Source organism: Paenibacillus lutimineralis, assembly GCF_003991425.1.
Taxonomy (GTDB): Bacteria; Bacillota; Bacilli; order Paenibacillales; family Paenibacillaceae; genus Fontibacillus; species Fontibacillus lutimineralis.
In genome coordinates, this window is record NZ_CP034346.1 from 3,229,362 (window position 1) to 3,344,704 (window position 115,343).

109 protein-coding genes and 9 pseudogenes (2 of these 118 cut by a window edge) are annotated in these 115,343 nt (G+C 41.0%); 67 read left to right on the plus strand and 51 right to left on the minus strand.

The annotated features are described in order from the left end of the window. The 4 genes from EI981_RS14060 to EI981_RS14075 all read left to right on the plus strand — a co-directional run. On the plus strand, positions 1-2,055 hold the 3' portion of the coding sequence (locus tag EI981_RS14060; RefSeq protein WP_126999117.1) for a serine hydrolase domain-containing protein. Its footprint begins 90 nt before the window's first position; only the last 2,055 of its 2,145 coding nucleotides appear in the window; its start codon lies off the left edge, out of view; its stop codon occupies positions 2,053-2,055. Positions 2,056-2,487: 432 nt separating this feature from the next. Continuing rightward, positions 2,488-2,646, plus strand: a complete 159-nt coding sequence (locus EI981_RS29260; protein WP_193556469.1) for a hypothetical protein — start codon at positions 2,488-2,490, stop codon at positions 2,644-2,646. A gap of 1,066 nt (positions 2,647-3,712) precedes the next feature. Next, positions 3,713-3,946: an XRE family transcriptional regulator gene (locus tag EI981_RS14070; RefSeq protein WP_126999119.1), complete on the plus strand. Its 234-nt coding sequence runs from the start codon at positions 3,713-3,715 to the stop codon at positions 3,944-3,946. A gap of 558 nt (positions 3,947-4,504) precedes the next feature. Continuing rightward, positions 4,505-5,044 carry a GNAT family N-acetyltransferase gene (locus tag EI981_RS14075; RefSeq protein ID WP_126999121.1) on the plus strand — a complete coding sequence of 180 codons (540 nt, stop codon included), beginning with the start codon at positions 4,505-4,507 and terminating at the stop codon, positions 5,042-5,044. Positions 5,045-5,357: 313 nt separating this feature from the next. Here the strand turns inward: EI981_RS14075 and EI981_RS29990 are convergent, their stop codons facing one another. Then, positions 5,358-5,486 (minus strand): hypothetical protein, encoded by a 129-nt coding sequence (locus EI981_RS29990; RefSeq protein WP_257792040.1) that lies wholly within the window; start codon positions 5,484-5,486, stop codon positions 5,358-5,360. A gap of 124 nt (positions 5,487-5,610) precedes the next feature. On the opposite strand from EI981_RS29990, the gene EI981_RS14080 reads away from it, so the two are divergent. From EI981_RS14080 to EI981_RS14120, 10 genes and pseudogenes are all read left to right on the plus strand, one after another. Beyond that, positions 5,611-6,180, plus strand: coding sequence for an RNA polymerase sigma factor (locus EI981_RS14080; RefSeq protein WP_126999123.1), 570 nt, complete (start codon positions 5,611-5,613; stop codon positions 6,178-6,180). Then, positions 6,177-7,730, plus strand: coding sequence for a DUF4179 domain-containing protein (locus tag EI981_RS14085; protein ID WP_126999125.1), 1,554 nt, complete (start codon positions 6,177-6,179; stop codon positions 7,728-7,730). The genes EI981_RS14080 and EI981_RS14085 overlap by 4 nt, the downstream gene beginning before the upstream one ends. Before the next feature lie 365 nt (positions 7,731-8,095). After that, a pseudogene (locus tag EI981_RS14090) lies at positions 8,096-8,215 on the plus strand (arginase family protein); the annotation flags it as partial. Then, complete coding sequence (locus tag EI981_RS29640) at positions 8,212-8,361, plus strand: hypothetical protein (RefSeq protein ID WP_227011852.1); 150 nt, start codon at positions 8,212-8,214, stop codon at positions 8,359-8,361. The pseudogene EI981_RS14090 and the gene EI981_RS29640, both read left to right, overlap by 4 nt. A 149-nt stretch (positions 8,362-8,510) precedes the next feature. Then, positions 8,511-8,933, plus strand: a complete 423-nt coding sequence (locus EI981_RS14095; protein ID WP_126999127.1) for a hypothetical protein — start codon at positions 8,511-8,513, stop codon at positions 8,931-8,933. Between the two features lie 213 nt (positions 8,934-9,146). After that, positions 9,147-10,559 (plus strand): ABC transporter substrate-binding protein, encoded by a 1,413-nt coding sequence (locus EI981_RS14100; RefSeq protein ID WP_126999129.1) that lies wholly within the window; start codon positions 9,147-9,149, stop codon positions 10,557-10,559. 40 nt (positions 10,560-10,599) lie between these two features. Then, on the plus strand, positions 10,600-11,502 hold the full coding sequence (locus EI981_RS14105) for a carbohydrate ABC transporter permease (protein ID WP_126999131.1): 903 nt from the start codon (positions 10,600-10,602) through the stop codon (positions 11,500-11,502). Positions 11,503-11,520: 18 nt separating this feature from the next. Further along, positions 11,521-12,390: a carbohydrate ABC transporter permease gene (locus tag EI981_RS14110; RefSeq protein WP_127004674.1), complete on the plus strand. Its 870-nt coding sequence runs from the start codon at positions 11,521-11,523 to the stop codon at positions 12,388-12,390. Between the two features lie 12 nt (positions 12,391-12,402). Further along, a complete protein-coding gene (locus EI981_RS14115; protein WP_227011853.1) occupies positions 12,403-13,530 on the plus strand; it encodes an efflux RND transporter periplasmic adaptor subunit in 1,128 nt (375 codons plus the stop codon). 55 nt (positions 13,531-13,585) lie between these two features. Continuing rightward, positions 13,586-13,801: a hypothetical protein gene (locus EI981_RS14120; RefSeq protein ID WP_162616173.1), complete on the plus strand. Its 216-nt coding sequence runs from the start codon at positions 13,586-13,588 to the stop codon at positions 13,799-13,801. A 486-nt stretch (positions 13,802-14,287) separates the two neighbouring features. Here EI981_RS14120 and EI981_RS14125 read toward each other — a convergent pair whose 3' ends face one another. After that, the gene (locus EI981_RS14125) at positions 14,288-15,091 is read right to left on the minus strand and encodes a hypothetical protein (protein WP_126999137.1); all 804 of its coding nucleotides are present in this window, start codon (positions 15,089-15,091) and stop codon (positions 14,288-14,290) included. 98 nt (positions 15,092-15,189) lie between these two features. Continuing rightward, a pseudogene (locus tag EI981_RS14130) lies at positions 15,190-15,876 on the minus strand (IS1595 family transposase); the annotation flags it as partial. A gap of 465 nt (positions 15,877-16,341) precedes the next feature. Between EI981_RS14130 and EI981_RS14135 the strand changes: the two are divergent. From EI981_RS14135 to EI981_RS14150, 4 genes are all read left to right on the plus strand, one after another. Then, the gene (locus tag EI981_RS14135; protein ID WP_126999139.1) at positions 16,342-17,769 is read left to right on the plus strand and encodes a sigma-70 family RNA polymerase sigma factor; all 1,428 of its coding nucleotides are present in this window, start codon (positions 16,342-16,344) and stop codon (positions 17,767-17,769) included. A 243-nt stretch (positions 17,770-18,012) separates the two neighbouring features. Continuing rightward, positions 18,013-18,495, plus strand: a complete 483-nt coding sequence (locus EI981_RS14140) for a GyrI-like domain-containing protein (RefSeq protein ID WP_126999141.1) — start codon at positions 18,013-18,015, stop codon at positions 18,493-18,495. Between the two features lie 132 nt (positions 18,496-18,627). After that, positions 18,628-19,578: an RNA polymerase sigma factor gene (locus tag EI981_RS14145; protein WP_162616174.1), complete on the plus strand. Its 951-nt coding sequence runs from the start codon at positions 18,628-18,630 to the stop codon at positions 19,576-19,578. Positions 19,579-19,611: 33 nt separating this feature from the next. Further along, the gene (locus tag EI981_RS14150; RefSeq protein WP_126999145.1) at positions 19,612-20,010 is read left to right on the plus strand and encodes a VOC family protein; all 399 of its coding nucleotides are present in this window, start codon (positions 19,612-19,614) and stop codon (positions 20,008-20,010) included. A gap of 754 nt (positions 20,011-20,764) precedes the next feature. Here EI981_RS14150 and EI981_RS14155 read toward each other — a convergent pair. Both EI981_RS14155 and EI981_RS14160 read right to left on the minus strand, forming a co-directional pair. Continuing rightward, positions 20,765-21,166, minus strand: coding sequence for a hypothetical protein (locus tag EI981_RS14155; RefSeq protein ID WP_126999147.1), 402 nt, complete (start codon positions 21,164-21,166; stop codon positions 20,765-20,767). Then, complete coding sequence (locus EI981_RS14160) at positions 21,159-21,956, minus strand: glycoside hydrolase family 3 protein (RefSeq protein WP_335926186.1); 798 nt, start codon at positions 21,954-21,956, stop codon at positions 21,159-21,161. Before EI981_RS14160 ends, EI981_RS14155 begins: the two co-directional genes overlap by 8 nt. 182 nt (positions 21,957-22,138) lie before the next feature. Here EI981_RS14160 and EI981_RS14170 point away from each other — a divergent pair. After that, a pseudogene (locus EI981_RS14170) lies at positions 22,139-22,522 on the plus strand (polymorphic toxin-type HINT domain-containing protein); the annotation flags it as partial. A 306-nt stretch (positions 22,523-22,828) separates the two neighbouring features. Here the strand turns inward: EI981_RS14170 and EI981_RS14175 are convergent. Further along, positions 22,829-23,587 (minus strand): Cof-type HAD-IIB family hydrolase, encoded by a 759-nt coding sequence (locus EI981_RS14175; protein WP_126999151.1) that lies wholly within the window; start codon positions 23,585-23,587, stop codon positions 22,829-22,831. 297 nt (positions 23,588-23,884) lie between these two features. Here EI981_RS14175 and EI981_RS14180 point away from each other — a divergent pair, with 297 nt between their 5' ends. The 8 genes from EI981_RS14180 to yqeK all read left to right on the plus strand — a co-directional run bounded on the left by EI981_RS14180 (position 23,885) and on the right by yqeK (position 32,433). Beyond that, complete coding sequence (locus EI981_RS14180) at positions 23,885-24,754, plus strand: carbohydrate deacetylase (RefSeq protein WP_126999153.1); 870 nt, start codon at positions 23,885-23,887, stop codon at positions 24,752-24,754. A 90-nt stretch (positions 24,755-24,844) separates the two neighbouring features. Beyond that, a complete protein-coding gene (locus tag EI981_RS14185) occupies positions 24,845-26,053 on the plus strand; it encodes an LbetaH domain-containing protein (RefSeq protein ID WP_162616176.1) in 1,209 nt (402 codons plus the stop codon). A 4-nt stretch (positions 26,054-26,057) separates the two neighbouring features. Further along, complete coding sequence (locus EI981_RS14190) at positions 26,058-27,008, plus strand: dimethylarginine dimethylaminohydrolase family protein (RefSeq protein WP_162616177.1); 951 nt, start codon at positions 26,058-26,060, stop codon at positions 27,006-27,008. Further along, the gene (locus EI981_RS14195; RefSeq protein WP_126999159.1) at positions 27,005-27,964 is read left to right on the plus strand and encodes a glycosyltransferase family 2 protein; all 960 of its coding nucleotides are present in this window, start codon (positions 27,005-27,007) and stop codon (positions 27,962-27,964) included. The genes EI981_RS14190 and EI981_RS14195 overlap by 4 nt, the downstream gene beginning before the upstream one ends. A 9-nt stretch (positions 27,965-27,973) precedes the next feature. Further along, entirely contained in the window at positions 27,974-28,987 is a 1,014-nt protein-coding gene (locus tag EI981_RS14200; RefSeq protein ID WP_126999161.1) for a phosphotransferase, read from the plus strand. Beyond that, positions 28,984-30,579, plus strand: coding sequence for a glycoside hydrolase family 3 protein (locus tag EI981_RS14205; protein WP_126999163.1), 1,596 nt, complete (start codon positions 28,984-28,986; stop codon positions 30,577-30,579). The genes EI981_RS14200 and EI981_RS14205 overlap by 4 nt, the downstream gene beginning before the upstream one ends. A gap of 1 nt (position 30,580) precedes the next feature. Further along, positions 30,581-31,816 carry a sugar efflux transporter gene (locus EI981_RS14210; protein ID WP_126999166.1) on the plus strand — a complete coding sequence of 412 codons (1,236 nt, stop codon included), beginning with the start codon at positions 30,581-30,583 and terminating at the stop codon, positions 31,814-31,816. Positions 31,817-31,821: 5 nt separating this feature from the next. After that, positions 31,822-32,433 carry a bis(5'-nucleosyl)-tetraphosphatase (symmetrical) YqeK gene (yqeK, locus tag EI981_RS14215; protein ID WP_418789068.1) on the plus strand — a complete coding sequence of 204 codons (612 nt, stop codon included), beginning with the start codon at positions 31,822-31,824 and terminating at the stop codon, positions 32,431-32,433. A gap of 1,273 nt (positions 32,434-33,706) precedes the next feature. On the opposite strand, the gene EI981_RS14220 is transcribed toward yqeK, so the two are convergent. Beyond that, the gene (locus tag EI981_RS14220) at positions 33,707-34,726 is read right to left on the minus strand and encodes an alpha/beta fold hydrolase (RefSeq protein ID WP_126999170.1); all 1,020 of its coding nucleotides are present in this window, start codon (positions 34,724-34,726) and stop codon (positions 33,707-33,709) included. A 144-nt stretch (positions 34,727-34,870) separates the two neighbouring features. Between EI981_RS14220 and EI981_RS14225 the strand changes: the two are divergent. From EI981_RS14225 to EI981_RS14255, 7 genes and pseudogenes are all read left to right on the plus strand, one after another. Then, positions 34,871-35,805 (plus strand): annotated as a pseudogene (locus EI981_RS14225) (LysR family transcriptional regulator). A 201-nt stretch (positions 35,806-36,006) separates the two neighbouring features. After that, positions 36,007-36,630 (plus strand): DJ-1/PfpI family protein, encoded by a 624-nt coding sequence (locus EI981_RS14230; protein ID WP_126999172.1) that lies wholly within the window; start codon positions 36,007-36,009, stop codon positions 36,628-36,630. Positions 36,631-36,858: 228 nt separating this feature from the next. Beyond that, entirely contained in the window at positions 36,859-37,035 is a 177-nt protein-coding gene (locus tag EI981_RS14235; protein WP_227011423.1) for a hypothetical protein, read from the plus strand. Between the two features lie 241 nt (positions 37,036-37,276). Beyond that, a complete protein-coding gene (locus EI981_RS14240) occupies positions 37,277-37,486 on the plus strand; it encodes a DUF2933 domain-containing protein (RefSeq protein ID WP_126999174.1) in 210 nt (69 codons plus the stop codon). Positions 37,487-37,597: 111 nt separating this feature from the next. Continuing rightward, complete coding sequence (locus EI981_RS30255) at positions 37,598-37,789, plus strand: DUF2933 domain-containing protein (protein WP_227011904.1); 192 nt, start codon at positions 37,598-37,600, stop codon at positions 37,787-37,789. A 131-nt stretch (positions 37,790-37,920) separates the two neighbouring features. Continuing rightward, positions 37,921-38,703: a prolipoprotein diacylglyceryl transferase gene (gene lgt, locus EI981_RS14250; RefSeq protein ID WP_227011905.1), complete on the plus strand. Its 783-nt coding sequence runs from the start codon at positions 37,921-37,923 to the stop codon at positions 38,701-38,703. A gap of 507 nt (positions 38,704-39,210) precedes the next feature. Beyond that, the gene (locus tag EI981_RS14255; RefSeq protein WP_126999181.1) at positions 39,211-39,852 is read left to right on the plus strand and encodes a class I SAM-dependent methyltransferase; all 642 of its coding nucleotides are present in this window, start codon (positions 39,211-39,213) and stop codon (positions 39,850-39,852) included. A gap of 56 nt (positions 39,853-39,908) precedes the next feature. Here EI981_RS14255 and EI981_RS14260 read toward each other — a convergent pair whose 3' ends face one another. Then, entirely contained in the window at positions 39,909-40,313 is a 405-nt protein-coding gene (locus EI981_RS14260) for a NusG domain II-containing protein (protein ID WP_126999183.1), read from the minus strand. Positions 40,314-40,522: 209 nt separating this feature from the next. On the opposite strand from EI981_RS14260, the gene EI981_RS14265 reads away from it, so the two are divergent. The 4 genes from EI981_RS14265 (at position 40,523) to EI981_RS14280 (ending at position 43,152) form a co-directional block, all read left to right on the plus strand. Continuing rightward, positions 40,523-40,783, plus strand: coding sequence for an FAD/FMN-containing dehydrogenase (locus tag EI981_RS14265; protein ID WP_126999185.1), 261 nt, complete (start codon positions 40,523-40,525; stop codon positions 40,781-40,783). A gap of 107 nt (positions 40,784-40,890) precedes the next feature. After that, a complete protein-coding gene (locus tag EI981_RS14270) occupies positions 40,891-41,577 on the plus strand; it encodes a response regulator transcription factor (protein WP_237172622.1) in 687 nt (228 codons plus the stop codon). Beyond that, a complete protein-coding gene (locus EI981_RS14275; RefSeq protein ID WP_126999189.1) occupies positions 41,567-42,919 on the plus strand; it encodes a sensor histidine kinase in 1,353 nt (450 codons plus the stop codon). Before EI981_RS14270 ends, EI981_RS14275 begins: the two co-directional genes overlap by 11 nt. A 17-nt stretch (positions 42,920-42,936) precedes the next feature. Next, positions 42,937-43,152 carry an SHOCT domain-containing protein gene (locus EI981_RS14280; protein ID WP_126999192.1) on the plus strand — a complete coding sequence of 72 codons (216 nt, stop codon included), beginning with the start codon at positions 42,937-42,939 and terminating at the stop codon, positions 43,150-43,152. Positions 43,153-43,509: 357 nt separating this feature from the next. On the opposite strand, the pseudogene EI981_RS29645 reads toward EI981_RS14280, so the two are convergent. Further along, positions 43,510-43,791 (minus strand): annotated as a pseudogene (locus EI981_RS29645) (cation efflux transmembrane domain-containing protein); the annotation flags it as partial. A 452-nt stretch (positions 43,792-44,243) separates the two neighbouring features. Between EI981_RS29645 and EI981_RS14290 the strand changes: the two are divergent. From EI981_RS14290 to EI981_RS14370, 17 genes are all read left to right on the plus strand, one after another. Continuing rightward, positions 44,244-44,444 carry a copper ion binding protein gene (locus EI981_RS14290; RefSeq protein ID WP_126999194.1) on the plus strand — a complete coding sequence of 67 codons (201 nt, stop codon included), beginning with the start codon at positions 44,244-44,246 and terminating at the stop codon, positions 44,442-44,444. 147 nt (positions 44,445-44,591) lie between these two features. After that, a complete protein-coding gene (locus EI981_RS14295; RefSeq protein WP_126999196.1) occupies positions 44,592-44,792 on the plus strand; it encodes a copper ion binding protein in 201 nt (66 codons plus the stop codon). Positions 44,793-44,824: 32 nt separating this feature from the next. Further along, complete coding sequence (locus EI981_RS14300; RefSeq protein WP_126999198.1) at positions 44,825-47,260, plus strand: heavy metal translocating P-type ATPase; 2,436 nt, start codon at positions 44,825-44,827, stop codon at positions 47,258-47,260. A gap of 213 nt (positions 47,261-47,473) precedes the next feature. Then, on the plus strand, positions 47,474-48,103 hold the full coding sequence (locus EI981_RS14305; protein WP_126999200.1) for an NAD(P)/FAD-dependent oxidoreductase: 630 nt from the start codon (positions 47,474-47,476) through the stop codon (positions 48,101-48,103). Between the two features lie 24 nt (positions 48,104-48,127). Further along, complete coding sequence (locus tag EI981_RS14310) at positions 48,128-48,370, plus strand: glutaredoxin family protein (protein ID WP_126999210.1); 243 nt, start codon at positions 48,128-48,130, stop codon at positions 48,368-48,370. 237 nt (positions 48,371-48,607) lie between these two features. Next, positions 48,608-48,937, plus strand: a complete 330-nt coding sequence (locus EI981_RS14315; RefSeq protein WP_126999212.1) for a metal-sensitive transcriptional regulator — start codon at positions 48,608-48,610, stop codon at positions 48,935-48,937. Between the two features lie 557 nt (positions 48,938-49,494). After that, positions 49,495-49,704: a relaxase gene (locus EI981_RS14320; RefSeq protein WP_126999214.1), complete on the plus strand. Its 210-nt coding sequence runs from the start codon at positions 49,495-49,497 to the stop codon at positions 49,702-49,704. Between the two features lie 169 nt (positions 49,705-49,873). Next, positions 49,874-50,575, plus strand: a complete 702-nt coding sequence (locus tag EI981_RS14325; RefSeq protein ID WP_127004680.1) for a lantibiotic protection ABC transporter ATP-binding protein — start codon at positions 49,874-49,876, stop codon at positions 50,573-50,575. Beyond that, a complete protein-coding gene (locus EI981_RS14330) occupies positions 50,575-51,336 on the plus strand; it encodes a lantibiotic immunity ABC transporter MutE/EpiE family permease subunit (RefSeq protein WP_126999216.1) in 762 nt (253 codons plus the stop codon). The genes EI981_RS14325 and EI981_RS14330 overlap by 1 nt, the downstream gene beginning before the upstream one ends. Next, positions 51,324-52,064: a lantibiotic immunity ABC transporter MutG family permease subunit gene (locus tag EI981_RS14335; RefSeq protein WP_227011424.1), complete on the plus strand. Its 741-nt coding sequence runs from the start codon at positions 51,324-51,326 to the stop codon at positions 52,062-52,064. The genes EI981_RS14330 and EI981_RS14335 overlap by 13 nt, the downstream gene beginning before the upstream one ends. Before the next feature lie 17 nt (positions 52,065-52,081). Next, complete coding sequence (locus EI981_RS14340; RefSeq protein WP_126999218.1) at positions 52,082-52,756, plus strand: response regulator transcription factor; 675 nt, start codon at positions 52,082-52,084, stop codon at positions 52,754-52,756. Further along, positions 52,732-54,072: a sensor histidine kinase gene (locus tag EI981_RS14345; RefSeq protein ID WP_126999220.1), complete on the plus strand. Its 1,341-nt coding sequence runs from the start codon at positions 52,732-52,734 to the stop codon at positions 54,070-54,072. The genes EI981_RS14340 and EI981_RS14345 overlap by 25 nt, the downstream gene beginning before the upstream one ends. Before the next feature lie 499 nt (positions 54,073-54,571). Further along, positions 54,572-55,246: a response regulator transcription factor gene (locus EI981_RS14350; RefSeq protein WP_126999222.1), complete on the plus strand. Its 675-nt coding sequence runs from the start codon at positions 54,572-54,574 to the stop codon at positions 55,244-55,246. 5 nt (positions 55,247-55,251) lie between these two features. Then, on the plus strand, positions 55,252-56,619 hold the full coding sequence (locus tag EI981_RS14355) for a sensor histidine kinase (RefSeq protein ID WP_127004684.1): 1,368 nt from the start codon (positions 55,252-55,254) through the stop codon (positions 56,617-56,619). 216 nt (positions 56,620-56,835) lie between these two features. After that, entirely contained in the window at positions 56,836-57,816 is a 981-nt protein-coding gene (locus EI981_RS14360) for an alpha/beta hydrolase (RefSeq protein WP_126999224.1), read from the plus strand. A gap of 165 nt (positions 57,817-57,981) precedes the next feature. Next, positions 57,982-58,965, plus strand: a complete 984-nt coding sequence (locus EI981_RS14365) for an alpha/beta hydrolase (RefSeq protein WP_126999226.1) — start codon at positions 57,982-57,984, stop codon at positions 58,963-58,965. Positions 58,966-59,092: 127 nt separating this feature from the next. Next, the gene (locus tag EI981_RS14370) at positions 59,093-59,809 is read left to right on the plus strand and encodes an alpha/beta hydrolase (RefSeq protein ID WP_227011425.1); all 717 of its coding nucleotides are present in this window, start codon (positions 59,093-59,095) and stop codon (positions 59,807-59,809) included. A gap of 34 nt (positions 59,810-59,843) precedes the next feature. On the opposite strand, the pseudogene EI981_RS30260 reads toward EI981_RS14370, so the two are convergent. Beyond that, positions 59,844-59,927, minus strand: a pseudogene (locus EI981_RS30260) (MFS transporter); the annotation flags it as partial. A gap of 493 nt (positions 59,928-60,420) precedes the next feature. Here EI981_RS30260 and EI981_RS14380 point away from each other — a divergent pair. The 4 genes from EI981_RS14380 (at position 60,421) to EI981_RS14395 (ending at position 63,429) form a co-directional block, all read left to right on the plus strand. Then, on the plus strand, positions 60,421-60,549 hold the full coding sequence (locus EI981_RS14380) for an arsenic metallochaperone ArsD family protein (RefSeq protein ID WP_227011426.1): 129 nt from the start codon (positions 60,421-60,423) through the stop codon (positions 60,547-60,549). A gap of 1 nt (position 60,550) precedes the next feature. Then, positions 60,551-60,661 carry an ArsA-related P-loop ATPase gene (locus EI981_RS14385; protein ID WP_227011427.1) on the plus strand — a complete coding sequence of 37 codons (111 nt, stop codon included), beginning with the start codon at positions 60,551-60,553 and terminating at the stop codon, positions 60,659-60,661. 287 nt (positions 60,662-60,948) lie between these two features. After that, on the plus strand, positions 60,949-61,515 hold the full coding sequence (locus EI981_RS14390) for a TetR/AcrR family transcriptional regulator (protein WP_126999230.1): 567 nt from the start codon (positions 60,949-60,951) through the stop codon (positions 61,513-61,515). 57 nt (positions 61,516-61,572) lie between these two features. After that, the gene (locus EI981_RS14395; RefSeq protein WP_126999232.1) at positions 61,573-63,429 is read left to right on the plus strand and encodes an alpha/beta fold hydrolase; all 1,857 of its coding nucleotides are present in this window, start codon (positions 61,573-61,575) and stop codon (positions 63,427-63,429) included. A gap of 353 nt (positions 63,430-63,782) precedes the next feature. On the opposite strand, the gene EI981_RS14400 is transcribed toward EI981_RS14395, so the two are convergent. Next, complete coding sequence (locus EI981_RS14400) at positions 63,783-64,529, minus strand: MerR family transcriptional regulator (RefSeq protein WP_126999234.1); 747 nt, start codon at positions 64,527-64,529, stop codon at positions 63,783-63,785. An 86-nt stretch (positions 64,530-64,615) separates the two neighbouring features. Here EI981_RS14400 and EI981_RS14405 point away from each other — a divergent pair, with 86 nt between their 5' ends. Together EI981_RS14405 and EI981_RS14410 are read left to right on the plus strand one after the other, a co-directional pair. After that, positions 64,616-65,320, plus strand: coding sequence for a CPBP family intramembrane glutamic endopeptidase (locus EI981_RS14405; RefSeq protein ID WP_126999236.1), 705 nt, complete (start codon positions 64,616-64,618; stop codon positions 65,318-65,320). 171 nt (positions 65,321-65,491) lie between these two features. Further along, positions 65,492-65,911 carry an AAA family ATPase gene (locus EI981_RS14410; protein WP_126999238.1) on the plus strand — a complete coding sequence of 140 codons (420 nt, stop codon included), beginning with the start codon at positions 65,492-65,494 and terminating at the stop codon, positions 65,909-65,911. A 604-nt stretch (positions 65,912-66,515) separates the two neighbouring features. Here EI981_RS14410 and EI981_RS14415 read toward each other — a convergent pair. Together EI981_RS14415 and EI981_RS14420 are read right to left on the minus strand one after the other, a co-directional pair. Next, entirely contained in the window at positions 66,516-66,734 is a 219-nt protein-coding gene (locus EI981_RS14415) for a helix-turn-helix domain-containing protein (protein WP_126999240.1), read from the minus strand. Between the two features lie 10 nt (positions 66,735-66,744). Then, complete coding sequence (locus tag EI981_RS14420; RefSeq protein ID WP_126999242.1) at positions 66,745-67,230, minus strand: DUF2975 domain-containing protein; 486 nt, start codon at positions 67,228-67,230, stop codon at positions 66,745-66,747. Positions 67,231-67,500: 270 nt separating this feature from the next. Between EI981_RS14420 and EI981_RS14425 the strand changes: the two genes are divergently transcribed. Further along, a complete protein-coding gene (locus EI981_RS14425) occupies positions 67,501-67,890 on the plus strand; it encodes a TetR/AcrR family transcriptional regulator (protein WP_126999244.1) in 390 nt (129 codons plus the stop codon). Positions 67,891-68,903: 1,013 nt separating this feature from the next. Here the strand turns inward: EI981_RS14425 and EI981_RS14430 are convergent. The 6 genes and pseudogenes from EI981_RS14430 to EI981_RS14455 all read right to left on the minus strand — a co-directional run bounded on the left by EI981_RS14430 (position 68,904) and on the right by EI981_RS14455 (position 75,331). Continuing rightward, a complete protein-coding gene (locus tag EI981_RS14430) occupies positions 68,904-69,302 on the minus strand; it encodes a hypothetical protein (protein WP_126999246.1) in 399 nt (132 codons plus the stop codon). Between the two features lie 1,282 nt (positions 69,303-70,584). Further along, positions 70,585-72,141: a tetratricopeptide repeat protein gene (locus EI981_RS14435; protein ID WP_126999248.1), complete on the minus strand. Its 1,557-nt coding sequence runs from the start codon at positions 72,139-72,141 to the stop codon at positions 70,585-70,587. A gap of 274 nt (positions 72,142-72,415) precedes the next feature. After that, positions 72,416-72,763, minus strand: a complete 348-nt coding sequence (locus EI981_RS14440; RefSeq protein ID WP_126999250.1) for a hypothetical protein — start codon at positions 72,761-72,763, stop codon at positions 72,416-72,418. A 376-nt stretch (positions 72,764-73,139) separates the two neighbouring features. Further along, positions 73,140-73,970: a hypothetical protein gene (locus tag EI981_RS14445; protein ID WP_126999252.1), complete on the minus strand. Its 831-nt coding sequence runs from the start codon at positions 73,968-73,970 to the stop codon at positions 73,140-73,142. Positions 73,971-74,402: 432 nt separating this feature from the next. Further along, positions 74,403-74,654, minus strand: a pseudogene (locus EI981_RS14450) (cyanophycinase); the annotation flags it as partial. 266 nt (positions 74,655-74,920) lie between these two features. Continuing rightward, a complete protein-coding gene (locus EI981_RS14455) occupies positions 74,921-75,331 on the minus strand; it encodes a hypothetical protein (protein WP_126999254.1) in 411 nt (136 codons plus the stop codon). 370 nt (positions 75,332-75,701) lie between these two features. Here EI981_RS14455 and EI981_RS14460 point away from each other — a divergent pair, with 370 nt between their 5' ends. Further along, positions 75,702-76,676, plus strand: coding sequence for a MerR family transcriptional regulator (locus EI981_RS14460; RefSeq protein WP_126999256.1), 975 nt, complete (start codon positions 75,702-75,704; stop codon positions 76,674-76,676). Here the strand turns inward: EI981_RS14460 and EI981_RS14465 are convergent. From EI981_RS14465 to EI981_RS14560, 19 genes and pseudogenes are all read right to left on the minus strand, one after another. After that, entirely contained in the window at positions 76,658-78,136 is a 1,479-nt protein-coding gene (locus EI981_RS14465) for an alpha/beta hydrolase (RefSeq protein ID WP_126999258.1), read from the minus strand. The genes EI981_RS14460 and EI981_RS14465 overlap by 19 nt on opposite strands. A 522-nt stretch (positions 78,137-78,658) precedes the next feature. After that, positions 78,659-79,231 (minus strand): NAD(P)H-dependent oxidoreductase, encoded by a 573-nt coding sequence (locus EI981_RS14470; RefSeq protein ID WP_126999260.1) that lies wholly within the window; start codon positions 79,229-79,231, stop codon positions 78,659-78,661. 94 nt (positions 79,232-79,325) lie between these two features. Further along, on the minus strand, positions 79,326-79,649 hold the full coding sequence (locus EI981_RS14475; RefSeq protein ID WP_126999262.1) for an ArsR/SmtB family transcription factor: 324 nt from the start codon (positions 79,647-79,649) through the stop codon (positions 79,326-79,328). A 318-nt stretch (positions 79,650-79,967) separates the two neighbouring features. Further along, positions 79,968-82,559: an ABC transporter permease gene (locus tag EI981_RS14480; protein WP_126999264.1), complete on the minus strand. Its 2,592-nt coding sequence runs from the start codon at positions 82,557-82,559 to the stop codon at positions 79,968-79,970. Further along, positions 82,556-83,239 (minus strand): annotated as a pseudogene (locus EI981_RS14485) (ABC transporter ATP-binding protein). Before EI981_RS14485 ends, EI981_RS14480 begins: the two are co-directional and overlap by 4 nt. A gap of 82 nt (positions 83,240-83,321) precedes the next feature. After that, positions 83,322-84,311 (minus strand): sensor histidine kinase, encoded by a 990-nt coding sequence (locus EI981_RS14490; RefSeq protein ID WP_126999266.1) that lies wholly within the window; start codon positions 84,309-84,311, stop codon positions 83,322-83,324. Continuing rightward, positions 84,298-84,984: a response regulator transcription factor gene (locus tag EI981_RS14495; RefSeq protein ID WP_126999268.1), complete on the minus strand. Its 687-nt coding sequence runs from the start codon at positions 84,982-84,984 to the stop codon at positions 84,298-84,300. The genes EI981_RS14490 and EI981_RS14495 overlap by 14 nt, the downstream gene beginning before the upstream one ends. Then, on the minus strand, positions 84,984-85,322 hold the full coding sequence (locus tag EI981_RS14500; RefSeq protein WP_237172623.1) for a BlaI/MecI/CopY family transcriptional regulator: 339 nt from the start codon (positions 85,320-85,322) through the stop codon (positions 84,984-84,986). Before EI981_RS14500 ends, EI981_RS14495 begins: the two co-directional genes overlap by 1 nt. Positions 85,323-85,666: 344 nt before the next feature. Continuing rightward, positions 85,667-85,747 (minus strand): annotated as a pseudogene (locus EI981_RS14505) (IS200/IS605 family transposase); the annotation flags it as partial. 9 nt (positions 85,748-85,756) lie between these two features. Continuing rightward, positions 85,757-86,227: a type 2 periplasmic-binding domain-containing protein gene (locus tag EI981_RS14510; RefSeq protein ID WP_227011428.1), complete on the minus strand. Its 471-nt coding sequence runs from the start codon at positions 86,225-86,227 to the stop codon at positions 85,757-85,759. A 75-nt stretch (positions 86,228-86,302) separates the two neighbouring features. Further along, positions 86,303-87,157, minus strand: coding sequence for an extracellular solute-binding protein (locus EI981_RS14515; protein WP_227011429.1), 855 nt, complete (start codon positions 87,155-87,157; stop codon positions 86,303-86,305). Between the two features lie 30 nt (positions 87,158-87,187). Then, on the minus strand, positions 87,188-88,660 hold the full coding sequence (locus EI981_RS14520; protein WP_126999276.1) for an ABC transporter substrate-binding protein: 1,473 nt from the start codon (positions 88,658-88,660) through the stop codon (positions 87,188-87,190). A 548-nt stretch (positions 88,661-89,208) separates the two neighbouring features. Continuing rightward, the gene (locus EI981_RS14525; RefSeq protein ID WP_126999278.1) at positions 89,209-89,445 is read right to left on the minus strand and encodes a hypothetical protein; all 237 of its coding nucleotides are present in this window, start codon (positions 89,443-89,445) and stop codon (positions 89,209-89,211) included. Positions 89,446-89,703: 258 nt separating this feature from the next. Then, positions 89,704-90,318: an ABC transporter permease gene (locus tag EI981_RS14535; RefSeq protein ID WP_227011430.1), complete on the minus strand. Its 615-nt coding sequence runs from the start codon at positions 90,316-90,318 to the stop codon at positions 89,704-89,706. A gap of 77 nt (positions 90,319-90,395) precedes the next feature. Further along, positions 90,396-90,983, minus strand: coding sequence for a TetR/AcrR family transcriptional regulator (locus tag EI981_RS14540; protein WP_126999282.1), 588 nt, complete (start codon positions 90,981-90,983; stop codon positions 90,396-90,398). 231 nt (positions 90,984-91,214) lie between these two features. Then, on the minus strand, positions 91,215-92,561 hold the full coding sequence (locus EI981_RS14545; protein WP_193556491.1) for a lytic polysaccharide monooxygenase: 1,347 nt from the start codon (positions 92,559-92,561) through the stop codon (positions 91,215-91,217). An 886-nt stretch (positions 92,562-93,447) separates the two neighbouring features. Continuing rightward, positions 93,448-93,903, minus strand: coding sequence for a DinB family protein (locus tag EI981_RS14550; RefSeq protein WP_126999286.1), 456 nt, complete (start codon positions 93,901-93,903; stop codon positions 93,448-93,450). Positions 93,904-94,002: 99 nt separating this feature from the next. Beyond that, entirely contained in the window at positions 94,003-95,493 is a 1,491-nt protein-coding gene (locus tag EI981_RS14555; RefSeq protein ID WP_227011906.1) for an alpha/beta hydrolase family protein, read from the minus strand. Positions 95,494-95,544: 51 nt separating this feature from the next. Further along, positions 95,545-97,593, minus strand: a complete 2,049-nt coding sequence (locus tag EI981_RS14560) for a serine hydrolase domain-containing protein (protein WP_126999290.1) — start codon at positions 97,591-97,593, stop codon at positions 95,545-95,547. 150 nt (positions 97,594-97,743) lie between these two features. On the opposite strand from EI981_RS14560, the gene EI981_RS14565 reads away from it, so the two are divergent. Then, positions 97,744-98,376 carry a TetR/AcrR family transcriptional regulator gene (locus EI981_RS14565; RefSeq protein WP_126999292.1) on the plus strand — a complete coding sequence of 211 codons (633 nt, stop codon included), beginning with the start codon at positions 97,744-97,746 and terminating at the stop codon, positions 98,374-98,376. A gap of 96 nt (positions 98,377-98,472) precedes the next feature. Here the strand turns inward: EI981_RS14565 and EI981_RS14570 are convergent, their stop codons facing one another. Continuing rightward, positions 98,473-99,021: a TetR/AcrR family transcriptional regulator gene (locus EI981_RS14570; protein ID WP_126999294.1), complete on the minus strand. Its 549-nt coding sequence runs from the start codon at positions 99,019-99,021 to the stop codon at positions 98,473-98,475. Between the two features lie 166 nt (positions 99,022-99,187). Here EI981_RS14570 and EI981_RS14575 point away from each other — a divergent pair, with 166 nt between their 5' ends. Further along, positions 99,188-100,615, plus strand: a complete 1,428-nt coding sequence (locus EI981_RS14575; protein ID WP_126999296.1) for an MDR family MFS transporter — start codon at positions 99,188-99,190, stop codon at positions 100,613-100,615. Between the two features lie 212 nt (positions 100,616-100,827). Here the strand turns inward: EI981_RS14575 and EI981_RS14580 are convergent, their stop codons facing one another. Together EI981_RS14580 and EI981_RS14585 are read right to left on the minus strand one after the other, a co-directional pair. Beyond that, positions 100,828-101,718, minus strand: coding sequence for a DMT family transporter (locus EI981_RS14580; protein WP_126999298.1), 891 nt, complete (start codon positions 101,716-101,718; stop codon positions 100,828-100,830). A gap of 237 nt (positions 101,719-101,955) precedes the next feature. Then, a complete protein-coding gene (locus tag EI981_RS14585) occupies positions 101,956-102,465 on the minus strand; it encodes an RrF2 family transcriptional regulator (protein ID WP_126999300.1) in 510 nt (169 codons plus the stop codon). Between the two features lie 206 nt (positions 102,466-102,671). Between EI981_RS14585 and EI981_RS14590 the strand changes: the two genes are divergently transcribed. Further along, the gene (locus EI981_RS14590) at positions 102,672-103,331 is read left to right on the plus strand and encodes an FMN-dependent NADH-azoreductase (RefSeq protein WP_126999302.1); all 660 of its coding nucleotides are present in this window, start codon (positions 102,672-102,674) and stop codon (positions 103,329-103,331) included. A 275-nt stretch (positions 103,332-103,606) separates the two neighbouring features. Here EI981_RS14590 and EI981_RS29650 read toward each other — a convergent pair whose 3' ends face one another. The 9 genes from EI981_RS29650 to EI981_RS14635 form a co-directional block, all read right to left on the minus strand. Further along, complete coding sequence (locus EI981_RS29650) at positions 103,607-103,819, minus strand: hypothetical protein (protein WP_227011431.1); 213 nt, start codon at positions 103,817-103,819, stop codon at positions 103,607-103,609. 223 nt (positions 103,820-104,042) lie between these two features. Continuing rightward, the gene (locus tag EI981_RS14600) at positions 104,043-104,600 is read right to left on the minus strand and encodes a GNAT family N-acetyltransferase (protein ID WP_227011432.1); all 558 of its coding nucleotides are present in this window, start codon (positions 104,598-104,600) and stop codon (positions 104,043-104,045) included. Positions 104,601-104,794: 194 nt separating this feature from the next. Next, positions 104,795-105,598: a MerR family transcriptional regulator gene (locus tag EI981_RS14605; RefSeq protein WP_162616181.1), complete on the minus strand. Its 804-nt coding sequence runs from the start codon at positions 105,596-105,598 to the stop codon at positions 104,795-104,797. Between the two features lie 130 nt (positions 105,599-105,728). Then, on the minus strand, positions 105,729-106,223 hold the full coding sequence (locus EI981_RS14610; protein WP_227011433.1) for a GNAT family N-acetyltransferase: 495 nt from the start codon (positions 106,221-106,223) through the stop codon (positions 105,729-105,731). A gap of 230 nt (positions 106,224-106,453) precedes the next feature. Continuing rightward, positions 106,454-108,316 (minus strand): ABC transporter ATP-binding protein, encoded by a 1,863-nt coding sequence (locus tag EI981_RS14615; protein ID WP_126999310.1) that lies wholly within the window; start codon positions 108,314-108,316, stop codon positions 106,454-106,456. Beyond that, positions 108,313-110,073, minus strand: a complete 1,761-nt coding sequence (locus EI981_RS14620) for an ABC transporter ATP-binding protein (protein WP_126999312.1) — start codon at positions 110,071-110,073, stop codon at positions 108,313-108,315. The genes EI981_RS14615 and EI981_RS14620 overlap by 4 nt, the downstream gene beginning before the upstream one ends. A 90-nt stretch (positions 110,074-110,163) precedes the next feature. After that, positions 110,164-110,586, minus strand: a complete 423-nt coding sequence (locus tag EI981_RS14625; protein ID WP_162616182.1) for a MarR family winged helix-turn-helix transcriptional regulator — start codon at positions 110,584-110,586, stop codon at positions 110,164-110,166. 98 nt (positions 110,587-110,684) lie between these two features. Further along, a complete protein-coding gene (locus EI981_RS14630; protein WP_193556371.1) occupies positions 110,685-111,752 on the minus strand; it encodes a HAMP domain-containing sensor histidine kinase in 1,068 nt (355 codons plus the stop codon). Next, on the minus strand, positions 111,749-112,423 hold the full coding sequence (locus EI981_RS14635) for a response regulator transcription factor (protein WP_126999316.1): 675 nt from the start codon (positions 112,421-112,423) through the stop codon (positions 111,749-111,751). The genes EI981_RS14630 and EI981_RS14635 overlap by 4 nt, the downstream gene beginning before the upstream one ends. Before the next feature lie 154 nt (positions 112,424-112,577). Here EI981_RS14635 and EI981_RS14640 point away from each other — a divergent pair, with 154 nt between their 5' ends. After that, the gene (locus tag EI981_RS14640) at positions 112,578-114,950 is read left to right on the plus strand and encodes an ABC transporter ATP-binding protein/permease (protein ID WP_126999318.1); all 2,373 of its coding nucleotides are present in this window, start codon (positions 112,578-112,580) and stop codon (positions 114,948-114,950) included. Between the two features lie 122 nt (positions 114,951-115,072). Here EI981_RS14640 and EI981_RS14645 read toward each other — a convergent pair whose 3' ends face one another. Further along, positions 115,073-115,343, minus strand: partial view of a GyrI-like domain-containing protein gene (locus EI981_RS14645; protein WP_126999320.1) — the 3' end only. 278 nt of this gene lie beyond the right edge of the window; only the last 271 of its 549 coding nucleotides appear in the window; its start codon lies beyond the right edge, outside the window — the gene reads right to left on this strand; the stop codon is at positions 115,073-115,075.

A 115,343-nucleotide genomic window follows, 5' to 3' on the forward strand; every position in this document is an offset into this window, starting at 1 on the left:
CAGAACATAGCAGGGGCGCTGAATATATCTGAGCCGACGGCGGCAATGGACTCACCTTCGAATGAGGCTTTAATCACCTACGAAGTAACTCGGAATTATGCAATGGAGAAGGCAGATCTCCTCACGAAAACTTACGATACTAACAGCGTACAATACGTCCTTATTGATCATGGCCGCATCGTCGTATCCGGCCAATCTGGCAAGAATGATGAGCAGGGACAGAAGCCGCTCACGAAAGACACGATGTACGGGATCGGCTCGACGAGTAAAATGTTTACCACGGTTGCCGTTATGCAGTTAGTCGAACAAGGGAAAATCGAGCTCGATACGCCGGTCGTCCAGTATATCCCCGAGTTTACAATGATGGATGAACGTTACAAACAGATTACGCCGCGCATGCTGCTCAATCATTCTTCCGGGCTGAAGGGATCCTCGACTAAGAACGCCGTTTTATTCGAAGATAACGACACCTATGCCCACGATACACTGCTGGGGCAACTGGCCGGTCAGAGCTTAAAAGCGGACCCGGGCGCTTATTCGGTTTACTGCAATGACGGATTTACGCTAGCCGAGATTCTGGTCGAGCGAGTCAGCGGAATGAACTTTACCTCTTATATCCATCGATATATTACGGAACCTCTGGGTATGGTCAATACGAAGACGCCGCTCGATTCTCCTGACACAGCGAAGATGGCGGGACTCTATTATCCTAGATATGCAGGACAACTACCAGGCGAGATGCTCAACGTGATCGGATCGGGAGGCATTTATTCCACGGCGGAAGATTTGGCTCGATTCTCGCAAGTTTTCACAGGGAAAGAAGAAGAAGTCTTGTCCGTTAAATCGGCTGCGGCCATGGCACAAGACGAGTACAAGACGTCTTTGTGGCCTGACGATGCGGACAACTCATTGGAATACGGTCTCGGCTGGGACAGCGTCAATCTGTATCCCTTCAGCGAATACGGGATGAAGGCGCTGACCAAAGGCGGGGACACGCCTCTCTATCACGCGTCGCTCGTTGTGCTTCCCGAACAGGACATGGCGGCAGCTGTCGTCACTTCCGGCGGGAGCAGCACGCATGATCAGCTTCTGGCGAACGGAATCCTGCTTCAGGCGCTGAAGGAGAAAGGGACAATTTCCGAATTAAAACCTGAGAAGTCATACGGTGCGCCGGTAAAGGCGGATATGCCAGAGTCCATGCTGCAGTATTCGGGAATTTATGGCGCAACCGGTACAACGATAAATATAGATATTACCGAAGGCGGCGTAATGTCCATCACGTCGGAGCAGCCGCCTAATGATTCAGCCGGGATCTACAGGTATTCGGCAGACGGCATGTTCCATAGTTCGGATGGAAACGTGATGATCAGCTTCGTGACGGAGGAGAATGGCCGCACCTACTTATGGCTTCGTCGATACGCTTCGTTCCCGGGTCTTGGGCAGATGGCTATATCAATGTATAACGCTGAGAAGCTCCAGCCTCAGGATCTTCCGGCAGAGACAATAGAGGCATGGAATAAGCGCGATGGAAGGAAATATTATGTGCTAGATGAGAAGTATACGTCCATTGCTTATTTGACACTGGAAGCGGTAACCATCGACTTGAATGTGTCGAAACAATTGCCAGGGTACGTGTTGGATAAGCGAATAACCGGCCCGAATTCAGCCGTCTCCGAATTGCAAATTCCGGGATCGAAAGGGCGGGATCTCTTAGGTCTTACGTTCTTTACACAAGACGGCGTTGAGTACTTTAATCTTGGTGGGTTCATCTTAGTGAACGAGGATGCCGTGAATCCTTTTAGCTTCGCTAAAAAGTCAATCGTTACGATTCCGCCCGACGGATACGCCCAATGGTATACGATAAGCGACAAAGACGGGGGAAAGATCGTTAAGGTGAGCATGTCCCAGAACGCTTCCTTCGCCGTTTTTAATGCGAAGGGAACATGCATCTACTTCAGTGTCATCGGAGGCCAGGATCAGGTCGAACTGCCCGCGGGAGGATCCATAGTTTTCGCCGGAGATGCCGGCACGAAGTTCGAGATTTCTACACAGTAACGCCTGATAAGGCATTTTGTAAATAGAAGGACGGTGATGGCTGTCACCGTCCATTTTTTATTGAATGGTTTATAAAATAACAGATTGTCTAATGACAAGTGATATAAGAGACCAATAGCCATTCTATCGAGATTGTAGCCTAACTTTTCCGCTTCTGCTTTTTCAACTAGAATACTGTTTTTGTCCTTTTACAATCATTGTAAGTACGTTATAATATAATCAATGGATGGATTACATAACAAAAATGTGAAATATTGTAATCAATTCGCGAAGTCTAAGTAATAACTGATATTGATTAACGGAACATAGTGTTGGGTGATGGACACCATATAAATTTAGGTTAGACTATCTCCTTTTCACCGTCATGTAGTCACCCTCGGCTCGTCATAATCTTGAGCCGCTTATTACAAAATAGATATCGGAGGTATGGTTATGGTCAATCGCAATAGAAAGAAAATTTTCTCAGTCCTCAGCGCAGCTTTAATCGCCTCTATGCTGGTTACTGGCGTGATAGTCGCTGACCAAGGTAAAACAACGTTAGAGGTAGCGAAGACAGCAGGGGATAAAAAGGTTGAAGTTATTAAAGCATAAGCGAGCGCATAGTTTGTCATCACTAGACAACTGTCGGGTACAAGAATATGAGCCGATTACCAATTAGATAAGTATCTAACTACTAATCGCTGCTAATTTATTTGGCGTTATCGGACAGGATAGTTCAATAAAAAGAAGAGACGGCTACCTAAATGACTGCAGTGCCGTCTTTTCAACTAACGAGAAAAGCAGTTCCATAATGTTACTGGACAAGAACATAGTCTTTTAAGAAACCACGCCCCGCGTGGTTTTTCTATTTTAAGGGATCAAGTTCTTGTCCTTTGCTCGGGATAAGATCAGACAGTTTCATATCAAGGACTACGGATTTCAGATGAGCGAGCTAATTCACGGGCAATATCAGTCCCAACTCGTCACCGAGGAAGAGTTCTACAAGCACAGTATCTCATTGTTTGTTAAAGGAATTTTGTCTCAGTCATTAGTTTTGTTGATTTATTTAAGAATGCAGCCGATTATCGATCGGATGCTTTTTCGTTATACTAGCGGGCAGGATAATTGCAATTGTTAATTGAAAAATATATGTATACTTAATACCAAAAACGATTAATCTGCAGATGGAAGCCGTCTTGGACTTTGAGAAAAAGCTATTGAGCAATCCCATCACAGCGCTTGCTATCTTTGCATTCATGATGATAATTGTTGTTTCTATTGGAACTGCATTTTGGGAACATTCCTTAAAAATGGGCAGCAGTAGCGAAAGAACTAGGTATTGCGGACATCGGTCTATTGAAGATTTCGAGCGCAATCTCAGTTATATTCCATTTCGGACGACTCAGAAGCTGAAGGGCCTTTTCGATTCGAAATTCCGTTCCGGAAAACACCTTTCCAGCGTGATTTAAGACAGTTCGGAAATATAGCATATAACTTGTTAATCGGGTATTCGCATTATGCTAACGGGAAACGATAACCTAGCGATGGAACTCTTCCAACAAATTGGGCAGACGCATGGGGAACTTCATCGTTATGGGGCCCTTTATGAAGTATATTCATGCTGGCAATAGACAACGCTTAAGGTTAAGTATTATCTTATGTGGGAGGTCATCGCTTCTTGAAATTTGAACTAGGACGTTGTTTACTGAATGAACGATTGATGGAATCCGGAAAGTCAGCGGAATGGCTGGCAAAAGACTTACTTTTTAAACCGGAACGAGTTTACGACTTTATTGAAAACAAAAGAGTGATGCCACTTAAAATTGCCATATCGATCGCCGATTCCATCGGTTGTGATGTTCGTGCCTTGTATGAATTAATTCCGAACGATAATGAAATAAAGGGAGATTAATGGAATAAGTGGTAGGTTGGCATTAAGATTACAAATGTGATCCATTACCTAAGCTAACGGAAAACGATAACTCAATCAAAAAACATCCCTGGCCCGAAATGGGAAAATATGGAGGAGGATTGAGTGCAATTGTCGAAATGTTCCTTAAACATAAATAGTTGAAACTTCGACATTGTATCTGAGGTGAGCAGCCTGTTGTCGGAGGACAAGAACATATACGCTATAAGAGTCGCGGAAATCGTGGCTTTTTTCTGTTTTAACGATATAAGTTCTTGTCCTGTCGAGTGACAAGAAAAGTGTACCGATTGTCGTCCTTTAGATAATAATCATTAAGCTAACGGGCAGGATAGTTTAGTTATAAACGTACTTTCCAAAAAAGTGTGTGATAAACTGTTTGAAGCACAAGCCTAACTATACTGCGGATGACTTTTAAAAAGCTCTTTTCTTTAAAGACGAAAGCCGTTAGCGAATGTAAAGTGCCCCCCTGTCAAGTGTGTGTAAGTTATAATAGGTAAACAAATGAGCAGCGAACAAAATTTGTATTAGGAGGAGTATGCCATGCGCATAGAAACTCAAAATGTTGTTATAAGAACATTGGAAAAAAAAGATGCTAAAAGATTTTATTCAATTGCCAGGGAATCGGCTGTATACCGTTATATGCCAGATTGGGCTGACGGACGCGCACATCCGAAGGATTATTATGGATTGATTGATCAGTATCAAAAGCAATCGGATAATACGGATATTTCCATTGGCCGTTCCTACGCGATTGCCTTGCCAAACACCGATGAGATGATTGGTAGCATAGGGGTGGGGCTTAAAGAGAAGCTAAATGAAATCGAACTGGGATATTTCATGTCGGAAAAACATCAAAGGAACGGATATACCAGAGAAGCGATAAGTGCCTTGGCAGAATGGTGCTTTGAGGTATCTGATGTTAAGTATTTAATCCTGACAATTAATTGTGCCAATGTTCCCTCGAACAAATTGGCTGAAAAATGTGGATTTAAATTGCTTGAAAGACGAACGCCTATAGGGGATAACCAATTTTATATGGAAAATGATAGTTACTTTTATTACAGAAGCTACAGAAAATAAGCATTTGTTTCCGATGGCTCCCAATCAGCCGTAAGCGATTTGTTGTGTCCAATCAAAACTAAAAATGCTTTGATATTTGTAAGACGACAAGAAAAAAAAGACAAGAACGTATATGGTTAACCGTGATTGATATGGATTCTCATTACAGATGTAGTTTTTAGTATTTTATAATACGTGGCTGAGCAGGGTTGAAAGAAGCACCGAGTGCGATAAGCTGATGCCCGCAAAAACGGAGTTACAAAGCTAAACTGGCTTCAGGCATTAAGCTAACGGAGAACGATAGCTTAATAACTAAAGCGGCTGCCTTGAATTATTATTTAAAATAAAAGAAATCTCCCGCAGCTCCACCATACATCTTCACTAACACGCCGATCCTGCGTGTTTTTTTATGCTTCGAACGATAATGTTCGTGAATCAATGTCGTCCGAACAGACAGATTCATTTAAGATCATTTGTTTCCCCCGAGACGTTATGAATTTTTTTGAAATTTTACGAGAAATAATTGAACCGAAATCTGGTTCTTTACGCCTTATATATAGAGAGACAAATGTGAGAGGAGAGACATCATGGAAGTGGAGAACGAACAACGGCTAATGGATGAGATTAGGCAGGGGAATAAAGACGCTTTCCGGACGCTGGTAAATCCGCTGATTCCGAAGGCTTACCGGACCGCATATATGATGCTGCAATCCAAGCCGTTGGCGGAGGAAGCGGTACAGAACGCACTAATTGAATTGTATTCGACGATCGTAAGCGGTAAAGAAATTAACAGACTTTATGGTTGGTTCAGCCGGCTGCTAGCTCACCGGACGGTTGATATCGCGAGGAAAGAGCAGGGATATAAAATTACCGTAGATATCGATGGCATGGAGATTCAAGATGCGGCCTCTACACCGCTTGAAAGTTTGCTCCAGAAGGAACAGTCGGAGCGGCTGTTCGAGGCGATCATTACGCTGGAGCTGAATCAGCGGATCGTTGTCGGGTTGTACTACTTTCAGGAACTAAAAATCGAGGAGATCGCCACTCTTCTGGACATTAAAGAAGGCACGGTCAAGTCCCGGCTATATCATGCCAGACTAAAACTCAGCGCTGCGCTTCAACGGGCGCAAGGGCAGGCAAAGGAGCTGACGATATGAGTAGAGAACGTGATACGGATTTGAAAGCAGGCTTAGAGCAAGCGCTGGAAATGATTTCGGTACCCGAATCGTTGTTTCAATTCGCGGAGGAGCTGCCCGGCAAATTCGATCGAGGCGAGCTAGCGCTGGATGGCAACCCGAAGATCGAATCGCAACCGATTGTATCTATACGGTCCAAGCGGCGGAAGATTCCTGTCGTCTTCAAAGGCACGGCTGTGGCGGTGATCTTAGTGGTAACGTTCTTTGCAGGTGTTACCATATCGCCTGCTTTTGCTTCGCTTTTCAGAGGTGTGCCTGGCATCGATATCGCTATCGATTGGCTAAAGCATATCCGGGAGCAAGACGGTGTCCAGACGGCGATGAACCACGACTATATACCAATCGATCCGGTGACGATGAAGATAGACGGCACGATTATTACGATCAGCGACATCTATCTGACGGAAGAGGAGCTGCTGTTCAAAAGCTTTATTCAGACTGACGCATTCGATATAACCGATGGGAGCAGTCCGGTATCGATCTGGATTTCTCCAACCAATACCTTGGCTGGCCAAGGAACGACGACCTCTTCGTCTGTCATCCCGACTGCCGATAGCAGCGGGAAACCGGTGCTGCAGGAAACGTATAAGTATCAGTTATCTGATGGCGTTGTTAAGCAGTTTTTGGCACAGGGCACCGAACTTGAGCTAGAGGTTACCAAAAGAACTGTTACCGATGAGGGACGTAATTTAGATATCCAGCAAATGGGGACTATTAAAGTGTCGATTCAGCCTGACAAGCTGCTGCACAATAAAGTGCTAGAACCGAAGCAGGCGCTGCCTGTTGGTGATTTTGATCTGAAGGAACTGAGCTTGGAAAAGGTGACGATTCAACCGACGACGATGAATCTGATTTTGAAAGGGCCTGAGGGATGGTACTACGAATTTCCGAGAGACGATGAGACTGCCCCGTATTTGAAGGATGATCAAGGCCGTGAGTATCGGTACGATCCTTCAGGCTCAGGTCTATTGTATTATGAGGGAGGAAAGCTGCAATTGCCGTTCTCATCGTCCGTTTATTTCGAACCGAATGTCCGTTCATTGACGCTTCATATTGGAAGTCTTCAGGTAGGCGAATTCAAGCCAAGTGAGAAGCTGGAATTGCCTTTAAACGGCGAATTTCCGCGTACGATACATTTTAAGAATAAAGAAATCGTTATTGAAGGGGCGGACTACGTTCCCGAAGGGTATCTGCATTTGAAGATCAAAAAAGACAGTCCCAAACAGAAGAGGCTGAAGGGTGTATCTTTTGGTATCGTTGAGGGGGAGAATATTACGGAGAAATTCAATAAAGTAGGAACCGAAACTTACGATGCTTACAGGAAAAAACAAAGGGAGGACATGAAGTCCTTCCATGTGAATGGCTTCGGCATCGCCGAGGATTACAGCAAGTCGGATTATCTGAACGTCTATATTCCAGCGCCCAAGCTAAACCAGTATACGCTCACACTGTCCCGAACCGGAGATTCGATTACGGTGAACCGTGATTATACGGTTTCGTTGATGCCTTGATCAGCAGGGCCTAAATCGGAAACACGCCTTCAATGGCGTGTTTTTTTGTTATCACATATTCAATTTCTGTCGGATGACAAGAATTTGATCCCATCCCGATGGATCTAACCTTTTGTTAAGCTAACGGGTAGGATAATAAAATTTCAATGAGGCACATAATCCAGAAAGGGCTGCGTCACTCTCTGAAGCATTACGAATGATTTATACCTATAACCGACAAAAAAGTACAAAGAAGTGCTGCAGCATTTGATTTCCTTAGCCAATACAATCATTGTGACTGAATTAAAGCACTTAGTCTGCCGAAGAGGAACACAGGAGATATGGATCTTGCAGTTGTAACCGGAACACTTTATTTGAAATCCGATTTGATTCAAGAATTATCTGAAGAGACCGATGTCGTTGGATTAGGTATAACGGAACATATGCCGTGGGATGCTATTAATTTGAAGAATCTGCTTGGAGAAATACCAATTCTAAATAAATGAAGTCATTAAAGAGGAACGCTTGCTCCTTAACGGGAGCGGGCATTCCTCTTTGTTTTGGGGCAGTGAAACCGACCATGACGGGAGAGCGCATCGCTGGCAGCGATGAGGTCAGGGGTTCAATCCCGCTAAGGTTCACCAACACCTAACACACTCGGCAGAGATGCCGTTTTTTTATGAGTATTTGTGTTTCCTTAATCAATACATGTGGAGTGCCTCGGTGAGTCCCGTTTCCATTTAATACGGGTGACAAAGCGTTTAGGTCTTTGTATCGTTTTTTCAAAAAAATCGGGAAGGCATGTCCCAGCAAAGAATGCAGTTCACCAACGATATCCAAGCTATTACCGGCGGACTGTATTATGTGACATTGACGTCTTCGGAGGTTCCTGAGGAGTCTTATGATATTGTATTAAATGCCAAGGATGGCGACGTGTTGAAGATTCTGCGTTCCTACCGGGAAAGCAGAGCTATGCTGCGTTATTCGGAAGAAAAGGTTTTTGATCTTGCCGATCGTTTTTTAGAAGAACATGGAAACTATCCGTTGACTGAGTTAACCCTACAGCTCGATATAACCCGTTGGGGTTCCAATGCGGAGCTGTATTATACGAGCGAGGATAATAAGACCCTGAAGTATTGTGTCGTAGTTAATTTCAGCAGTAATGAAGTCGTAGGCTTCAGCAAGGATGTCATGGCGCTGCTAAGTTATAATTCCAAACGGTAGAGGGATTAAACTTAATCTATATACAAGGTTGGTTCAAAGTCATGAATATGGCTTAGAATCAGCCTTTTTTTGCGTGCTGCCACCCGCACTTCAAACTTTACAACTTCTATACAACTCTATCTCACTTTTGATATTTCCGCTCTCTATACTGTTAAAGTACCTGGCAAAGGGGAGACAAGAACACTATCAAAGAACCGGAAGGAAGTATACGTTATGAAAAAAGTCATGCTGATGATATTGGCAGTGATGTTCGTATTAACCATTTCTGCTTGCAGTGCTGGTACTGGAAATCCTAAGGGGAGTGCCGATGGAAATAACGGGGGAACCAGTACCGGCGGCGCTGGTGAAGTGAAGGCGGGAGGCTTGGGCGCACCTTCCACTACGGAGAAGAAGACCGTGGTGTTTTCTACCTTTTTCCCGAGTGATTACTTTAAAGAAGCTAAGAAAAAATATGAAGCCAAGCATCCTAACATTACAATTGATTTGAGATCGGTTGAGACGGATGATGCGCATTTGGAAGAGAATCTGGAGAAATTTATAAAAACAACGGGCACGGCGATGCTCTCGGGACAAGGGCCCGATTTAATCGAGATGGATCAGTTGCCGTCTGGCGACTATGTGAAGCAAAAAATGCTGGCCAATCTTGGCGACATCATGGACCATGACCCTGAATTTAAAAAAGAACAATATTTCACTAACATTCTGGAAGGGATAAAGGTTAACGGTGGAATGTACGGCTTGCCAATCGGGTTCTTTATCTATGGTCTGATGGGCAATGAAGATGCTATTAAGAAGAGTGGTGTGACATTCGATGACAGCAAGTGGAATTGGGAGCAGTTCATCACGACAGCCCAGGCTATAACTAAAGGAGCCGACAAGGACCACCAGTATGCTTTGGGCAGAAGCACGCCGGAGTATATGACCACGCAATTTGTGAATGAACGATATGCAACCTTCATCAATCTGGAGCAGAGGAGCGCCAATTTTGTATCCAGCGACTTTACCAACCTACTTCAACTGGTAAAAACGTTGTTCGATAAAAAAGTAGTCGATGCAGATGCGCGCTTCCCGTTGTTCCGCACCGCTCAGATCAACTCACCAAAGGTTTATATCGAGGAGTTGCGGAAGAGTGAATTCATTACTGGTGGCAATGCCTATACCTCGAAGCTTTATTTGAGTCCAAATGCCGATCCGCAGCATCCGGGTGGTTCCTTCTCAACCTACCAGACGATTGGGCTGAATGATCGTTCAACTGTAAAAGCCGAGGCGTGGGATTTTGTGAAGTTTCTGCTGTCGGATGAAATGCAGAGTAAACCCGACGGTACCGGATTTCCGCTGAATAAAGCCTCTTATGCGAAAAAAGCGCAAGAGTTGGTTCAAAAAGGGTCCATTCAGTCTGATCAACCGATCGGGCCGATGAAAGGCAAGAGCTTCAAAATCACACAGCAGGATATTGATGATTTGGACAAATTCCTGAACGGGGCGACGTACACGCTACAATTCAAGCCCTCCAAGATTGACGAGATCATCACCGCGGAGGCACAGGCTTTTTTCACCGGTCAGAAGTCGGCTGACGAAGTAGCCAAGCTCATTCAGAACAGAGTAACTACTTATCTGAATGAGTAGCTATCTGAATGAGTAGCAGCAAGGGAAGGAGGTGCGACAGATGACAGGAAAACATGAGGGGATCAAGGGGATAAGAGGAATCAGGCTGCTACGCAAAGATTGGATGGCTGCGGTACTTTTCCTCGCACCTAGCTTGATCGGATTTTCCGTATTTTATCTCATTCCGTTTGCCACGGGGCTGCTCTACTCCTTCCAGGACAGTACCGTCGACGGTACGTTTGTAGGCCTCGACAACTATCAGGCGGTGCTATCCAGTGGCTCGTTCCGCAAGGCGGCTGCAAATACGCTGCTCTTTACGGGAGTAAGCGTTCCGCTCATTATTGCGCTGTCCCTTTGCTTTGCGCAGTTGCTCAACCGTAGATTGTTTATTCGGAACTTGCTCCAGACTGCTTTTGTACTGCCGCTGGTGGTTCCGGTAGCCTCGATCGTGATGATGTGGCAAATCCTGTTCGATTGGAATGGAACCCTGAATGTGTGGCTGCAGCATTTGCACATGGGACGGATTGATTGGATGAAGTCGGAGTGGTCCATGGTGGTATTGGTGGTGGTGTATATATGGAAGAACATCGGCTACAACATTATTTTATTTCTTGCAGGTCTGCAAAGTATTCCGAAGGATTACTATGAGACTGCAGATATAGAAGGCGCGAGTGGGTTGCATAAGTGGCTGCATATCACATGGGTCTATTTGACGCCGACGATGTTCTTTGTGGTTCTGATGTCGATCATTAACTCCTTCAAAGTGTTCCGGGAGACATACCTGATTGCTGGCGATTATCCGAATGATCGCATTTACATGCTTCAGCATTATATGAACAACATGTTCATGTCACTGGATGTGCAAAAGCTGACGGCGGCAGCTACGCTTATGGTAGCCGCTATCCTCCTCTTCGTAAGCGTCATGCTGATGATGGAACGCCGCTTCCGGAGCTTTATGGAATAAGGAAGGACCGTGAGTAAAATGGTTTTGTTTCGCAAAATAGCGTTGACGGTAGTAATGAGTATTTTCGCGTTGGTGATGCTGTTTCCAATCCTAATCACATTCTCGAACTCTTTAATGACGGAGAGCGAAATTGACTATAATTATCATCTTATTGGGAAAATGGTCAACGTTGCAGCAGGTGAGAAGAACGGTTTTATTAACTTGAAGCTGATTCCCGACTGGGTTTCTTTGAGCCAATATGGGGAAGTGCTGGTGCATAAACCTCTCTTCATGCACATGTTCTGGAATTCTGTCTTTATGGTGCTGCCGATCATCATCGGGCAGGTAGTTGTAGCTTCACTGGCAGCCTATGCCTTTGCCAAGCTCCGCTTCTGGGGAAGGGAGAAACTGTTCGTCGTATACTTAATGACGATGCTGATGCCGTTTCAGGTGACGCTTGTTCCTAGTTACATTATTGCAGACAAGCTGGGGCTGATGAACAGCACTGCTGCGATTATTTTGCCGGGAATATTCAGTGCGTTCGGTGTGTTTATGCTGAGGCAGTTCATGCTGCATATTCCGTATTCTTACCTTGAGGCAGCCAAGATGGACGGGGCTGGACAGTTGAGGATTTTCTACTCGATCATGCTTCCGCTTATCAAGCCGGGCATGGCAGCCTTGACGGTACTGCTGTTCGTGGATAACTGGAACATGGTGGAGCAGCCGCTGATCTTTTTAGAGGATGCCTTCAAACAGCCGTTGTCCTTATACTTGTCACGAATTAATGAGGGGGCCCGCGGCGTGGCGTTCGCTGCATCGGCGTTGTATATGGCTCCCATGGTATTGATGTTTTTATATGCGGAGTCGTATTTTATTGAAGGCATTCAATTATCGGGCATTAAAGGGTAATTCATTCACGGGGTGATCACATTGGAAATGGAACATGCAGGGCGCAAGAAGACAATCGTTGTAATCGCAGGCGTGTTTCTCGGGCTGCTGATCTTATTCACCTTGTTCAGCAATACGTTAATGTCGTTAACCTTGCCGAAGGTAGCGCTTTTCACGGTGAGCCGTGGCGTGCTGAGTCACGAATTTCAGAGCACCGGCGTTCTGAAATGGAAAGCAGAGACTGAACTAAGCAATACCTCTAGCTGGAAAGTGAAGGAGGTGGAGGTCAAGAAAGGCGATGTGGTGCAAAAAGGACAGACGCTCATCACTTATGACAGCAAGGACATCAAACAGCAGATTCAGGATGAACAAGGAAGTCTCGCCAAATTAAAGCTGTCCACGGGCAGTTTGCAATATGCCTTAAAGGAGGCCATACAAGGCGGGGATGAAAAAATAATCAATGACGCAACAACCGCCTATAAAAGTCATGAGATTGATATCGAGACCCAGAAGCGGCGCATTCAAAAACTGCAGGACAGCCTAAAGGAGAATTCGAAGCTGGTCGCCCCCTTTGCGGGAATAGTAACCAAAGTTAACGCAATGGAAGGTTTTCCTTCCAGCGGACCGGATGTGATGATTTCTAATCAAAATCTGGGCTTGATGTTAGAGCTATCATTGCCAGCTCCGGCAGTTACCCTGCTCAAGACCGGGGATGAGCTGGATGTGCAAGTGAATGGCATGGAAGCCAGACAAATGAAGGGGCAGATTGAGAGCATTCAGGATGGTGATCCTGTGAATTCAGATATTGGGGAAAGTGCAACTGGGAATTCTACGGTTCCCATGAAGAAGCTCATTCTCTCCATTCAGGACCCTGCTGCTAAGGAAGGTGAAGCAGCCCAGGTTGATTTGACCCAAACGCTGGAGGATGTGGTGCTCGTACCTAATGCGGCTATTCATGATGAAGGTGGCAAGAAATATGTATTTGGCATTGAGCAAAAGGACGGGCCGCTCGGCAATGCCTTTTATGTTCGTAAAGTTTATATCACGGTTGATGATGCCAATTCGTCGCAATCTGCCGTCACCGGCGGACTGTTTGATCAAGAATCTATCATTATAGAGAGCAGTGAACCCTTACAGGAGGGCAACAAGATTCGCATGTAGACATTCGACGTAAAGTGCCAACATTATCTCGGCTAAGCATTAGGGAAGACTAATGATGTATTATAACATCATTGTTGCAAGAACTGTTTTTTGGGTGGAGTATACACCAGTTCCAGCAGATGCAGATGATAGAGAAACGCTTTTTCGATTTAAGAAAACACTGGCTGACTTATATCTTATCGAAATGAACGTTACCCGAGAAATGATACAAGATTACCTATCTGTAATTATTGCCTCTAGAGCGGGTGAATGTCCTAACGAGTACCAGTGAGTTTCATAAGGGAATCGTATCACACAAATAGTGGTAAAGCGGAAATTAGAGCTTAATATTAGTTTAAAAGACTGGAATGTCACAGCATAACGTCTGAGAATATTCAAACTAAAGGAAAACGAGTGGACAAGGGTTGAAATTGAGATTATGAAACAAAGATGTTTACCAAAGGTAGCATTTAAATTGGAATCAACAAATAGTGAAAATAATATAGTTGAGTATTACCATTTAAGTGAAGAAAGAAATTTTGAGATCAAAAAACTATCCTTTAAATGTCCAAATCAGTCGGAGGAAAGCCAAAATTGAATTTCTAAGATGACCACTGAATTTCGGAATCAGTGGTCTTTTTAATTAGGCTATGTTAAATTCTAATGTTGATATTTGACCATAAGAAAACCGCCTTGGTGAAAAGGCGGTTTGTTGAGCTATAGTAATCCGTTAGCTTAATAAACGTTAATTGAACTCTAATTTTTATGCTTATTATGATTAGGCTATATCAAAATGTAATCTTCCGTCTTTTTCACTTATGTAAGGTTGACGTTCTTTTATGTGTGCGTATTCTGGATATCTGCTCATTAAGTTGCGAAGCATACAGATAATGACAGGGTGAATCGTTTTATCGTGTTCGCTATTCATGACCGCACTCTTTGTTGTCAGCCATGGCATTATCTCACCTTTATATTTGTTAATCTCTGATTCAGCAATTTCAAATGGTAGTTCAGAAAGGCAGAGCCAGAAATACCATTTTGCAAACCATGGGCGTTTTCTGTCTCCAACATGACAGTAATAATTATCAAATCTGCCTTTTATCCAATCTGTATCTTCAGGAGATACCGTTGCAAGAAAGCGTAATACAACAAGCGATGTATCAAAGCACTCTCCCACTCCATCATCACAGTTACCAAAGCATGTGGTTTTCAGGCGTGTAAGAGTTTTATCCACTATTTCTTTTACATTAGGGTTATTTGGTGCAAGAAGGTAAAGTAAGCGGATAATTTCAAGTTCATACATATTAGCGGAGAATATATGAGTTTTTGGTGTTTGATTATAAATAGTTTTGAGCTTTACTCCATCGTTATATGGTGGAATAAAGAAAACCGGATACATCTGCCGCCCATAGCCGTCAATGTTATTAGTAAACTTGACAGCCTTATAGAAACTCTTTGCCTTTTCTGGTTTAGTTAGTGCCGAAAATAATTGACCGACAATATTACTTTTTTGTGAGTCAGCTAAGCTTCCACCATTAATTAAGTAGTGATTTGTTTTTATCATAAGCTCATATGCATTCATTTATTTTCACCACCCTCAGCACAAATAATTTTCTCTTCAAAATTACTAATACAAAATTTATAGCTGAAATGAGCTTTCAACTATCCTGCCCGTTTAGCTTAACAAGAATAAGCAGACAGCCTAAGTTTTGTATTCGTGTCGGTAACAATAAACAGGCACGATTTGACCAACATATTTTTCTTATTCGATGAGGTAATCTCATATTCCTTGCTGTCAATATAACGAAACCAAGCCAAATAATGTTGCAAATATTTGGTTGCAACACCATTAAAGCGGTTTATCCATTTCTTCAAGCGGCTGTGGTAGCTGTTTACGTTTTGGATATGGTACACGCCTTTTACACGTTGTTTTCCGTCGGACTTGAATCGGTAATGAGCCAGTCCCTTTGAATTCGCATAGGAACTGAATGCTCTCCACGAATCTGTGCATAGCACGTTTGAGTCTGATATATGAACACCAATCGCTTCATCCAATTTTGTAGTCCGAATACGTCCACGCCCAAGTACGCCAGAGTAAGTCATTTTCTGACGATCACGGGCAACGAGCACACATACTTGGTCTTTACTAATACCACGATATTTGGCTTTTCCGCCACGTTTACGTGGCTTACGTTCGGATATATTCCGTTTGCCCTTTTCGGAGAATAAGAAATACGTTTCGTCCATTTCGACGATTCCCTGGAAAGCTTCAGTTGGAATCTGCTTTAGAGCGGCAAGAATCTTATGTCGCCAATAAAACAAGGTGACGTGCGTGACTTCACCATTTAACTGCTCTGCACATTTTCTGAATTTCATCAATCGCTCGAACTGGAACCGCCACACCCTTGGTTCGGGACTGCCAAAAAGTTGATAAGCTCTCGCTTACCGTTATCGTCCAATGTATCAGCAAGCCTTTTCAGTTCCTTTAAATCCATGGGTAAATCATCTCCGAATAGTATATTACCCTAAGCATAGAACGTTAGTTCGTATGTGTCAAATATCAACGGAGGACAAGAACATAGTCCTATTACCGATTAGATAAGAATTAAACTACATTTCACTGCATTAGTTCATTAAGCTAACGGGCAGTTTAGTGGAATAATAATAGTATGGACCGTATCACATGTAATGGAAAAGAAGCATTTTTGGGGAACCCGTAGTAAGGACTTCGAACATAAGTGTCGAAGTTTTTTTATATGCAAATTTTTCTCGGGCGAAGACCGACGGAAACTGAGAGAGTAATGTGTCTACTTAATAAAAGGAGGGTAAACAGTGAGTGACGATATTGAACGGGTGCGAGCGGCTCTACTTGGAGATTGGGAGGCTTTTGGTGCCATCGTCCGTAAATATGCAAATGTCTTGCACGCCGTTGCTTATGAAGTGGTTCGGGATTATCATACTGCGCAAGACTTAGCGCAAGAAACTTTTCTTAAAGCGTACATGAATATGCATTCATTAAAAAATCCAGAGAAACTTGGGAGTTGGCTATATTCTATCGTCAGGAGGTTGAGTCTGAATGCACTAAGAACGGAAGGAAGATATATGTCACTTGAAATTGCTTACGATCTGCAGATTGACCAATCGGTTGAGGAACTTGTATTGCAGCGTGACGTAAGAAGGAAGGTTTTCGATGCTTTCAACTCCCTAAAAGAACCACAACGGCTTGCATCAACACTCCATTATTTAGGTGGCTTTACCATTAAAGAAACCGCAGAAATACTTGATATTTCTATTAACGCGGCGGAGAGTCGAATTAGAAGGTCAAAAGATTCGCTTAAGAAGGAGCTGTTTGTATTGATGGATGATTTAATGAAAGATGATGGCTTTGAACAAAACATCGAACGAGAAGTCCTGCGTGCGATTGTGCCACGCATTGCTACGATTGAAATTCCTGTATTTGATTTGCGCAGGGCAGTTGAATGGTACGGTGAAATGCTCGGTGCGAAACTTCAAGGAGAATGGAACGATGAATGGAAAGCGGCGATGTTGCACTTTCAAGGCGGATCGGGAGCGGTTGGTGTGCCATCCGTATATCTAGTAAAGACAGAAGATACTCGACGATTAATATTTAAGAATACGCGGCATGGTTATATTCAAAGTGTCATTGACCTCTATACGCATGATCTTAAAGGGTACTATCGTTTTCTAAAAGAACGTGGTGTTGATGTAAATGAGATTGATTGGAAGCAGGAACCGAATCGTCAAGGATTTGGTTTCCGGGACTGCGACGGTAATTCGTTTGGGGTTTGTAATGTTGAACTCACTGGTCAAGGAGGAGGTAATCAAGAAATTCCAAAAGCGCATCCGTTCGTATCGCGTGTTGCAGGCGTAGAAATTCCTGTCACGGATTTGAAAAAAGCTGTTGCCTGGTATACCGAGACCTTTGGCATGAAAGTTCTTGGTGAACCAGAGAGAGATTGGGAGGCTGCAATGCTTTATCTTGACGGAGGCGAACGGCTTGGAGTACCAAACTTTTACTTGGTTGAAACACATGATGAACAACGACTTGCATTTGTGAACAGCTACACGAATATAACCCATAGTGTAATCGACTTCTACTCAGCAAATGTTGAGCCTATGCTATCAGGGTTGCATACTCGTAAAGTTAAGATGAATGGAGCAAGTGGATTTTATGACCCAGATGGGAATTCACTAGCCATATGCAGCGCAGTACATCGTGGACAAGTTAGTAAAATGTAGAGTATTGATGATGAAACTTATCGTTATGGACAGAATGGGGTATTATACAAAAAGGTCCGTTAAAGTAACGGGACACGATAGTTCAGAACAACACAACGGCGGCCGATCAAGGATCAGCTGACGTTTTTATTGAAGTAAAGGGCAGGATAGCGAAAAAATTAAGCATCTTTCTGACAGTAATTAGAGGAATATTATGGATAAAAATAGAATAGGAAGGGATAATCACAATTGGGAGTGAGTTAATTGGAGATTGAAATCGTTCAAACTAGCAATATCTCTGCATTTGTTGGGGTAAGAGCAAGTGCTAATATGTCAAATCTAGGGGAAAGCATTGGACGTGCATTTGAAGAGTTGATAAGAAGGCGTAATGAAATTAAGAACATAAAGAACCCCAATGTGACATACGGCATATCACCTCCAAACTACAAAGGAAACACTGGGACAATAGACTTTTATTGCTGTTTTGAAGTTGAACCGCTCGAAAGCTTACCGCATGGAATGCTTCATATCCATCTATTGCCTCGCATTTTTTCAGTCACTCACTATAGGGGGCAAGCAAGCAAGACGGAGACCGCCTATGATTATACGACTAAGTGGATGAATGAAAATGGCTATGTCTACGATGATATATCATATTATTTTGAAAGATACGATGAGAAGACAATGATAGAATCAGATGATGAACGGAATGAAATAAAAATATTCTGTCCAGTAAAGAAGATATGAATTGTATATTACACAAATGGGACACGTAAATAATAAGATGAATTTATACGCCAAATAAAAATATTTTCAATGCAACCGTATGGTTTTCAATATTCTACACGTCTTATATAAAAACAGGAAGGGATGGATGCCATGTCCGAATCTTACGATCCAATTGTTGAAGAGACTCGAGCATTACATAAGAAATTCGAGGAGTTAATCGAACCCCATCGCCCATCTCTCTGGAGATATTGCCGTTATTTAACGGGTTCTCCCTGGGATGGAGAGGACCTATTTCAAGAAACGTTATTAAAAGCTTTCGCAACAATGGCCCAGATCTGGCACCCGCTCTCATTAAAATCTTACTTATTCCGAATTGCTACAAATACGAGAATTGATGGTCTTCGGAAGAAAAAGGTTTCAATGGATACATATTCAGAACTAGACTCCAATGATTTTCACGAAGAAACGGTTAATCCATTGGAAATGATCGAGGCACTGGAAGTATTGGTCCAGTATCTGCCGCAGAGGCAAATCGCTGTTTTCCTGCTGATGGAAGTATACGGCTTTACCGCTTCCGACGTAGCCGGGATGGTACGAATGACGGAAGGTTCGGTCTATGCAACTCTTAGCCGTGCGAGGGCTAATATTCGCAAGCATTGCAACATATTACCGGATCAAATTCATCCAGAAAAAATAGAATCAAACGCTTTGCTGCTCGATACCTTACTTCAGGCAATGAGGAGCGGCGATGTGGACAGTATTCTTGGGATGTTTGAAGAAAGTATTCATAATGATGCAAAACCCGGATTTCAGGAATATTCAAAGAAAGAAATGCTTAATGGTTCTTTCAAACACAGAGGGCTGGTTTTGCATGTTTCGTTGGAGCTTTTGTGGGGCCGAAAAGTATTCGTGGTATTGGCTGAAACCGGGCTAGGGCTTGTTCTTCACGATATACGTGAATTTGATTTCGAAGACAATCGGATTGTGTATCATCGAGGTTATTATTTTTGTAAAGAATTGTTGCTCGAAGCAGGGAAAATACTTGGAGTACCGGTGCAGCTGCAGAAAGCTCCAAACCTGGATTGGCGCGAGAAAAAATAGTCTTTTAAGCTCAAAACAAGGAGGAAGGCGACAATGATTAGACCTGTAGAAAGTAAGAATCCCATTCGGAGTCAGATCAGTTCCGTAATTCTTTGGTCCAGAAATCTTGAAAAGTCGGCAGAGCGATACAGCAGGCTATTTAACCTCCCAAGTGAGCAGCAGGAGCGTTTCGGTCACATGCATATCCTTCATTTGCCGAACGGAACGGACGTTATGATCGATTCCAACGGAATGGACAATGTTCCAATTCCAGATAAAGCTCCACCGCTTTGCTTTGTGCCTGCTGATGATATAGATGAAGCAGCTGTTTTAATAGAAAGTTTGGGATTCCAAATCATTTATGGTGGCATCATCCGGAATGAGTTTGTATCTTTTTTCAACATGCGTGATGATGATTTCAATGTGATTACGGTATGCCAAAACCATAAATGATAAGGGATTAAGGCGGAAGTTGCCAAAAGTCATCCAATATGACGTTTGAGGCACCCTTTTTTTGTATTATCTTGCCGTTACAGACCAGACAGTGTGAATAACCGTATCACAGTGAAATGTTAAGTCATTGCGCTAACGGGACACGTTAGGTCAGCAAAGACAAGAAGGCAGCCGACCAGAAAACGATCGGCTGCCTTTATTCAGCTAACGGGCTACCTTAAACGGGAAGGATGTAAAACTTATTCAAACTCCTGCACTTGCTGGTGATGGTTATTCATGACTACCACTGTCTAAGGGACCAAGTTCCTGTCTTAGAAGGGACTATGTTCTTGTCCTATGACAGTATTGTCGGAGAACAAGAACATATACGCTTAAGGGGTCGCGGAAATCGCGGCTTTTTTGTTTTAACGATATAAGTTCTTGTCCCGAGCTGAGGACAAGAACTTATATCGTTAGCCGAAATGGACAAGAACATGTATTTATAGCCGATTCGAATGATAAACGATCTCGTGACGATAGATATTGCGTGACGACATTCAGGCAGATTCCCCTTAAGAAGTAATACATTAAGCTAACGAAATTACCATCGGGAAGTTACCGATAGTAATGGCCACGGCATATTCAAGAATCTGGATACTTAAGCGATTAATTGAGTATTTAAGCCTGTTATGCTACAAGCAGTTACAAATTAGTTGATGTATTGATATATCGTGAATTGGGAGATACACAATTCATTTATATATCGGTAAACTGATCAAACATTTTTAATACGTCGATTTTTATTTAGATTCATTGGAGTTAACTCGTTTCCATTACCACTATCGTTTATTTCTATCATTTCAAGTAACTCAGCTAATTGGCTCAGTGTTTTAGGCTTGCTTAAAAACACCTTATCAAACGATTTTATAAAGCCAAATACAGCTAAGCATAGAATACAAGCAATGATGCAGAGAAACAATGCAGCGCTAAGCTTAGTATCAATGGCAAGTATGGGGTCACTGAGTATTGCCGAAGCATAACCAGACCATACAGCCAATAACAACACTGAAATTATAGTGACGGGTACTATTCTTGACTTGGAAATGTTACTACTCTGTTTATCTAAATATTGTGAAGTATCACTGATTTTTAAAGTTATGTACTCTGCACTATCCAACTTGGCTCGCAGCATTTTGTAACGGTAGCTTGCCGCTTGGATTAACCTTGCCAAACAAGAGATCAGCGATTGCTCCGCCGGTTGCTTGACCGCCCAAAAAAGCTTCGAGAATCGCTTTGGAATGACCTACCCAAGGCATCTCGACTGGAGATCCGTTCATCAGGATCACGACGACATTGCTCTGCACTTCGGCGATAGCAGTAATAATCTGCTCTTGGTTCGCAGGCATCCGCATATGCTTACGGTCATAGCCTTCGGATTCGTAATGATCCGGAAGTCCGGCGAAAATAACAGCCACATCTGCTTCACTGGCGGCCCTTTTTGCTTCTTCGATCAGCGAATGATCCAGATCGTCATTGTCGATATGGAAGCCTTGTGTATAGACGACGGAGCCCGTGTCACCTGCCAGCTTCTTGATTTCTTCGAACGGTACATCGAGTTTAGTCGCATTAACAAACGAGCTGCCGGCGCCTTGATACCTTGGCTTCTGGGCGAATGGGCCAATGATGGCCAATTTCTGTCCTTGAGACAGAGGGAGCAGTTGATCTTCGTTTCTCAGCAGAACCATCGTTTCACCAGCAACCGTGCGAGCCAGACGATGATGCTCGTCCTTATCGTAAGTGGCATCTGCTTTCTTGTTGTCGACGCTCATGATGATGATACGCAGAAGCCGTTCAACAGCACGATCTAGCGCTTCCTCGGATAGTTGTCCATTTCGAACAGCCTCGATGATTTTACGATCACCCAGGCCAGAGCTTGAAGGCATTTCCAGGTCTTGACCAGCTTCCAAGATGACAGCTTAGCCAAAGATGAGAATAATCCTGATATATTTCAATAAATGGACAGAAGGTGTTCTACAACAAAAAAACTAAAACCTATATCAGCCAAGATATGGGTAGTGGTATGGGGCTGCAAAATGGTGGTGTTTGGAAAATGCGGGAAAGATCATAGAAACACAAGGCCCAGAGTGAAGAGACCGGTGAACTAGATTATAAGCCGGTGGAAGAAACCTATCATCGGGTAACGGAAGAAGCCTATCATATTCAGGTGGAGGATACCGTCATCGTCACGACGGCAGAGCATCCATTTAGGGTGATAGGGAAAGGCTGGATCAAATCCAGGGGTTTGAAAGAAGAAGATCGATTTGTCAACGATGAAGGAAAAATGTATGTCATTGAAAAGATCGAGATCAAGCAAGAAACGATTCGAGTGTACAACTTCAGCGTTGGGGACTACCATACGTATTTCGTAACGGGACTCAAGCTATGGACCAATAACTACGGTGGAAGTGCGGGCCGAGGCGCTGGCGGCGGAGCCGGAGGCGACGAAGGGTTTGTGGCAGGTTACTCTAGATAAGAAAAATGATTTCTGGACAAGAGCAGATAACAACTGTTCAGTCTTTAAACTCAAAGAACTATACAACGAGCACAAGCACTATGTTACTGATCTCATTTTAAAAAACAAAGTCTATAAAGTATCTTGGTTAATTCACTAATTAGATAATTATCTAATAAACTTTGATGATTGAGAAGGGACTCACTATCAAACAGTTCATTGACTCATTAAACAATACACAAATTCATCAAAATTGTGATAAAAGTATGCAAAATCCTAAGAATATAAAGGTGTCTTGTCTCGAATTTACAAATTATGCACTAGATATTAAGAATATAGTTTTTTATTTTTTTCGATGATAAATTCAATAACCTCTGCTACACCATTATCATTATTGCTTGAAGTAACCATACTTACTTCTTTTTTTACAAGTTCCTGCGCATTTAACATCGCAACTCCTAGACCTGCACTTTTTAATAGACTAATATCATTGATACTATCACCAATTGCAACGACTTCTTTCATGCATATATTATGGAGATCGCATAGTTCCTGTATCGCTGCTGCTTTTGAGACACCTTGGGAATTCAACTCTATATTGTTCAAATGCGAGTTAGTGATTTCAAAATAATTTAATGCTCTAATCTTTTTAGTTAATACTACAAGTTCATTCATCTGCTCATTCGATTCAGTTTGAAATAAGAACTTTAACCATCCGAAATGCTCAAGTTTTCCTTCAAAACTAAACTTATGGAAAGTTCCCTCAACTGCAAACCCCCAGTACGGAATACTATGTGATTTAGCGAGTGAATAAACTTCTTTAACCATATCTAAGTCTATTAAACTTCTTTTATAGAGAGTACTACTGTTAGTCCATATCTCGGCTCCATTCAAAGTAACTATAGGTAAATCAAGAGCAAGATACTCCAAATAAGGAGCTACTTTTTCAATCTCTCTACCAGTGGCGAGAACAATCTTTAAGCCTGCCCTAAGGGCAGCATTAATAGCAGTATAATTTTCTATAGAGATTTCTTTGTTGGTATTTAATAGAGTTCCATCTAAATCAATAGCAATTAATTTATACATAAATTCATCTCCTTATTAATTTATAGAATGATAATCAATAAATTCAAATTATTGTGGTTAAATTACTATATATGGTATCACCGGAATTTGATCCTAGGAAGTGGTATTTTCTGATTATTTTTACATTGTGTTTACAATATACAGTAACTCTCTTAATACTTATATCATAATAAATTCTTGTCCTTACATATTTTACATGGTAATATATAGAATATTATCAATATATATCATAAAAAGATCAATATTGATAGTAAATGTCGTCATTAAAAGTTATAAAAAGTAAAAAAGGGGGATGTTATGAAAAAGTATTTAATTGTTAACGCAGATGATTTTGGTTTAACAAAATCAGTATCAGAAGGTATTTTGTATGCTCATCAACAGGGATTGGTGACTTCAACAACAGCAATGATGAATCGAGAAGATATTGATATCGCACTCAAAGAGGCAAAAAAGTTCAAAAAACTAGATATTGGTGTACATTTAGTTTTTAATAAAGGATTCTCATTATCGAAAAAGCAAATGATTAGCTCTTTGGTTGATGAAAATGGACAGTTTTATAAGAATTTATATGAGCTAAAAGAGACAGTAAATTTAGAACACCTAGAAACAGAGTTTTCGGAACAAATAAATAAATATATTAAAATAACAGGAGAAATTCCAAGTCATATCGATTGTCATCATTGGAATGTTTTATACCCACCGTTTTTTAATGTTTATATTCATGTAGCACAAAAATTCAAATTACCACTCAGATCTCCTCTCATTGATAAAAACTCAATGACATTATCACAATTACAAAATCTTCTTGGAACGGTATCAGCAACGGATCTCGAGCGTAATAGATCCACTTTAAGAGTGGTTATAGATAAGTCAGGTCTCTATTATCCAGATCAATTTATTTCTAGTTTTTTTGGACAAAATGTAACCACTAAATCTTTCCAAAATTGTTTACTTAATTTGGAATATGGAATAACCGAGATTATGGTTCATCCTGGATATAATAGTGAGGAACTTGAAAAAGAGAGTTCTTATACAGATATGAGAGAGAAAGAAATTGAAATTTTAACTAGTGAGGAAACAATTAAACTAATCCAGAGTGAAAACATTCAATTAGTGAATTTCAATGAGATTGAAAATATCAAAGAAAGCGAAAAAAGTTTTGTATAAATAAAAAAGAGTCTTTTCTCTTTAAATTATGTCAATACACAAACATTCAAAGAGAGAAACTTTCCTTTGCATCAATTTAATTTAAAGTAGGTGATCTTTATAAATTACTATAACAATATAGTAATTATGTTATCTGATTCTAATGGATCTATTTCAGACAACATAATTAAGTTAACTTATGGAACAACTAGTCTTTTAGATGTATTGATTAAGAGATTATTAAAAATTTCCAACTTTGTAACCTTACTAGGAACCGAACATTCAATAAAGAATCAAGAATTGGAGCTTAATGAAAGAACTCAAGTAATCCATAACTTATCTGAACTGATTTCAAATTCACATACACCGGAATCAGAAAAACTGTTAATTCTTGATATTAATCAATTACTTCTAAAAGAGTACTACTTAAAAGAAATATCATCTTTGATTGAATCGAATTACTCAGTATATATCCCATCACAAACTAACACTCATTTTACTTTAGGTATAACGCTTAAAGATTTAATAGACCTCCAACGTGAACCTCGAACAACACAAGATATATTGGAACAAATAGAAATTATTCATCAATTTGAAATTCCCCCTACCGATCTAACTTTCAGCCACATAACAGACGAGAATTTACCGGAAATAATACTATTACAACAGAAAAGGTATGTAGAAGAATTGAGGCAGCAAGGTATTATTTTTCAGAATCCAGAATCTGTAGAGATTGATTCCTCTGCAATACTTATGCCCGGATGTATCATTGGTTCTTTCTGCGTCATTAAAGGAAGTTCTTTTATTGAGGAAGGAGCAGAAATAGGTTCTTTTACTACTATAGATAATTCTTATGTTGGAAAAAACACTCGGGTTATATCATCCTTAATCGTAAACAGTAAGCTCGAGAACAATACAACCGTAGGCCCTTTTTCATATATCCGTGGAAAATCAACAATAAAGGAAGAAGCTCAAGTAGGTTCATTTTCTGAGATTAACGATACCGTATTGGGTGTCGGTAGTAAGTCTAAACATTTTTCTTATATTGGGCATACTGAGGTAGGCGAATCGGTGAATATTGGAGCAGGAACCATAACATGTACTTATGATGGTAAAAACAAACACAATCTAAAAATTGGGGATAATGCATTCGTAGGTTCAGGAACTTTACTAGTAGCTCCTGTATCGTTAGGCGATTATGCCAAGACTGGTGCTGGAACTGTAGTAACAAAAAACATTCCAGATGAAGTACTTGTATACGGAAATCCAGGCAGAATAATTAAAAAAATTGATAAAGAAATGAATAAAGATGGAGGATAATGTCATGAAAGTTGTAGACTCAGCACATGGTGGAAAAGGATGGGTTGAAAGAGGAATGTACCACCAGTCCGATATAGGATTGATTTGGTCAAATTGTGGCGTTTTCTCTGAGACAGATGAACTAAAGCATGTATTACTCCATAGACCTGGCCAAGAAATAGAAAATATAAGAGATCATAATGAAGTATTGTGGACCGAAATTCTAGATTCAAAAAGAGCGCGGGAGCAACATGACAATATGGCAGAAATCTATAAACAAAATAATGTCATTGTTGATTACATTGATGCCGAAGACTTGTCGAATAACTATCCTAACTTATATTTTTGTAGGGATCTTTTTACAATGACGCCGCAAGGAGCCATTATTTCTAGACTCGCTTCAAAAGTAAGGGCAGGTGAAGAATTACTTGCAGCAAAAAAAATGATGCAACTTGATATTCCAATAATCGCTACTGCTCATGGCGATATGTACTTGGAAGGACCAGATGTTGTTATCGTAAATCAAGATTTGGTTTTTATTGGAATTGGAATAAGAACTAATATTCAAGCAGCATATTTCGTTGAAAAACTCTTGAAAATTCAAGGTTTTAGTGAAATTATATTTATTCAAACGACGTATGGATGCGGGCATTTAGATGGAGTTTTTAATTTAATTAATGCTAAACATGCTGCTATAGTTCCTAAAAGAGCATCTTATGAGATATATTCCAATCTCAAACGACACGGATTTTCAATACTTGACTTAAATAACAAACAAGAAGTAGACGAGGGAATGTCCATAAATTTTGTACCTTTGAACAGTGAAACAATTTTAATAAATAGCTTACCAAGGGAAGCGATTAAGAGTTATGAGTCTCTAGGAATTGAATGTATTCAAGTTGATGTTTCTGAATTGATGAAAGGCGGAGGATCAGTGCATTGCATGACAGGAGTATTGAGGAGGAAAAAGCATTGAATCTAACGATTTTGATTCCTATTAAAACCTCTTCGCTTCAGAACTGTGAAGAATTTTCTGAATATATCGATAACCTGGCATACCAACTGAAAGATGAAAACTGTGAATTTGTAATCGCAAATGAAAGTCCATATCGAATATTTGAGTTCATGAATAGTGTATTTGAAAAGAATAATAATATTATACATTTTGCTCCGGAAGATAGTAAACGTACTGGAGATAATGACAAGCTTAACGGAATATACTGCGGGTTAGAGAAAGCAAGTTACGACAATGTTTTACTGATTGATGATCATTTTAGAGTCACAAAGGATACTTTAAGAAAATGTTTACGTTACTTTGAGAAATATGATTGCTTCAAAATGATGCCCTTATTTAATAAATTTCCGTTCTCGGTACTGATCGATCTTAACGGAATGTTTGTTGTAAATATGCTCGATTATAGAAAACAGTATTGTGGTCATCTTGCGTTTAAAAAAAGCCAGTACAAGAAAGTAGGATTTCCAAATAGAAATGGCTTATTTGATGAACTCACTATGGAAGAGCATCTAAGAGATCATGGATATTCTGTAGGTTTTATTAGAGATGTAGCTCTGGAAGCTATTCAAGATATTAAATTCTCGAAATTTTTGGAACAAAGAGTTCGATATGCCTATGAAAATATAGCATTTCCTATCCGCTTTACTTTTTTTGCAATGATTCTACCTATCCTTTTAATCTTATTTATTCTAAGTCCTGCTATCTTTTCTGCAACATTTATATATATAAACTTAGCTATATTACTTGTCTCGTTTATAGGGCAAATACTGTATGCACGAAATTTCGTTCCACCCTATACTTTCTTATTAAGCCCTATCTGGTTCTGGTTTTATCCTTTTACAACGTGGATTGCAGTATATAAATATTTTACTGGTGGAGTAATGTTTGGTGGGAATAAAATAAAACGAGCAAAATAGGGAGGTTTAATGAAGACTGAAGATCTAAGTTTTAGCACTGTGCGTTTTATTGATGTGAATGGTCAGCGAATTGTTTTAAAGACATCCAATGCTGAAGAGATGGATGTGACAAAAGATCAAATTCATTTTTTAGTTTCATTAGAAAACGAAAAATTGAAATCAAAGTTCCCTAAAGTGATTGATTACAAGGTATCCAATTCTGAAGTCTGGTATACGATGGAATATATTGAGATGATTTCACTTGATGCCGCGCTTGTAAAAAATAAGATTGATGTGAATATCATTGCCAGCACATTAGAAAATGTATTGAAGTTTGTAAGAGATCATCTATATACCAATTATAGAAGTGATTGCGATATACAGTATTTAAAGAAAGTTCATCAGAATCGAGTAATAAAACGCGTTAAACAATTTAAAAATCTTTGTTCTGACATTAAACCTTTAGTTGAGGCGGATCAATTAATAATAAATGATAAAAAATGTCTTGCACCGTATACTATATTGGAGATTCTAGAAAAAAGAAATTTTTTCAATTTACTAAATCCAAAAAAACTAGTAATGACTCACGGAGATTTAGAAGCCAATCATATTTTTTTTAAACCAAATGATCCTAGCAATTTCAAACTTATTGATCCACGTATGCCTACAGAAGGTGGAGATCCTGCCTATGACCTCGCAAAATTAAGACAATCTATCTTTAATCGTTCCCATGATATGTTTGTTGGAAATTATAGTTATCATGAAGATTATTCAAATAAAACACCTCAATTTGGGTACTCTAGTTTTTCAGAACGAAAGAATGGGGAATTCGAAAGATTAAAATCGATTTACAATTACCATCTACAAGATATGGAAGAGCAATTTAATAACATAACTTTAAGAGTGAAGCTTGCTGAAGCGGCACACTTCCTTAGTGCCCCTCCATATTTTGTTTCTTTTAAGCATCCAAAAAACTTAGCAAAGTTACTTTATCTAAAAGGAGTATTATTAATTAATGAATTATATCAAGAGGTGATTGAATGAGTTTAGTAATTAAAGATCAGAGAATTGCACAGATAATAAGTAATATGTCCCTTGAGCAAAAAATAGGGCAACTAATTATCGGACAGGCTGAAGGGCAAGAAATGACACCTTCATTCGAGGACTTCATACGTAAATATCAATTGGGTGGATATCGAATTAAGGGATCTAACATAAAATCCAAAGAACAAGTACGATCTTTTACTGAACAAATTCAAAGTGTATACAAATCAATTGGTCATGAAATTGCTTTATTAGGATCTGATCAAGAAGGAGGAAGTTTAAGTGTATTTGGGGATACAGTTACTGAGTTTCCAGGTAACATGGCACTAGGTGCTACTCATTCTGTCGATTTAGCTTTTGAACAAGGCCAAGCTACAGGGAATGAGCTATCCAAGTTAGGTATTAATTTTGTATTTGCTCCTGTGGCAGACATTAATATTAATGAACTTAATCCTATTATTGGAGTTCGATCATTTGGAGATAAACCTTGGAAGGTAACTGATTTATGTGAATCATTTATTAAAGGTTTAAACAGTGGAGGTATTGCAAGTTGTCTTAAGCATTATCCTGGCCATGGAAACACTGTATCTGATTCTCATGTGGAAATACCATATAATGAATCAGACCTACTGAACCTAAAATCAGGTGAACTAATCCCCTTTGAAATATTATCAAAACAGCAGGTTGATTCAATAATGGTTTCGCATATTATTTTCCCAAAAATAGATATGGAACCCGCAAGTGTTTCCAAAACCTTTATTAATGATATTCTACGAACAGAAATGTCATATGAAGGAGTTATTATGACTGATGACATAGAGATGACTCCAATGTTGAAAACTTATGGCATTGAAAAAACCGCTAGAATGTTTATTGAAGCTGGAGGGGATCTCTTATTAATAAATAAGTCGAAGACAAATCAAATATTAGCTATTGAAAGTTTATTGACTGCAGTAGAAGAAGGCTACATTTCAGAAACAAAAATAAATGAAGCTGTAGAACGTATATTAAACTTGAAAATGAAAACAAAACAGTATCGTATTAACAGAAGAATAAATGATAAAAAATCCAGAGAAATTTCTTATGATATCTCTAAAAAGGCTATTACATTAGTCCAAGACCCTTTGAATTTATTACCGATAGGGAGAGATAGAAGAATATTACTTATACAACCTGAACAATACAATATCTCAGAAGCTGATACATCTGGTGGTAAAGCAATCAAGCTTTTTGAACATTTACAACATTTTAATTCTAACATAACATTAAAAACTGTGGATTTTAATCAAGGAAATATTAATGAACTTGAAATTAATAAAAATGACTATGACTTAATTATTCAAGCTACAATAAATTCAACAATAAACTCAGCTCAACACGAATTCAGTAAATGGCTTTCTTCTTTAAATATCCCTTTAATATCAATTGCTTTGAGGAATCCATACGATATTAAAACATATTCTGAGCAAAATACAATAATATGTACTTATTATACTAATGATCTTACGATGGAGGCTCTAGCTAAATTATTGATAGGGGAAATGGAATTCCGCGGTGAATTGCCAGTAGATATTTCCTATAGGAAGTGTTGATATGCAGCCAATTATCACAACTTCAGTAAACAAGGCGAGAAGTTATTTGAGTTTAATATTTTCCGTAAAACAATTCGTAATCTTATTGTTTATAAACTTTATGATAGGACTATCTGTTTCGTTCTATGTACCCTTTAACTCTCTTTTTAGCTTAGAAGAGGTAGGGATGTCTAATTTATCTTTTGGGTACTATATGGTCATAGGATCTTTATCTAGTGTACTCATTAGTTCTATTATTGGCAGTAGATCAGATAGTTCTACAAGCAGAAAAAAATTGTTAATGCTTGCTTTTTTATTCTCGACAATAGGTTTTATTATTTTTGCATTTTCAAGAAATTATTATGTTTTACTTCTGAATTCTGCAGTAATAATGGGTGTAGCCTCATGTGGAACACCTCAAATCTATGCATACGCTAAAGAAGTCCTTGAAAATAATTCCGTTGATCAAAACAAGATACCTTTTCTAATTAATATTTTTAGAATGAGCTACGCTCTTTCCTGGACTTGTGGGCCTGCATTAGCAGCGCTACTATTAGTTAAGTTTGATTTTAAAGGCGTTTTTCTCATAGTTGCATTATTATATTTCCTAACTCTCATAATTATCATGTTATTTTTAAAACAAAGCAAATTGGTAGTATCTAAGAAGGCGAGAACGAAAGTATTACCCTTAATATTCGGTAATAAGAAAATACTGTTAACTTTTATTGCGTTTATGTTCATAACTGCAGCAGGTTATATTAACACAATGAACATGTCACAGTATGTGATTAAATCCTTAAACGGTTCTGAAAGTCAGGTAGGAATAATTTTCAGTGTCCCACCACTATTCGAAATACCATTCATGGTGTACTTTGGTCTCTTAGCAATAAAAAATAATGTTGTAAAATTAATCAAAATTGGTATGATTATTGCTGTTATCTATTATATGTTACTGATCTTTGTAACTGATGTATGGAATATTTATCCGATCCAAATATTGAGTGCAGCTTATATTTCAATAATAATGGGAGTTTCTATTTCATACTTTCAGGGTTTAATACCGGATGAACCTGGTACAACATCAACATTATATACAAACGCTACTAGATTAGGGTCTCTAGTAGGATATTTGCTTTTTGGTCTTATAACTCAGTTTTTAGATTATAGGAATGCGTATATTTGTTGTGTCATACTAGCTGCTTTGTCACTTGTATTAATTTATTCTAGCAACTTTAAAAAGGAGAGTGTGAGGTTATGAACTCATTGTTCAGTAAATTTATGCTAGATGTTACGATGACAGGTGATATTAAAACGGACTTGTATAACTTTCTTTTAGTAAACGGTCATCAAAAAACGGCAGAGCATTGTTTAAAAGTCGGGGATAAAGCAGAGCAGTTAGCCAATATTTTCGACGTTGATTCATATAAAGCAAAAGTTGCAGGCTATCTTCATGATGTCAGTGCTATTTTTCCCAACTCTGAACGAGTTATTGTAGCTAAGCATTTGGGATTGGAAATATTAAAAGAAGAAGAGACTTTCCCAATGATTATCCACCAAAAAATATCTGGGGTAATAGCTCAGGAGATATTTAATGTACATGATGAAGAGATAATCAGTGCTATAGCATGCCATACAACGCTAAAATCCAATGCATCGAAGATTGATAAGGTTTTATTTGTAGCAGATAAAATCGAGTGGGATCAAAACGGATCTCCACCATATATAAGCAAAATCAAAGAAGCTTTAAAAGAATCATTAGAGTTGGCTTCGTATAGTTATATTAAATACTTGTTTGACAACAAAGATAATCTTAAAGTCGTACATCCCTTTTTAGAGTCAGCTTATAAAGAACTCAAAATAGAATTAAACTTATAATCAATGAATAGCTAATTATTGTCCGACGCAAGAACATGGATACTTGACCGATTAGATTAATTCTTGAATGGAGGGCCCCGCTTCACTGCTGTTCTACAACGAGGTGGTGCAGAAACAAGAAAAGTTTGCGACTTCGGAAATTCGGTATCACCATCGAATAAATACTCTTTAAAGCGTGTCATTTGTGAATGGGTTGCATATAACTGATCTAAATGATCCCCTAAGAAGGTGCTAATCATTAATGATTAGCACTATTTTATTGAATTAACATATGGCCATAGTAAGAGGAGGGATAAATTTTCGTTTAGTTTGTGCTCAATAAAACTTTTAATTACGACTAGCAACTCTTCAGATATGTCTGATAATTTTACTAAATTACGATATTCTTAGGAAAGGGGGCTAACGATATAAGTTCTTGTCCCGAGCTGAGGACAAGAACTTATATCGTTAGCCGAAATGGACAAGAACTTGTATTCATAAGATTAGATAATTGGATCTTGGATCCCAATAGGGACCCTGTACGGAATTACATGATTTCTTTAGGATGTGAGGCACAGTGCAAACTCGAAACAACGCAACAGGAGAGAGAAGTGATCTCCAATTTATTACCTCGAGCATTCTGATCTTCTCCAGAATAAGTCTGATCTTGTACGAAAGGTCCTGCAGGAGGCCAGCTCATCTACATACGGCTTTGCATTCCTTTGAGAATGAAACGGCAGGAGAGGTCGGCTCATTAGAATCTGCTAATTGTAAAGTAATACTGACATTGATTTTGATTATTTTATTAACTGCTTTCAAAGAAAGTAGATATCATGTCGGAGGACAAGAACATATACGCTTAAGGAGTCGCGGAAATCGCGGCTTTTTTGTTTTAACGATACAAGTTCTTGTCCCAAGCTGAGGACAAGAACTTGTATCGTTAGCCGAAATGGACAAGAACATAGTCCTATTACCGATTAGATAAGAATTAAACTACATTTCACTGCATTAGTTCATTAAGCTAACGGGCAGGATAGATGAATTTTGTGAATATACTTCAGGTATGCGAACGATAAAAAAATAAGTTTAACTTTTAAGATTAAAGACGTGCTACAGTCTTCAGAGTTCACTGAATTCGTTAAAGGAAGTACGATCGCAGAAAAAAGAGGTCGAACCAGTAAGTTCTGGTGACCTCAAATCCGATCGGTTAGGTTATGAATTCATGAGAGATATAACCGGGCTAAAGAACAGGGAATCTTGCTAGGCCTGACAGACATCCAATGCAAGTGACGATCTATTCTTTAGTGCTAAGTGACAACAAGTGTTTTAGATTGTCATCAATAAATTGATTATCGGCACTGTTGATTCCACGACCGGCAAAATGGCCCCAGATCGATTGGATTGGTTTCAAGACAGCATTAGGTATACGCTTAGCTTCGTATTCATTATCGTCCGCTGTGCAGAAGAGATCCGTGCTTCCCGGCATGATACAGGCAAGAGCTTTTATACTCTGAAGTGCTTTATCAAAGTCTCCGTTATAGGAGGGGTTTGCACTGATATTTGCATGTTGGCCTGTCCATAACATTGCCAGAACATTATGAGGATCCATATTCATAAAGCTATCTTCCCAGACACCAGCTACAAAATCCTCCAATGTGTCAAATCCCATCTCACGGTAAAGCTCTTCTCTATAAAACGCATGTGATAGTCCCCATCCTGCATACACCCGACCAACGGCACGCATGTCTGTAGAACTTAGTTGGTTTAATTTACTTGAGTCGAAGCCGACTGCAGATAGCAGTGAAGCTTTTACACCTTCCAGCACTACATATGTGTGAGGCCAAGTTTTGGCGATGCCTCCGAAAGGTGCGATTCGTTCGACCATCTCCGGGTAACTTGCCCCCCATTGAAATGCCTGAATGCCGCCCATCGACCACCCGACGACGAGAGCAATCTTTTGAATACCGAATTTTTCGGTCAGCAGTTGGTGCTGGAATCGAACGTTATCATAGATGGTTACCTGTGGAAAGTTAGCCCGATCAAATGGAGGAGGCGTGTTACTGGGAGAGGAAGATAGCCCATTGCCCAGCAAATTGGGAACGATAATAAAATATTTCTCTGGATCGAGTGCCATCCCGCTGCCAATGAGCCATTCATTCTGAACATGCTGATCCCCAAAAGCCGTTGGATAGACAATAACATTATCCTTCTGTTCATTTAATTTTCCGTATGTTTTATAAGCAAGAAAAGCAATTGGTAACGTCACTCCTGATTGTAAGAGTACATCACCCAAATTAAAAATTTCATAGTCCATCGTATAGTCGCTCCCTTCAAAATGAAAAACCACATGTTCACTGTGATCTCTTGTGCTCAGTATAGAGCTGTGATACTCTCAATAAAAGTGAATAGAATTCAAGATAGCATTCAATAAAATTGAAAGATGAAGGGGGAGCATCGGATGGAATTGCGTCAACTGAATACGTTTTGTACGGTTGCAACAACATTGAATTTCACGCGGGCAGCAGAAGTGCTGAGCTACGTTCCTTCCAACGTCACGATGCAAATTAAGCATTGGAAGATGAGCTAGGTGTTCGCCTCTTTGATCGGTTGGGCAAGCAACTCGCGCTCACAACTGCGGGTAAACGCTTTTTAACACACGCCCAAGGCGTTCTTGAAAAAATGGACGAAGCTCGTAGTGCTGTCCATGATAATGAAAAACTAAGTGGTACCTTAACGATAAGTGCGAATGAGGTTATTTGCTCCTACCGGCTTCCACCTGTCTTCCAACGGTTTCGTTCGCAGCATCCGGGAGTTCGTCTAATCTTCCGCTCAGTTCCGAATCAAGAGCTCAAGCAAACGCTCTTTGAGGGAACCACGGATATTGTTTATATGTTGGATGAACCCATTCGCTCGAGTGGACTTTCCGTGGAACCTTTGCTGGAAGAACATTTCCGATTGTTAGCTGCTCCAGATCACCCACTCGCCAAACGAACTGTGCTTCAGTTGGAAGATTTTCACGGAGAAGTATTCCTGACGAATGAAAAGGGTTGTCCTTATCGAACTATGTTTGATCGATCATTTGAGAAAGAGGGCATTGATAGCATTACATATTTAGAGTTTCAAAGTGCTGAAGCCATTAAACAATGTGCAATTTCAGGAATCGGTATTGCCTTTCTTCCTGAGATCGTCGCGGAATCCGAAGTTGAACGCGGAGAACTTGTTGTCCTCCCATGGCAAATTCCGGACTTGCAGGTATATACACAGATGTTGTGGCATAAAGACAAGTGGCTTTCACCAATCATGTTATCTTTCATAGAAGCAACCAGCGCAGTTTTTGGTTCACAGTATGAGAAACTAGTTTTTCCGACCAAGGGCAAGAACTTAACTCCATAGCTGAAAAGGTTAAGAACATGGACCAATGTCGATTAGAATGTTAATCTGTTTCGTTAAGCTAACGGGTAACGATAGTTCAATAACATCGTGGAGGCTGCCGAGGCGTTGAACTAACGGACAGATATGGAAAATTTGGACTAAAAATAACGTGATTGTTATGCTAAGATAAAGCAAGTGTGTTTTGAGAAGGGAATACAATAAATGAAAACGAAAAAAGTTGGAATATTACTGTATGATTTTGTAGATGCTTTAGATTTTACTGGTCCAGCTGAAGTGTTATCACTAACTGCAAACAATAAAGTTGAACAAGCCATGATCCTTTACAGAAAGCATTTGTTACCTACACAACCTTTTGATGTATGTACTATTACAGAAACAGGAAAACAAATAAAAACACATACAGGAATAAAAGTAGAACCTGATTTTAGCATTATGAATTGTCCTAAATTAGATATTCTAATAATTCCAGGTGGTCCTTTAAGGGCGGTACAATCTGTTATTAAAAATAAAAAGATACAAGATTGGATTATTAAACATAAAAGTATTGAATTTATATGCTCCGTTTGTACTGGAGCACTTATATTAGGTGAGACTGGGTTGTTAGATGGAAAGCAGGCAACGACACATCATTTAGCATTGAAAATATTAAAAGAAAAGTATCCTAATATTCAAGTAGTATCAGACAGCAAAGTTATACATGATAGTAACCTCATAACTTCAGGTGGGGTTTCTTCAGGAATTAACTTGGCACTATATCTTGTTGAGAAAATCATGGGGAAATCAACAGCGGAACGAACAGCTACAACTATTGAATTTATACTATGAACCTAACAGCTCATGTTCAACTAACGGGACACGTTAGGTCAGCAAAGACAAGAAGGCAGCCGACCAGAAAACGATCGGTTGCCTTTATTCAGCTAACGGGCTACCTTAAACGGGAAGGATGTAAAACTTATTCAAACTCCTGCACTTGCTGGTGATGGTTATCCATGACTACCACTGTCTAAGGGACCATTACTTTGGACGAATCAAGACAGCATACCGTCATCTGTCATGACCTATCTAATGTCTGTACAACCTAAATATGAAAAATCACCGACAGAAGGTCCATATAATCACGCTTGGCTGACCGGGTCAGTTCAATCTATTTCTCTTAAGGTTCAAGGTGAAATTGACTCGATGCTTGAGATCATCTCTAAAACCGGTATGAATCATGGCGGAATGCATTGAATGAATCATTAGAGTACCTTAAGATCTACACAGTTTACGTCAGATCTAAATGCCAATAATAAACCGGAGTAATGAAGTAACTTATTAAACAAAATAGCATGATAAAAAACAGCCTTTAACATATTGCAGGCTGTTTTTTAATATTCATAGAAACCGAAACCTTTCCACAAGAATTCTACATAAAATCTATCTACAATGAAATCGAAAAGGACGTTGTTCCTAAATGAAGGAGGAAAGACTTATGGATTGGACATGGTTATTGTTACTTGCTTGTCCACTAATGATGGTATTTATGATGTTTGGGATGGGTGGGATGTATAAACATGGTTCCCAAAATGAAGATAAGTATCATCAGCACGAGGATCATGTCATTCATCGTGAACTGAGTGAATTAAGAGCTCAAAATGAACAAATGAGACAGGAAATTCAGAATCTTAAACAATCTCATTAAATTATGAAAACAGGAGGGTTCGACACTATGAACTGCTGTGGAAATCATAATCACGACAATAACCCCGGTTCGGGGGATCACACTGCTTCGACCAAAAAACATAATTGGATAATGATATTAGGCTGTGTACTACCAATCGTTATATTTGCAGCTGTTGTACTTTATAATGCATTTATAACTGGATCAGCTGGATCAGGTTCTACGAATAGTTTGCTATTCTTATTATTATTGTTATGCCCGCTTTCACATTTCATTATGATGCCGTTAATGAACAAAAAAAAACAAAAAAATCATCATCATTAATTTTAATGTAATCAAATATTTTTGAGGTGAAAAAGATGGAAAAAAGTATAGCTCTGGGCATAACATTGATTGTCCTCCTTTGTGATCTTACTTGGCATACGCTTTAATTTGGAGGGGATATTAAATTGAGAGTGGTATTATTTGAAATTGGTGACTTTTCAATAAGATCCTATGGTCTTATTGTAGGGTTAGCTATTTTACTTGCGATTGGAGTAGCATATTATCTTGCTAAAGGGACTATTTACCAGAAACATATAATTGATTTAGTTTTTTATATCATAATCGGGGGCATTATTGGGGCTAGAATATGGCATGTATTCTTTTTCCAGTGGGCCTATTATTCAAAAAATCTATCAGAAATTTTCTCTATTTGGAATGGTGGGATCGCCATACAAGGGGGATTGATCGGTGGCTTTGCGGGAGCATTTATCTATACACGAATCAAGAAGATATCCTTTTGGGAACTAGCTGATATCCTAGCCCCAGCTATTATTTTGGGCCAAGCAGTCGGACGAATTGCCTGTTTCTTGAACGGAGATGCTTTTGGAGCACCTACCAATTCTGGATTTGGAATTGTCTATCCTGCAGGGACGATAGCTTATGAACGTTATGGCTCAGAGCCACTTTGGCCGGCAGAAGTTTGGGAAGGACAACTGGATCTCATTGGATTTGGAATTCTTATGGGTATGAAAAACTTAAAACTTCCAAAAGGTGTCTTATTTTTATCGTATAATCTGATATATGCAGTTATTCGTTTTTCAATGGAATTTATGCGCGGGGATTCACCGCGTTATGCTTTACAATGGACGGCTGGGCAGTGGACAAGTGCCTCGATTTTCGCGATTGCTTTTGTATTGATGGTATATTTTGTTGTACGAAAAAATGATGATACGGAACTCTTGATAAGATCGTGATCCAAAAGGAGAGAAATCAACGTTAACTTAAGTAAACACGCTGTCTTTGTCTATCTAGCAGTAAAAGACACTGGGATAGGAATTCCGGAAGATTAGTGCCTTATATATTTGATCGATTTTACAGAGTGGAAACCTAAGCGTGATCAGCAAAGTCGGTATAGGAACTCGATTTAAAATAAAGAATATAACAGAGTAGGGGAGGAGCAAGATGAAGAAGTGTGAATGGTTTCTTGCGATATTCATTATGATAATGGGAATCATGTGCTTAATCGTCTCTTCATCCTCTTTCCAAGGTATCTCTTATTCAACTAGGTCGATTATTAATGACATTTTGCTCTTGGATAGCTATAGTGCTGGCTATGATCGGGCTTATTTACTTTCTTATATAGCGTAAGCGTTAAAGTCTTCAAAATATAAATCTAAAGATTTTCGGGAACAAGTTCAAGCTAAACTCGAAACATAGAATATAGTACGAATTGATATAAGAAGTGGATGGGAGGTAATCCAATGAAAGATGATTTAACGAGCAAGATTCGAAATAGATACAACAGAGTAGCCCCCATATTTCATAAAATGGATAGTAAAATGATGAGAAGTTGGAGGCGCGAGCTTCTGTCTACTTTAAAAGGCAACGTCTTAGAGGTGGGCATCGGAACAGGAGCCAATTTACCTTACTATCCAACTTCAGTAACGTTGACTGGCATAGACTTCAGTCCTAACATGTTGCAATATGCCCGGGAACGTGCGAGCGAGTTGAGGTTGAAGGTAGATTTAAAGGAAATGGACGCGCAGAACATGGATTTCCAGGATAATACCTTTGACTATGTGGTAGCTACCTGTGTTTACTGCTCTGTACCTGATCCTGTTCAGGGAATGAAAGAAATGCTTAGGGTATGTAAACCGGACGGCAGAGTCATTTTATTGGAGCATATGCGAAGTGAAAATCCTGTGATTGGTAAGGTTATGGATATCCTAAATCCCATCACTGTAAGGGTATCTGGAGCGAATATTAACCGAAGAACACTAGATAATATAGGAAACGCGGGATTCACTTTTGAAAAAAATGAGTGCTTATTTTCAACTATATTTCGCAGACTGGTTCTTAACCCTAATAAAGAGCCTAATAATAACGAAGGTCAGAAAAAATAGAACCAGGTTCTATTTTTTCTGACCTTATGAATTTTTACGGATCCAGAGAGTGCTATTTAACTTACTACTGCATCTATTTCATTATCTGATGGAGCAGGCTCTCCATTAACTTCAACAATCATTCGCATAGGTATACAAATAATTACTTCACTCGGATTCTTAATTAATCCAAAGGTGAAGCATATTTTTTCTGGACAGTCTGATTCTACGACTTCAATTCCTTTATCATGGATCTTTAGTATGTCATATCCTCTCTCGGTTCTTATTTCGACGTATTGTGTTTCTTTGGTTAATTCAACTGTTTTATGTACCTTACCGTCTACGTTGATTGTGGCGATGGGGTTCCCCCTTATCCTGTCTTGATTACGATCCTGTAATGATCTGACGCCTAATAAACTCATGGCTAACAAAAAGATTGAAACGATTAGGACAATATCACCCTTTTTAAATTTATCTGACATAATGCCATCCCCATATTCATCACTACGTTATAATCAGATTTTAGAATAATACATAATTGTGTGTTTTCCTTGTGAAAATGAGGTTGTTTCTTGATTCTAGGCGAGGGAACAAAAGTCATTTCTCTAATTTCCTTCATAACTTCTTCATAAGTTGCAAATTCGTTCTTCATAACTCTGTTTTATAGTGTAGCTATAAGGAGGAGATAAAAATGAAGAAATTCTGGATTGGATTTGGGGTACTACTACTGGTTATGGGAATTGGATCAGCTGGTGCTTATGCTGCTTCGGCAAACAATGGTAACAACAGTGGCTTCTTCGAAAATATGCTGCCCTTTGCTAAACAAATACATCCCGACCTGTCAAATGAACAAATTGAACAAATGTACAACAATTGTAATAAGTCAAATGGGGTAGGAATGTCAGGAATCAAGAGAAATTCTCAATTCAGAACAGGCATGATGAACTTCTAATCCGGTCATGATAAGAAAAGACTTTCATAAGATGAGACCTTCAATGAAGAAGGTCTGTCTTTGTAAACAAAAAGAGATAGGTGAGGAAGTTTGTGAAGATACTATTGGTGGATGATGAAGAAAATATCCTGCACGTCATCAAGGCTTACTTGGAGAAAAACAATTATATAGTGTATGAGGCCGATACGGGAAAGGGCGCTCTTCATCTTTTTGAGACATTACATCCTGATCTTATAGTATTGGATTTAATGCTTCCGGATATAACCGGAGAGGAAGTGTGCAGAATAGTACGGAAGACTTCGAACATTCCGATTCTCATGCTGACGGCGAAAAGTAGTGAAGACGATATGATAAATGGACTTATGATTGGAGCAGACGATTATATTACCAAACCTTTCAGCCCAAGAGAGCTCCTCGCTCGCGTAATTAGCTTATTGAGAAGATCTAATCATTCTGAACAGGAGAATAATACGTCATTTATGTCCTTTGCCCAAGGCGGTTTAACCGTGGATTTGGAACGATATGAAGTGAAATTTCAAGATGAGCCCGTTCCTCTTACACCGATGGAGTTCAAACTGCTGGAAATTTTGGCAAAGCATCCGAAGAGAGTGTTCTCGCGGCTTGAACTGGTTAACCTTAGCCAAGGCGATACTTTTGAAGGCTTTGAGCGTACCATTGATGTTCATATCAAGAATATTAGACAAAAAATTGACGATGATCCTAAGCACCCTGAATTTATAGGTACTGTTTTTGGGGTAGGCTATAAATTTTTGGTGAATCCTGATGAAAAATAGAGGTGGATTAAGTAGAAAACTCCTTGTATCCCATACCGGTGTGGCGCTTAGTGCGCTACTGTCTATTGTCTTGCTTGTTAATCTGGTCATGGGCCTTTCGTTCAATCAGTACCAGAAAAATCAACAGGAGGCGGAAATACAAAGTATTCTTGACGATCTAGAAGCCTCTTATAATGAATCTTCTGGTACATGGAATACCGATGTTTGGATGGTTCTTTCTCACCAGGCGATGGCTGGTGATTATGTCGTTCGTGTTTATGACAACGACCACCGCTTGATTTGGGATACCAGCTTAATGGGAATGCAGGGAGAAGCGAAATCCAAGCCCTTTTTAACCTCTATTAAAAAAACAATAGTAAAAGGCAATCAGCAGGTGGGAATATTGGAATTCCAGTCGTTCAACGAAACGTCCCAGAGTCTGAATAAGCAGTTCCTCCACATGTTTAACACGCTATTATGGGCTGCTCTAGGTATCGTTATAATCGGAACGTATCTATTTAGCAGATATATGGCTAAAAGTATAAGCCAACCCCTTTTAGAGATAAAGGATATTGCTTTAAGAATGAAAGAGGGAGACCTTACCTCCCGTGTAGAAGGGAATAATCAAAATACGGAGATTTATGAGGTGGGCCAGGCTCTTAATCACTTAGCTGATGGGTTGGAGAAACAAGATCAGTTAAGGAAAACGTTGACCGCTGATGTAGCTCATGAACTGCGCACGCCTTTAACGACTATCCAAAGCCATTTGGAAGCATTCCAAGATGGCATCTGGGAACCATCACCCGATAAGCTTCAAGTGTGTCATGACCAAGTAATGCGCCTGATTCAACTTATAAGTGATTTGGAAAATCTGGCTGCTGTAGAGAATCCCATGGCTCAGCTTAAGACGGAAATGGTATCTCTTAACGAAATTGTACGTGAGTCGATGAATACTATATCAAGCCAGTATTGGCATAAAGGTCTTTCAGCTGATCTGGTAAACAAGAGTGATGTATGGATTACCGGGGATCGCTCACGGCTGGGGCAGGTATTCTTGAATCTAATAAAAAATGCATATAAATATACGAATTCAGGAAATATTCATATTGAGGTGTTCAGAGATAAAGGTGAAGGTGTCGTCATTATATCTGATACAGGAATGGGAATCACAGAAGAGGAATTGCCTTATATTTTTGAACGTTTTTACCGCGGGGAAAAATCAAGAAACAGGAAGACAGGTGGAGCCGGAATAGGACTTGCTGTTGTAAAAGCAATTGTGGATGCTCATTCCGGATCCATAAATGTGATAAGCAAAATCAATAAGGGGACAACCGTTTGTGTTCGGCTTCCTATAATTCGATGAAAGGATGAGACAAAGTGATGATGGGTTATGGTTTTGGGTTCGGAATGTTTGGCATGATCATCAATTTTCTTTTAATTGTAGGCGTAATTTATTTGGTTATAAGATGGGTAAGGGGAGAAGGAACCAACCGTCACATTGAAAGCACACCAGAGAGAATCTTGGATGAGCGATTTGCAAGAGGGGAAATCTCTGAAGATGAGTATTTTCGAATGAGAAGTATTTTGCGTGACTAATCACGATATAAAATGGAGCCAGGGATTACTTAATGTGGCATTGGGGATTTGATGAACTAGTTAAGGCAACAGGAACAGAGGAGAACATTATAAACAAATTCGGTTCTGTTCTTGATACCATATAAAGAAAGAATAGAGCGTTGGATATGCTTAATAATTTTGGTATTACAATATGCACTAATAAACACGGGACCTTGAGAAGGGTCCCGTGTTCCTTTATAAGAAATCCTTTAGTATTGTCTTTACTTATAAATGCAAAAATGTTAAAGGCTTAAATCGATAAAACAAGCAGCCCCTACAGGATGCTTGTTTTTTTGTTCTCCTTATTTTCGACATTTTTTTAATTACCAAAGGCTAGCTAACAAAGTAACCACTGCGAAGAATGAGTACTACGACGATCACATTGGTAAGTGGGTCTGCCCATCCTCAGCCGAAGAGCATCATCAGCAGAGCGGCAAAATTGCTCCAACAAACCCCAACATATCGCTGAGGGCGTGCAGATAAGCACCACGCATATTCAGGTTGTGCCCTGTAAGCTACCGCGCATCATATTCAAAGCAACGAGTATATTAGTGAACATGCCGATAATGCTGATAACCAGTTTCCTACTGTAGCCACTTCTGGCGGATTTATAAATCTATCGGTCGGACAAGTCATGGAACAGACTGCATCTGCCGCACGTATCCTACTGATCCCAAGTAGCATCACGATTTTCTTATTCATACTGATCGAGTTGTTCCTTTTGCGACTGATTGTCTGGCCACTGAGCTGGATACATGCAATTCCCACGGATAGAGCATGGAGACTTGATCGAGGTACGAACTCATATCCGCAGCTGCGATAAAGAATCGTTATGCGATCGTTCGATGGATAAATATCATTTTGAAATAACTAATAGAATCTTCTGCATTAATGTCCCGTTGTATAGGGGGTGGGAGTATATAGGTGGTGAGGGTATAAAAAAACTTGACTCAATATAGGGTAGGGGGGTATAGTATATATGCAAGCGGCGATGAGCCAAATCACTATTACAATTCCTTGAATTAGGAAAATCTAAACACACAATTCATTCGCAGAAGGGGCGATAATAAATGAAAAGCGTAAAATTAAAAGTTCAAGGTATGAGCTGTCAGCATTGTGTAAATTCCATTGAAGGTGCGCTTAAAGAGATTGGTGCAATTGGGAAAGTCGATCTTAATAGCGAGTCGGTTGATGTAACGTTTGAAGAAAGCCAAGTATCCATGGAGCAGATTAAAGAGGCTATCGAAGAACTGGGATACGTAGTGTTGTAAGTCAATCAAAATAAAAAAGCGAGTTGCTTTTCTTTAAGTAATGATAAAAATTTTTTTGTATTTTAAGGATGTTAAGTTTTAAAAAATTAAATCATGTTCTAAAAATACAAAAAAAAAGTCTAGCGAAAACGAAAGGACGATTAAAAAATGAAAAACATCACATTGAAAGTTCAAGGTATGAGTTGTCAACATTGTGTAAATTCCATTGAAGGTGCGCTTAAAGAGATCGGTGCAATTGGGAAAGTCGATCTTAATAGCGAGTCGGTTGATGTAACGTTTGAAGAAAGCCAAGTATCCATGGAGCTAATTAAAGAAACTATTGAAGATCAGGGATACCATGTTTTGTAAATCACCATTAGATGTTGGAGGAGTGAGTAATAATGGTAGCAACAGCGGCTCAAACTAAGCAATCCAGTTTGCAAATTACGGGTATGACATGTGCTGCTTGTGCAAACAGAATTGAGAAAGGCCTCAGTAAAATGGATGGGGTGACTTCGGCTAATGTAAATTTTGCTCTTGAAAAAGCGAACGTAACGTATGATCCCACTAAGGTGGATCGTAAAAACCTAGAGGTAACAATCCAAAAGCTTGGATACGGCACAGTTTCAGAGGTTGCTCAATTTAACCTTGAAGGCATGACTTGTGCTGCGTGTGCAAACAAAATTGAGAAGGGGCTAAGCAAGCTGCCAGGGGTTACAAGCGCTTCAGTCAACTTTGCTATGGAGACAGCCCGAGTTGAATTTTCGCCAAGCGAAGTATCCATTGAAGATATGCAAAACAAGGTCAAAAAGCTGGGCTATAGTGCGGTTGTCAAACAAGAGTCGAAAAACACAGGTGACCACCGCAGTAAAGAAATCAGCAATCTAAAACGAAAATTGTTGATTTCGGCGATTCTCTCATTGCCGCTGCTGTGGACGATGGTTGCTCACTTTTCATTTACCTCGTGGATTTATGTACCCGACTTCTTGATGAATCCTTGGATTCAACTTATTTTAGCTACCCCGGTGCAATTTTATATTGGCAAACAGTTTTATGTAGGCGCCTATAAAGCCCTTCGCAATGGGAGCGCAAATATGGATGTTCTCGTCTCACTAGGGACATCGGCTGCTTACTTTTATAGTCTGTACCTGACAATTGACTGGTCAACAATGAGTAGCAGTATGCATCACGGGCCATCCCTCTACTTTGAGACCAGTGCAATCCTCATTACCTTGGTGATTATGGGGAAATTGTTCGAAGGGCTCGCAAAAGGCCGGACTTCAGAAGCCATCAAGTCTTTGATGGGACTGCAGGCTAAAACTGCTTTGGTTGTTCGAGATGGCAAAGAGCTCTCGATTCCAGTTGATGAAGTAATCGTAGAGGACATTGTTCTGATCCGTCCAGGAGACAAAGTACCGGTTGATGGAGAAGTACTGGAAGGCGTATCGTCGGTAGATGAGTCGATGCTTACGGGAGAAAGTCTTCCTGTAGAGAAGAAGGTCGGTGATGCAGTAATTGGAGCTACGATCAACAAAAACGGTGTTCTTCGTATTAAGGCCACAAAAGTCGGTAAGGAAACAGCTCTTGCGCAGATTATTAAAGTAGTGGAAGAAGCGCAGGGTTCCAAAGCGCCGATTCAGCGAGTAGCGGATGTCATTTCCGGCATATTTGTTCCTATTGTTGTGGGCATTGCCGTGGTTGCCTTCCTGGTGTGGTATTTCTTCATTGCTCCTGGTGATTTCTCCGGTGCTTTGGAAAAAGCGATTGCTATTCTGGTTATTGCATGCCCATGTGCACTCGGATTGGCCACCCCAACCTCGATTATGGCAGGATCGGGTCGTGCTGCAGAAATAGGCGTATTGTTCAAGGGTGGAGAGCATCTGGAACAAACGCACAAGATCGACGCGATTATTCTGGACAAAACTGGCACGGTAACAAAAGGAAAACCGGAATTAACGGATGTTTTGGCTCAAGGCAGCGAATCGGAATTTCTCAGACTCGTTGGCGCGGCGGAGAAGAATTCGGAGCATCCACTTGCGGAAGCCATTGTTGCCGGTATTCAGTCCCGGAATATTGAAATGCCGGGAACGGAGTCTTTTGAAGCTATTCCGGGATTTGGAATTAGAGCAATTGTAGAAGGAAAACAACTGCTTGTGGGGACTCGAAGACTTATGGAAAAGTACGGAATCGACGCTAAAGCAGCAGCCTACGATTCGATGTCCCATTTGGAAGAGGAAGGTAAAACCGCTATGCTGGTTTCGATTGATGATCGGTATGCAGGAATGGTAGCCGTGGCGGATACGATTAAAGAGACGTCGAAGGCTGCTGTAAGCCGCCTGAAAGATATGGGGATCCAGGTAATTATGATTACTGGTGACAATGAACGGACGGCCAAAGCCATAGCAGCACAGGTAGGGATTGACCATGTTCGAGCTGAAGTTCTCCCTGAAGGAAAAGCAGAAGAAGTGAAAAAATTGCAAAATCAAGGCAAAAAAGTGGCCATGGTCGGTGACGGAATCAATGATGCCCCTGCTCTCGCGACTGCCGACATTGGTATGGCAATCGGTACGGGAACGGATGTTGCCATGGAGGCAGCGGATGTAAGTCTTATGCGTGGGGACCTGTCCAGCATTCCTGATGCGATTTATATGAGCCGTAAGACAATGAGTAATATTAAGCAAAACTTGTTCTGGGCACTCGGTTATAACACGCTGGGCATTCCTATTGCTGCAATAGGTCTGCTGGCGCCTTGGGTAGCGGGTGCTGCAATGGCGATGAGTTCCGTATCCGTGGTTCTCAATGCACTTCGATTGCAGCGAGTGAAAGTAAAACATTAATAAGAGGAAACCACGAATTCAGAAGAACACAGTGGGTCACATCCATCATCATCATGCGGGTCAACAGGGAACTGGCCCGAAGGCTGAATTTATGACTTCCTTTCCGAAAGCTGGTATCTATAAAGTTTGGGGTCAATTCCAACATCAAGGAAAAGTCTTTACTGTTCCTTTTGTAGTCGATATTAAATGAATTTAGTAAAGGGGCTCTAAAATATGGAGGAAACAGTCAAAATCGCCATTAGCCCAGCTATTCAACTAGGAGGGAGTCTGTTCACTCCTAAACAGCTTATAAAAATTGGTGATATTATTGGGCCGGATGCAAAGGTCGAAATGACAGGCTTCAAACAGCTCTATGCAGAAGTAACGATCGACCGTCGGGATTCGATAAAGCAAGAACTTGAGCAAAGCGGTTTAGAAGTGAATCCGGCCGGTTTTGTGACAAAAAGCCTAATTGTGTGCAATTTTTGTAGAGGCTCTAAAGATGCTGGCCTTGAAACCGCAAAAAATTTAAACAAAGCAATATCTGGTATAGAAACACCAACTCCACTAAAGATTGGATACGCCGGATGTGCGTTAGGTACAAGTGAGCCGTTAATTAAAGATATTGGTGTTGTCAAAATGCGAGATAAATTTGATATCTATGTGGGCGGAGAAGCGAAGGGGCTTAAAACCTCCTTCGCCAAGCTGCTCCTGTCCGGAATAACGGAAGATCAACTTATTACCGTCATCACTGCTATCATTGATTTTTATAAAGAGCATGCAAAAGGCAAAGAAAAGTTCAGTAAATTCATTAATCGAATTTCGCTAGAGCAGTTACAAAGCTTTGCGGATATTCACTTTTAACAAAGAGGATGGGGTGTAGAGAAAATGAATAAGTCGATAAAAATTTATACAATTCCGACTTGTAGCGATTGCAGTTACGCAAAACGCTTTTTTAAAGAAAACGATATCCCCTTTAAAGATTTCAATTGTGAAGAAGACATCAAGTATGCAGAGGAAGTTTGGAACTTGACTGGAAAACAAATTGTTCCAACGATTTTGATCGATGATAAGGTTTTTATTGGTTTCGCGGAAAATCTGGGTGAAATCAGAGATTTATTATCAACATAAATAATAGGTAACTCTTTACATGACTATTCAAAGCAGCTCGCCTAGAGCTGCTCTTTTATATTAAGTCGGTACTTTTTCTTGATTAAATTAACTTGAATTAGATTTCATAAGTTAATGATGCATAGAACTAATTTCTTCTTTATTCCGAAATATGTTAAGTGTTATTTTTATATTCATCAATACTTTGCTCACTGTTTAGAAAGGTGGGAAAGGTGATTGACCAAAGGAGATGAGATTATGATCAAAACAACACAAGAGACTGACTCATGTAACCATACATCTTCAACAGAGCGAAAAAGTCATCATTCAGAAAAAACAAAGCTAAGCTTAATTCATCGGTTAAATCGCATTGAAGGGCAAGTACGTGGAGTAAAGGGATTGATTGAACGGGATACCTACTGTGACGATGTGCTAAATCAAATTGCTTCGATTCAATCCGCTTTGAATGGATTGGGAAAACAACTGCTCGAACATCATTTAAAAAGCTGTGTCATTGAACGGATTGAGGAAGGCGATCATGATGTAATAGATGAATTGCTTACCACAGTAAATAAGTTAATGAAATGATGTCGAGGGACAAGAACATGTACCGATTACCGTAATGGACAAGAACATAGTCCGATTACCGATTAGATGAATAATCCCAATGCTACTTCATTAAGCTAACGGGAAGGATGACGTAACTAACGAAGGCAGCCGGCTTTTTATGCGGTTGCCTTTTTCTTAACTAGCGGGGAGGTTAGCGGAACGGTTTAACAATTTATCAAGATCTAATGTTCTTAGGAAAGCGGAGATTAGGAGGTGATGGTATCGCAGTTTCGAAGGAACCAATTGGAGCAGCTAGTCAGCAATAAAAGATGCTACGCAAATAACAACAATTCGAAGTAATTATTATTTGAAATACAAAAAAAGAGCCGCAACCGCGGCTCAAATAAATTAGAAATTAAGATGTAGTAAACGGTGCCCTAATAGGTGCCTACATTCCACGAGGCCCTATAAAAAGCAGCGGGGGCTGGACGATTTGAACATCCTTATGAAATCCATCTAAACCATGAGCACCCTAACAGGCGCGGGGGCGGACCTCGCACCTGCTATTTTTTTCACCGGAAAGGAGGGCTGGCTTTATGGCGACAACCCGGCTGATGCCCCGGCACATCGACGCTGGGCGCAGTATCCTCGCCACCATCGCGGAAAGCATAGACTATGGCAAGAACCCGAACAAGACGCGGGACGGTAAGCTGATTTCCTTCCACGAGTGTGGCACCAGCACAGTGGCAGTGGAGTTCACGCTTATCAGGAGTAATGGACTCAGAGGGAGGTTCTGTTCAAACTGATTTCCCTCGGGTCCCTGGAATATGTACAAACGCACACCACAACTCTCAATATGCCTTGGTTCCGTCAGGAGTTGAACGCTGGCGCCTTATACCGTAGCCCTCTTCCTTATAAATTCCTTAAAAATGGTTGTTACCATAGTAGTAACAAATCAAAAGGAGTGAAGTTATGATGTATGAGTATATAATAAAAACCAATGATGTTTCTAAAAAATTTAAAAAGACATATGCAATAAAAGATTTATCTATGTCTGTAAGAAAAAATTCTGTCTACGGTTTATTAGGACCTAATGGTGCTGGCAAATCAACATTATTGAAGATGATTACAGGAATTATCAGACCAACCTCAGGTGAAATATTATTCAACAATCAGCCTTGGATGCGAAAAGATTTATTGAATATTGGTTCATTAATCGAATCACCACCACTGTATGAGAATTTAACGGCATTTGAAAATTTAAAAGTGCGAGCGACTCTTATGGGGATTTCAACAAATAAATGCAATGAGGTTTTACAAAAAATGGACTTAATGGATGCTAAAAATAAAAAGACATCCGATTTTTCGTTGGGAATGAAACAGAGGTTGGGTATCGCATTGGCGCTGTTGAATAACCCCAAATTATTAGTCTTAGATGAACCTACAAACGGGTTAGACCCTTTTGGTATTGAAGAATTAAGGAAAATGATTCGGAATTTTGCGGAGTCCGGGATATCTGTGATTATATCCAGTCATATTTTAAGCGAAGTAGAGCAAGTTGCCGATGACATAGGGATCATATACAATGGATCACTGTTGTATCAAGATAAAATTGATGCAAATGGAAACCTGGAACAACTGTTTATGGATATCATTAGACAGAAACGTGTTTCCTGATGTTGCAAACTTATTTGAAAGCAGAAAACCTAAAATATAAACGCTCCCTATTCAGAAAACTTATTATATTGATTCCGACAGCTTTAATTATGATATCTATGGGGTTCATATTTATTGGTATTGGTTTAGGCGGTTTTTCAAGTGCTATGGTCAGCAATTGGAGTATGCCGATTGCATCTTTGTCCATAGTGATTTTATGTCATTTAGTAAATAACAAGGATCAAAAACACAAATACCGAACTATTTATAGTTTGCCCATCGACTTGAAGAAGATGTTTATTTCTAAAACAATTTTGATAGCACTTAATCTTTTGATCATATCATTATTCCTATCGCTTATCACTATTATCTCCGAAGGCATATCGTCAGGTGTTTCAGTTGCAATTGGTCATACCGGATATTTTATTTTAGGATACTGCTTATTGTGGATCTCTTTATTATGGCAGATTCTTTTCTGTTTATTTTTGGATCAAAAAATCGGATTTGTTGGTTCTGTGATCATTAATTTGTTTGCTAGTGCGTTAGGTGGTTTGTTTTTTTCCTTGACGCCTTTGTTTTGGTTCTTCCCATATAGCTGGCCTGCAAGGTTTATGGTTACATGTTTTGGAGTCTTGCCAAACGGATTATTGGTCGAAGCCGATTCAAGATACATTTTGAATTTAGGAGAAAGCTCGTTGCTGGTATTGATTTCTGTGCTTGTTATGCTGATTCTTTCCGCCTTGTTTTCGCGCTGGTATAGAAGGCAGGTATGTCGCAATTGACGATGATAAGGGAGTTTTGTTCTAACTTTACCAAAATCAAACGAACTCCAATAATTTTATTGCACTTGTTACTGCCTATAGTCGTTACAACATTATTTTTAATTTATTACGCTTTTGCTGGATACCATATTATTTCTGATGTGAGGTTATTTTTCGTTATATTACAAATAGGCTATCCGATTTTTGTTGGTATTGTTGTGCCAATTTTAATTCAATTAGATCGGAATATAAACAATATTCAAAATGCTCTAGGTTTAGTGGAGTCTCGAAGAAGTGTATATCTGGGGAAATTGTTCTTTCTACTATTTCTTTCAAGCATAAGTATCATAATATATGAGCTTTGTTTCTATATTGGAGTCAATTTGTTTTTAGATATCAGCGTAATGCACTTTGATTCATATCTTGACCTATTTTATATATTTTTATTTAGCAACTTATTTTTATATTTTTTACACTTACCAATTGCTTTTAGGTTTGGTTCAAGTATTTCTGTTTTGTTAGGGATATCTGGTACAATTTTAGCGGGTTTCTTCGAAAATGCGATTGGTGATGAAATTTGGCCGATCATTCCTTGGGAATGGGGTGTTCGGTTTTTAAAAAATGCTTTTGACTTTTCAAGTGCCCCTATTTTTTGGGGGATTATTTCTCTGATTATGATTACTTCGATGATTCTAGTTTTATCAATACTATGGTTCAGTAGGTGGGAAGGTAAAGTTATACAAGAGTAAAACATGGGGGATAGACTATGCCGAAACTGTTAGTGGTCGATGATGACCTTGATATGCTGGCCCTGGTGCGTGCTGCTCTGGTAAAGGACGGACACCAGGTAGACACCGAGGCGGATTCCACTACCGTGCAGCCCGCACGATGCCATCTGTATGACCTGCTGCTGCTCGATGTGATGATGCCCGTCGAGGATGGTTTTTCACTTTGCAGCCGTATTCGTGCCGAGGTGGACTGCCCCATACTGTTCCTGACCGCCAAGGCGGAAGACGCAGCCCTTGTACAGGGCTTTGGCTTGGGCGCCGATGATTACATAAAAAAGCCCTTCAGTATTGCGGAGCTGCGCGCACGGGTAAACGCCCATCTGCGGCGGGAGGCGCGGCAACCGACCCACACCCTGAGTCAAGGCGGTGTGCGCTTTGATCTGCAGGCAAAAGTGGCTATCGCGGGCGAACACACACTGCCCTTTACCAAGGGCGAATACGCCATCTGTGAGCATCTGGTCCTGCACGCCGGGCAGGTGTTTACCAAAGAACAATTATACGTAGCGGTTTTCGGCTTTGACGCCGAGGGCGATTCGTCGGCCGTTGCGGAGCACATCAAAAATATCCGCGCCAAGCTGAAAGAGGGCGGACACAGCCCCATAGAAACCGTTTGGGGGGTAGGCTACAAATGGCGAAAAGACAGCGTTCGGTAAGCCTTTCTTTTGTGCTTTTACGCTTTGCCATCGTTATGCTTTGCTGTATGCTGTTATGTTGCCTGGTATGGTATTTCGTCATGGTGCGGTTTCAAAATACTGGCGTTACTTACCAGGGAGCCGTCTCCAACCAACAGGTGGAGCAAATGCTGGCCGGAGAGCCAACAACCTTCGTTTCTCCTGGTGATGATTTTCTGGCTGAATACGCTTTGTTTGGCCGGAACGGCGAAGTGTTGGAAAGCAACGTAGAGGGAAAGAAGCTGGAAGCCCTGGCCGGGTGTTTACAGGAGGACGCCAGCAGCATAGATGTATTGCGGCACACCTACGCGGATGGAAGCACCGTAATCCTTCGCTGGCATTTCAGGGCGGAGTTTGTCAATCCTGTGCTGCGCGACATGCTTCCCCCCGCAGAATACCTGGGGCTGGCTATGCTTGTTGTGGCATTGTTGCTTTGTCTACTGTTCAACACCCTGTGGCTTCGTCGGCGCCTCGCCGCCAAGCTGAAGCTGTTCAGCGAGGTGAGCAAGAAGGTAGGCGCGCAGGAGCTGGATTTCACAATTCCCCACGCCGGCATACGGGAGTACGATCAGGCGCTCGATGCTATGGAGCATATGCGGGAGGCATTGTACAGATCCCTGTCATCCCAATGGGAGGCACAGCAAGAACGCGAAGCAGAAATGGCAGCACTCGCGCATGATTTAAAAACCCCACTCACCCTGGTGGGAGGCAACGCCGAGCTTCTGCTGGATGAAGAACTGCCTGAGAGCAGCCGCAAAATGGTGGAAACCATTGTGGTAAGCAACGACCGGGCCAAGCAGTATGTTGCCGGCCTGTTAGAAACCTCCACCGGTGCGAATGAGGCATTTGAAAACACCTGCCTGACCACCATGTTTGATGAGCTTTGCCAGAGCACAATAGCTATTGCAGAAGCCAAGAGAGTTTGCCTGCAAACCCAAAACGGCCTGAAGGGTGCTGCGAGCATTCAGAAAGATCATTTACTTCGCGCCCTCGGTAATGTGGTGCAGAATGCCATCGAGCATACACCGGCGGGGGGAAACGTGTATTTGGAAAGCAGCATGATAGATGGCGGCTGGCAAGTTACTGTATGTGATGAAGGCCCCGGTTTTAGCAAGGCGGCGTTACACCATGCGACAGAGCGTCTATGGCGCGGAGATGCAGCGCGTGGCGCCGATGGACACAATGGCCTTGGCCTTTGGTTTGCAGCACAAGTAGCTAAAACGCACGGAGGACAACTAGAACTGCGCAACTGCGATTCTGGTGGGGTGGTTATAATGAAGTTCTGCAAGAACTTGTAACGTTAGCCGAAATGGACAAGAACTTGTATTCATAGCCGATTAGATTATTGTATCACAATATAAGAAGCCAAAACCTGTACGGGAATTAGATGATTGCGTTCTTTTTGGTTTTTTACTGTCTCAGCCAACATTGGAATTTTAACTCATGGATAGCTAAGGGGAACAGCCTATCGACCAGGGAAGAATTGTCACAGGACAAGAACTTAGACAATTATTTAGATTGATTGGCTCAATTATAGGGCTACAATAATCCCTTCCTTGCTTGCTATTCTCATTTATAAACTCTCCAATCATAATTAAACTCCAATTTATTGGAGCAAGGTCCCTATTGTCCATGTTACAAGTTAATAGACTTACCATCAATGTGAAATATCATTATGGGAATTCAGATGTGATGCTGAATGAGAGGTGCTAAATGATCCTCGTTATTCAATGTCGAATCTTTTTATAGTAAAATGGTAACTACTATATAGGATGGAAAACAGGAAAGAGGGAACGAATGCCTACTATACTAGTTGCTGATGACGATGCGAACATTCGCGAACTCGTCTGTTTATTTCTACGCAACGACGGATTCGCAACAGTCGAAGCCGCGGACGGCAAGGAAGCAATGGCCGTCTACGCCGCAACGCATGTCGATCTTGTTGTGCTTGATATTATGATGCCGATTATGGACGGCTGGACGTTATGCAAGGAGCTCCGAAGAGCTAATCCTGATCTTCCCTTACTTATACTGACTGCGAGAGGCGAAACATGGGAGAAAGTGAAAGGTTTCGAACTTGGGACGGACGATTATTTGACGAAACCATTCGATCCGTTGGAGTTGACGGTCCGTGTTCGGGCATTGCTGAAACGATACCGGATTGGCTCCACGCAGACGATTCAGTTCGGCAACGTCACTCTTGATCGACAGACCTATAAGGTGATGAGAGGGAATGAGTCGATCACGTTGCCGCTTAAGGAGTTCGAATTACTGTACAGGCTCGCTGGAACACCCGGACAAGTCTATACGCGCGAGCAGTTGATCGATCAAATTTGGGGGATCGATTACGCTGGAGATGATCGAACGGTAGATGTACATATTAAACGCCTGCGTGAACGGTTCGCAACTACACCCGATTTTCGGATCGAGACGGTGCGTGGGCTTGGGTATCGGCTTGAGGTTTACGAATGATACGAATGATCAGATCCTTATATACACGGGTTGTCCTGATCTATCTAGTCTCCGTGATCGTGGGTACGGTCATTGCTTTTTTTGTATCCGTGTGGGTATTTGAGGAGAAATTGAACGAAAATATGCGAATGCTCTCACTTCACTTCGCCCAGGACGTCATCCGGATTTACGAGACCATTCCGTTACCTGAAGCGGACTCATTCGTAAGTGGGATGAAGCAGCTCGATTCGCATCATATTCGAATTTATGATGAGACGGGTCAATTCAAGTCTTATGGAAATCTTAACGGACAACAACCTGCTACAGTGACGATGGAACAAGTGAATCAGGTACTTGATGGAGAAGAGGTCCAAGTTAATCCGAATGGTGTTGCTTCGGTTCTCATAGGGCTGCCTTTAATAACGGAAATGGGGACGAAGGCCATGTTTGTGGAGCCGCTCACGCCCCCATCAACCTCTTTTAGTAAGAATTGGTTATATTCTTTTTTGATCTATTCGCTGATCACGGGAAGTCTGTTCATTCTAGTTGCCTCCATGTTCCTGGTCCGACCGATCAAAAAGCTGACCAAAGCGACTAGGCGTATTGCAGCTGGTGATTTCAACGTCAAGCTGAATATTAAGCAAACAGGTGAACTCGGTACTCTGGCTCGCAGCTTCGAAGAAATGACGCGTGATCTGCAGCAACTTGAGCAAATGCGCAGGGAATTCGTATCGAACGTGTCGCATGAGGTTCAGTCACCGCTTACCTCCATATCGGGCTATGCTCTAGCACTCAAGCAAGTTGATATTCCAGACCGTGAGCGAAGCCGTTATCTCGACATTATCATCACGGAAGCAGATCGGATGTCCAAGATGAGCGATAGTCTGCTCAAGCTGAGTATGCTTGAATCTCAGTCACAACAACTGCGGCTCGCCACGCTCAGCCTTGATGAACAGATCAGACGGGTCATCGTAGCGCTTCAGCCGCAATGGTCTGCCCGCCACATCCGTTTCGAACTCAAATTGAAGGCTGTTCGCCTAACGGCTGATCATGATCTATTAAACCAGGTATGGACGAACATCATCGGCAATAGCATCAAATTTTCCATGGACGGCGGCATTATTAACGTCAGCATCAAACAAGATATCAAAAACGTGACAGTCCGAATATCCGACACGGGCATTGGTATTTCCTTAGAGGACCAGAAGCGTATATTCGAGCGGTTTTTTAAGGCAGATCGTTCCCACAGTCGTAAGTATGGCGGTAGCGGTATGGGACTTGCCATCGTTAAACAGATCGTATCGCTTCATCAAGGCGACATCGTAGTGGAAAGCGAACCCGGTCAAGGAACGACCTTCATTGTCACCTTGCCAATCACAACGCCAACAGATTAGTTAGATTCACACAGGGTATCATTCAGATTGTCTAAACCGCATTCTCCATGCTACGACTCATGTGCAAGTTTCTTTGCATGTGACGCCGTAGCTTTTTTGTGCTTGTTCATATTCAGTTCATATTGTCGTCATGAAGAGTACATCTTCGTCATATAAGCTGTCATTAACGGTTGGCATAGGTGCCATATAAACAGATAACGACAGGGGAAGATAAGTGTGACACAACAAGAGGACAAGAAACTGAGGAATGGAACGAAACTAAAAAAAGTACGAAACATTTTTCTTAAAACCATTGGAGCAATCGTTCTAGCCATTATTCTTTTTCTAGGTATTGTTTATATCGTTAACGTGATGAGTAGCCATTCGGAGCAACAAAGATTAGAGCCCTACGGTCAGCATGTATCCGTAGACGGGAAGAATATGAATGTTCTGATCCAAGGAACAGGCGAAGAAACCGTCGTACTCCTGCCTGGTCTTGCAACAGCAGCACCCGCACTGGATTTCAAACCGTTAATCGAAGAGCTATCACCCTTCTACAAAGTCGTCGTTGTTGAGCCTTTTGGATATGGATTAAGTGATGTAACCGAAAAGGAACGGACCACAGAGAATATTGTCCGTGAAATTCACGATGCCTTACAAGGTCTTAACATTGAACGTTATATTCTCATGGGACACTCCATTTCAGGCGTGTATGGACTCGATTATGTGAATAAATACGAAAACGAGGTTATAGCATTTGTCGGGCTCGATAGCAGTGTTCCGACGATAACGGAGAAGGTTGAATCGTCTCAACTCGAAATGATGAAGTGGCTCAAAAAATCAGGTCTCTCCAGATTGGCCTTGAAATTGGGTACGGACCCATTAGCTGCACTGCCGTATGATGATGGAACGAAAGAACAAATGAGAATTCTTATGCACAAAAACCTGTTTAATTCGAACATAATAAATGAAGTTCAACATATGTATTCTAATTTTAAAGCAGCTGAAAGTGTATCATTTCCCAAAAATCTTCCTATTATTTTCTTTATCCAAGCGAATCATCCCGTAACGGATCAATGGGTACCTGAGCATGAAGCACAAATAAAAAATTCTGTACATGGAAAAGTAATGCGGTTTGAAGCAGATCATTACATCCATCGTACCAAAGCCAAAGAAATTGTAGACAACTTTAGAGCATTCATGGAAGAAATCAGATAAATTCAGCATCTGCCAGCTCCTACGCCTATGACGTTTTAGAACTTTTGCTGGTGTTCATATTCAGTTCATATTGGGGTCATGGGGAGTACATCTTCATAAGTTAACATCTCATTAATGGCACATGAAGGCAGCTTAATAAACAGAGAAGGACAGGAGTAGATGAGAATGACACAAACAGAGGAAATAAAGCCAAAGAATAGAACGAGGGCAAGTAAAATAGGGCGCCTATTGCTTAAAATATTCGGAGCCATCTTGATACTCATCGTGCTGTTCCTAGCCACCACGTATACAGTGAATATTTTCAAGAACAAATCGGATCTGAAAAAGATGGAGTCCTATGGCCAGTCTGCAACCGTCGACGGGAAGAAGCTCAATGTCTTGATTCGAGGACAAGGCGAAGAAACCATCGTGCTCTTACCGGGATATGGAACAGCAGCACCAGCCCTTGACTTTAAGCCGCTAGTGGATGAGCTGGCTCCATATTACAGAGTCGCCGTGGTTGAGCCTTTGGGTTATGGATTAAGCGACGATACCAAAAAGGAAAGAACCTCAGAGAATATAGTAAGTGAAATTCATGAAGCGCTGCAGCAGCTTAATATTGATCGTTATATCCTCATGGGCCATTCCATTGCAGGTATTTACGGATTGGAGTATGTGAGCAAATTTGAGAACGAGGTAACCGCATTTGTTGGGATCGATAGCAGTGTTCCAACGCAAGGCGGCATGGATACGGAATTCCCAATCAATTTGTTTAAATTCCTCAGACAATCAGGACTAGGCAGACTGGCACTGAATTTATCCGCTGATCCGTATGCAGAAATTGCAGCATATGACGCTGAGACAAAAGAACAATTGGGATTGATTTCGCGCAAAAACATGTATAATTCCAGCATGATGAATGAAATGGAACATTTTAATGATAATTTTATAGCCGCTCGAAGACTGAAATTCCCGGAAAATCTTCCGCTTCTTCTTTTTGTGCAAGCGAATAATGCAGGAGTGGAAGGATGGATACCGTTGCATGAAGCGCAAGCCAACGATTCTGTTCTTGGCAAAATGATACCCTTAGAAGGAGATCATTATTTACACCATACCAGATCCAAAGAAATCGTGCAGGGCTTCAGAGAATATATGAAAGAAGTAAAGTAGTGTACAGAGTAAGCTTCATTCACGATTTTTCAGATATCAATTAGTGATAGGAAAACCGTCCTTTGGGACGGTTTTCCACATTTTGTCCAATTCGTCCGGTTTTTATTGATGAAAGAGAGGGATACAAATGAGATTATTTGAAATACTTTTAGTTCTATCCTGTTTTGCTTTACTACTAGATTTATTGTTTATTAAAAGAAGCGCACAGAAAACAGGAGTGGTATTGAGTATAGGAAGTAGCGTTATATTCACAGTTCAATTGTTGGTTGAGGGATACAGATGGCAGTTGCTTTTGGTATATATAATGACGGCGCTATTCATACTCATCGTTGCATTCAGGCATTCAAGCAAGATGGTGAATATAAAAATAGGGAAGCTGTTGAAATATAGTTTATCTTCCATCATCATCATTCTCATGGTTGTATCTACCGCCTTATCTATATACTTGCCTGTCTTTCATTTGCCGAAGCCTGATGGTCCAGAGAAAGTGGGTACTCAAACATTTCATTTCACGGATCCTAACCGAGATGAAGCCTTAACTGAAGATCAAGGCGATAAGCGGGAGCTAATGGTTCAAGTTTGGTATCCTACTGAAAATAAGAATAACAACAAGCGTGAACCGCTTTTTCCAAAAGACAAAGAAATGTTTAAAAAATATGTGCAGACCTACGCTGATTCTTTAAGCCTTCCCGATTTTGTATTCGATTACTGGAAGTATAGTAGAACCAATTCTTATGAAAATGTAGAAATATTGCCTTCTACAGGTCCTTATCCTTTGGTACTGCTATCTCATGGCCTATGGGACAGCATTTTTTATGTGAAAATATTTGGTTCTTCGTGTTGAAATCACTAAGGAACTTAAGGCGATATTAGGTAGTTTATACATTTACATGCGTTCTCTTATATAAAACGGGTATTGCCGCCGCTATAAGGATCATGCCCATAACAGCGGGTACGGCATATGCTGTCGGAGGACAAGAACATATACGCTTAAGTAGTCGCGGAAATCGCGGCTTTTTTGTTTTAACGATATAAGTTCTTGTCCCAAGCTGAAGACAAGAACTTATATCGTTAGCCGAAATGGACAAGAACTTGTATTCATAGCCGATTAGATAATTGGATCCCAATACAAGAAGCCAGGACCCTGTACGGAATTTTGTAATTTTAAATCTATACTCTGTATGGGCTTACTGGATTGCTATAACGTATCCCTCTGACTCTCTGTGTGTTGACATTAGATATGGAATATTAAATAGAACTTGGCGAAATGTATGAATTGGTCTGTATTCACAACAAAAAATGTTGGATATCGAATATTCGTTGCACTTAGCTCCCTACCTTCTAGCGCTTGCTCTATCGCCCCCTTTTCTATGCACCTCTATAGACTTTATGAAATGGATCATCGGTATGGGCTATAAGAAATGAAGAGAAAATAGTGCCTTACCTGCAACGTTTGTGGATGGAGAATTACTTTGTAAAGGGAAATATCCAACAAATGAGCAATTTTCACATTGGTCAGGACTTTCAGAGGAAGAACTATTACAAAAGCCGAAAGTACGCTTGTCACTAAAAGGAGATGCCTAAAATGGAACGCTTTACAAGAAGTCATTTCCCTGACACCCCGTTCCTGTTTTTTACGGGGAAGGGGGGCGTAGGAAAAACATCTGTTGCTTGTAGCCTATCAATAGCCATCTAAACAATTTAGTGACTACAAAAATAAATTCGTATGTATCTTCCAAAAAAACATATTTGTTTTCTTTTTAAAAATATATGAACCTAGCGTTAAAACACAAGTGAAAAATTGCAAGCCATCCAAAACAGTTTTGGGGTTCAGTTCAACTTTGTTCAAAATGAGATTAATTTTTAGCAGTAAAATCAATTAAAGTATAGCTTTTTTGATCAATTTTTTTATTAAACTAAAAAAAATACTTGCAACACCTTTTATAGTACTGTACAGTACTAATTATGACAAGGGGAAAATTAATGAATCAAAAACGTGTGATTGAAGTAGCTGCAACATTATTTTTAGAAAAAGGGTTTGCTTATACAACCATGGATGAATTAGTTCGTGTAAGCAAAGTTTCAAAGTCTAATGTGTATTATCACTTCTCTAATAAGGAAGAATTGTTGGAAGGGGTCGTTGATTATTGGATTGAAATGTATCAATCTGCAATTGATGGCTTACTATCTCAAAACCAATTATTAGTTGAAGATCGTATCCAACTGTTTTTAAAGCAATTATCACAAGGAGTTCAGACGAGAGAATATAAGGGGAGCTGTCCATTTATTACGCTTTATATTCAAAGCCCTACAAATGCCACAAAAGTAAAAGAAAAAATAGGTCTTTTTTTTGCAGGATTAAAAACGAAAGTTTCTCTATTACTTAAACAAGGGGTAGAGAATGGTGAATTTAGAAAGACAATTAATATTGACGAGGTTGCATCTCTTTTTATTACAAATCTTGAAGGGGCGCTATTTATTTCAGAAACACTGAAGGATGCAACTGTAATCATGAAAACAGCAGATCATTTTTTTAACTTGCTTCGATAAAAGAAGCATTTTTTTTACATTAAATTAGTACTGAATAGTACTAAAAGGAGGATTTATATGAGAACAGTATTTTTAACTGGTGGAACAGGTTTTATTGGAAAGCAATTAGTGAAGGAATTAGCCAAAGAACATGTTACAATTCTTCTATTAGTGAGATCGAAAAGTAAAGCAAGACGCATTTATCAAGAAAGAGGCATCTTAAAAGAGGCAGTTATGCACTTTATTGAAGGTGATTTGACGAAAATAGACTTAGGTCTAAGTGCTGAAGATAAGGAGTGGGTATTGAAAACGGATGTGATTATTCACGCAGGAGGCCCCATGGATATTCAAGCGACAAGCAAAGAGGCAGCTTCCGTATTTTTGAATGGTGCCCAACATATTAGTGAATTCGCTAAAAATATTCATCAATTGAAGGGATTGCAACAATTTATTCATGTTGTAGGCTATATGAGTCCCTTTGATGATAAAAATAGCAAGATTGCGATAGATGTGTTTAAAGAAGGAAACAATTTTTTGAAAATAAAAAATCCATATGAGAGAACAAAGTTTTTAGCAGATCTTTATATCCGTCAGCAGGCATCAACAGTAGGTTATCCGCTTTCAGTAATTAATCCACCAACTGTAGTTGGTAGTAGTAAAACAGGGAGTACGGAGCAAACAGGAGGCTTAGGCTTGCTTGTGATGAGTATGCGAAAAGGGCTCATGCCAGTGATTCCTGGAGGTAAGGAATATAGATTACCACTTATTGCAAACGATGAACTAGCAAAGTTTATTGTGCAGGTTTTCAGATTGGAGCAACCAACTATACAAACATATACACTTGTTGAAGATAAACAACATGATCAGAATATTTCAGAATTATTAGATGCTATGTCAGAAAGTATGAATATGACTGCACCTAAAATCTCTGCCCCACTGCCATTTATGAAAGCACTTATGAATAGTGGCGTAAGCAAAATAACCCAAATTCCTGCTGATGGGCTGAACTTTATTACAAATCGAACATTTTCAAATGGTTCAGCGAAAAAGATTATGGGAGAAGATTGGTTTAAGGAGACAAATGTAATGAAATTTTTCCCAGCCGTAATAGCTGATCTGGATTATCGCATGATGTATCAAAATGGCCAGCACAGTCATTTATTTAAACGAACATTATGTAATAATACTACCATTTACCAATCACAAGGAGAGGGTAAACCGTTTATTTTATTACATGGTTTATTAAGTGATGGAGAGGATTTATTTCCTTTAGGAAAAGAGCTTCATGAAAAAACGGGTCGACCTATTTGGATCATGGACCTTCCAGGTTTGGGACGTTCTCCTTTTAAACGAGAGAAAAACCTTTTAAATATCTATTTGAATGTAGTGAAAAAGTTATTGGAGAAAGCTACTAATGGTGCCCATCTAATTGGCCATTCATTTGGTGCGTATATTCTTTTGGAAGCATTAGTACAAAAGTACATAGATAAGAAGTATACAATTACTTTACTTCAGCCACCTGTTGCTAAAAAAAATGCTAAATCGATAAATGTTCCTCAATTTATGAACAAATGGACATTGAAATTGGCAACTACTAATTTGATAGAGCGCTATTTATTAAGTAATGGTTTATTTGAAAGTACGGAGAACATCCCTGAACATTATATTGAAAAAATAAGTAACAGTTTTACTTCTCCTAGAATTTTAAATACTACGGTTCAGCTTAACAGTTTACTATTGAAAAACGATCAAGGTGATTTCAATGAAGTAACAAAGTATAATCTTCGCATTATTTGGGGGGATTATGACAGAGGCTATTCTGCTCCTTCGCATCTTGGTAAGGTTGATTTTGTTCCATATGGTCATCATTTTCCTCTTAATCATCCGAGTGAAACGGCTAATTTGGTAATAAAAAATAGTAGTACTAGCAGATGAGTGTGTGGGATAAATAAAAAGTGGGTAGTAAGATCGTTGTGTCTTTGAAATAAAGTCGTACTGTTTGAAAAAAAAGATTGGTGTCGGGTGACAAGAACATAGTAACATTAGAAGCCGCTAATTATGCGGCTTTTTATTTTTATGATATCAAGTTCTTGTCAAAACACAATGACAAGAACTTGATATCATTCCCGACTGATGACAAGAACTTTGTTACATTCCCGATAGGTGAATTTCTGTGTAGTTAATACGGTAGCTGTAATGGTTCTAGAATACAAACACATTAGAGACTATGAGCTGCTTCCAAACTGGCAAGACATTCTTCACTCAGATATATAGTGTTAAGAAACCAATCATTCATTTTCTTTATTCAGCAATTGCTCTGCATAGATAATACAACGTTCTGCAAATTCCAGTGATTGATCTGTTATAGGATACAGTCCAGTTGTCTCTGACGGCATTTTTCTTACTTCCCAAAACTTATTCATTAACTCTTCATTTCCATCAAATGTATCATTGGAAACTGCAATCAACTCACAACCAATCTGATAGCCAGCTTCAGATTCAGGTAATATGCTATGCTGCTGACACCATTCAATTCTCCGTAATAGTGAAATATATTGTTGGGTGATTCGGTCGCTTTTACTAAGACTAGGAAGCACTTGTTCTAAAAAATCCTTCTCGTCATCTTCAAAATACTCAATCCATTTTTTCGAATTATGTTTGGCTGTCTGTACTAAATGTGAAATTCGTTTCCACGATAATTCTCCCTCAAGATCAAACATGTTGATGAGCGAGGTCGTATTGGAGATGCTAGTTTGGAGCGAAGAAAGTTGTTCTTGAAGATGATTATAGTGAGCTTTTAGTATTTCTCGGTAGGATAGCTTATCCAATAAATTCTGAATCTCTTCGAGTGGAAGCATGAGAGATTTTAGAAGTGTGATCTTTTCCAAAGTAAACAAGTTTTCTTCGGAATAGCAACGGCGTCCGCTTTCGTCCTTAAAGCTAGGTGTAAGGAGCCCAATTTGATCATAATAGCGAAGTGTTCTTAAAGAAACATTGCTTTGTTTGGATACTTGTCCTGTTGTCCAATGACTCATGATATTCCTCCAAAAAAAATGCTTGCAGGTGACGTAGCGTCACCCAATATATTTGAATTATATCACAGAGACAAAGGGGTAAGGGAATGACTGATCACTTAACGCATTGGAAACAAAGGGATAATTGGACATGGAAAGAGTTTGTAGCTTTGCTGTTGCTAGAGTTTGTATTTGTTATCGGAATTATTAAATTTGTAGTAAAACCCGTATATGCGCAATGGCTTGGAGATGAGCTGTATTCAGGAACATTGACAGGGCTTACAATAGCAATAGTATTAATGCTGGGAGTGTATTTCATAGGGCTACGTCCTAAAAAGCTTTCTTGGAGTGAAGTGGGTTTAAGATCCTTTCCTGCGAAGGATTGGTGGCGAATTCTGTTATGGACGTTCTTGCTGATTATAGGCAGCACCATCGTAATGATCCTTACCAGCTATATCGGCAATACATTTGAAAATTCTAAGACGGAATCAATTCAGCAGAATGTTACGGTCTTCAGTGTATTCATTGCGTTTGCATCAGCAGTGATCATCTCGCCTATATACGAAGAGATATTCTATCGCGGTTTTATCTATCGCTGGCTGCGAACCCGATTAGGCAGTGGTTGGGCAATGTTTTTGAGTGCGAGTCTCTTTACGATAGTCCATATTCCTACCTATAACGCGATGCCTGCGAATTTTCTTGGGGGGATCATATTTGCATGGGCGTATGAACGAACAAATTCTGTTTGGCCTGCAGTATGGGTACATGGCTTAACAAATGGACTATTTTTATTATTGACTCTGGTAATGTAACGGGAGAAAGAAAAAGAGTTACCTAATTCGTAAACAAGCACTTTGAGGCAATGACGACAAATGAGACGGGACTCATCACATGGCTAGTAGAGTTTAGGATTAGAAGAGATGAATTATAAGTGGGGCTGCCATTTGGTAGCCCTTTTTGCTCGGTTTTGAACTTGGATTAAAATGAGTAAGGCAGGATTTCCTTCATTAAAAAAAGCGTTTTATAATCACAAACTTTGTATTTTTATGGAAAAACCTAATATAACTGATAAATATATAAAAGGAGTATTAATTGAACCGGGAGACCAAGGATATTTAAAGGGTAAAAACGAACAAAATACTTTTATAGTTGATTTTTCTAACGATTTGAATTGCATTATAGGGGGGAGAGGTACAGGAAAAAGTACTATATTAAATATATTAGAAGTTATCTTCACATTAGAATCTCATTCCTATGATAATTTGAGATTTTTATGTAAAAATGAATATATTATAGTGAATTTTGTTTGTATAGAATATTTGTTGAAATTTATACCACAAGTAAAAAACATGGTAATTATGAGCGTGAGGATTTTTTTGAAGATAGAGCATTTAAAGAGGTAAACCATAATACAGGTCATTATGTTTTACAAACGCATTGGAATATTATTTATAGAATAGCTCTTTCGGTAAATTATATAGAATAGACTACCGGCGAGTACGAAACTATCTGGATGGATGCCCTTTATACATATGTACAAAATACGAGTTTTGTGAATATGTCTAAAGTAAAGAGGTCCTGAAATTACTAAATCACCAAATGGCTCTTTTTTTACTCCTCTTTGTTTTTTTTGAGTAAACGTCCATCCTTGGATTATAAGATTTCATTTTTTCGAATTTCATTCTTCATTCTCTTAGAACTATTATTACATACCAGACCGATTGGTAGCTCACTTCTGGTATTCTTATAGTAGACTTGAGCTATATCAATCTTCTTTCCTAGATCAGCATCTAACTTGAAGATTATCGATGGCAAACTCAACTCAATCATTTCATCAATCTGTTTCCATTTTGGTGCAACAGCAAGTCTTACCCCTTCTTCTATTATATTTCTTAGAATTTAAGGTGATACCTTTATTTACCAATTTATTAGATGATTTTTTAGAAATGCAAAAATAACCTCTTAAGGGCAAGACCCAAAGAGGTTAAATAAATTTGTTGTCTGTTTTTATTGAGTGTCTTCGTCACCTTCGTACTCCAAAATATCACCTGGCTGACAATCCAAAGTCTTACATATCGCTTCTAATGTTGAAAAACGAACCGCTTTTGCTTTCCCATTTTTCAGAATAGAAAGATTCGCCATAGTAATTCCAACCCTTTCCGAAAGCTCCGTTACGCTCATTTTTCGTTTTGCTAACATCACATCAATATTAATAATAATTGCCATATCATACACCTCAGACCGTCAAATCATTTTCTGATTTTATATTAATCGCTTCTTGTAGAAGTCGTTGGAGGATAGCAGTAAAAACGGCGATAATCAACGAAGCAAAAATGATGATGAGTCCCATTATTCCAAGAGGAGGGTCAACTTTATTTGCTATAAAATGGAAGAGGGGCAAACCTAATACATACAAACCACTGATTATAATCGCACAGTACTTTATGTTCTTTAACCCCTTTACAGATAATTCCGAGAACGCTGTGTTCTCGTCAATGTACCGTAAAAGATTAAAAGCCTGATAGAGAGCAAAGTAAAAAGGCACAGCCGATCCATACATCACGATGAAAATGAGATATTTCATTGGGGAAATATTTGGATACAATTTTGATGCGAAATTCGCCATATGGGGTACTAAAAATATACATAAAGCAAGAACTGCAATTCCAGCCAGAAAAATAATTACCTTTAAGAAAGTTGTTGAACCTCGTTTAACATTCATATGAAGCACCTCACTTATTTAATAACATTATAAATTTAACACGTTATTTATCGTTTTGCAATAAATCTGTATTGTTTTTAATTATATTATTATTGTTATTTATATATCCTTTTAATTTTGACATTCATTAGAATATTCACAATAAAAACTCGACCTATAACTAATGGATCGAGTTATAAATTTGTTTTTATTTATTCGACTTTCATTCATTTATATAGTTGAATTTCAGTACCCGACTTTGTTATCATTCGACAGATTATCTAATCGGCTATGAATACAAGTTCTTGTCCATTTCGGCTAGAGAAACCCTATAACAAAATTTCTATCAGGGACATTTGTAAAAGAGCCGATTTATCTCGTCAGACCTTTTATAATTGTTTCAATGAAAAAGATGATATTCTTCGATTCTGCCTGAAACAGGGTTTTAATGCCCTGTCACAGGAACTGGCTGCTAAAAAAAGCCTCCAAATGAGGGATATCACTGATAGCTTTTCTGCAATTTTTTTGGAAAATGAAGTTTTACTACAACTTATGTTAGAGCATCACCTTGAAAATATCATAGCTGATGAGCTATCTGCTTCTTTATCTACCTTTGCTTCTAAATGCACAACCGACACAAAAAATACATATATACGATTGCTTTTTTTTCTGGTGCTCTAACACACATACTATTTTGCTGGCTTAAAGATCCTCAACGAATTTCCTCAGAAGAATTATCAGAGTTACTACTAGAAATTTTTTCTGGGAATTACTATAAGCTAGACTTAACTTATTCATAAAAAGAAAAATCAAGTGGATACTCGCTTGAGATAAATTCCGCTTGATTTCTTTACCTAAATTTTAATCTCTATTTATTATTGTTTTTCAGTGCTATTATTTGCTATTCGCTTCAATAGTCCCTCAAGCCTCAATACTTTTCTTTATAGAGTATGATTTTCTTTATTGCACCAGGCAACCCAGCAATATTTATATGGTAAGAATAATTTATCGAGATTAATTTTCTACTTTCTATATAATCGTCTTTGGATACAAGTTCTTGTCCATTTCGGCTAACGATATAAGTTCTTGTCCTCAGCCCGGGACAAGAACTTATATCGTTAAAACAAAAAAGCCGCGATTTTCGCGACTCCTTAAGCGTATATGTTCTTGTCCTCCGACATCTTGGCGATAACTCCCGGAAAAAATAGGCTTCAAAAATACCTCGCTCCTTCTCGGTCAAGCAGCGCAGCATTTCGCGGAAGGTTTCAAAAACTTCACTTCTAGCGATAACCTCCGCGGGATCGAGACCGATGTTTCGATGCTTGTAGTCAACCTTTTGACTCAGTCTCGCTAGCAGTTCGTCTACCTGTCCACCCGGCTCCCTCTCTCCCACTATGTTCTTGTCCTGTGATAAGAATAGTGGTCAAAACACAATGGGGTGTGCGCTGCGTAAACTTCTGTTCTAATGGATGCTGGAAGAGGGCTTCACAAAAATAAATATAGTAACAGATGCTTTTGCAGACTGGAATGAAATAGAACTTTATATCATAAAAATAAAAGCTGCATAATACGTGGCCTTAAATGATACTATGTTACTGTCTCCCGACATCGATGCCGGCAGCCGCGTCTTAGTTGTTTATTAAACTATAGTTCTCCGTTAGTTTATTATCCTACACCAGTCATAGATATTAATATTACTTAATTCGTTCTTCTGTTTCTCTAGCTAACATCCATTTTCTATTAATTAATTGCCAATTTTCAATAGTAAATAATCTTGCTATTATTTTTTCATCTTTTTCAATGATTAGTTCATAAAATACGACAGCATTTTGAGTATCCTTTAAGCGAATAACCCTATTTTCGAATTTCTTTTTGGCCCCTAAAAGCTGTGTAACGGATTGTTGCATTCCGGTTACTGCATCATTTTGGTTAAATATCATCGGCTTTTCTTTTATACCATTAAAAAACGCTACATAGTAATCTTCAGTCATTCTTTCTAATGAAGAGGTGTCTCCTGAAATCATCGCCTCATTCCAATCCGTGATGAAATCATCGTGCATTTTTGTAAAATTAATTAATTGATCATCCAACATTTTAATTTTACCCCCTTTATATTAACTCTCAGTGTCCAATTTATTATTCTACATTTTCTTGACTCTTTCCTTCCTGTTGTTGTACATAGCCATTAATTATATTTTCGGAAATTTTATAAGCAATTTAGCAAGACATTTCGAATTAGTCAAATTAATTATATGAGCACTCCTGCCCTTTTAATGGAGTCGATATCCATTTAAATTTAAACTAACCTACCCGTTAGTTTAACAAAAATGGCATCTTTTCAACTTTCCTGCTGCCGATGAGATCATATCGGGAATGTAACAAAGTTCTTGTCATCAGTCGGGAATGATATCAAGTTGTTGTCATCGTGTTTTGACAAGAACTTGATATCATAAAAATAAAAACCGCATAATCAGCGGCTTCTAATGTTACTATGTTTTTGTCACCCGACAACCATAGAACTTTTATTACTATGAAGTTTTCTTATATTACCCTTGAACTAATGCATATTCAAAAGAGAAGTTAGTTTTACTTAGATCCATATGATATAGCTTAGGTACACTGATATTATAAGAAGTCAACAAATCATAATTTTTCTTAAACAAATATGCACTGTTTGATGTAAAAACTTCTTTTGTATGTAAGTTTTTAAAATAACTTAAGGAATCATCCCATATGTATAATACGCATGTGAATTGGTCTGAACACTCTACTCTATAAGTTCCCTTCTGTGCTCCTCCTAGAATCCTTGTAAGAGAATTTATCTGATATTCCTTCTTAAATACCATTTTTAATATCTTTTGCATATCTTTTTTTACTCATTAAACATTGTTCCATAACATATCTCCCATCATCATAATTCTACAGCAATTAAATTATACTTTATCCCCAAAAAAAATATAGACTTTTAATACAGACTGTAGTTTCATGTAGATGAAAGTTTTGGTATGGCCCGAATGCCTTACCAAGACTTTTTATATTTATAGGTAACTTAAAAGTGCCTGTCTGTATGGATTACAGGCACTTTTAAGTTCCATTCTGATGAATTTATCATCTACAACTCGATTGATTTAATACTTTGATATATGCATGCGTAACTCTTGAAGAAATACACATTCTGACAATAAATACTCTGTTGCATCTTGTAATCCTGAGACTCTGCATTTTGCGCGGCATGTTATGTCTCAATGCTCTTGTCAATCGAAACTTATTCTTTACACTTAAAGTAATTCAATGTCTATTCACTTTTTTAAACTACTTTGGCCAATATCATAATACTTGTCTAATTAGGTTTCTGTAGATAAAAAAACTAGCAACCTATACAGATTCAAATTTGTGTATCAACGCCAATGCTTCTTCATGATCAGGTTCAAGTTTTAATAATTCTCGGATGTAATTCAGGGCATCTTCTTCTAATTCTAACTCGAAACAACATATAGCTAGACAATAATATACGGTTGATACGATCTCCTCTTCGTCTTCATGTATCGATATTTCTAAAAACCGTTTGGACTCCTCGTACATTTCCATCTCGAAAAGGACCAATCCAGCATCAAGAGCTAGATCATAACGCTGCTCCATAACGTAGTACGATGACCACATCAAATGTATACCTCTCAAAATATCCTGCAGTTCATCATCGCTTGCATCTGGCAACAGCCTTACGATCTGCTTCGCACTCTGAATAAAAAATTCCGCATCATATCCACCCAAACGCCAAAAGCTTAAAATCTGCTGCAGACCCATACTATCGATCTTATTGTCCATCCATTCCTTAATACTAAAGAATTCGTCTGGACCAAAACGCTCAATAAATCGACGATAGGCTAATCTTGTATTGGAATAGTTGATCGGCGTATCCATATAGAGGATACAACCTACATTAATATTTTTATAATGATGCGGGGGAAATAACGCGATGGCTCCTCTATTTTCAAAAACATGCTGGATGGCATGGTAGTTAGCCGTAAAAGAAAAACTTCCATGTAAAATCAACTCTGGTGGTCCTGAAAACTTCCAGTTATCCAGCAAGTGATCGCCCTTGTCTGCTGTGATTAATAGGAATCCTGCCTGGGACAACTGATTCAAACGCTCTAAACAAGACAATCCCGCAACGGGGAATAAAATATGCGAGTCCTCTAATTGCTCCTGATACATGGTTATGACATTACGGTAAGGATACGCTTCTTGTTCATACTCGGGTGCCTGTCGATACTCATAATTCAATGAAATTTGATGTAATACTTCGGATGGTTGAAGTGAATCCATATGTTCAGGATATTCCACCAACACATCCGCTTCACAAATATGACCATCGCCAACATAAAGTAACTCTTGCGGGATACCATCAAAAAAGTAATTTGCAACAATAATAACAGGTTGTGCCAAATCACCTTCACTAATCGTTGTTCCTGATACGATTAAGTTCAGAACGGTATCATGAACAGCATCAAATTGTGCAAAATCGAGTAGCCCTCCAGCGATAAAGGATTGTAGCGCAGGATGCTCCCTCCAAGCTAGAACATTATTCATCGCCAAATCTGTCATCACATAACGAAACGACGGCAACGGTATCCCAGCATAATCTCTTAACTGACACAACTCATGGATTACATGAGAAGCAAGACGTCCCGCTCCTGCTCCAAGTTCCACAATCAAGACGGGCTCTGAACTATGTCCCTGACTAGCACGATCTTGAAGGAAACCAAATATCATTTCCGCATAGGAAGTAGCAATCATTGGATTACTCGTTATGTATTGAGGAACTTGGTCATTATTCCAAGCCTTCATACCCTTTTGTTCATAGTACGCCCGCTGCAAATCCCATATAGGCGCCTCGCTAAAGCGATAACGTTGTTGTTTAAGATCTGTCATTCCATCTTAGCCTGCTCTCTGTTAGTTACTTACTACATGATTATTACATAAATCAGCTTTGCTTTAAAAATAATCTTATTTGGGTTTAATCTCTAATTAGATTAGGCTCAACTTTTTACTCCTTATATTCCCCACAATAGATTGACCGGATTCCACTCGTATAAGGAACTTGGACCTTCTAGTAAGCGATCCCCGTTACTTATAATACGGTTCACCGCACTGTAAAGGCAAGTTTTTAGAAAAATAGGCTACCCTGACGGATAGCCCCAAATAATTAGGATGCGTTTGCTCGAATTAAATAGTAGAATCCTGTCGTCTTTATTCCCTTTTCACTTGAGTGTTTCTCAAATTGTGAAACGATCCGATTGTAACATTCGTCCCTAACATATTTTCTAAATCCGTCACTTTGCCCAAAGCAAACCATTTCAACCACATCTTCAGGAGTTGGGATCCAAATGATTTCTTTCAAGGCAGACATTTCAATGTTAGTTAGACCACTCGTTTCTAATCTCTCTTGAATCTTATCAAGTATCGGGGTACCCACTGAAGGCGGACCGAATAGCCCCGGAAAGTATGTCCCAAGCTCTCCTCCATCACCGTTGCCGTCACCGGGATGAAACAATAGAATCGTCCCACCTGGCAATCAGATGGGGGCTATTTTACGCTTACGACCAGGGCAGTGTGTGCAATCAGTAGCAGGAATCTTTAGAAAAGCTGATATTCCCTACCTCTCCCTCGGGAATGGGACAGTATTTCTGACCCTTCAAAGTGCTCCTATTAATTACCGAAGGAGATTAATAGGAGCAGCCTATTCTTGATTTCACAACGATGATTTAAGCCTGTACCAAGAAGAAAGCCCGGCAATCCACATCTCGGGTTTGCTGGGCTTCAATCTTAGATTAAGTAGTCAAATTTCGATCATTTCATTCCTTATTATAGGAATGCTCTCGATCCATGCCGGCAGCTGCGTTTTAGTTATTTATTAAGCTATAGTGACTTTAAACGGGATACGTATACCGTGCGCCATCAGCCACCAATTGGAAGGTGCGGTCCTTTTGCTGCAAGATCATGGTGTATGTCCCTTCAGAGCCCCAATTTTCAATGGCAAGGGAATAGCCGCTTTTCGACTTGGTGACGAACAATACGTTGAACCATTCCGGCTTAATCTCGCCACCATCTTCAACCCGCCAGGTCGAATTCGGATCATCATTTCCGACCATGTCCTGGAAGACTAACCCTTTTGGTGTCGACAACACGATGCTTGCAAGCGGCAGCTGGCCTTTGCCTCGTTGGAATTCCACAAGGCCGATCTGTATCTCTTTTGATACCTCGCCAATGAGTCCTTGCTTTTTAATTTTCCGTTTCTTGATGCTCTCAACGGAGCGGAGGGTCGTCTTGGTAAACCCGCCTTTGGTGAGCGCTTTGTACTTCAGAAACGTATGGCCTTGGAAGGCGTCTTTCGTCGTGAGAATAACCGTTTCATTCTCTGTCAGCTTTCCTTTAGCGACCTTAAAGAGTTCGCCTTCGTCGTGGTCAAAATTCCAGGCTGTCTGCCGGCCGTTACTCTTCTCGGACTGCCTCTGATGCTTCACATAGGTGATTGCGGTCTGTAGCCCGGGCGCATAGATGGCTTGAATGAAGCGTTTGGGACGGTCGCTATTGTCACTGAGAAGGCGTGTTCCGGATAGATCGGAATAGGCGAAAGCGAAACTTTCCTCAGATAGCAGATCTGTTGGTTTGCTTTTGACCTCTGCTGCAGTTGCGGAGGCGCTCAGCCCTAAGCTAAGCGAGAGCAGAAGACATAAGAAGGGAAAGATTCCTTTTTTCATGAAATGAGCTCCTTTGTTTAAAAGTTAATAATAACCATATTTTAGCAACGTTTAACTCGAAAGCCAATATTGGAAGAGGTTCTATTTTCTTATGTAAAACATGAGTTAAATCAACTGAGCTAAAGACATAGGCAACAACACATATGACAAATAATTTCGCATATCACGGAGTGCGGTTATCATTATATGCAAAATAAAGTACAAAGACCTTTCTTTTTAACTGACGCAACCTAGAGTTGATGGATATTCATGATGAATTGCACAACTGGCTTCTTCCTCCAACATTCCTAACGCTATTCCGACAGAATGTAGGCACTTAAAAAGCCGCATAATTGGCGGCTTCTAATGTAACTATGTTTTTGTCACCCGACAGTATATGGCACTAGTAAAATAGAAGCTTTGCATAAAGAAATTAATTCAGTTAAGCCATAACATATTCATTTCTTCCGATAAGGGAGATAGTTCGCCTTGAACCAACGCAATGTTATTTTCAAGATCAAAATGAGACAGGACGGAAAAATCGTCAAGGCCGATTCCGTCGTAAAAAGAGCTTATTTCAACTTTATAGCCAAAGTTTTTAGAGCATGGCCATTTAGCGGACATGTTGATCGCAACAGAGCTTGCTCCCCATCTCAACGGCTCTACTTTTTTTATCAAATCCGACATTTCATATTCCATCAAAAACCTTATCGTAACTATTGAGCTTTGTTAACCCTACTTTTAATCAATCGGCAATGAGACTATGTTCTTGTCCTATGACATATTCCTTTTAATGCTTGTCCCCGCATACGAACCCTCATAGATGAACGCCCTTCTTCTTGGATTTCAGAACGTTTGAACAAAATAGGCTATAAACATCTTTTCCATGCGTAAAGTGCGATACTTTGTTCAATTCGCATTTTACTACGATCAGGATACTGATATGTACGATGCCCCGACAAACCATTTATTTACAACGCGGTATACGAAGCTGACAGATGAGCCGTTTTTCTGCGATAATCGGCCGCGATTCCTGCCTGCACATTCAGCAGTTGAATCATGTCCTTCGTGTTTTGGCCCATGGAGTCTTCCTGCTGGCCATGAACCGCCTTATTACCTTCTTGCATCTGAGGAGTTCCATCACTCTGAGGCTCCTTCATCTCGCTGAGCAAAATACGGCTTCCGTCCGCACGGACAATGTATTGCCTGATATAACCGCCCTCCCGGCATGTAACCAGTTTGCCGCTGCTTTCTTTCGATTTCTTCGACTGATCGTCATCCTGTTCTTTGCCAAGCTCAAACGTATATTCCGCTGGACGGCGGATATTCTGTTTAGGCTCCGAAAATTTCAAACTTGCCGTGGTGCCTGATTCAAGCCGCAAGTTACTCAACTCCTTTTCTTTCCATAGGTTCTCATTTATGTATCGGCTTTCAATTGAAATTTGTTTAATATTTCGGCCTCAAGCGCTCGCATTCTGTTACACTCATGCTGTGCCAAAAACGCCACAAGGGGGCCGAGTACCGCCATGCCAGCATTCGGGCACCATGTGGCATGAAGATTTGCAACGTGCATCATTTGTTATGATCCAAAAGACGCTCAAGCTCCACTGTATTATATCGGGCCGGCCCACCGTTTGAGGAGCCGGTAATTCGGATATTCATATCTGGTAAACCAAACAAATTGAAAATCGTCATTCCTTTCGATACAATTAATTTCAAACATCGTATGATTCCAACCGAAGGGGCGATCACTTGCGTAAAGATACCAAAACCATCGGTGAGGTGGCCAAGCTGCTGGGCACAACCGTTAAAACCGTCCGTTATTATGACGACATCGCTCTATTGAAACCATCGAGCCACAGCGAAGGCGGACACCGGTTATATACTCCTGAAGATATTTCCCGTCTGCGGCTGATCACAACGCTTCGCTATCTGGACTTCGGCATTGACGAGATCCGCCAAGTAATGGCCGGAGAGATTCAGCTCACTACAGCACTCGACTGGCAGATTGAAGCGCTGGAGACCCAGGTCAGTACTCTGACCAATATGATATCGATTCTGCGTCAAGCCAAAGAGCATTATTCAGCAGGCACTTCCCTGCATTACATGAATGAGCTGGTCGACTCTTTGTCGATGAATGCCGATAAGCGAAACCGGTTCATATCCAGCAAAATAGAAGAAATACAGGCGCTTGGTCAATTGCCGGCCGAATGGCAGGATACCTTTTTATATTTGTTCAATAAATATATTATCAATGAAGTCAAAGTGACGGCTGGGCAGACCGTAGCTTGGAACGAACTGCAAGCGCTTATGAACGACACGCATTATCTGGAGGATCTTGTCCGTTACGAACTGGCCTTTTTCAATATGGTCAGGCACCCCCGCGTTCCTGCTGCGGCCTGGATCAGAACGCTGGAGAACATCCGGGTCCGGGTGGAAGCGGCTCTGCAACAAAGATTATCGGCAGACAGTGCTGTTGTACAGACTATTGTTGAAGATTTTGTGATGATGTATGCGAATCAGGAACAGTTCCATGATAAAGCCGCCTTTTTCCAACAATATGCTCAATCCATGCCTCATGCTCCTACCGAGCGGATGGAACGCTTCAATAAACTGTGCCTACTCCTCAATCCTAAATGGGACGTCATTGTAAGAGGCAACGCCTTGCTGATGCAAGGATTGCAATGGAAACTCAGGCAGGAGGATCCTCACTCGGCTCCTTGTTGAAGTGTATATTCTGGATGGTCTCCAAGGTTACGGTCCAAATATTGCAAGGGCTGCCCTTTTAGAAAATGGTCAAAAAAATCAAGCGTGTACTCATTAATGAGCTCATGCGTTCCGCGCACGTCTACCCCCTCCATCCATTCAAACAAGGGAGTGAGCAGATACAGGTCCGAGAAACTCATATGTTTGCTGTGCTTAAAAGTCATCCAATAATTCCCTCCGGCGGTTACCGGCTCATACCGTGCAAACAGCTCATCATAGTAGGCTGCGATCTCTTCCCGGTCTGTCCCCAGCGCGGCAATCTCTACATCGCCGGTGTGGTCCACCCCTTTTATCGTGTCATCGGCACTCATGAGCAGAAAAGGCTTCTTCAAGCCGTCTGCAGGAATCCGCTTTTCACCGTAAAGCACACCATCCATATCAATGCCCGCTTGTATTCTGGAATCGTCCAGCAGCATTTGTACCGTCGTAGCTCCCCCAAAGGAATGGCCGAACATGCCCATATGTTCAAGATCGATTCGGCCGGTAAACAGATCGTCAGGGTCATTCGCAGACAATGCTTCGATTTGGTCAAGCACAAACTTTGCATCTTCCACCCAGACTTGATTGCGCCCGTCCATAAAAGAATACTTCATTTGTTCATAGCCCGTCTTGCCTTCCGAATCAAACTTCACCACATGCTGGTCCGGGAATACGGAAACCACGCTGCTATAGGCATGTTCAATTCCTACGACAATATAGCCGTGGCTTGCCAATTGTTCCACTTGAAACGTGTTCTGATTCTTGTAGCCCATAAATCCATGCGAGAACAAAAGCACAGGATATTTAGATTCCGTATCCGCCAGCCTGGCATTCGCAATAGCATGGGTATTGACCTGTTTCAACCCTGAGAATAAAAACTTCGGCAGCTGTAATAATTCATGCAGTCCTTCTACATACGGAGCAGGATCAGATAAATATGGCGCCGCTTTCCCTGTAGCCTTCGGACTTGCCGGATACCAGATTTGAACCATTAATTCGCGGGAATCACCAGACGCTTCAGTAAACTTTTCTTCTCGTGCAGAATCGGTCCAATGGTAGGTCGCTGTTCCTATCGCGTAGGGACCTGTGAGTTCCGCAAAAGAAAATACAGGGAACAGGAGCGGCAGAGCAATGGTCACGGCAGCATAAACCGCCGCAACTCCCCCAAGTAGTACTGTCTTCCACCTCCGCCGTGGCTTGCTTGATGGCCTTGCTGCGGATCGTAAGAAAAGTCTAGCTCCTCCCGCAATCGCCCATAGTGTGATCAGATACACCGGAATCATCGGCCACCGCAACCCTTCCACGAATGCATGGACAAGCAGCAAAACAGCAGAAATGCCGCTGCTTATCAGCCATCCACGCTGTGATTTGGGTCGCCCTAGGGTTAACAGCCCCATTAATAATACATTAAATAAGACAAGCCCGATTTCAATTAATCTCATGATTCTATAATCCTCCTTAAATTTCTCTTCTGGCTGCCGACCTGATTCCAAGTATAAAACCTCCTGTTAGAGGAGAATCAACAGTTATTTATTCGATGAATGAGGAATCAGCAAAGCAGCGGAAGAGAAATTATTTAACTACACAAAACTTCATCTATCGGGAATGTAACAAAGTTCTTGTCATCAGTCGGGAATGATATCAATTTCTTGTCATTGTGTTTTGACAAGAAATTGATATCATAAAAATAAAAAGCCGCTTAATTAGCGGCTTCTAATGTTACTATGTTTTTGTCACCTGACATTTGTTCACAAACGAACGTTTATATTTAGCTCTACTCTTTTTATAATCCTCATTACGGCCCTCTAACCTATTTAAAGTGTCTCTGTGCTTTGTATACACATATACCGCTTAGGCTATCTTATCCCTCGCAACGAGATGTCATCACTGGCTTTAAAGACTCTGTAATCCTCCCTATTGGAAACGGATGCTTCGACGATTATCTTAATAAAAATTCTATATATTTATAGTTTAGTAGGTAAGGAATTTAAAAATTTCACCCGGTTTTCATTCTTACCTGTAGATACATATCCACAGTGTAACCATTGAATGTTTTTCATTCCTACGGCTTTCAATGTCGCTTTAATAAAAGTCTTTTTTATACCATTACCTCCCAAAAATTGAATATACCATTTAGGAGCTTGGCCAGTTGTGATAACTTTTACTGACTGAATATTATTTAGTAACCCCTTCATTGTTCCACTCTTATTTTCAATATAAGCAAAATCTTTAAGAAGTACTTTATCAAGAAATCCCTTTAGAATAGCTGGGATATTATACCACCAGACTGGAAAAATAAATATTACCTCAGTACTCGATTCTAACATTGACTGATATTTACCAACTAATTCATTGCCATACTTCCCCTTTGAATATAGTTTCAATTCATTTGCGTGATAAGTTGGGTCAAAATCATCTTGATATAAATCAATAATTTGAAACAGCTGATTTCTTTCTTTAAATGTATCTACTACTTTAGATAATATTGCATGATTAAAACTTCCATCCCATGGGTGAACATATACTATGGTTTTCATACTTTTTATTCTCCTTTAATAGTTAATTAAGGTGGTGTATTAATATGCAACAGTGCACACACATGCACATAATAACTTAAAAAAATTTAGATCATCAACTATTTAAAAGCTTTTCTAATTGATCAGTTGTTAATTTAAACTTTTCAAATATCGTTTGGCTATTTACTTCGTAATAAGTATTTCTTCCTTTTTTTGTTTTTGAAACAATTTCAAGACTATACATTAAATCTAAATGCCTTGAGATAACTGACCTATCCTGTGGAAGATTTCCAGCAATATCTGTTATGTTTTTCGCCCCATAAACTGCCAAATATCTAATAATTTCAATTCTAACAGGATCAAATAGTGCTTTATAAAAGTCAAAATCAATAGCATTATTAATTTCGTTTGAACATTTAAGCTCTTCTTCTCTATTCATATTTGTCTCACCACCTGTAAGTATGATATATGCATAGGTATGCACATGTCAAGTCTAAAAGATTAAGAAACGCCCTTGAAGAATAACTGCACCTTTAACCTCAATGGTATATCTTTTTATGGCATAACGAACCCGCCGAACAACGTTTTTTCTTTTTCCGCTTGCGCGGCGGGTTTTTTTGCCGTATTTTATTGTGGTATAACTTCGGGCCAACTTGGTCCGAAGTTAATTAAATCGTCTTTGGAACGATTGCGAATCACTTGAACCCGCTCACACAGATGTTTTCTGATTTTCTATCAAGTTAATATCGTTTTAGAATCAAGTCATGTCATCCCGAAGCGCGTCAATAATATTTTCTCTTTTTATCTTGCTAATGGCATACAGCATTGTAACGAACACGACAAAGAGCACGCTGAACACGCTGATTCCGATACTGACCCACGGGAACACAAAACCGATATTGTCCGCCCCGCCGACAACCATCCCTTTGTAAATCAGCCAAGAAGAGATTACCGCTATAGGAAGCCCGAAGAGCAACGTCCTCATGCCATAAAAGGCACACTCGAAATTCATCATCTTTTGGAAATCGCGTTCAGACATCCCTACAGAGCGGAGCATGGCAAGCTCCCGCCGGCGCAGCTTGATATTCGTGGAAATCGTGTTGAACACATTGGCAACCGCGATCAGCGAAATCATAATGATAAAAGTATAAGCGAACACGTTGATGATGAATATGGTATTGCGGTTCTCATCAAGAAATTTATTGAAATTGTACAGGTTGTACTCGGCTGTTGTAATTCCCGCCCCCTGAATCATCGCTTCCATTTTAGCCACCGATTGCGAGGGGGTTTTTGACCGAAAGGTCAAGCCCTTAATATCCAGATGGGTATCGGGGGTTTCAAACTTCTCTTTGAGCGAATAGGGGACCATCATCCTAAAAAAGATCGGATTCTTCGACCCGGAGTCTCCTAGGACCGGGAGTGTATCAGGCGGCACGGTCTCAACAAACGTAACGCTTACGTTTTGCCCCTGTTCCATCTTCGGCATACCATTTGTTTCGGGAGCGATGGTAAAATTCATGGAAGAACTCTTGAACATATCAATAAACTCGTCAACCTCATGCTCCCGATTGGCTTTCATGTGGCTTGTCAGTTTGGCAACGGCGATCATTTTCGCATTTTGCCCGGTATATTCCTCTGCGGGCAAGCCCAAGCCTTTGATAATATTCAGATAGGCGCTGTCCTCAAGAAACTGGATTTCCATTGGCAGATTAACCGTTTCGTCTGGCGAATGTGAACCCGCGTATTCCCAGTAATCGTCTGAAAGATCGCTTGCTTTGGCAGCGAATGAATACTTCATAAGCGCTTGATACGAGCTTTCGTAAACACCGTCGGCAGTTTTTAGTTTGTCGTAAAGCGGCAACATTTCGCTATCGTCCATGTCCTGCGTGGCAAAACCGATGTCATAGGTAGTATACACTGCTGCCCGCTCCGAAAACTGTTGCAAATACGTTACAAAAGCACTAGCCGATATAAATAGCACTACGCTTAAAACAAGGGATAGCACAATGCTGCGATAGCGTCTCTTGTTTCTCTTAAAGTTCTTTAACGCAAGAGTACCTTCCAATCCGTAAATGCGTTCCGCGAACTTTGAAGTTTTCACGGCTTTGGATTCGATTTTGACCTCGTTCGTCTGGCGAATACTCTCCATCACTGGAGTACTTGCGGCTTTCCTGGCCGGGATATAGGCCGAAATCAGAATCGTAACCATGCTGACCGCGGCCGCAACGACAATCGCGGGGGAGGACACCGTCAAGGTTAAAGGTACAGCGCTGTAGGCAATGCTCCCGAAATTCCTGGCGACAACGGAAATCACAAGCCCGGTGCCGCCTATGCCAACGATAATGCCAATCGGTATGCCGACCGCACCGATACAAAGCCCCTCAAACAGCACTGAATTTCGCAGTTGCCTCGCCGTAGCTCCCACCGATGAGAGAATCCCGAACTGGCGTGTGCGCTCGTTCAGCGAGATGGTGAATGCGTTATAAATCAGAAAAATCGAGCCTATCATGATGATGGCGACCACAATGCCGCCAACCGCGTACAGAAGCGTGTTGAACACGTTATTGTCGGAAAGGCCCATGAAGCGCAACACATTATCGTTAAAGACGTAAGCCCCGGTTCCCGCTGTGCTGCTTGCGTAAGCGTGAACCCCACGCGGGTTTTTAAGCGTAACAAATATGCTGAAGTTGTCCGCTTTGTCTTGTGCATCTGCTTTCGTTATTAAGGTATATCCCGGCGCAGAAGATTCCTCAAAGCTGGGGCTTCGGCAGATACCGACAATCGTGTAGGTTCTCTCGGCTTTTGGCACAAGAGTTTCTTTCCCGGAAATGTAAGGGTCGTGTTGACCGAGATTTTTATTTCCGTCCATGCGGCTTCCGACAGCAAGTGTAAGCTTGTCGCCCACCGCGAATTTAACGCCGCCGTTTGTAGCGACGCGTCCCGGAAGAACAATCTCTCCACTATTTTTCGGCAATCTGCCTGCAGCCAGGGCTATGGGCAAGGTATCAAAGGCTTCCTCGCTGTATCCGGCTATAAATAGATACGGCTTTTTTGGGTTTTTCCCGCCGTCAAGTTTTGCGTAGCCGATATTTTCAAATGTTGCGGTGTTAGCGACTCCCTCGTCGTGGGTTCGCTCCTGTACAAAAGAGGAATCAACGTCCAAAAACTCAACGTGCCAATCGCCGTATTTCTGGGCCGCGCCGTTTGCCATATAGTTCAGCAGGGAAACGCCAAAGGTAGCGACTGCCGTAATCATGGCGGCGGACAGGACAACTCCGATAATCGTGACAATCGTTCGGGTACGGCTTTTTTTCATGCTTTGCAGGGTGACTTTGTTAAAAATATTCATAGCCGCACCCTCTCGTCTCTCACTACTTTGCCGTCTGATATGCCGATAATACGGTCTGCTTGCAGGGCGATATTTTCGTCATGGGTGACGAGGAGCAGGGTCTGCCCATATTTTTTATTGCTTTCTTTCAGCAGTTTGATGATTTCATGCCCATTTCGGCTGTCCAAACTGCCCGTGGGTTCGTCGGCAAGCATGACCGCTGGGGCGTTCATCAAAGCGCGTCCAATGGAAACGCGCTATTGCTGACCACCCGAAAGCTGATTGGGTAAATGCGTTTTGCGGTCTTGCAACCCAAGCATTTCGAGCAGGTCATTCAGCCGTTCCTCGTTGACCTTGCGCTTGTCCATCAGGATAGGCAAGGTAATGTTCTCCACCACATTCAGGGTGGGAATGAGGTTGTGAAACTGGTAAATCAGTCCGACCTGCCGCCTGCGGAAAATGGCGAGTTTTTCATTGCTTTGGGCATATATATCCTGCCCCTCCAAATACACTTTTCCGCTTGTCGATACGTCCACGCCGCCGATGATGTGAAGCAATGTGGACTTGCCGGAGCCGGAGGAACCGATGATTGCGGTAAACTCCCCCTTTTCGATTGTAAGCGAAACATGGTCAAGCGCGGCAACTTGGTTTTCGCCCCTGCCGTAGACCTTGCATAGATTTTCAATTTTTAAGAACTCCATTATGTGAGTCTCCTTTTTCATGGTTTACCCATATAATAGAACCTTCAACTTACATCTCTGTGACTTTCAGGTGAGAGATTCGTCACTTTGGGAAACGAATGGCAAATATCGCGCCGCCCTGCAGGTGGTTTTTTGCGGTAATCGTCCCTCCCTGCCGAGTTACTATCATCTTGCAGAGAGCCAATCCAATCCCGTATCCTGTTGCGTTTTCGCTTTTCCCGCGATAAAATCTGTCAAATAGGCGGGATAAATCTTCTTTTTCAAAGCCCGCGCCGCTGTCGTGAATGGCAATCTCGGTAAACAATGGGTTGTCCGTGCAGACAATCTCAATCTTCCCGTTATCGCCTGCGCTTTCCATGCTATTTTTGAGGATGTTTTGAATTGCTTCCGAAAGCCAACCAGAATCGCCCTGAATAATCATCCCTTTCGGCGCGTCTATCCGCACATCAATGTCGTGCAGTTCCATCGGGATTAGGAGCGGGCGAAGCGCGGCGCATACAAGAACGTTTACATCTATCTGCTCGCTTTGGAACACCACAACGCCCGCGTCCAAGCGGGATAATTTTAATAGAGAAGTAATGAGCCAATCCATCCGCACAAGCAATTCCTCTGTTTCCCGTACAAATGCTTTTCGCTCGTTTTCATCAGGGTTATTCGCTAACAATGATAGAATGAGGTTTGCGGATGTGAGAGGGGTCCGGAGTTGGTGGGCTATGTCGGCCAGCGAATCGGCAAGATGTTTTTTTTCTTTTTTCAGCGCGTCGTTTTGCTCCCTAATACGCAGCGTCATTTTGGTTATCTCGCTTTGCAGAATGGAAAGTTCGCCCTCGTCCGATTCACCAATATACAGATGGTCAGCATTATGAAGCACAAGATCGATTTGATTTGAAATCCGCGCAATGCTTTTGTATCGGGCTTTGGTAAACGCGAAAAACGCCGTTCCAAAGGCGGCGGCAGAAGCAATGGCAAGGATTCCCGCCTCCGTATTGATTGCAAATCCTAGCATTACAGCGGCGGCAGTCATTAAGGAGAACAAAATGGAAAACTGCCGAAACTCTCTATTTCGAAGCATACTCGCCCCCCAATCTATACCCCGTCCCGCGAACGGTCAGAATGATTTGCGGGCTTGCTGGGTCGTTCTCGATCTTCTCCCGCAAGCGCTTGATGTACACGGTCAATGTATTATCATTGACAAACTCACCCGCCGCGTCCCACAATTCATCAAGTAGCCTGCCCCTCGTGATAATACTTTTGGGGTTGCTAATAAACACTAGCAACAAGCGGTATTCTAATGCTGAAAGGAAAACCTCGTTGCCGTTTTTTTTCACAACGCCGCTTGCCGTATCGACATAAAGCCCACGGATTTCAAAAGCCGACCCGGAACGCCCGCTTTTTCGTAGGGCGGTTCCAATTCGCGCAATCAATTCACGCGGACGAAAAGGCTTGGTGATATAGTCGTCCGCGCCCATGTTCAGCCCGGTAACAACACTTGCCTCATCGCCAGAAGCCGTCAGAAAAATAACAGGAACATCTTGCGTTTCTTTGATTTCCGTGCAAACCGTAAAGCCATTTCCATCAGGCAAAGAAATATCAATCAACGCCAAGTCAAATTTATTCCCGGCAAGCGCGGCAAGGGCTTCATCCCGCGTAGGGGCGTGGGTGACTGTAAATCCCTCTGAGCGAAGCAAAAGCATAAGGTTTTTAGCGATTGCCTTATCGTCCTCAACCAAAAATATTCGTGGCATTAGTCAGACCTCCGTTTCCTTATCCATTCTTGCAAGTCGTCTAAATCTTCGTCAGTCAATTTCTTGTCTTGATGAAGCGTTGATAGCAGACTGATAAATGAATTTTCATGGTATTGCTTAACAAAATTTCTAGTTTCAAATTGGAGATAATCTTCCTTTGAAACGAGTGGATAATACCGTCTTTCCTTGCCTTTTTTTTCTGAGCGTAAGAACCCCTTTTCTACCAACCTGCTAAGTAATGTGACAATCGACTGTATAGGCCAGCTTTTTTCTCCCGACAAATGCCCCATTACCATAGATGAGGTTACTGGCGGCTCGTAGGCCCAGATAGCTTTCATCACTCGAAACTCTGCTTCGGGAAGCCTTTTCATATAATCACCTTTCTACTAACACAAGCGTGTTAGATTGACTGCATAATACATCTGTATTAAACGGTTGTCAATAGTGTAAACAGTGCATTTTTCGCCTTTCTGCTAAACGGCAAGCAGGGTAACTGTGGCCACAGTTGCACATTTTATAGGTTTTCCCTGGCGGTCAAACCCATAAAACTGCTTGTTGGGGCCAGCCGCCCCAAACCCTGCGACTTCGGGCCAACTTGGCCCGAAGTGACCGCTACCATATAAAAACACCGCCCATATAGTTCATTTGGGCGGTGCCTTGTGTAATGTGATAGCTCTAATATTTTATCCTTCAAATTGACATGCTTCTCGAATATCATCAGTCCGCTTTTTCCCTTCAGATAACCCATAAAAGGTGCTTCGGAATTTCACAGTCATCGGAGCGTAACAGCTTGATCAAGCACCGCTTGCGCTTCGGACCGTACTGTTCCTATTGCTTCATCAAGGGATTTTTGTCCTTTTTCCACAAGTTCTAGTTCTCGACTTAATATCGTGGCAAAATCGTTGAAGAATTGATCAGGCAGCTTGTACCAATCGTCACTACGCCTTAGCCATTTTGATCTTAATTGATAGAACGGCTCTAAACTTGTTCCTTCATAGTCAGTCATAAATCCTGATCGACTTAATAACAGTTGCTGACCTAACAACAATTCATTAGATTTAGAGCTAACACGAGCATAATCTTCACCGCACACATACTTAATAAATTCCCATGCTGCATCTTGATTGACTGATACTATATTAATGGCGAATATATCACCTGGAGTTACATAAGTTGATGTAGGATCAAGGGGATCAACGGGTCCAGCGGCAATACCAAGTTCAAAGGGTACATAATCGTTCATATCATTCTTGAAATGATCCATAAGTGCTAGCGACGTTACAGATCCAATATGCATAGCAGAACGCCCCATGAGAAATTATTGGCTATCATAGAACTCCTCATTCGTTCCACTAGTGAATAATTCATCCATAGAATTAAAAATAGCTCCCGATTGGTCTGCCTTGATAGCGGTCTGAATCACTTTCTTCCACGCATCTGTATCTATGGTCACCTGCATCTTATCTGTATTCACGATCGCCAATCCTTCAGCCTGACTCATCTTATCAATCAGTGTAACTAGATCCATAGGGGCTTCATACACTTCTCCACCGCTATATCCGTAAACGCGTGTCTGTTTATCCCCTTCAGTAGGAAAACGATGGGCAAGATCAATGATGTCGTACCAACTCATTCCATCAGATGGTAACTCTATGTCATTTTTCTTGAACAGGTCTTTGTTATAAAATATCGCCTTGCTTGAGAATGACGGAGTAAGTCCATACAATCCACCACCGCCTAGTTCACGAAACTGATCAACTAAACCAGGAACGAACTCATCCAGATTATAGTTATCTCTAGTACTCAGCGAATCAAGTTCAGTCAGTATTCCATCGTTAATTTGATTTTTAAACTGATGAGCATCCAGAATCAAGATATCCGGCTGTTCTTCACGGATAAACTCTGCATACACCTCTTCCTTCGTCTTGTCCCCCATATCCTTATAAATGTCTGCATCACTTATTAATTCAAATTGAATTTGATTATTGAGCGTGGTGAACAAATCACCATATTGCTTGTAGAATAATTCCGAATCATGATAGATGACCTTAAGCGTAGTCGTCTCTTGATTCTCTTTTGGTTCAATCGGACCCTTAGATTCACTTGTACAACCTACTACTAACAGGCAACTAATAACAAGCATCGTAACTACTTGCAACCATGTTCTGTTCATCATCGTCTCCGATCTCTGCTCAAACATTTATCATTTAAAAGGTACTGTCTTAAAATCATCCCAATGGATTGTCATCTCTGTTGTCATGCCATTGTCCGGCTCTAATCCCCCATTTTCTCCATTAACTTTCTTAGCAAGGGATGCTTCATCAAGGGCAGCTTGTGCATCTCGTTGAATCGTCTGTAGCGCTTCATCAAGGGATTTTCGAGACTCCTCTACTTGGGTCAATTCACGATACATAATCTCCTCATATTTATCTTTGAATTTATCCGGAACAATATTATTATCAGAATCATCATAGTAATTACTTGGCTGTACGGAGGTTAAGTGATAGAATCCATCTAGGTCAATTCCGTAATAACCGCTTGTTTGACCCATGCGTGTAGGTATTCCATTATCAGGTCTTCTCGCCAATTTGCTTGCAACCTCATCACCCTGCATAAACTTCAACAATTCCCATGCAGCATCTACATTGGAGGAATTGGCACGAATCGCATATACATAGTCATTATTCAAGTTCAGATCTCTGGTTATTTCTCGGTTAGACGGATCCACTGGACCAACCACCATACCCACCCTAAATGGCTTAACCCCTGACTTACCACTTTTTATATAGTCAAGCACACTATATGCCCAGCTAGGTTCATCAGCGATCAACATCGCTTGCCTCCCCTTAGCAAAAAGTTGCTGTTCATTGAAGTCTTCATTCGTGTTAAATCCTCCCTTGTGGAGGGCATTCGTTGATAGTGCCGCTTGAGCTTGTTCGTACGCTTGCTTCCAGTTTTCTGTATCCATTGTAACTTGCATTGTATCAAGGTTAACTGCCTTCAATCCCATAGATAAACCGATCCTCACACCTAACTCTCGCAGAGGGCTTTCTTTGTCTAACCCGAAACACGTGAATCCGCCGTATATCCTGGATTGCTCATCTCCATCGGTAGGAAATCGTCCTGCTAAGTCGATAAGTTCTTGCCAAGTCATCCCATCGTGTGGCGGCTCAATTCCATATTGATCGAACAGGTCCATATTGTAATAGATTACTTGTCGCTGGAATGTAGGCGCAATACCATATAACTTTCCACCGCCTTGCTCCCTAAGAAAGCTGGTGATTGAAGGATAAATCGTGTCGATATTGTAGTGATCCCGCACCACTAGCGGTTCAAGATCTAACAAGAACCCTGCTGCGGACAACCGATTATACTCATAAATTCTTAGGTAAAGAACATCGAGTTGTTCTTGTTCGATAGATTGTTGAAGAGCTTCCACATAGTTCGAAGCAGTCTTATCAAGTTTCATACTTTTGGGTCTAACAAGCTCAATCTTAATCGAACCGTTCTGGGCATGGAACATATCACCGTATTTATCATTAAAGTATCTTTTTTCTTTGTCGTAATTCATCACCTTCAATTTTGAAGTGTTAGCTGCTGGCAAGCTCGTACAGCCTGCCAATCCAATCATAAGTAAACCTATAAGCAGCATAGATGTTAACTTGAACTTGCTCAAACTGATTCCCCCCCTTTTTGAAAAAATGATTCAACTTTCCCATAAGGCCAGGCAGCTGTTTATATCATCATTTTCTGTAAAGCTTTCACATCACGCGATCTCGCAATGACAAAGTAGACGGTCTGGGCGACCAGATAAGCCAGTGCTACTGTTAATGTAATTGCATCGGTCTCTGATACGTCTCTTATTCACGAACTTCGTAAATAATTCCATATGTAGGGTATTCGTGAAACTTTTGAACTATCCTACCCGTTAGTTTAACAAAAATGGCATTTTTTCAACTTGCCTGCTGCCTATGAGATCCTATCGGGAATGTTACAAAGTTCTTGTCATCGTGTTTTGACAAGAACTTGATATCATAAAAATAAAAAAGCCGCATAATTAGCGGCTTCTAATGTTACTATGTTTATGTCACCCGACCTCATATCATGACGTCAACTGGTTTCCTAGATATCTGTTACTCCCGTTCTGGCCGCTCGACACTGAATGTAATAAGCCAAGAAACTAAACAAGAACAGTCTGCCTAGATCCTTGGTTCTGTTGAATAGTTATTTCGCTGCTTTTCCCTCGTGTCTTTGAATAATGCCGCTAATAATTCCCAACCCACCGAATACAGCACACCACTTGTTCGTGAATATTACGCTGGCAACTACGAACCCTGCCCCCACAACAAAATTAACAGTGGAAGCAGCTTTTAATGTATTCTTTTTTGGTTCCGGCAATTTGATTGAAACGCCAAGTATATCATTGACTTTTCGGAACATCCGATTAAGTTCATTAACCATTATTCATGCCTCCTAAAGATTGAATAGTAATTTAATTCCGTGATTGGCCATGAGCAATATGCCGACACAAATACTAATCCACGGAATTGTAGTTTTCATTCCCTTTCGTTTACGTAAGAAATGAAAGGTAGCCCCCAAGCAAACAAGGCAGATTCCAACAATCAATAACATAATGGATATTGTCATCATGGTTTCGGTACTCGGAACAGGGACAAAATTCGGGACAGGTAAATTCATGATTATCGCCTCCAATTCTTGCTAATTATATAAATCAGATGTAATCATTTTTCTGATTGCAATCGTTGAAAATATCACACCGATCATGCCAAAGATAACGGCAAGCATCGGTACAGATAGTAACCCCGCCGTACTCCCTTGAGAATTCGAAGCAATGGTAATAATGATGAGGGATGATATAACCGTCGCAATAGTTGATTTCTTCACCATTCCTACGAACAGTGGGAAAAGTCCTAAAAGAATTGTGGATAGGGGCGTAATTATATGAATAAACAGGTTTTCAAAGCTATAAGTGATAAATTCAAATTGTCTACTCAAAAGGAATATACTGAAGTGCTGGAAAATGCTTGAACCCATATGGAAGATCAGCATAATTCCGCATATCAAAAGCAATTTAGCTATAATTAATCGAGTCCGACTAACAGGATATGTAAACAGCAAGTTGATTGTTTTGCTGCGGTATTCCTCTATAATAAACGAGGATATAAAGACAGCCTCCCAAACAATAAGCGCAGCTCTTACAAGCATAGATGCCATAGTTATGGTATCTAATTGCATTAGCGGTAATCCCACCGCCATAGATCCACCAGTCTCGGAAAATAAAAGGGAAGTAGTAAAACCCGCCTCCTGTAACAAATCTTAGAGCCTCTACCAATAACACCTATGGTGTATCCGTTAGAAGATAGTTTTTGGAGTCATTGAAGATGTCTCCTTTACTCAAATAGTCTGTCTACAACACTATCTAACAGGAAATCAAATATTTCAAAATGGTCGTAGTTTAACCGTTCTTTTATAGTCACCGTATACATTAAGGTGCTTGTTAATGCGTATACTTTTTCCTTGTCAACCTTTAGCTTGAGATTAGCAAGTTCAATTACTTCATAAAAAAATGATGTGCTATCAAATTTCAGTTTTTCTAAGCGGTCTTTTGGCAATTTGTTTAGAAAAGACAGAAAGTCAGGTGTGCCCATATCGTATAAAAACGGGGAACTGACATATTGTTCAAATTGCCATTTCATAGTTTTGATAAACCCCGTTTTGCCGCCCTCATGGCAAATAATATCCCGCACTCCATTTATCAATCTGTTTTGCACCCGTTCTAAAGTGTCACAAAACAAATCTTCTTTAGACGCATACAACAAATAAAACGACCCCGTGGATATTCCAATTTTTGCAGTCAATTCACCAATGCTTGTTTTCTTGTAGCCATGCAAAACCCAACTACGTTCACATTCCAAACACAGCTTAGTCCGTAATTCGTCCTTTTCTGTTTCTGAAAAACCTTTCGGCCCCTTTGCCATTTACTGTTGCCCCCCCTTGATTATATTATGAATATTTAAATGTTTTGGTTCATGGTATAATAATGCTGTTTATTATTGATTTGTCAAGAGGACAAAAAGTATTTTTCTGCGGTGAACTGCGTATTAGTATGGTGAGTCATTGCATAGAATCCATTCGATCGAATCAACCATGAAAAATAAGCCCGCCGCTCTTTGCAAGCGGCGGGCTTCCTGCTCTTCTAAAGTCTATGTTTACGGCTGTAGCTGCCAGAGGGCAGGCACGTTGGCTGGCTCCCAACCCGGCAAGGATGTATGGGCCTGGATGCATTTGTACACCTTGCCGTTATAGGATACGAGCGTATTGACCGCATAGGCGGTATTTGACACCCATGGCGTTGCACTCGGACCTTTAGGCGTTGACACCGTCACGGCATTGCTGTCACCAGATTCGTTGTTCGACGGGTCGTAAGCGCGGACCGTAATCGTATATTGCGAATCCGGAGACAATCCGGTAACCTCCTTCTCGGTTGCCGTTCCAGTGACGGTAGCGATCACCGTGTTGCCGTTGTAAATCCGGTAGCCAGCGATGCCGGAAGCATCTGTGGATGCATTCCACATCAACGTGACAGACGTCGACGTCGGGGTGCCCATCACATGCAGGCCGGTCGGATTGGTTGGCGGCGTCACGTCAACCGGAAGCTGCGTAGTCGTAAACTGGACACTATTGCTGAGCGGCGATCGATTGCCGGAACCATCGAACGCCTTCACAGCTAGGTTATAAGTCGTGCCTGCCAATAGATTGGTGAGATTGGCGCTCGTCTGATTGGCAGGTACAGTTGCGATGACATTGACGCCGTTGTACACCTCATAACCCATGACGGCCTTGTTGTCCGTCGAGGCCCCCCAAGTCAGCGTGGCTGTCGTTGTGCCAACATTGCTGACGGACAAATTAGTCGGCGCCGTAGGTGCAATGTTGTCGCCAGGACCGAATTGGGCATCAATGACGATGTACCAGGCATTTTGGGTATCCGCGATATCCCACACGCCGAGGATGACATGGTAACCCTCTCTTTGCGGCACGTTGCAGGTTTGGGTTAACGTGGCCGGCGGCTGCTGGCCATTTCCGTTAATCGTGCAGAACGGAGTCAGATCAAACTGGTCGCGGGTCAACGGTGCATTGGGATTCCAATCCGGCTTGGTGATGAAATAACGGTAGCTTGTCGTGGCATGACGAGCGGTAAAAATCCAAGTAAAGTTGTTGGTGCCGCTCGTCATGTTCACCTTGTTCCAGCGCGTAGCTGATTGCTGGTCAAGCGGAGCGAAGCTGGCAAGGCCGGCGCTAGCGATTTTGCCGTCAGGTGGTCCCGCATTAGGGAAACCTTTCGGCCCCTCCAGGCTCTGAGGCTCATAGACGATCGAGCCGCAGTTGGTATTCAATCCGTTTTTACACTGGATCGCGCGGCTGGCCGGATCATTAATATATCCGTGGGCTGATACGGTCTTCGAGATCGCGAACATACAAGCGAATATGAGCAGCAATCCGCCGCCAATCAGCATTAATCGCAGGATAAAGCGGGAATCTAAACGGGTTTGAAACATCATCACATTACCTCCCATGATTTGGTTTGGTCATGATATGCCTTTTGTTTTTCGACAACATCTTTAACGCGATCTTTTAAGCTGCCTCCTCTCTTGAATATGATACTTCCAACGTTAACGTGCGGGCATCGCTCCTTTTTAAGCCGATTTATACAAACTCCTTAGAGCTTATATACTCGTACAAACTCATGAAAAACAATACCTAATCACATTGTGAGAAGTGTCAACAAGTAGGTTGGAAATATCCATGGGAAGGGGGGTAAGCGCTTTCAAATCTGCTATCCTATATAGAATCAGCTTTGTAATCTGCTGATGAATGCTGACATTCATAGCTCGCATCTATTATGTTGGGAACAAAACCAAGTAAGTAGCCTAAGGGTAAAGCGTAGGGGGGATTGGAATCATGTCTCAATATGAGGGATCTATATAGATAGGCATAATAGAGTTGTGTCACAATTGGAGTCTGTTAGCGAAGTGTCATGAAGCTAAGAGAAGTTGATGTACGGGTCAGAAAGAACAAAAAATATATATAGTAAGTGGATGTATATATTATTAAATAACAACCATTTCTTGTCAAGTTTTATTATAAACTGGCACTCACCTTTAAACGATTTTCCCTCTGAACAATAAGACTTTAATAGTACCATTTTATTTGTTATGCAGGTATCTAATCGGATATAAATACAAGTTCTTGTCCTCCGACAAAAACGGTCGCGCAAGAGCTGAATAATGCGCCGTTTTAATGCCCATCTACTTAAAATCATAAATAAAACCTTTCAGAAGAGCATCTAGTTTTGCTCTTCTGAAAGGTTTTAATCTATTTAACTAACGTCTCCCGTAAGGTTCAATGCAATCCCATTCCGAGAAATGGGATTATTAGGCCCTGTTAGAGCCTCGCGAACGTGATGTAATCGACTTGGACAGGCTCTGCCGATTCTGTCCGAAGGGCCCGGTTGATCTGTCCCCGGTGATATTGCCCATGTAAGAGAACCTGCGACAGGATGTCCCGGACGGACGTTCGGAACGGAACCCCGCTCTGGTTAGAATAGTCGATCATCTCGTCCAACTCGGATTCCTCGAGCCCTTCGATATAGACGCGATATTCCTCGGCGTTTTCTTCGAACATCGTCCGGATCGCCGTCAGGTCTTCCGCTTCCTCCCACAACGAATATTGCGCGCTGCCCTTACCCTGCAATCGGGATAGCCAGACTCGTTCCGCGATCGCGACGTGCCGAACCAGCTTAAGAAGGTCCTTGTTCTTCGTCTTACTCTCCTCGAGCGCATCCAAGATGCGTCCGTCCGCCCAGTACAGGTGGTCCATCATGCACTTGATTGTCTTCATTTCGGTTTCCCCCTCTCCTATTTCCATTTTATCACAACAGCTTATTGAACATAATAACTGCCCGTTAGCTTAATCGAGCGGCGACGGCATTCTATTAGCTTATCCCTGTTCCAGAATATAATCATCGTGCGTGCCAACAGCGCTGTTCATGATCTGCAAAGGCTGCCCTTTTAGATAATGATTGAAGAAATCAAGCGTAAACTCGTTGACGAGCCGATGAGTACCACGTGCGTTGATCCCTTGCACCCACTCTATAATTGGAGTGACCAAAAAGAAATCGGAGAAGCTCATATGAGACGTGTTGGGCAGCTTCAGCCAGTAATTCCCACCAGCCTTTACCGGTACTAGCCGAGCATGCAATTCTTGTTCCTGCAGTTCTTGATTGTATTGTTCAACTTTGCCTAGGGTCATGTCCAAGTTGGCTTGATGATTATCACTTACGGCACCGGATGCCGCCAAATCGTCCTCCTCATCCGCACTGATCATCAGGAACGGCTTGTTTATGCCTGGCGTCGGAATGCGGCGTTCACCGTATAAGGATCCATCCATATTAATGCCAGCCAGAACTCGAGGATCGCTTAGCAGAATCTGAACTGTTGTCGCCCCGCCGAACGAGTGACCGAACATCCCAACCCGTGACATGTCTATTCGTCCCTTAAACCGCTGATCCGGATCATCAGTAGCTAGCTGTTCAAGTTGATCCAGAACAAACCGCGCATCGTTCACCCAAACCTCATTTGTCCTATCCATTTTTTCCAGTGGCTCTATCTCCGATTCTGGATTCTTTACCGAATCGAACAACGCAACCCGGCCATCCGGAAATATGGATGCCATGCTGTCGTAAGTATGATTGATTCCCGCAACAATGTAGCCATGGCTGACCAACTGCTCGACCTGGAACATATTCTGGCCCTCGAATCCACGGAACCCGTGTGAAAAAATAATTACCGGATACGATGCTTCTGCATTGGATAGCGCTGCATGTTGAACCGCATGTGTACGGGCTTGTCCGAGGCTTGTCAAAAATAACTGCGGCAAACCAGACTCCTGCTGAAATGCCTTGGTGTACACTTCGGAATCGGGCACATACGGCGCCCGGGTTCCCTTAGCGTCCTTGCTGGCCGGATACCAGATCCGCACGTTTAGTTCCCGCTTGGCCCCGGCTGCCACCAAAGTGGACGTTTCCTCACGGGTGTTGTCAATCCAGTGATAAGCGACTGTTCCAATTCCATATGGGCCTGTCGGTTCATCAAATGCAAACACCGGGAAGAGCAGCGGCGCAGCAACGGTTACCGTCCCGTAGAAAAAGGCGGATAACAACGCTGCAATTCTGCGTGCGCCGCATCTTTTAACGCCACCTTGATCGGTTCGGACACATCTCCGATGATGCGTGATCAGCGCCAATAAAGGAGCCAGAGCCAATGCATAGGCTGGGATTAGGGGCCAGCGCCATCCCTCAACCCATCCCTGTACAACGAGAAGAACTGCCGAGACGGCCAGTCCTCCCCACAATAACTGTCGCGACTTTTGTTGACCGACAACCAGCCACAGCAACATAACCACATTAAATGTCACCAGTACAACTTCCATGATTCTCAATTGATGATGACCTCCTCAAATAAGTCCGGAGAACGGTACAGATTATTTCATTTCTGTTATGAATTCCGAGTCCGGCGTGCCTGCAAATACGATCGTACCGTTTGTGGGCAACGTCGCTTTGTTGTTACCGCTGACGACGGAATGGTTGAGGCATACTCCTTCCTCATCATACACGGCGAAAGCACCGTTCGCGGGCAGCTTGACTGTCATCGTTTTGCCTGCTGCCGCTGTCGGAATAGTATACCATTTAGCATCCCCGTTCGCTGACACCGTGACCTTGGACTGATATCCAGCAAAGATCGGTTTTACGTTCGCCTCGCCTACAAGTGAGTAGCCGTTTACGTTCAAATATTCGATACCGTCTTTTTTGTAGAACCGAGCTTCCGTCGTATCCCGGCCTGCTATTCCTGGGATTTGGACCTGACTCGTCGCCGTGTCCGGACCTATAATCTTCCTGTCCCCCCAATAACCTTGCATACCGCCCACAAGGCTAATTTCGATTGCCGGATACTCAAAGAAATACTCATCGGAGCTAAATTTCTGGTTTACGACATAGAACTTAGCACCTTCCCGTTTCGCCCAAGCTTCGGCAGTTTCCTTTGGCAGCACGTTGTCTTCCAGCTTCTCGGCCGCATATTCTGATGTTGCGATCTGCCCCAATCCCGGCAACGTCTTGTACTCTCTCAGCCACAAATACGTGCGTCCGTTCCTCTCAGCGACGAAGCTGACCTTGGACGTTCCGTTCTCGTTGATAAAGCTTCCATCCGAAGTATATATATACTTTTTCTCCAAATCTTCTGGAAAGGACAATTCTCCGTCCTTGGAGATCTCTATTCGGAACTGACTTCCACTGCTGGCGTAATAGCCTGCTTGCTTTAATACGTCTTGGGGTATCTTGGCCCTAACTGGTTTGTCGAATGATTTGTCCGGCTTGATGTTCTTGATATCGCCCTTTTGCTTGAGTGCTTGCAGCAGCAATTCGCTTGCCAGCAGTTGACTCGTGCTACTGCTACCACCGGATGATAATACGGCAGCCGCCATCTTTTTCTCGGGAAGCACGACGAGAGAAGCAGAATACTCAGAGATATCCCCGCCTTTGGCCAAACCCTTGATTCCGTAATCATTGAAAGGGTATAGCTTTACGCTGTCCCATCCGAGACCGTAATTGTTACTATCGTCCACATCTTCCGGCCAGATTCCTTTCTTGTATTCCTCCTGTTCCATCGCCCGAATCGACTTGTCGGAAAGGATGTGGTTTGCCTGTCCCATAAATATTTGCGAGAACCGCACCATATCTTCTGCAGTGGAATTAATTCCTCCTTCAGCGATCACATTAACCAACACATTTGGAAGCTGTTTTTGATGATCCTTGACATAGAACCCGGCAAATTTGCTGTCTTTCAATTCATCCTGCGGTGTCTTCGTCTGATTCATCTGCAATGGTTCTGTGAAATATTGATGGAGAAATGCGGTAAAGTTCATACCGCTGACTCTTTCAACGAGGATCTCGGCAAGTGTAAAGCCGCTGTTGCAATATACCGAGAACGCTCCAGGATCCGACTTCAAGGTCTGGTCAGACAAGGTTTGCAATAAGGTATCATGGGCATAGGTGTCATGATCCTCGAACAAAGAATCGTTCATAGATCCGGTACCTCTCAGACCCGAGGAATGGTTCAACAGCATGCGCGGAGTTATGCGCTTATACCGTTCATCCTTCATCTTGAAATCGGGTATGTACTTGAAGACGGGAGTGTCCAGGTCAATTTTTCCTTCGTCAACCAACTTCATAACGGCTGCTGCCCCAAATACTTTGCTGACTGAACCGATTCCGTACAATGTATCCTTGGTTAACGGCTTATCATTCCTGCCGGTCTGGCCAGATACAATGATTTTTCCATTGTCAATCAGCGCATACTGAACGCTATTCGTATCAGTGGAATTGATTAGCAACGCAGCCTTATCTGCAGCACTTTTAGCCAATTCCTGGCTATCTGTTACAACAGGGGCGACACTAGACGCCATTGCTCCGGTTGGTGAAGTCATAGCCAACGCAAGTGCAGCAGACAGCAGCCAAGCAAGCTTTTTTTTCATGTGAGTATCCTCCGTCTATGTTTAAATTGAACAATAACAAACCGATCGGTCAGTATTATTTTAGCCGAAGGCTAACCGATCGGTCAACTGTTTTGTTTTATGTTATAATAACTGAAGAAAAATGAAACAATCATTCTAGGAGGAACAGTAATGACGGATGGCAGAGAACAAAAGGGGAACAAAACAAAAGAAGCTTTATTGCACGCTACAATCGCTTTAATAGCAGAAAATGGTTTAGAGGCATTAAGCGCTAACAGCATTGCAAAGAAAGCAAATATTAGTAAAGCAAGCGTGTTCCATCACTTTGGTTCGATGGAGACCATTCAACAAGAAGCTTTTATTCTTACTGATTCGTTAATGGGTGAAGCACTGGAAGAAATTTATCAAAACGCCAGAGGAACAGATTCTTTTGCAGATATAATGCTCAAATATTTTCTGTTTTTCATCGATGAAAAAAATAACGACTACTTAAATTTAATTAATGTTCAAATGCAATTTGTAATGAAGTCTTCCTATGATACAGAGTTTGAAGAGCTTGTCTTTGGTAAAGACAGCGAAAAAACACCGTTTGATTTCTTTGAGATCTTAGTGAACGATTTTTATGGTGATAAGCTTGACGCGAATGACTTGGAGTTAGTAAATGATTTAATCATCGTTCATATAAATGGATTCGCAGCATTTTTAATCTCTAAGGCAGACCAAGAGTGGCTTGTTTCCATATGGAAAGAAAATATTAAAATGATTGAAAACTATATCGAGTCATTAATTGAATCCAAGTCATAATGCATCATCTAATATACCTCTACCACCGCTCAATAAAACCGCAGGCTGCCGAAATAGGCTGCCTGCGGTGCTTTCGTTTTATAAGATTATTTTGTTTTACTTAGCATCAAAAATATGATCATTCACTAATCTATTAAAATACTGATCCATTTGCACCCAACTCGCCTGATGCGGATTTTTGCGATGCCATTCGCTTAATGCAACCATTGTAGACACATGAAATTCGGCTAACAAATCATCCGGAATATCGATCGTTTTGGCATTTTGAATATACCTTAAGGCATCTTTTTTCAAGAAACGCATTGAGAACGTATGCATACAGTCAAAGAAAAGTTCATCATTTTGCTGAGAACGAATCAACTGATCAGCCTCAGAACCTTCAAAAAATTGATTGGACCAGACAAAGGGATTTAATATCCTTTTCTCTAATGGAATATCCCAATAGGGCTCCATCAGTTGACTTACTCCATACTCCAGCAATTTGAATTTGTCATCGAAGTGCTTATAGAACGTTGAACGATGAACCATTCCTTTCTCACAAATTTGATCTACGGTAATTTTAGAAAATCCTATCTTTTTTTCTGTCATTAGATCAAAAAGGGCTCTCCATAACAACTGCATGGAACGGCGTTTTCTTAAATCCATCCCTATTTCCCCTCCCTCTATCCCTTTCGATTCTCAGACATTTATGTGATTCTGTCTCCTAACTACCCAAAAAAGATATGTTGAATCTATTTTGCCGTGAGAAGGATCATTATAATGGGAAACGATCCAGCACTCAACCTATATTGTACAAAAAGGAGACATTCATATGAATTTGGATTTACAAAAAGTGAAACGAATGCCTATCATGTTTGCCCTCATGATGGGTGCGTTTGTAGCGACATTAAACGAAACATTGCTAGGTAATGCCTTGCCTGTGCTTATGAAGGAGTTCCAAGTCGGCGCCACCACAATTCAGTGGCTAACCTCGGCTTACCTACTAGTTGTCGGCGCACTCATTCCCATAACAGCTGTAATTCAACAATGGCTTACTACAAGACAGCTTTTTTCCATTGCAATGATAACCTTTTTAATAGGCACGATCGTTGCTGCAACGTCACCTTCTTTTATCTTCTTATTAATTGGTCGAGTCATTCAAGCCATTGGAACGGGACTAATTATACCGCTGCTGATGAATACGTTGTTAAATATTTATCCCGCGGAAAAACGAGGTTCGGTTATGGGGGTGCTATTCTTAATATTTACATTTGCCCCCGCTATCGGGCCTACACTTTCAGGTCTTATTATTGATGTTATGGATTGGCGCTGGTTGTTCTATTCAACGATTCCCATAACTATCATTTCCATCATCATCGGGTATTACTATCTTATAAATGTAACCACAATTACAAAACCCAAAATTGATGTGCTATCTATTATTTTATCGACATTAGGTTTTGGCGGTGTTGTATATGGATTCAGTGCTTCAGGAACCGGAGGCTGGTCAGATCCGCAAGTCTATTGGTCAATAATTATTGGCGGCCTGTCCTTGATATTATTCGCAGTACGGCAACTGCGTATTTCAAACCCAATTTTGGAATTGCGCACCTTCCGATTTCCGTTGTTCTCTCTCTCGATTATATTATTGATTATTGTTATGATGGCGATGTTCTCAACAATCACTTTATTACCTATGTTTATGCAAAGCGTGCTGCTAGTGACCGCATTTCAATCAGGACTCATTATGCTGCCCGGAAGTGTACTTAATGGACTGATGTCTCCTGTTACAGGAAAACTATTTGATCGATTCGGAGCCAAAGTCGTTATTATTCCAGGTTTATTGATCGTCAGCATTGCTATGTATCTCTTTACCGGATTTACACTAGAGTCGACGAGCCTGCAAATCATCTTAACGCACTGTCTATTAATGCTAGGTGTGGCGCTCGTTCTTGTTCCCGTCCAAACCTATGGACTGAACCAAATTACACCTGAATATTATGCACATGGATCTGCTATTTTCAGTACGTTGCAGCAAGTTTCCGGTGCGATTGGCTCAGCATTGTTCATAGCGACCATGTCCGCACGCTCTCATAGTCATTTGGCGCAGTCATCAAACCCGGATGATGTAACTGAACAATTATCGGCATCTGTTGCAGGCTACAGTGACACGTTCATGCTTGGTTTCATCATTTCGATCATTGCCGTGATAGTAGCTCTCTTTCTAAGAAAAAACACAAAAGAAAAACAAGCGGCTTAACCTCTTGCGCTGCTTCCAGGACTGCTCTGCTGCAAATAAGCTGAGCAGTCTCTTCTCTATTACAAAGTAAAGGACGTGAGAAAGGTACCCTTCTCCTGCAGGAGGAACAATATATAATTCAACAACCTAGCGCCATGAGTTGCTGGCACCAGGTTGTCTTGGAAGATATGCTTAAATTGGATCATTCGACATTTGGGCTCTTAAGTTAATCTTCAAGTAGAATTTCTACTCTTATCAAGCCCCTTTCTCTCTCCACCAACTTCACTTATCCATGTCGAGCCTAATAGCAAGACAGTGCCAAGCAATTGCTGCAAAGTCATCTTCTCTCCTACGACCAGAGCTGAAATCAATAATGAGGTTAGTGGATCGATATAACTCAATACGGCGATGCTTTGGCCTTGTAGCCCTTTCATTCCTGAAAAGAATAGATAAAATCCAATCCCACCATGAAGGATACCCAGCATGAGCATCAATATAACTGAGTTGCCGATGGTCGAAAAGATATTGAAGCCACTCGTGATTAGAACAAATGGGAGCAGCATTGCTACCGACAAGCCTAGCTGTAGAATCGTATTTGTCATCCCGTCCAGGTCCCGAATAAACTTGTTGACCAGCGTCAAAACGGCATAGAAACACGCCGCGACGAGTCCATAGCCGATGCCAAGCAGATGATAACCCGTTGTTTCCATCCTGCCATTTCGCAAAATGAAGAACAGGCCGAGCAAAGCAATGCCGACACATACCGCCTTTTTGAGCGACAGCTTTTCTTTCAGAACGAAGGGTGAGAGCATAATAACTAGAACAGGTGCAAAATAATAGCTCAACGCCGCATTGGCAATCGTTGTTACCTTATATGCCTGAAACAGAAAGATCCAGTTGCCGCTCAAAGCCGCGCTAGCAATGAACAATGCGGCGGCATTCTTCTTCACCTTCCGCCACGGCACTTTCTGCTTCGTCCACACAAAGATTACAAGCAGAAACAGGCTACCGATCAAGCTCAAGAACAATGCAATTTCATTGGAAGACAAGTCGATATATTTGGCAAACACGCCAACTGCGCCGAAGATGATCATCGATAGCACGAAAAACAGTTTTTCCTTCACGTTATATTCCCGCTTTCTACTAATATGATGGAGAGACCAATGAGATAGTCTGCCCTCGCATACAGTAGAATCTATGGAAGGACCAGTAAAAATCATGTAGTTACCTTGACAGTAGATTCTACTGTTGGGGTACTACTGGCGGCGAAATAAAATTATACATCTACAACCCTCCTCTTAATGTAATTTTAAGTTGAAGTGAGAATGGCGGGCATCCGGTCTGCTGCGCCCAATTTAAGTTTAGTTTGATTTTTTATTTCTAAAATAGTTTCGACTGTCACTTCGTACTTTCTCAGGCAAAACATGATCCAGCTCCCGATTTAACCAAGCAAGAGTTTTATTGCGTAAAGCTCCGCGCATATGCTCTTCTGCTTCTAGCATTACTAAGTTAATTGTACATATTGGATTGCTTTGAGTGCATGACGTACATTCTTCATTATCTCTATACATTAAATTCGTTTTTAATATATTTTTACATTGAAAAATAGGTTTCTTTCCTTCAACTGCTTCAATTACATCCCAAAACGAAATTTCCTCAGGAAGTTTAGCTAATTTATATCCCCCCTTTACTCCAGGTGTTGAACTCACAATACCAGCCCTAGACAATTTACCGAAAACTTTCGAGAGATACGTCTCCGAAAGCCCTTGAAATTCTGAAAGGTCTTTTATTCCTATAGTTTCTTCATCTGGAATGTCTATCAAATAAACAAGGCTATGCAAAGCATATTCAACCATTACACTGTATTGCATATATCATATCACCTGCTTTCATGTTAAGAGGCACACAAAAATATAGTATAGCATCCATATCATTTTGTAAATTTACATAGATTAAATGACTGTATTCTTGACATACGACGGTGTATATTATAATATGGATCAAGTTAATCGACGATTAAATCGGTCGACAATAAACAATTAATATAGATACTTTTCATTCAAGGAGGAAAATACTCATGAGTAAATTACTTATCATCAATGCACATCCAGATTTTGATTCTAATACCTCTGCCAGTCTGAATGTGTTGAATTACTTTCTAAAGGTATACAAAGAAAATCATTCAAAAGACGAAGTGATTGAAAAAATTAATCTGTACGAAGACGAAGTACCCCTATTAGATAAAAATGTACTCAGCGCATGGAGGAAACAAGCAGAAGGAAAAGAATTAACAAACCAAGAAAAAGAAATAACAAACCGCATGAATGAGATATTAAAACAATTCAAAAGTGCTGATAAGTACGTAATTGTTTATCCACTGCATAACTTTAATATCCCCTCAAAACTAAAGGATTATATGGATAATATTATGATTTCAAGGGAAACGTTTAAATATACCGAGACTGCATCGGACAATGGAAGAAGATCCGTCGGTCTTCTCAATGATGGAAGAAGTATGGTTGTCATTCAAGCCAGTGGATCAATATACACCAATAATGACTACTATACCGAAGTGGAGTACTCACATAAATTTTTGAAGTCCATGTTTCATTTGATTGGAATCGAAGATTTTGAAACTATTCGAGTACAAGGAATAGATGTTCTGGACAAGAATGAAGTATTACAAAAAGGGTATAAAGAAGCTGAAGAGCAAGCTTTAAAATTAGCAACTAAATAGGAAAATTGAAGCAGCCGATCTGAATGATCGGCTGCTTGCTTGACGATATCATCTTCAAGCATTTAAGAACTGCCGAAGCACATCAATTGTTCACCATTCTCGCCCACGATTGGTTTTCCAGTCATAGGGCAAAATATCTTTCAATAAAACAAATGTATTATTTTCCACCTCGACAACCGCTTCTAAATTTTCTTTTGACAGCTGACTAATGAGCTCACGGCACCGTCCGCACGGCGGAACGGCATTCCCTTCCGAATCAGCGGCTACAAAGGCTTTTACTCGTATTCACCATGTTTCAGCATTTCCGCCACCGCTGCATGTTCCGCGCAAAATCCCATGGAACAAGCGGTGTCTATACTTATACCAGTATAGATATTGCCGTCTACCGTTTCGATGGCCGCCCCCACGCTTCCGTATGCTACATAGTCATTTAGTTCCTTTGGTGAAGCTGCTGCAGTCGCTACCTTTTTCAATTCCTTACTATTCATATGTGTCCTCCTATGTAAAAACTGGGATTCCCCGATCGTATTATTCATGCATGCTCTTTGCTCATCATATACGGCGAAAGCTCCGTGCGTTGGCAGTTTGACCGTTATCGTTCTGCCTATCGCTGCCACTGTGATCTTATACCATTTGGCTTGCCTGCGCTATATTTCTCGTTCACAGCATAGAACTTGACGCCTTCCCGCTTCGCCCAGGACAGCTTGTTTTTCATTCCACTCTCCTCCACATATAGCTCCATTCTTTCTCATTGAACAACCAATGCCACACCAGACTGTTCTCATGCGACCGGACAGTATATCCCAACTGCTCGTACAGTTTTCGGGCGCGCTGGTTTTTGCCGGAGACATAGAGACTTAAGCGGTCCACTCCTGGCTCTTGTTGTGCAAACTGTTCCGCCCAGCGAAGCAGCAGCTTGCCAAATCCCTGGCCGCGATAATCGGGGTGAACCGCCACGTCTGCAATATAGCACTCGCCGACCTGCGGCTTATAGTCGAATAGCGATAACCCCATCCGCATTTTGAACAAATTCCATCTTCCGAAGCGGCGAAAGCTTTGCCAGGAAGCTGGCGTTTTCTGTGGTTTTGACGCGCTGCCACTGGATTGGGGCGGCCACTTGATCGCGATGGTGCCGATGACCTTCCCCTCTTGCAAAGCGACCATCCGTCGATTTCCCGGCACATCGGGAACGTGTTCAAGCCATTGTTCGAAAAAAAGAGCCAGCTCGTCGCCGTCCATACTTGTAAGGTTCTGGAATTTTCCATGCAATAAGTGAGCCAGCAATGGGCCGACCTGTCGGTGGTAAATCGGTTGCATCGGCTCAAGTGTGATCGGTTCCGTCATCTTCATTCCCTTCTATCTCTGTTGGTTGTTGTGGGGGCACGCAATCCCAGTATAAACTCTCACACGATGTGAAACTCAAGAGGGAAGAACAACTTAACCGTAGGAGGAAACGTCGTATGCTACTTGGCACCGATCGATACGCACACTTCCGTCACGAACGCTTCCTCATTGGATATCACCCATCCGTCTGTATGGTAAATTTCTATAAAAGGTCCCTGAATCGGGTACCCGCCTGCGGTTGCCCAATCATGTAAAGCGCGATAAGCGTAGCTGATACTGTCGTAACTTCCTCGATGCAAGGTGCTAATACAAGGCGATTCCCTGAAAAATCGGATTCGTGAATCGTCCGTTCCCTTCTTCCAATCAATGGGTTGACAGATTTCCACATCGTAGAGCTCCGTATCCGCTTCCTGAACCGTATGAAAAATCGCAAAATGTTGACCACAGAGCACCGGGTTCATTTGCTTGACGGACTGCTGAAGATGATCCATGAATAGCTCTAGACCGTCTTCATTCACCGTTTCGCGAAAGCATATCGCATGAAAAGATGGGCTTGTTCCCTGAAAAACTGGATATGTTTGTACTCGGTTTATCGTCTTTTCAGCCTCGACGGCACGCTTCATTTCTTCAATCGCATTGGCATACCCCTGGGCGATTTCCTGCAATTCGGTGATCTTCTGTTGAAAAAAGGCATTGACTACTTCCCCATCCGATTCCAGCATAAGTTTGATGTCCTCTATGGAAAAATGGTATCTGCGGAGCTTTTTGATCGTGTTTAGGATCTGAATATCGTCAGCGGAGTAGTATCGATATCCGTTTGCCTCATCTTTTTTAGGCGTCAACAACCCTTTTTCGTCATAGTATCTCAGCATCCGTTGCGATATTTTGTTCATTATAGAGAATTCGCCGATTTTATAGCCCAAATTCTCGCCTCCTTCCATTCCCAATTGAAACGGTATGGCATTTCCCGCAAAGCATTGGCCTATAGGTCCAATGAAGTAACCACTCAAGCAATTGTTAAATCCGTATAGAAATAATAATTAATAGGTATGCTCACTTCGCAAGAAGAATTGCATTACTAGATGTTTTGAATCCATTTTTAATATAAAATTTTTCAGAGGGGAATCCCTTGGTAGTTGTTAAAACGATAGTGTTTATACCCTGCTTTTTAATGTCAGATTCGATAAGCTCTAGAAACTTGCTGCCCGCTCCTTGTCCTTGGAATTTTTCACTTACACAAAATTGATCAATGAAATATTCCATTCCTTTCAGATATGGCTTTTTTGCGCCTAGGCTCAATCCAACAAGTTCATCGCCTATTTTTAGAACGTAACCCATAAAATAATTGTTGTTCATGTGATTCTCAAAAAAATCTACAACTTGTTTTCTTGACTCATAGACATCATTCCAAGGTTCTTTTGAGAAAGTATCAATAAATAAATCAACACAGTCATCAAGCATGTCGTATGTTAACGAATATAGATCAACCTTTAATCCCATATATATACCTCCATCAAATTTAGCGTTTTTTGATATCTTTTGGTGCATGTTGAATTAGAACAATAATATCATATATGTACGATCCCCCTCATTCCTTTGGATTTAATGCCATGAGACTAGATAGTTAGTTCCCATTAAGCTCCTTTCTCTCTCCGCCAACCTTATAATAGATAATTTCACATTGCCGAAAATAAAAGGCAGATAGAAACGCCCGATTTCAGCTACGTTTCTTTGTTGCTGAAATCGGTGTTCTACCTGCATTAATATTGACGGAAAAACTATATAGCCTGTTGTACTTCAAACTGGCTGTTATACAGGTCCGCGTAGAATCCGCCTTTTTCTAGAAGCTCGACGTGATTGCCGCTTTCTATAATATCGCCATCCTTCATGACAAGAATCATATCAGCGTTGCGTATGGTCGAAAGTCTGTGTGCAATAACAAATGATGTTCTACCAACCATTAGCTTATCCATCGCTTCCTGAACTTTACGTTCCGTGCGTGTATCGACCGAGCTTGTCGCCTCATCTAGAATCAAGAGCGGTGCATTTTGGATCATGGCTCGCGCGATAGTAAGAAGCTGTTTTTGTCCTGCCGATAAGCTTGCTTGGTCATTCAATACGGTATTGTACCCATCGGGAAGCGTTCGTATAAAATGATGCAATCCCACTGCCTTACATGCGGTAATGACTTCCTCATCTGTGACGCCTTGCTTGCTGTATTTGATGTTTTCTTTGATCGTTCCCTCAAAAAGCCATGTGTCTTGCAGTACCATGCAAAATTGTTCATGTACGTTTTCTCTGGTGGTTTGATGCGTAGGTATACCGTCCATCAATATCTCGCCGCCATCCAGCTCGTAGAAACGCATTAAAAGGTTAATCATCGTCGTTTTTCCTGCGCCTGTCGGGCCGACGATTGCGACTTTTTGCCCTGCTCTGACCATTGCTGAGAAGTCGTGGATTATCGTTTTATCCTTATCGTAGCCGAATTTAACGTGTTTAAATTCTACATCGCCTTTGACATTAGCAAGTTTTTTTGCTTTTTCACTTTCATCTGCCATTTCTTCTTCTTCGAAAAATTCAAAGACGCGCTCGCTTGCGGCAGCGGTTCTTAACATCGTTTGAGCTGCTTGGGCTAACTGCGCAAGCGGCTGCGTGAACAGGCGTATATACAACATAAACGCAACGATTACACCAAAGGAAATAGTCCCGTTCATGGCAAGTACTGCTCCGACTACGCACACGGCTAGATAACCTAAGTTTCCAATAAAGCTCATAATAGGCATCATTAATCCCGACAGAAATTGAGACTTCCAGCCGCTGTCATAAAGCGTTTTATTAATTCCCTCGAATATCTCTTTTGCCGCCTTGCCACCGTTATAGGCCTTAACAACATTATGTCCCGAATAAACCTCTTCAATATGGCCATTAATTTCACCAAGGCCTTCTTGTTGTGCTGTAAAATGTTTCTTTGAATTTGACATGATCACCGTCATTAACACAAAACCGATAATGGTAGAACCGATTGCGGTCAACGCCAGAATCCAGTTCGTGTAGAACATCATAATCAGAGAGCCAACAAACATGGTTACTGCGCTGACCATTGTACCGATACTTTGATTTAACGTTTGTCCTATAGTGTCCACGTCATTCGTCGCGCGACTGAGTACGTCGCCATAGCTTGTTTTATCAAAGTATTTAAGCGGTAATTTATTGATTTTTTGAGAAATGCCGGTCCGCATATTTTTTGATATTTTGGCTGTTACTGTTGCCATAATGTAGTTTTGAACAAAGCTTAACAGCGCAGAGGACGCGTAGAAGAATACGAGTAAAATGGCTATATTCACAACGGCATCCATATCAATTGCACCTACGACAGGTTGCCCGTTGATTAGCGCGGGAAGCCCTTTGGTAATTTCATTGGTCATGTCTTTTAATTTATCCGGCCCTATGATTTGTAATACAGTACCAACAGCCGCGATGATGAGTGCAATCACAATGACAGGCATATAATTTTTACAATATAGAATCAATTTGCCCCATGTATTTTTGAAATCTTTTGGCTTTTCGGCTGGACCATGCATACCGGGAGGTCCCCCCATTGGTCCTCTGGCGGGTCTTCTACTTTCCATTTTCTCACTCATGATATCAATTCCTCCTCACTCAATTGTGACATAGCGATTTCCCTGTATACATCACAGTCGCGGAGCAGCTCCTTGTGAGTTCCATTTCCCACCACTTTGCCTTCATCTAATACAATGATTTGATCGGCGTCCATGATGGTACCAATCCGCTGAGCTACAATCATACTTGTCACACCAGCCGTTTCCTTTTTCAGCACGCTGCGTAATACACGATCTGTTTTATAGTCAAGGGCCGAAAACGAATCATCGAAGATATATATTTCAGGTTTACGGCAGACTGCTCGAGCAATCGCGAGACGTTGTTTCTGACCACCCGATACATTTGTGCCACCTTGTGAAATCAGCGCATTGTAACCATCGTCCATCTTTTCCACAAAGTCCGCGCCCTGTGCTATCTGTACGGCTCTTTTAACTTCATCTTCATTGTAACCGGCGCTTCCATTATCTCCATAGGCTACGTTGGAACTCACCGTTCCTTTGAACATGACTGCCTTTTGCGGCACATAGCCGATTTTATTATTAAGCGATTCAATGCTATATTCTTTTACATTCACGCCGTCAATCAGTACTTCGCCTTCAGTCACATCAAAAAAACGGGGTACAAGGTTGATAAGGGTTGATTTCCCGCTCCCGGTTGAGCCGATAAACGCGATCGTTTCACCTTGTTTTACTGTAAAACTGACATCCTCTATAACATAATCAGCCGCATCCGGGTACTTAAAGCTGACATGATTGAATGTGACCTCGCCTTTTAATCCCTGTAAGCCCTCAGTAACATGACCGTCTTTTATAGTCGGCTGCGTATCCAGCACCTCATTGACACGTTTTGCGGAAACGCTGGCTCTCGGAAGCATAATGAATATCATGACTAGCATCAAGAAGGCCATAATGACTTGCATCGCGTAGGATGAGAAAACAACCATATTGGAGAAAAGCGTCAATCGGTCCGTTGCTTCAGCCGCATTGATTAGATAGGCACCAATCCAATAAATTGCAAGGCTAAGTCCGCTCATAATCATACTCATAACCGGCATCATTACCGACATGGCACGGTTAGTGAACAAATTGGTGTAGGTAAGTTCTTCGTTAGCCTTTTCAAACTTTTGTTCCTGATAATCCTCGGCGTTATAAGCTCGAACTACGCGCAAGCCTGTAAGGTTTTCCCTAGCCACACGAGTCAAGTTGTCGGTGAGCGTCTGCATTTTTCTGAATTTCGGTAGGACGAATACCATAATAAACGCGACCAAGACCAGCAAAATCAAAACAGCTACACCCGTCGCAAGTGTCCATTCAAATCCTTTTCCAGCAATCTTTGTAACGGCCCAGACCGCCATGATCGGTGCTTTGATGATGATTTGTAATCCCATGGTGACAAGCATCTGAATCTGCGTAATATCGTTGGTGGAACGGGTAATCAGACTCGAAGTAGAAAAGCGGTTTATTTCCTCCATTGAAAAGGATTCGACCTTGTTAAATAGCAGACTACGAAGCCTTTGCGAGAAAGACGATGCAATCCGTGCTGCAAAAAAGCCAACCAGGATAGCGGACACAAGACTCCCAAGTGCACACAGGAGCATATAACCTCCGGCTTTCCAGATTTCACTCATCTCACTATCTGACGTTTGGACAAGCTGAGTAATTTCAGCCATGTAATCCGGTAATTTCAAATCAAGCCATACTTGCACGACAATGAATACAAGACTGATAACCGCTTGTATCCATTCCTTGGGCTTGAGATACTTGAAAATTCTTATCATGTACAATCCTCCTGTTTGTTAATACTGCTAAAATTAAATAGTGTTAGCTTTAAGAAGAATAAAAACGGTTACGTTCGGGGTAACCGTTGTTTATTTCCAATCTGTATCCTTAGATAATTCTGCAAATTTACTTGTAATACGGACAAATTCTACTGCGTCATCTTCACCTAAAAGACTGAGCAAAGTGGCCGTATCCTCCATAAGGAATTCATGGTGTTTTTCAGCCATATCTTTTCCAGCCTGAGTAAGCCCTATTATAATCCTTCTACGGTCGTTCAAGTCAATCTGACGGGTGATTAGCCCTTTTTTCTCTAAACTGTTTAGGGTAGCAGCTATCCTTGCGGAACTAATACCCATTATTTTGCTAATTTCACTAGGTACTATTTCACCTTCATGTTGGTAGACGGATTGAAGGACAAATAACTCACCCTGCATAGATTCGGTAATTCTTTTCTGCGGTCTTAACTTGTGAAACAAAAACATACTTTGAAGGTACTTTTCAGCTAGCTCCATGTAATTCATCATCTCACCATCTTTCTGCGCTAAATACTAACACTGTTAATAATATATGGGTGTTAGGCAGCGTGTCAAGAGATGTTCAAGGCAAGCTTTTATAACGGAAATACAACGGTAAATATGCTGCCTTTACCGGATTGACTTTGAACGCTAACGCTACCACCACAAAGTTCCACTATGCGTTTTACAAGTGGAAGTCCAAGTCCGTAGCCTGTTTTGGAATGAGAAGTATCACCCTGATAAAATTTATCGAAAATATGAGCTTTAGTCTGATCGTCCATGCCAGATCCGTCATCCCGAATAACAAACCGAATCTTGTCATTTTCATATGCAAGGGTAATATCTATAAAGCCACCTTTATTGGTAAATTTAATGGCGTTATCTAAAAGATTAAGCCATATCTGTTGTGTCAAATCTTCATTTCCGCTATAAATCACCTTATCTAAGTCCACATTTACGGTAATCTCTTTTGCAGACCATTTGGGCTCCATTAAAACGATTGACTTTCTAATTTGTTCATCCAGCCTGAACGGGGTTTTATCCACAACAATTCCAAGATTCTCGTATTTTGAAAGAGTAAGAACATTGGTGGACAGTGCTGCTAAACGCTCTGATTCCGTTATGATAATGTCAAGATACTCCCGTCGTTCTTCGTCTGAAAGATTATTTTCTTTGAGCAGTTTTGCAAAGCCACGTAAAGAGACGATAGGAGTTTTAAATTCATGGGAAAAGTTGTTGACAAAATCGCTTCTCAGTGTTTCAATGCTCGAAAGTTCTTGTGTCATTTTATTAAAGCTCTGTGACAATTCTTCCAATTCTCCAATGCCTTTTAGATCTACCTTAACGCTAAAGTCACCTCCAGCCACCTTATGTGTGGCATCAATTACCTTGCGGATGGGATTCAGCGCTTTTTTGCTGAGAAAGGCCGTAAGTGCAGTTCCAAGCAAAATGCAGAGACCAAAGAGTATAAATAACGGAATAATGTGATTTCCATTGCTCCCTCTCGTTTCCGGTGCAAAATGATCCGAAAGAGAAATAACTCCAATATGCTGCAATAGGACAACACTCCCTCCGATCAGCAGAAATGTTGACACCATAACACCGAACACAAACATCACCAATGTTATAGCAAGACTCAAGCGCTTCTTAAAAAATTCTTTCATGTTTTTTTAACCGCCTTATAGCCAAGACCCCGAACTGTAACAATCTCAAACTCTGACCAATCCCGAAATCTGTCCCTCAAGCGGTTTATATGAACATTAAGTGTGTGGTCATCGGTCTCAGACTCCACTCCCCAAATCTCATCCATAAGTTGAAGACGGGTAAAAATCATATTCGGATAAGAAAGCAGCTTAAATAATAGATAGAACTCTTTTTGTGGCAGTGTAATAACCTTATCTTCACGGGATACGGTCAGCGCATCATAATCAAGTACGACCTTGTCGACTGTTAACTTGTGTTCACTGGCAATCTTTGCTCTGCGAAGAAGTGCCTTAATACGAAGTATCATCTCCTGCTCATCTACAGGTTTTGTCATATAATCATCCGTACCAACAAGAAAACCCTTCCTTTTGTCCTTTGGCTCCTGCTTAGCTGTAACCATCAAGATGGGCAGATTCTCCCATGAAAGCCGGAGTTGCCGTGTTAACTCATAGCCGTCCATATTCGGCATCATTAAATCAAGTACTACTAAATCAAAGTGCTGCTGTTCCATTAAATGAAGTGCGATGATGCCGTCCTCCGCCCCGTATGTTTCAAAACCGTTCTGTTTTAAAACGGCGCACATTAACTTTCTAGTGTTAGTATCATCCTCTACGACTAATATTTTCAGCATATTCAATGCCTCCATTTACCCCTTATTATTGCCAATTTAAATTTTATCTTCAAAAAGTAAACTGAATATCAATTGCATCGATCCACCCAATTGATTTTCAGTTTACTTTACACTGCTACCCTATTGGTGCGCACAAAAAAATGGAGGAATGTTTATGCAGAAACTCAAACTGGAGAAAATAAAAAAAACATATAACAGTGGCGAAGTCGTTACAGCCTTAAAAGGTATATCACTTGGATTTCGTGAAAACGAACTTGTTTCCATACTCGGTCCATCAGGCTGCGGTAAAACCACACTTCTTAATATTATTGGCGGTTTAGACCGTTATGATAGTGGCGATTTAGTTATAAACGGCTTGTCCACAAAAGAATTCAAGAACAGTGACTGGGATGCTTACCGTAACCGTTCTATAGGCTTTGTATTTCAAAGCTATAATCTAATCGGACATCAAACGGTATTGCAAAATGTTGAAATCGCTATGACTCTATCTGGCGTATCCACTTCGGAAAGAAAACAACGGGCGAAGCAGGCTTTAACAGAAGTCGGGCTTGCAGAGCATTTGAACAAGAAGCCGAATCAATTGTCTGGCGGTCAAATGCAGCGTGTTGCCATAGCAAGGGCGCTTGTGAACGACCCCGATATTATCCTTGCGGATGAGCCGACCGGAGCACTTGACAGTCATACCAGTATTCAAGTCATGGATATTTTAAAGGAGGTAGCCAAAACCCGTCTTGTGATCATGGTGACACATAACGGTGAACTAGCAGAGGAATATTCAGACAGAATTATCCGTTTTTTAGACGGTGAAGTTCAGTCGGACAGTAATCCAATTGCGGAAGCTGAAACAGAAAAAGCATCCCAACAAACAGCCAAGGAACAGAAGTTTAAGAAAACCTCCATGTCACTGATAACAGCAACGGCGCTTTCCTTTAAAAATCTACTGACAAAACGCGGCAGAACGCTTATTACGGCATTTGCAGGAAGCATTGGCATTATCGGTGTTGCGCTTGTCTTGGCTCTTTCTAACGGACTGTCTACCTATATGAACAGTATGCAGTCTGATACACTGAGCAGCTTTCCCATCACCATCGGCACAGGCGAGCAAATCATAGATTTGACCGAACGTGGTCCTGGTGGTCTTGAAGGAAATAATGATGCTGCAGGATATACAGAATATCCGAAGGATAACGTTATGTACTCCTATGACAGTGAGAAAAACAGTACAAAGCATAGCAATATCATTACCGAAGATTACCTTAATTATATCGGAAAACTGGAAACTGAATTACCTAATGCAGTCAACAACATTTCCTATAGGCACGGAGTAAACATCAATTTATTGGCAAAAGGACAAGGCACAGCCGTAAAGTTTGAAACAACTTCAGCTCCAAGCGGTATGGGAATGATGATGGGTAACAACAGCACCTACTTGCAGGAGCTTCCTGAAAATAATGACTTTGTTTTATCTCAATATGATTTAATTGGTGAAGGAGGCAGGATGCCTGCAGGAAAAAACGAAGTCGTTTTAGTTGTTGATAAATATAACCGCATTGACAAAGCGTTTTTTGAGAAACTTGGTATTACTGAGGATACCGAAAATTATAAGCTGACCGATTTTATTGGCAAAACAATTTTAAAAGTAATACCGAATGATGATTACTATACTAGGAATGGCGATTTATTCACTGCGGCTGCGCCTACAGATTATGAAAAACTGTATGACAGTGATACCGGAACAAAACTCACAATTACCGGCATTCTGCGTTCCAAAGAAGATGTGTCAAGCAGCTATTTGTCACCGGGGATTGCATATACCACGGCTCTCACCGCAGATGTAGTTGAAGATGCGCAAAAGAGCGAAATTGCAACTGTCCAAAAAGATTCGGATAAGGATGTTATGCTTGGCACTCCTTTAGACAATAAGGCGAAGGATAATGCATTGATAATGCTTGGAGCTGATACCACTCCAACGGGTATCAATATTTATCCAAAAGTTTACGATAGCAAAGACAAGGTAAAGGAATACCTTGATCAATACAATGATGATAAATCAGACGATAATAAACTGATTTATTCTGATATGGCGGAAATGATTTCTTCCATAACAGGAACACTACTTGATACCGTAACTTATGTTTTGACCGGATTTGCTGCTATTTCTCTCTTGGTTTCCACAATTATGATCGGTATCATAACGTATGTTTCGGTAATTGAGCGCACCAAAGAAATCGGCATCCTTCGCAGTGTGGGTGCACGTAAAAAAGACATTTCAAGGCTATTTAATGCGGAAACGCTAATTATAGGATTCACGGCAGGAATGATTGGGGTAGGTCTTTCATATCTGCTTGAAATACCGATCAATACCATTATATCTAATCTGGCAGGAATCTCTGGAGTTGCAAACCTTAACCCGCTTCATGCAGCAGTGCTGGTTGCGGGAAGTATGATACTGACCTTAATTGCAGGATTTATTCCATCAAGAATGGCTGCAAAGAAAGATCCAGTTGTTGCACTTCGAAGCGAATAGCATTCTTTAAAGGCCGCTTACCTAGCACAAATAAAGGAGGACACATATTTTGACTATATGTGTCCTCCTTTTATTCAACTAAAGCGCCCAATAATGATGTTTGAGTTATTTGAACTCTACTCTTACCTTTGCTTAATCGGCATATAAAAATCAAGTATCAGTACTTTTTGTCCACGTTTTTGGGGGATTCCAAATCTTTGATCAGTATAAACTTCACATGAAAAGTAATTTTGCCAATCTACTTCATATCCATTTCGATGAATGGCTTCCATCATCAGTTGATGTGCATTTGGGTAAATATCATGCTCTTCGCCCTCAATCCATGTTTTTGCAATGGTGCAAGCTGGTATATCATATGCTGCATACCCATCGGGAACAGGTGTATTAGCTTTC

Coding starts and splice junctions, on each gene's coding strand:
- EI981_RS14625 (WP_162616182.1), bottom strand. CDS start 110,586: ATGGAGCTAGCTGAAAAGTACCTTCAAAGTATGTTTTTGTTTCACAAG.
- EI981_RS14205 (WP_126999163.1), top strand. CDS start 28,984: ATGAGTTTAGTAATTAAAGATCAGAGAATTGCACAGATAATAAGTAAT.
- EI981_RS14200 (WP_126999161.1), top strand. CDS start 27,974: ATGAAGACTGAAGATCTAAGTTTTAGCACTGTGCGTTTTATTGATGTG.
- EI981_RS14220 (WP_126999170.1), bottom strand. CDS start 34,726: ATGGACTATGAAATTTTTAATTTGGGTGATGTACTCTTACAATCAGGA.
- EI981_RS14175 (WP_126999151.1), bottom strand. CDS start 23,587: ATGTATAAATTAATTGCTATTGATTTAGATGGAACTCTATTAAATACC.
- EI981_RS14350 (WP_126999222.1), top strand. CDS start 54,572: ATGCCTACTATACTAGTTGCTGATGACGATGCGAACATTCGCGAACTC.
- EI981_RS14085 (WP_126999125.1), top strand. CDS start 6,177: ATGAGTAGAGAACGTGATACGGATTTGAAAGCAGGCTTAGAGCAAGCG.
- EI981_RS14495 (WP_126999268.1), bottom strand. CDS start 84,984: ATGCCACGAATATTTTTGGTTGAGGACGATAAGGCAATCGCTAAAAAC.
- EI981_RS14525 (WP_126999278.1), bottom strand. CDS start 89,445: ATGGTTAATGAACTTAATCGGATGTTCCGAAAAGTCAATGATATACTT.
- EI981_RS14190 (WP_162616177.1), top strand. CDS start 26,058: ATGAAAGTTGTAGACTCAGCACATGGTGGAAAAGGATGGGTTGAAAGA.
- EI981_RS14235 (WP_227011423.1), top strand. CDS start 36,859: ATGACCTATCTAATGTCTGTACAACCTAAATATGAAAAATCACCGACA.
- EI981_RS14500 (WP_237172623.1), bottom strand. CDS start 85,322: ATGAAAGCTATCTGGGCCTACGAGCCGCCAGTAACCTCATCTATGGTA.
- EI981_RS14180 (WP_126999153.1), top strand. CDS start 23,885: ATGAAAAAGTATTTAATTGTTAACGCAGATGATTTTGGTTTAACAAAA.
- EI981_RS14095 (WP_126999127.1), top strand. CDS start 8,511: ATGTCCCAGCAAAGAATGCAGTTCACCAACGATATCCAAGCTATTACC.
- EI981_RS14405 (WP_126999236.1), top strand. CDS start 64,616: ATGACTGATCACTTAACGCATTGGAAACAAAGGGATAATTGGACATGG.
- EI981_RS14425 (WP_126999244.1), top strand. CDS start 67,501: ATGAATACAAGTTCTTGTCCATTTCGGCTAGAGAAACCCTATAACAAA.
- EI981_RS14335 (WP_227011424.1), top strand. CDS start 51,324: ATGTCGCAATTGACGATGATAAGGGAGTTTTGTTCTAACTTTACCAAA.
- EI981_RS14550 (WP_126999286.1), bottom strand. CDS start 93,903: ATGAAGACAATCAAGTGCATGATGGACCACCTGTACTGGGCGGACGGA.
- EI981_RS30255 (WP_227011904.1), top strand. CDS start 37,598: ATGATATTAGGCTGTGTACTACCAATCGTTATATTTGCAGCTGTTGTA.
- EI981_RS14125 (WP_126999137.1), bottom strand. CDS start 15,091: ATGAATGCATATGAGCTTATGATAAAAACAAATCACTACTTAATTAAT.
- EI981_RS14300 (WP_126999198.1), top strand. CDS start 44,825: ATGGTAGCAACAGCGGCTCAAACTAAGCAATCCAGTTTGCAAATTACG.
- EI981_RS14365 (WP_126999226.1), top strand. CDS start 57,982: ATGACACAAACAGAGGAAATAAAGCCAAAGAATAGAACGAGGGCAAGT.
- EI981_RS14345 (WP_126999220.1), top strand. CDS start 52,732: ATGGCGAAAAGACAGCGTTCGGTAAGCCTTTCTTTTGTGCTTTTACGC.
- EI981_RS14080 (WP_126999123.1), top strand. CDS start 5,611: ATGGAAGTGGAGAACGAACAACGGCTAATGGATGAGATTAGGCAGGGG.
- EI981_RS14570 (WP_126999294.1), bottom strand. CDS start 99,021: ATGGATTTAAGAAAACGCCGTTCCATGCAGTTGTTATGGAGAGCCCTT.
- EI981_RS14565 (WP_126999292.1), top strand. CDS start 97,744: ATGACGGATGGCAGAGAACAAAAGGGGAACAAAACAAAAGAAGCTTTA.
- EI981_RS29650 (WP_227011431.1), bottom strand. CDS start 103,819: ATGAATAGTAAGGAATTGAAAAAGGTAGCGACTGCAGCAGCTTCACCA.
- EI981_RS14475 (WP_126999262.1), bottom strand. CDS start 79,649: ATGAATAGAGAAGAAGAGCTTAAATGTTCAAACGAAATTAATAATGCT.
- EI981_RS14630 (WP_193556371.1), bottom strand. CDS start 111,752: ATGAAAGAATTTTTTAAGAAGCGCTTGAGTCTTGCTATAACATTGGTG.
- EI981_RS14395 (WP_126999232.1), top strand. CDS start 61,573: ATGAGAACAGTATTTTTAACTGGTGGAACAGGTTTTATTGGAAAGCAA.
- EI981_RS14370 (WP_227011425.1), top strand. CDS start 59,093: ATGAGATTATTTGAAATACTTTTAGTTCTATCCTGTTTTGCTTTACTA.
- EI981_RS14340 (WP_126999218.1), top strand. CDS start 52,082: ATGCCGAAACTGTTAGTGGTCGATGATGACCTTGATATGCTGGCCCTG.
- EI981_RS14315 (WP_126999212.1), top strand. CDS start 48,608: ATGATCAAAACAACACAAGAGACTGACTCATGTAACCATACATCTTCA.
- EI981_RS14105 (WP_126999131.1), top strand. CDS start 10,600: ATGACAGGAAAACATGAGGGGATCAAGGGGATAAGAGGAATCAGGCTG.
- EI981_RS14305 (WP_126999200.1), top strand. CDS start 47,474: ATGGAGGAAACAGTCAAAATCGCCATTAGCCCAGCTATTCAACTAGGA.
- EI981_RS14435 (WP_126999248.1), bottom strand. CDS start 72,141: ATGACAGATCTTAAACAACAACGTTATCGCTTTAGCGAGGCGCCTATA.
- EI981_RS29640 (WP_227011852.1), top strand. CDS start 8,212: ATGAAGTCATTAAAGAGGAACGCTTGCTCCTTAACGGGAGCGGGCATT.
- EI981_RS14490 (WP_126999266.1), bottom strand. CDS start 84,311: ATGCTTCGAAATAGAGAGTTTCGGCAGTTTTCCATTTTGTTCTCCTTA.
- EI981_RS14415 (WP_126999240.1), bottom strand. CDS start 66,734: ATGGCAATTATTATTAATATTGATGTGATGTTAGCAAAACGAAAAATG.
- EI981_RS14555 (WP_227011906.1), bottom strand. CDS start 95,493: ATGGAAGTTGTACTGGTGACATTTAATGTGGTTATGTTGCTGTGGCTG.
- EI981_RS14355 (WP_127004684.1), top strand. CDS start 55,252: ATGATCAGATCCTTATATACACGGGTTGTCCTGATCTATCTAGTCTCC.
- EI981_RS14560 (WP_126999290.1), bottom strand. CDS start 97,593: ATGAAAAAAAAGCTTGCTTGGCTGCTGTCTGCTGCACTTGCGTTGGCT.
- EI981_RS14120 (WP_162616173.1), top strand. CDS start 13,586: ATGTATTATAACATCATTGTTGCAAGAACTGTTTTTTGGGTGGAGTAT.
- EI981_RS14430 (WP_126999246.1), bottom strand. CDS start 69,302: ATGTTGGATGATCAATTAATTAATTTTACAAAAATGCACGATGATTTC.
- EI981_RS14510 (WP_227011428.1), bottom strand. CDS start 86,227: ATGAACGATTATGTACCCTTTGAACTTGGTATTGCCGCTGGACCCGTT.
- EI981_RS14575 (WP_126999296.1), top strand. CDS start 99,188: ATGAATTTGGATTTACAAAAAGTGAAACGAATGCCTATCATGTTTGCC.
- EI981_RS14480 (WP_126999264.1), bottom strand. CDS start 82,559: ATGAATATTTTTAACAAAGTCACCCTGCAAAGCATGAAAAAAAGCCGT.
- EI981_RS14255 (WP_126999181.1), top strand. CDS start 39,211: ATGAAAGATGATTTAACGAGCAAGATTCGAAATAGATACAACAGAGTA.
- EI981_RS14210 (WP_126999166.1), top strand. CDS start 30,581: ATGCAGCCAATTATCACAACTTCAGTAAACAAGGCGAGAAGTTATTTG.
- EI981_RS14110 (WP_127004674.1), top strand. CDS start 11,521: ATGGTTTTGTTTCGCAAAATAGCGTTGACGGTAGTAATGAGTATTTTC.
- EI981_RS14420 (WP_126999242.1), bottom strand. CDS start 67,230: ATGAATGTTAAACGAGGTTCAACAACTTTCTTAAAGGTAATTATTTTT.
- EI981_RS14275 (WP_126999189.1), top strand. CDS start 41,567: ATGAAAAATAGAGGTGGATTAAGTAGAAAACTCCTTGTATCCCATACC.
- EI981_RS14150 (WP_126999145.1), top strand. CDS start 19,612: ATGATTAGACCTGTAGAAAGTAAGAATCCCATTCGGAGTCAGATCAGT.
- EI981_RS29990 (WP_257792040.1), bottom strand. CDS start 5,486: ATGAATCTGTCTGTTCGGACGACATTGATTCACGAACATTATCGTTCG.
- EI981_RS29260 (WP_193556469.1), top strand. CDS start 2,488: ATGGTCAATCGCAATAGAAAGAAAATTTTCTCAGTCCTCAGCGCAGCT.
- EI981_RS14320 (WP_126999214.1), top strand. CDS start 49,495: ATGGCGACAACCCGGCTGATGCCCCGGCACATCGACGCTGGGCGCAGT.
- EI981_RS14240 (WP_126999174.1), top strand. CDS start 37,277: ATGGATTGGACATGGTTATTGTTACTTGCTTGTCCACTAATGATGGTA.
- EI981_RS14290 (WP_126999194.1), top strand. CDS start 44,244: ATGAAAAGCGTAAAATTAAAAGTTCAAGGTATGAGCTGTCAGCATTGT.
- EI981_RS14470 (WP_126999260.1), bottom strand. CDS start 79,231: ATGAAAACCATAGTATATGTTCACCCATGGGATGGAAGTTTTAATCAT.
- EI981_RS14260 (WP_126999183.1), bottom strand. CDS start 40,313: ATGTCAGATAAATTTAAAAAGGGTGATATTGTCCTAATCGTTTCAATC.
- EI981_RS14145 (WP_162616174.1), top strand. CDS start 18,628: ATGTCCGAATCTTACGATCCAATTGTTGAAGAGACTCGAGCATTACAT.
- EI981_RS14400 (WP_126999234.1), bottom strand. CDS start 64,529: ATGAGTCATTGGACAACAGGACAAGTATCCAAACAAAGCAATGTTTCT.
- EI981_RS14325 (WP_127004680.1), top strand. CDS start 49,874: ATGTATGAGTATATAATAAAAACCAATGATGTTTCTAAAAAATTTAAA.
- EI981_RS14545 (WP_193556491.1), bottom strand. CDS start 92,561: ATGTTTCAAACCCGTTTAGATTCCCGCTTTATCCTGCGATTAATGCTG.
- EI981_RS14445 (WP_126999252.1), bottom strand. CDS start 73,970: ATGAAAAAAGGAATCTTTCCCTTCTTATGTCTTCTGCTCTCGCTTAGC.
- EI981_RS14515 (WP_227011429.1), bottom strand. CDS start 87,157: ATGAACAGAACATGGTTGCAAGTAGTTACGATGCTTGTTATTAGTTGC.
- EI981_RS14410 (WP_126999238.1), top strand. CDS start 65,492: ATGAGTAAGGCAGGATTTCCTTCATTAAAAAAAGCGTTTTATAATCAC.
- EI981_RS14075 (WP_126999121.1), top strand. CDS start 4,505: ATGCGCATAGAAACTCAAAATGTTGTTATAAGAACATTGGAAAAAAAA.
- EI981_RS14635 (WP_126999316.1), bottom strand. CDS start 112,423: ATGCTGAAAATATTAGTCGTAGAGGATGATACTAACACTAGAAAGTTA.
- EI981_RS14590 (WP_126999302.1), top strand. CDS start 102,672: ATGAGTAAATTACTTATCATCAATGCACATCCAGATTTTGATTCTAAT.
- EI981_RS14465 (WP_126999258.1), bottom strand. CDS start 78,136: ATGAGATTAATTGAAATCGGGCTTGTCTTATTTAATGTATTATTAATG.
- EI981_RS14390 (WP_126999230.1), top strand. CDS start 60,949: ATGAATCAAAAACGTGTGATTGAAGTAGCTGCAACATTATTTTTAGAA.
- EI981_RS14610 (WP_227011433.1), bottom strand. CDS start 106,223: ATGCACCAAAAGATATCAAAAAACGCTAAATTTGATGGAGGTATATAT.
- EI981_RS14310 (WP_126999210.1), top strand. CDS start 48,128: ATGAATAAGTCGATAAAAATTTATACAATTCCGACTTGTAGCGATTGC.
- EI981_RS14615 (WP_126999310.1), bottom strand. CDS start 108,316: ATGAGTGAGAAAATGGAAAGTAGAAGACCCGCCAGAGGACCAATGGGG.
- EI981_RS14280 (WP_126999192.1), top strand. CDS start 42,937: ATGATGGGTTATGGTTTTGGGTTCGGAATGTTTGGCATGATCATCAAT.
- EI981_RS14620 (WP_126999312.1), bottom strand. CDS start 110,073: ATGATAAGAATTTTCAAGTATCTCAAGCCCAAGGAATGGATACAAGCG.
- EI981_RS14265 (WP_126999185.1), top strand. CDS start 40,523: ATGAAGAAATTCTGGATTGGATTTGGGGTACTACTACTGGTTATGGGA.
- EI981_RS14385 (WP_227011427.1), top strand. CDS start 60,551: ATGGAACGCTTTACAAGAAGTCATTTCCCTGACACCCCGTTCCTGTTT.
- EI981_RS14330 (WP_126999216.1), top strand. CDS start 50,575: ATGTTGCAAACTTATTTGAAAGCAGAAAACCTAAAATATAAACGCTCC.
- EI981_RS14295 (WP_126999196.1), top strand. CDS start 44,592: ATGAAAAACATCACATTGAAAGTTCAAGGTATGAGTTGTCAACATTGT.
- EI981_RS14540 (WP_126999282.1), bottom strand. CDS start 90,983: ATGGCAAAGGGGCCGAAAGGTTTTTCAGAAACAGAAAAGGACGAATTA.
- EI981_RS14585 (WP_126999300.1), bottom strand. CDS start 102,465: ATGCAATACAGTGTAATGGTTGAATATGCTTTGCATAGCCTTGTTTAT.
- EI981_RS14100 (WP_126999129.1), top strand. CDS start 9,147: ATGAAAAAAGTCATGCTGATGATATTGGCAGTGATGTTCGTATTAACC.
- EI981_RS14230 (WP_126999172.1), top strand. CDS start 36,007: ATGAAAACGAAAAAAGTTGGAATATTACTGTATGATTTTGTAGATGCT.
- EI981_RS14640 (WP_126999318.1), top strand. CDS start 112,578: ATGCAGAAACTCAAACTGGAGAAAATAAAAAAAACATATAACAGTGGC.